Annotated in this window: 111 protein-coding genes, 1 tRNA gene, 1 other RNA gene and 2 pseudogenes (2 of these 115 cut by a window edge); 35 read left to right on the forward strand and 80 right to left on the reverse strand. The window is 60.2% G+C overall.

The genetic code is table 11. The annotated features are described in order from the left end of the window. The 4 genes from guaA to AC1UK9_RS22775 all read right to left on the reverse strand — a co-directional run. Nucleotides 1–961, reverse strand: the 5' portion of a protein-coding gene (gene guaA, locus AC1UK9_RS22760; RefSeq protein ID WP_482578553.1) for a glutamine-hydrolyzing GMP synthase. 617 nt of this gene lie to the left of the window's left edge; the window shows 961 of its 1578 coding nt (coding positions 1–961); the start codon lies at nucleotides 959–961; the stop codon falls past the left edge of the window. 100 nt (nucleotides 962–1061) lie between these two features. Continuing rightward, entirely contained in the window at nucleotides 1062–2531 is a 1470-nt protein-coding gene (gene guaB / locus AC1UK9_RS22765) for an IMP dehydrogenase (protein WP_025109204.1), read from the reverse strand. Between the two features lie 116 nt (nucleotides 2532–2647). Next, entirely contained in the window at nucleotides 2648–3196 is a 549-nt protein-coding gene (locus tag AC1UK9_RS22770) for a hypothetical protein (RefSeq protein ID WP_025109205.1), read from the reverse strand. A 183-nt stretch (nucleotides 3197–3379) separates the two neighbouring features. Then, nucleotides 3380–4147, reverse strand: coding sequence for a sulfite exporter TauE/SafE family protein (locus AC1UK9_RS22775; RefSeq protein ID WP_473013492.1), 768 nt, complete (start codon nucleotides 4145–4147; stop codon nucleotides 3380–3382). A gap of 100 nt (nucleotides 4148–4247) precedes the next feature. Between AC1UK9_RS22775 and AC1UK9_RS22780 the strand changes: the two genes are divergently transcribed. The 4 genes from AC1UK9_RS22780 (at nucleotide 4248) to leuA (ending at nucleotide 9618) form a co-directional block, all read left to right on the forward strand. Next, nucleotides 4248–5189, forward strand: a complete 942-nt coding sequence (locus AC1UK9_RS22780; protein WP_473013493.1) for a LysR family transcriptional regulator — start codon at nucleotides 4248–4250, stop codon at nucleotides 5187–5189. 76 nt (nucleotides 5190–5265) lie between these two features. Next, nucleotides 5266–6645: an exodeoxyribonuclease VII large subunit gene (gene xseA / locus AC1UK9_RS22785; RefSeq protein ID WP_473013494.1), complete on the forward strand. Its 1380-nt coding sequence runs from the start codon at nucleotides 5266–5268 to the stop codon at nucleotides 6643–6645. 3 nt (nucleotides 6646–6648) lie between these two features. Then, nucleotides 6649–7473 (forward strand): peptidoglycan DD-metalloendopeptidase family protein, encoded by an 825-nt coding sequence (locus AC1UK9_RS22790; RefSeq protein ID WP_025109208.1) that lies wholly within the window; start codon nucleotides 6649–6651, stop codon nucleotides 7471–7473. Nucleotides 7474–7938: 465 nt separating this feature from the next. Beyond that, nucleotides 7939–9618, forward strand: coding sequence for a 2-isopropylmalate synthase (gene leuA / locus AC1UK9_RS22795; RefSeq protein WP_025109209.1), 1680 nt, complete (start codon nucleotides 7939–7941; stop codon nucleotides 9616–9618). 176 nt (nucleotides 9619–9794) lie between these two features. On the opposite strand, the gene AC1UK9_RS22800 is transcribed toward leuA, so the two are convergent. The 21 genes from AC1UK9_RS22800 to trmJ form a co-directional block, all read right to left on the reverse strand. After that, on the reverse strand, nucleotides 9795–10586 hold the full coding sequence (locus tag AC1UK9_RS22800; protein ID WP_025109210.1) for an amidohydrolase: 792 nt from the start codon (nucleotides 10584–10586) through the stop codon (nucleotides 9795–9797). Then, nucleotides 10574–11722 carry a pyridoxal phosphate-dependent aminotransferase gene (locus AC1UK9_RS22805; RefSeq protein WP_482578554.1) on the reverse strand — a complete coding sequence of 383 codons (1149 nt, stop codon included), beginning with the start codon at nucleotides 11720–11722 and terminating at the stop codon, nucleotides 10574–10576. The genes AC1UK9_RS22800 and AC1UK9_RS22805 overlap by 13 nt, the downstream gene beginning before the upstream one ends. Before the next feature lie 133 nt (nucleotides 11723–11855). Then, nucleotides 11856–13328 (reverse strand): ribosome biogenesis GTPase Der, encoded by a 1473-nt coding sequence (gene der, locus AC1UK9_RS22810; RefSeq protein ID WP_025109212.1) that lies wholly within the window; start codon nucleotides 13326–13328, stop codon nucleotides 11856–11858. A 212-nt stretch (nucleotides 13329–13540) separates the two neighbouring features. Next, nucleotides 13541–14692 carry an outer membrane protein assembly factor BamB gene (gene bamB, locus AC1UK9_RS22815; protein ID WP_025109213.1) on the reverse strand — a complete coding sequence of 384 codons (1152 nt, stop codon included), beginning with the start codon at nucleotides 14690–14692 and terminating at the stop codon, nucleotides 13541–13543. After that, complete coding sequence (locus AC1UK9_RS22820) at nucleotides 14685–15326, reverse strand: tetratricopeptide repeat protein (RefSeq protein WP_482578555.1); 642 nt, start codon at nucleotides 15324–15326, stop codon at nucleotides 14685–14687. Before AC1UK9_RS22820 ends, bamB begins: the two co-directional genes overlap by 8 nt. Before the next feature lie 41 nt (nucleotides 15327–15367). After that, complete coding sequence (hisS, locus tag AC1UK9_RS22825) at nucleotides 15368–16657, reverse strand: histidine--tRNA ligase (RefSeq protein WP_007964435.1); 1290 nt, start codon at nucleotides 16655–16657, stop codon at nucleotides 15368–15370. A gap of 36 nt (nucleotides 16658–16693) precedes the next feature. Continuing rightward, the gene (gene ispG, locus AC1UK9_RS22830; protein ID WP_025109215.1) at nucleotides 16694–17803 is read right to left on the reverse strand and encodes a flavodoxin-dependent (E)-4-hydroxy-3-methylbut-2-enyl-diphosphate synthase; all 1110 of its coding nucleotides are present in this window, start codon (nucleotides 17801–17803) and stop codon (nucleotides 16694–16696) included. A 3-nt stretch (nucleotides 17804–17806) separates the two neighbouring features. Continuing rightward, a complete protein-coding gene (locus AC1UK9_RS22835) occupies nucleotides 17807–18832 on the reverse strand; it encodes a RodZ domain-containing protein (RefSeq protein ID WP_482578556.1) in 1026 nt (341 codons plus the stop codon). Continuing rightward, nucleotides 18832–19590, reverse strand: a complete 759-nt coding sequence (pilW, locus tag AC1UK9_RS22840; RefSeq protein ID WP_025109217.1) for a type IV pilus biogenesis/stability protein PilW — start codon at nucleotides 19588–19590, stop codon at nucleotides 18832–18834. The genes AC1UK9_RS22835 and pilW overlap by 1 nt, the downstream gene beginning before the upstream one ends. A gap of 12 nt (nucleotides 19591–19602) precedes the next feature. Beyond that, a complete protein-coding gene (rlmN, locus tag AC1UK9_RS22845) occupies nucleotides 19603–20751 on the reverse strand; it encodes a dual-specificity RNA methyltransferase RlmN (protein WP_025109218.1) in 1149 nt (382 codons plus the stop codon). 28 nt (nucleotides 20752–20779) lie between these two features. After that, entirely contained in the window at nucleotides 20780–21205 is a 426-nt protein-coding gene (gene ndk, locus AC1UK9_RS22850) for a nucleoside-diphosphate kinase (protein WP_007916882.1), read from the reverse strand. A gap of 88 nt (nucleotides 21206–21293) precedes the next feature. Next, nucleotides 21294–21494 carry a Fe-S cluster assembly protein IscX gene (iscX, locus tag AC1UK9_RS22855; protein WP_008084655.1) on the reverse strand — a complete coding sequence of 67 codons (201 nt, stop codon included), beginning with the start codon at nucleotides 21492–21494 and terminating at the stop codon, nucleotides 21294–21296. Between the two features lie 14 nt (nucleotides 21495–21508). Further along, nucleotides 21509–21850 carry an ISC system 2Fe-2S type ferredoxin gene (fdx, locus tag AC1UK9_RS22860; RefSeq protein ID WP_473013500.1) on the reverse strand — a complete coding sequence of 114 codons (342 nt, stop codon included), beginning with the start codon at nucleotides 21848–21850 and terminating at the stop codon, nucleotides 21509–21511. Beyond that, a complete protein-coding gene (gene hscA / locus AC1UK9_RS22865) occupies nucleotides 21850–23715 on the reverse strand; it encodes a Fe-S protein assembly chaperone HscA (RefSeq protein ID WP_473013501.1) in 1866 nt (621 codons plus the stop codon). Before hscA ends, fdx begins: the two co-directional genes overlap by 1 nt. A 51-nt stretch (nucleotides 23716–23766) precedes the next feature. Next, a complete protein-coding gene (gene hscB, locus AC1UK9_RS22870; RefSeq protein WP_473013502.1) occupies nucleotides 23767–24288 on the reverse strand; it encodes a co-chaperone HscB in 522 nt (173 codons plus the stop codon). Nucleotides 24289–24296: 8 nt separating this feature from the next. Beyond that, nucleotides 24297–24620 carry an iron-sulfur cluster assembly protein IscA gene (gene iscA, locus AC1UK9_RS22875; RefSeq protein ID WP_003227904.1) on the reverse strand — a complete coding sequence of 108 codons (324 nt, stop codon included), beginning with the start codon at nucleotides 24618–24620 and terminating at the stop codon, nucleotides 24297–24299. Between the two features lie 28 nt (nucleotides 24621–24648). Next, nucleotides 24649–25035 carry a Fe-S cluster assembly scaffold IscU gene (gene iscU / locus AC1UK9_RS22880; RefSeq protein WP_003227907.1) on the reverse strand — a complete coding sequence of 129 codons (387 nt, stop codon included), beginning with the start codon at nucleotides 25033–25035 and terminating at the stop codon, nucleotides 24649–24651. An 84-nt stretch (nucleotides 25036–25119) separates the two neighbouring features. Then, a complete protein-coding gene (locus AC1UK9_RS22885; protein ID WP_003227909.1) occupies nucleotides 25120–26334 on the reverse strand; it encodes an IscS subfamily cysteine desulfurase in 1215 nt (404 codons plus the stop codon). 47 nt (nucleotides 26335–26381) lie between these two features. Next, nucleotides 26382–26873 carry a Fe-S cluster assembly transcriptional regulator IscR gene (gene iscR, locus AC1UK9_RS22890; RefSeq protein ID WP_003227911.1) on the reverse strand — a complete coding sequence of 164 codons (492 nt, stop codon included), beginning with the start codon at nucleotides 26871–26873 and terminating at the stop codon, nucleotides 26382–26384. A 218-nt stretch (nucleotides 26874–27091) separates the two neighbouring features. Continuing rightward, the gene (cysE, locus tag AC1UK9_RS22895; RefSeq protein WP_025109222.1) at nucleotides 27092–27868 is read right to left on the reverse strand and encodes a serine O-acetyltransferase; all 777 of its coding nucleotides are present in this window, start codon (nucleotides 27866–27868) and stop codon (nucleotides 27092–27094) included. Nucleotides 27869–27871: 3 nt separating this feature from the next. Then, nucleotides 27872–28642, reverse strand: a complete 771-nt coding sequence (trmJ, locus tag AC1UK9_RS22900) for a tRNA (cytosine(32)/uridine(32)-2'-O)-methyltransferase TrmJ (RefSeq protein WP_025109223.1) — start codon at nucleotides 28640–28642, stop codon at nucleotides 27872–27874. 145 nt (nucleotides 28643–28787) lie between these two features. On the opposite strand from trmJ, the gene suhB reads away from it, so the two are divergent. Beyond that, complete coding sequence (gene suhB, locus AC1UK9_RS22905; protein WP_003227916.1) at nucleotides 28788–29606, forward strand: type III secretion system regulator SuhB; 819 nt, start codon at nucleotides 28788–28790, stop codon at nucleotides 29604–29606. Nucleotides 29607–29851: 245 nt separating this feature from the next. Here suhB and AC1UK9_RS22910 read toward each other — a convergent pair whose 3' ends face one another. From AC1UK9_RS22910 to queA, 6 genes are all read right to left on the reverse strand, one after another. Further along, nucleotides 29852–30400: a glycine zipper 2TM domain-containing protein gene (locus AC1UK9_RS22910; RefSeq protein ID WP_025109224.1), complete on the reverse strand. Its 549-nt coding sequence runs from the start codon at nucleotides 30398–30400 to the stop codon at nucleotides 29852–29854. 121 nt (nucleotides 30401–30521) lie between these two features. Then, a complete protein-coding gene (gene secF / locus AC1UK9_RS22915; RefSeq protein WP_025109225.1) occupies nucleotides 30522–31436 on the reverse strand; it encodes a protein translocase subunit SecF in 915 nt (304 codons plus the stop codon). 9 nt (nucleotides 31437–31445) lie between these two features. Then, a complete protein-coding gene (gene secD, locus AC1UK9_RS22920) occupies nucleotides 31446–33317 on the reverse strand; it encodes a protein translocase subunit SecD (RefSeq protein ID WP_482578557.1) in 1872 nt (623 codons plus the stop codon). A gap of 64 nt (nucleotides 33318–33381) precedes the next feature. Beyond that, a complete protein-coding gene (gene yajC / locus AC1UK9_RS22925; protein WP_003227923.1) occupies nucleotides 33382–33720 on the reverse strand; it encodes a preprotein translocase subunit YajC in 339 nt (112 codons plus the stop codon). 43 nt (nucleotides 33721–33763) lie between these two features. Continuing rightward, nucleotides 33764–34879: a tRNA guanosine(34) transglycosylase Tgt gene (gene tgt, locus AC1UK9_RS22930; protein WP_161794909.1), complete on the reverse strand. Its 1116-nt coding sequence runs from the start codon at nucleotides 34877–34879 to the stop codon at nucleotides 33764–33766. A 14-nt stretch (nucleotides 34880–34893) separates the two neighbouring features. After that, a complete protein-coding gene (queA, locus tag AC1UK9_RS22935) occupies nucleotides 34894–35958 on the reverse strand; it encodes a tRNA preQ1(34) S-adenosylmethionine ribosyltransferase-isomerase QueA (protein ID WP_482578558.1) in 1065 nt (354 codons plus the stop codon). 108 nt (nucleotides 35959–36066) lie between these two features. On the opposite strand from queA, the gene AC1UK9_RS22940 reads away from it, so the two are divergent. Together AC1UK9_RS22940 and AC1UK9_RS22945 are read left to right on the forward strand one after the other, a co-directional pair. Further along, a tRNA-Leu gene (locus AC1UK9_RS22940) sits at nucleotides 36067–36151 on the forward strand. Nucleotides 36152–36242: 91 nt separating this feature from the next. Further along, nucleotides 36243–36572, forward strand: a complete 330-nt coding sequence (locus AC1UK9_RS22945) for a hypothetical protein (RefSeq protein WP_482578559.1) — start codon at nucleotides 36243–36245, stop codon at nucleotides 36570–36572. A gap of 34 nt (nucleotides 36573–36606) precedes the next feature. Here AC1UK9_RS22945 and AC1UK9_RS22950 read toward each other — a convergent pair whose 3' ends face one another. After that, complete coding sequence (locus tag AC1UK9_RS22950) at nucleotides 36607–37362, reverse strand: hypothetical protein (RefSeq protein WP_482578560.1); 756 nt, start codon at nucleotides 37360–37362, stop codon at nucleotides 36607–36609. A gap of 119 nt (nucleotides 37363–37481) precedes the next feature. Between AC1UK9_RS22950 and AC1UK9_RS22955 the strand changes: the two genes are divergently transcribed. The 3 genes from AC1UK9_RS22955 to AC1UK9_RS22965 all read left to right on the forward strand — a co-directional run bounded on the left by AC1UK9_RS22955 (nucleotide 37482) and on the right by AC1UK9_RS22965 (nucleotide 40669). Next, entirely contained in the window at nucleotides 37482–37847 is a 366-nt protein-coding gene (locus AC1UK9_RS22955) for a hypothetical protein (RefSeq protein ID WP_482578561.1), read from the forward strand. Nucleotides 37848–37945: 98 nt separating this feature from the next. Continuing rightward, nucleotides 37946–38677 carry a hypothetical protein gene (locus AC1UK9_RS22960; RefSeq protein ID WP_482578562.1) on the forward strand — a complete coding sequence of 244 codons (732 nt, stop codon included), beginning with the start codon at nucleotides 37946–37948 and terminating at the stop codon, nucleotides 38675–38677. 72 nt (nucleotides 38678–38749) lie between these two features. Next, nucleotides 38750–40669 carry an alkaline phosphatase D family protein gene (locus AC1UK9_RS22965; protein ID WP_482578563.1) on the forward strand — a complete coding sequence of 640 codons (1920 nt, stop codon included), beginning with the start codon at nucleotides 38750–38752 and terminating at the stop codon, nucleotides 40667–40669. A gap of 126 nt (nucleotides 40670–40795) precedes the next feature. Here the strand turns inward: AC1UK9_RS22965 and AC1UK9_RS22970 are convergent, their stop codons facing one another. Further along, nucleotides 40796–41968 carry an acetylornithine/succinylornithine family transaminase gene (locus AC1UK9_RS22970; RefSeq protein WP_482578564.1) on the reverse strand — a complete coding sequence of 391 codons (1173 nt, stop codon included), beginning with the start codon at nucleotides 41966–41968 and terminating at the stop codon, nucleotides 40796–40798. Between the two features lie 102 nt (nucleotides 41969–42070). Between AC1UK9_RS22970 and AC1UK9_RS22975 the strand changes: the two genes are divergently transcribed. Together AC1UK9_RS22975 and AC1UK9_RS22980 are read left to right on the forward strand one after the other, a co-directional pair. Then, nucleotides 42071–42976, forward strand: coding sequence for a LysR family transcriptional regulator (locus tag AC1UK9_RS22975; protein WP_473013524.1), 906 nt, complete (start codon nucleotides 42071–42073; stop codon nucleotides 42974–42976). A 55-nt stretch (nucleotides 42977–43031) separates the two neighbouring features. Further along, on the forward strand, nucleotides 43032–43433 hold the full coding sequence (locus AC1UK9_RS22980; protein ID WP_482578565.1) for a GNAT family N-acetyltransferase: 402 nt from the start codon (nucleotides 43032–43034) through the stop codon (nucleotides 43431–43433). Between the two features lie 10 nt (nucleotides 43434–43443). Here AC1UK9_RS22980 and msrA read toward each other — a convergent pair whose 3' ends face one another. From msrA to msrB, 3 genes are read right to left on the reverse strand one after another with little or no spacing between them, the layout of a single operon-like run. Continuing rightward, nucleotides 43444–44148, reverse strand: a complete 705-nt coding sequence (gene msrA, locus AC1UK9_RS22985) for a peptide-methionine (S)-S-oxide reductase MsrA (protein WP_482578566.1) — start codon at nucleotides 44146–44148, stop codon at nucleotides 43444–43446. A 15-nt stretch (nucleotides 44149–44163) separates the two neighbouring features. Then, entirely contained in the window at nucleotides 44164–45972 is a 1809-nt protein-coding gene (locus tag AC1UK9_RS22990; protein ID WP_482578567.1) for a cytochrome c biogenesis protein DipZ, read from the reverse strand. A 43-nt stretch (nucleotides 45973–46015) separates the two neighbouring features. Continuing rightward, the gene (msrB, locus tag AC1UK9_RS22995) at nucleotides 46016–46534 is read right to left on the reverse strand and encodes a peptide-methionine (R)-S-oxide reductase MsrB (protein WP_025109254.1); all 519 of its coding nucleotides are present in this window, start codon (nucleotides 46532–46534) and stop codon (nucleotides 46016–46018) included. A 151-nt stretch (nucleotides 46535–46685) separates the two neighbouring features. Here msrB and AC1UK9_RS23000 point away from each other — a divergent pair, with 151 nt between their 5' ends. The 3 genes from AC1UK9_RS23000 to AC1UK9_RS23010 all read left to right on the forward strand — a co-directional run bounded on the left by AC1UK9_RS23000 (nucleotide 46686) and on the right by AC1UK9_RS23010 (nucleotide 49736). After that, a complete protein-coding gene (locus AC1UK9_RS23000; protein ID WP_025109255.1) occupies nucleotides 46686–47396 on the forward strand; it encodes a response regulator transcription factor in 711 nt (236 codons plus the stop codon). Next, the gene (locus AC1UK9_RS23005; protein ID WP_482578568.1) at nucleotides 47393–48913 is read left to right on the forward strand and encodes a sensor histidine kinase; all 1521 of its coding nucleotides are present in this window, start codon (nucleotides 47393–47395) and stop codon (nucleotides 48911–48913) included. Before AC1UK9_RS23000 ends, AC1UK9_RS23005 begins: the two co-directional genes overlap by 4 nt. A gap of 118 nt (nucleotides 48914–49031) precedes the next feature. Then, nucleotides 49032–49736, forward strand: coding sequence for a hypothetical protein (locus AC1UK9_RS23010; RefSeq protein WP_473013531.1), 705 nt, complete (start codon nucleotides 49032–49034; stop codon nucleotides 49734–49736). 68 nt (nucleotides 49737–49804) lie between these two features. On the opposite strand, the gene AC1UK9_RS23015 is transcribed toward AC1UK9_RS23010, so the two are convergent. Beyond that, on the reverse strand, nucleotides 49805–50296 hold the full coding sequence (locus AC1UK9_RS23015; protein WP_025109258.1) for a RidA family protein: 492 nt from the start codon (nucleotides 50294–50296) through the stop codon (nucleotides 49805–49807). A gap of 376 nt (nucleotides 50297–50672) precedes the next feature. On the opposite strand from AC1UK9_RS23015, the gene AC1UK9_RS23020 reads away from it, so the two are divergent. Then, the gene (locus AC1UK9_RS23020; RefSeq protein WP_482578569.1) at nucleotides 50673–51338 is read left to right on the forward strand and encodes an Nmad2 family putative nucleotide modification protein; all 666 of its coding nucleotides are present in this window, start codon (nucleotides 50673–50675) and stop codon (nucleotides 51336–51338) included. An 86-nt stretch (nucleotides 51339–51424) separates the two neighbouring features. Here the strand turns inward: AC1UK9_RS23020 and cyoE are convergent, their stop codons facing one another. From cyoE to hmpA, 8 genes are all read right to left on the reverse strand, one after another. Then, nucleotides 51425–52312, reverse strand: a complete 888-nt coding sequence (gene cyoE, locus AC1UK9_RS23025) for a heme o synthase (protein WP_025109260.1) — start codon at nucleotides 52310–52312, stop codon at nucleotides 51425–51427. 10 nt (nucleotides 52313–52322) lie between these two features. Then, entirely contained in the window at nucleotides 52323–52658 is a 336-nt protein-coding gene (gene cyoD / locus AC1UK9_RS23030; protein WP_025109261.1) for a cytochrome o ubiquinol oxidase subunit IV, read from the reverse strand. Then, nucleotides 52658–53281 carry a cytochrome o ubiquinol oxidase subunit III gene (gene cyoC / locus AC1UK9_RS23035; protein ID WP_003227982.1) on the reverse strand — a complete coding sequence of 208 codons (624 nt, stop codon included), beginning with the start codon at nucleotides 53279–53281 and terminating at the stop codon, nucleotides 52658–52660. Before cyoC ends, cyoD begins: the two co-directional genes overlap by 1 nt. A gap of 3 nt (nucleotides 53282–53284) precedes the next feature. Further along, nucleotides 53285–55312, reverse strand: a complete 2028-nt coding sequence (cyoB, locus tag AC1UK9_RS23040) for a cytochrome o ubiquinol oxidase subunit I (RefSeq protein WP_025109262.1) — start codon at nucleotides 55310–55312, stop codon at nucleotides 53285–53287. 3 nt (nucleotides 55313–55315) lie between these two features. Then, complete coding sequence (gene cyoA, locus AC1UK9_RS23045) at nucleotides 55316–56257, reverse strand: ubiquinol oxidase subunit II (protein ID WP_025109263.1); 942 nt, start codon at nucleotides 56255–56257, stop codon at nucleotides 55316–55318. A gap of 825 nt (nucleotides 56258–57082) precedes the next feature. Beyond that, nucleotides 57083–57592 (reverse strand): disulfide bond formation protein B, encoded by a 510-nt coding sequence (locus tag AC1UK9_RS23050; RefSeq protein WP_482578570.1) that lies wholly within the window; start codon nucleotides 57590–57592, stop codon nucleotides 57083–57085. A 25-nt stretch (nucleotides 57593–57617) separates the two neighbouring features. Further along, nucleotides 57618–58178, reverse strand: coding sequence for an ester cyclase (locus AC1UK9_RS23055; protein ID WP_482578571.1), 561 nt, complete (start codon nucleotides 58176–58178; stop codon nucleotides 57618–57620). A gap of 218 nt (nucleotides 58179–58396) precedes the next feature. Further along, nucleotides 58397–59578 (reverse strand): NO-inducible flavohemoprotein, encoded by a 1182-nt coding sequence (gene hmpA / locus AC1UK9_RS23060; protein WP_482578572.1) that lies wholly within the window; start codon nucleotides 59576–59578, stop codon nucleotides 58397–58399. Between the two features lie 164 nt (nucleotides 59579–59742). Between hmpA and norR the strand changes: the two genes are divergently transcribed. The 5 genes from norR (at nucleotide 59743) to AC1UK9_RS23085 (ending at nucleotide 64167) form a co-directional block, all read left to right on the forward strand. After that, nucleotides 59743–61299 (forward strand): nitric oxide reductase transcriptional regulator NorR, encoded by a 1557-nt coding sequence (gene norR / locus AC1UK9_RS23065; protein ID WP_482578573.1) that lies wholly within the window; start codon nucleotides 59743–59745, stop codon nucleotides 61297–61299. Nucleotides 61300–61471: 172 nt separating this feature from the next. Further along, nucleotides 61472–62374 carry a chemotaxis protein CheV gene (locus AC1UK9_RS23070; RefSeq protein ID WP_025109268.1) on the forward strand — a complete coding sequence of 301 codons (903 nt, stop codon included), beginning with the start codon at nucleotides 61472–61474 and terminating at the stop codon, nucleotides 62372–62374. 27 nt (nucleotides 62375–62401) lie between these two features. Further along, the gene (locus tag AC1UK9_RS23075) at nucleotides 62402–62860 is read left to right on the forward strand and encodes a GNAT family N-acetyltransferase (RefSeq protein WP_482580518.1); all 459 of its coding nucleotides are present in this window, start codon (nucleotides 62402–62404) and stop codon (nucleotides 62858–62860) included. A 147-nt stretch (nucleotides 62861–63007) separates the two neighbouring features. Further along, on the forward strand, nucleotides 63008–63334 hold the full coding sequence (locus AC1UK9_RS23080) for a hypothetical protein (protein ID WP_482578574.1): 327 nt from the start codon (nucleotides 63008–63010) through the stop codon (nucleotides 63332–63334). A gap of 83 nt (nucleotides 63335–63417) precedes the next feature. Continuing rightward, entirely contained in the window at nucleotides 63418–64167 is a 750-nt protein-coding gene (locus tag AC1UK9_RS23085; protein ID WP_482578575.1) for a YkgJ family cysteine cluster protein, read from the forward strand. Nucleotides 64168–64307: 140 nt separating this feature from the next. Here the strand turns inward: AC1UK9_RS23085 and AC1UK9_RS23090 are convergent, their stop codons facing one another. From AC1UK9_RS23090 to AC1UK9_RS23110, 5 genes and pseudogenes are all read right to left on the reverse strand, one after another. Continuing rightward, nucleotides 64308–65411 (reverse strand): methyl-accepting chemotaxis protein, encoded by a 1104-nt coding sequence (locus tag AC1UK9_RS23090; RefSeq protein WP_371262556.1) that lies wholly within the window; start codon nucleotides 65409–65411, stop codon nucleotides 64308–64310. Between the two features lie 204 nt (nucleotides 65412–65615). Further along, nucleotides 65616–65897, reverse strand: a pseudogene (locus AC1UK9_RS23095) (PAS domain-containing protein); the annotation flags it as partial. 149 nt (nucleotides 65898–66046) lie between these two features. Continuing rightward, entirely contained in the window at nucleotides 66047–66286 is a 240-nt protein-coding gene (locus AC1UK9_RS23100) for a hypothetical protein (RefSeq protein ID WP_482578576.1), read from the reverse strand. A gap of 111 nt (nucleotides 66287–66397) precedes the next feature. After that, on the reverse strand, nucleotides 66398–66703 hold the full coding sequence (locus AC1UK9_RS23105) for a type 1 fimbrial protein (RefSeq protein WP_482578577.1): 306 nt from the start codon (nucleotides 66701–66703) through the stop codon (nucleotides 66398–66400). Nucleotides 66704–66941: 238 nt separating this feature from the next. Further along, nucleotides 66942–67028, reverse strand: a pseudogene (locus AC1UK9_RS23110) (DUF6124 family protein); the annotation flags it as partial. A 281-nt stretch (nucleotides 67029–67309) separates the two neighbouring features. Between AC1UK9_RS23110 and AC1UK9_RS23115 the strand changes: the two are divergent. The 7 genes from AC1UK9_RS23115 to AC1UK9_RS23145 all read left to right on the forward strand — a co-directional run bounded on the left by AC1UK9_RS23115 (nucleotide 67310) and on the right by AC1UK9_RS23145 (nucleotide 77211). Beyond that, on the forward strand, nucleotides 67310–68467 hold the full coding sequence (locus tag AC1UK9_RS23115; RefSeq protein WP_025109275.1) for an efflux RND transporter periplasmic adaptor subunit: 1158 nt from the start codon (nucleotides 67310–67312) through the stop codon (nucleotides 68465–68467). Continuing rightward, the gene (locus AC1UK9_RS23120; RefSeq protein ID WP_473013539.1) at nucleotides 68464–71577 is read left to right on the forward strand and encodes a multidrug efflux RND transporter permease subunit; all 3114 of its coding nucleotides are present in this window, start codon (nucleotides 68464–68466) and stop codon (nucleotides 71575–71577) included. Before AC1UK9_RS23115 ends, AC1UK9_RS23120 begins: the two co-directional genes overlap by 4 nt. A 9-nt stretch (nucleotides 71578–71586) precedes the next feature. Continuing rightward, nucleotides 71587–72264, forward strand: a complete 678-nt coding sequence (locus tag AC1UK9_RS23125) for a heavy metal response regulator transcription factor (protein ID WP_025109277.1) — start codon at nucleotides 71587–71589, stop codon at nucleotides 72262–72264. Beyond that, entirely contained in the window at nucleotides 72254–73618 is a 1365-nt protein-coding gene (locus AC1UK9_RS23130; protein ID WP_482578578.1) for a heavy metal sensor histidine kinase, read from the forward strand. The genes AC1UK9_RS23125 and AC1UK9_RS23130 overlap by 11 nt, the downstream gene beginning before the upstream one ends. Nucleotides 73619–73771: 153 nt before the next feature. Then, nucleotides 73772–73993, forward strand: coding sequence for a hypothetical protein (locus AC1UK9_RS23135; protein WP_473013541.1), 222 nt, complete (start codon nucleotides 73772–73774; stop codon nucleotides 73991–73993). A gap of 197 nt (nucleotides 73994–74190) precedes the next feature. After that, nucleotides 74191–75507: an OprD family porin gene (locus AC1UK9_RS23140; protein WP_482578579.1), complete on the forward strand. Its 1317-nt coding sequence runs from the start codon at nucleotides 74191–74193 to the stop codon at nucleotides 75505–75507. A gap of 195 nt (nucleotides 75508–75702) precedes the next feature. Further along, on the forward strand, nucleotides 75703–77211 hold the full coding sequence (locus tag AC1UK9_RS23145) for a sensor domain-containing diguanylate cyclase (protein ID WP_482578580.1): 1509 nt from the start codon (nucleotides 75703–75705) through the stop codon (nucleotides 77209–77211). 178 nt (nucleotides 77212–77389) lie between these two features. Here the strand turns inward: AC1UK9_RS23145 and lpxC are convergent, their stop codons facing one another. The 18 genes from lpxC to rsmI all read right to left on the reverse strand — a co-directional run bounded on the left by lpxC (nucleotide 77390) and on the right by rsmI (nucleotide 96978). After that, nucleotides 77390–78301, reverse strand: coding sequence for a UDP-3-O-acyl-N-acetylglucosamine deacetylase (gene lpxC / locus AC1UK9_RS23150; RefSeq protein WP_007961638.1), 912 nt, complete (start codon nucleotides 78299–78301; stop codon nucleotides 77390–77392). 112 nt (nucleotides 78302–78413) lie between these two features. After that, complete coding sequence (gene ftsZ, locus AC1UK9_RS23155; RefSeq protein WP_025109282.1) at nucleotides 78414–79610, reverse strand: cell division protein FtsZ; 1197 nt, start codon at nucleotides 79608–79610, stop codon at nucleotides 78414–78416. A gap of 104 nt (nucleotides 79611–79714) precedes the next feature. Beyond that, on the reverse strand, nucleotides 79715–80974 hold the full coding sequence (ftsA, locus tag AC1UK9_RS23160; RefSeq protein ID WP_003228014.1) for a cell division protein FtsA: 1260 nt from the start codon (nucleotides 80972–80974) through the stop codon (nucleotides 79715–79717). A 15-nt stretch (nucleotides 80975–80989) separates the two neighbouring features. Then, nucleotides 80990–81856, reverse strand: a complete 867-nt coding sequence (locus AC1UK9_RS23165) for a cell division protein FtsQ/DivIB (RefSeq protein WP_025109283.1) — start codon at nucleotides 81854–81856, stop codon at nucleotides 80990–80992. A 4-nt stretch (nucleotides 81857–81860) separates the two neighbouring features. Continuing rightward, on the reverse strand, nucleotides 81861–82835 hold the full coding sequence (locus tag AC1UK9_RS23170; RefSeq protein ID WP_025109284.1) for a D-alanine--D-alanine ligase: 975 nt from the start codon (nucleotides 82833–82835) through the stop codon (nucleotides 81861–81863). Further along, nucleotides 82832–84292, reverse strand: a complete 1461-nt coding sequence (gene murC, locus AC1UK9_RS23175) for a UDP-N-acetylmuramate--L-alanine ligase (protein ID WP_025109285.1) — start codon at nucleotides 84290–84292, stop codon at nucleotides 82832–82834. Before murC ends, AC1UK9_RS23170 begins: the two co-directional genes overlap by 4 nt. Next, nucleotides 84285–85355, reverse strand: a complete 1071-nt coding sequence (murG, locus tag AC1UK9_RS23180; protein ID WP_025109286.1) for an undecaprenyldiphospho-muramoylpentapeptide beta-N-acetylglucosaminyltransferase — start codon at nucleotides 85353–85355, stop codon at nucleotides 84285–84287. The genes murC and murG overlap by 8 nt, the downstream gene beginning before the upstream one ends. After that, nucleotides 85345–86562, reverse strand: coding sequence for a putative lipid II flippase FtsW (gene ftsW, locus AC1UK9_RS23185; protein ID WP_025109287.1), 1218 nt, complete (start codon nucleotides 86560–86562; stop codon nucleotides 85345–85347). Before ftsW ends, murG begins: the two co-directional genes overlap by 11 nt. Next, nucleotides 86559–87905, reverse strand: coding sequence for a UDP-N-acetylmuramoyl-L-alanine--D-glutamate ligase (gene murD, locus AC1UK9_RS23190; RefSeq protein ID WP_482578581.1), 1347 nt, complete (start codon nucleotides 87903–87905; stop codon nucleotides 86559–86561). The genes ftsW and murD overlap by 4 nt, the downstream gene beginning before the upstream one ends. A gap of 5 nt (nucleotides 87906–87910) precedes the next feature. Further along, nucleotides 87911–88993, reverse strand: a complete 1083-nt coding sequence (mraY, locus tag AC1UK9_RS23195; RefSeq protein ID WP_025109289.1) for a phospho-N-acetylmuramoyl-pentapeptide-transferase — start codon at nucleotides 88991–88993, stop codon at nucleotides 87911–87913. Continuing rightward, complete coding sequence (locus AC1UK9_RS23200) at nucleotides 88993–90360, reverse strand: UDP-N-acetylmuramoyl-tripeptide--D-alanyl-D-alanine ligase (protein WP_482578582.1); 1368 nt, start codon at nucleotides 90358–90360, stop codon at nucleotides 88993–88995. The genes mraY and AC1UK9_RS23200 overlap by 1 nt, the downstream gene beginning before the upstream one ends. Next, the gene (locus tag AC1UK9_RS23205; RefSeq protein WP_482578584.1) at nucleotides 90353–91816 is read right to left on the reverse strand and encodes a UDP-N-acetylmuramoyl-L-alanyl-D-glutamate--2,6-diaminopimelate ligase; all 1464 of its coding nucleotides are present in this window, start codon (nucleotides 91814–91816) and stop codon (nucleotides 90353–90355) included. Before AC1UK9_RS23205 ends, AC1UK9_RS23200 begins: the two co-directional genes overlap by 8 nt. Further along, nucleotides 91816–93555: a peptidoglycan D,D-transpeptidase FtsI family protein gene (locus AC1UK9_RS23210; RefSeq protein WP_177327312.1), complete on the reverse strand. Its 1740-nt coding sequence runs from the start codon at nucleotides 93553–93555 to the stop codon at nucleotides 91816–91818. The genes AC1UK9_RS23205 and AC1UK9_RS23210 overlap by 1 nt, the downstream gene beginning before the upstream one ends. Further along, entirely contained in the window at nucleotides 93555–93848 is a 294-nt protein-coding gene (gene ftsL / locus AC1UK9_RS23215) for a cell division protein FtsL (RefSeq protein WP_007956777.1), read from the reverse strand. Before ftsL ends, AC1UK9_RS23210 begins: the two co-directional genes overlap by 1 nt. Next, nucleotides 93845–94792 (reverse strand): 16S rRNA (cytosine(1402)-N(4))-methyltransferase RsmH, encoded by a 948-nt coding sequence (gene rsmH, locus AC1UK9_RS23220; RefSeq protein ID WP_473013546.1) that lies wholly within the window; start codon nucleotides 94790–94792, stop codon nucleotides 93845–93847. Before rsmH ends, ftsL begins: the two co-directional genes overlap by 4 nt. Next, entirely contained in the window at nucleotides 94789–95244 is a 456-nt protein-coding gene (gene mraZ, locus AC1UK9_RS23225; RefSeq protein WP_003205355.1) for a division/cell wall cluster transcriptional repressor MraZ, read from the reverse strand. Before mraZ ends, rsmH begins: the two co-directional genes overlap by 4 nt. A 401-nt stretch (nucleotides 95245–95645) precedes the next feature. Next, nucleotides 95646–95999, reverse strand: an RNA gene (gene rnpB, locus AC1UK9_RS23230) — RNase P RNA component class A. A 73-nt stretch (nucleotides 96000–96072) separates the two neighbouring features. Continuing rightward, nucleotides 96073–96978, reverse strand: a complete 906-nt coding sequence (rsmI, locus tag AC1UK9_RS23235) for a 16S rRNA (cytidine(1402)-2'-O)-methyltransferase (protein WP_473013547.1) — start codon at nucleotides 96976–96978, stop codon at nucleotides 96073–96075. Nucleotides 96979–97155: 177 nt separating this feature from the next. Between rsmI and AC1UK9_RS23240 the strand changes: the two genes are divergently transcribed. The 4 genes from AC1UK9_RS23240 to AC1UK9_RS23255 all read left to right on the forward strand — a co-directional run bounded on the left by AC1UK9_RS23240 (nucleotide 97156) and on the right by AC1UK9_RS23255 (nucleotide 100602). Then, a complete protein-coding gene (locus tag AC1UK9_RS23240; RefSeq protein WP_025109295.1) occupies nucleotides 97156–98967 on the forward strand; it encodes a penicillin-binding protein activator in 1812 nt (603 codons plus the stop codon). Continuing rightward, nucleotides 98967–99329, forward strand: coding sequence for a YraN family protein (locus tag AC1UK9_RS23245; protein ID WP_025109296.1), 363 nt, complete (start codon nucleotides 98967–98969; stop codon nucleotides 99327–99329). The genes AC1UK9_RS23240 and AC1UK9_RS23245 overlap by 1 nt, the downstream gene beginning before the upstream one ends. Nucleotides 99330–99433: 104 nt before the next feature. After that, nucleotides 99434–100027 carry a phosphoheptose isomerase gene (locus tag AC1UK9_RS23250; protein ID WP_025109297.1) on the forward strand — a complete coding sequence of 198 codons (594 nt, stop codon included), beginning with the start codon at nucleotides 99434–99436 and terminating at the stop codon, nucleotides 100025–100027. Continuing rightward, nucleotides 100024–100602, forward strand: coding sequence for a BON domain-containing protein (locus tag AC1UK9_RS23255; RefSeq protein WP_025109298.1), 579 nt, complete (start codon nucleotides 100024–100026; stop codon nucleotides 100600–100602). Before AC1UK9_RS23250 ends, AC1UK9_RS23255 begins: the two co-directional genes overlap by 4 nt. A 51-nt stretch (nucleotides 100603–100653) precedes the next feature. On the opposite strand, the gene AC1UK9_RS23260 is transcribed toward AC1UK9_RS23255, so the two are convergent. The 7 genes from AC1UK9_RS23260 to rplM form a co-directional block, all read right to left on the reverse strand. Beyond that, nucleotides 100654–101067: a ClpXP protease specificity-enhancing factor gene (locus AC1UK9_RS23260; RefSeq protein ID WP_003228047.1), complete on the reverse strand. Its 414-nt coding sequence runs from the start codon at nucleotides 101065–101067 to the stop codon at nucleotides 100654–100656. Between the two features lie 16 nt (nucleotides 101068–101083). Further along, nucleotides 101084–101701, reverse strand: coding sequence for a glutathione S-transferase N-terminal domain-containing protein (locus AC1UK9_RS23265; RefSeq protein ID WP_007917025.1), 618 nt, complete (start codon nucleotides 101699–101701; stop codon nucleotides 101084–101086). A 146-nt stretch (nucleotides 101702–101847) separates the two neighbouring features. Next, nucleotides 101848–102630: a cytochrome c1 gene (locus tag AC1UK9_RS23270; RefSeq protein ID WP_025109299.1), complete on the reverse strand. Its 783-nt coding sequence runs from the start codon at nucleotides 102628–102630 to the stop codon at nucleotides 101848–101850. Further along, nucleotides 102630–103841: a cytochrome b gene (locus AC1UK9_RS23275; RefSeq protein WP_025109300.1), complete on the reverse strand. Its 1212-nt coding sequence runs from the start codon at nucleotides 103839–103841 to the stop codon at nucleotides 102630–102632. The genes AC1UK9_RS23270 and AC1UK9_RS23275 overlap by 1 nt, the downstream gene beginning before the upstream one ends. Continuing rightward, a complete protein-coding gene (petA, locus tag AC1UK9_RS23280) occupies nucleotides 103841–104434 on the reverse strand; it encodes a ubiquinol-cytochrome c reductase iron-sulfur subunit (RefSeq protein WP_003228055.1) in 594 nt (197 codons plus the stop codon). The genes AC1UK9_RS23275 and petA overlap by 1 nt, the downstream gene beginning before the upstream one ends. Nucleotides 104435–104703: 269 nt before the next feature. Further along, entirely contained in the window at nucleotides 104704–105096 is a 393-nt protein-coding gene (gene rpsI / locus AC1UK9_RS23285) for a 30S ribosomal protein S9 (protein ID WP_003228056.1), read from the reverse strand. A gap of 14 nt (nucleotides 105097–105110) precedes the next feature. Beyond that, nucleotides 105111–105539, reverse strand: coding sequence for a 50S ribosomal protein L13 (gene rplM, locus AC1UK9_RS23290; protein ID WP_003228062.1), 429 nt, complete (start codon nucleotides 105537–105539; stop codon nucleotides 105111–105113). A gap of 245 nt (nucleotides 105540–105784) precedes the next feature. Between rplM and AC1UK9_RS23295 the strand changes: the two genes are divergently transcribed. Continuing rightward, nucleotides 105785–106825 carry an NADP(H)-dependent aldo-keto reductase gene (locus tag AC1UK9_RS23295; RefSeq protein WP_482578585.1) on the forward strand — a complete coding sequence of 347 codons (1041 nt, stop codon included), beginning with the start codon at nucleotides 105785–105787 and terminating at the stop codon, nucleotides 106823–106825. A gap of 101 nt (nucleotides 106826–106926) precedes the next feature. On the opposite strand, the gene AC1UK9_RS23300 is transcribed toward AC1UK9_RS23295, so the two are convergent. After that, complete coding sequence (locus AC1UK9_RS23300; protein ID WP_003228064.1) at nucleotides 106927–108063, reverse strand: acyl-CoA dehydrogenase family protein; 1137 nt, start codon at nucleotides 108061–108063, stop codon at nucleotides 106927–106929. A gap of 250 nt (nucleotides 108064–108313) precedes the next feature. Between AC1UK9_RS23300 and AC1UK9_RS23305 the strand changes: the two genes are divergently transcribed. After that, nucleotides 108314–109210: a GlxA family transcriptional regulator gene (locus AC1UK9_RS23305; RefSeq protein ID WP_473016030.1), complete on the forward strand. Its 897-nt coding sequence runs from the start codon at nucleotides 108314–108316 to the stop codon at nucleotides 109208–109210. A 196-nt stretch (nucleotides 109211–109406) separates the two neighbouring features. Here AC1UK9_RS23305 and zapE read toward each other — a convergent pair whose 3' ends face one another. From zapE to AC1UK9_RS23320, 3 genes are all read right to left on the reverse strand, one after another. After that, nucleotides 109407–110501 (reverse strand): cell division protein ZapE, encoded by a 1095-nt coding sequence (gene zapE / locus AC1UK9_RS23310; RefSeq protein WP_025109303.1) that lies wholly within the window; start codon nucleotides 110499–110501, stop codon nucleotides 109407–109409. A 90-nt stretch (nucleotides 110502–110591) separates the two neighbouring features. Further along, the gene (locus AC1UK9_RS23315; RefSeq protein ID WP_025109304.1) at nucleotides 110592–111947 is read right to left on the reverse strand and encodes a tryptophan--tRNA ligase; all 1356 of its coding nucleotides are present in this window, start codon (nucleotides 111945–111947) and stop codon (nucleotides 110592–110594) included. 24 nt (nucleotides 111948–111971) lie between these two features. Then, a complete protein-coding gene (locus AC1UK9_RS23320) occupies nucleotides 111972–112601 on the reverse strand; it encodes an alpha/beta hydrolase (RefSeq protein ID WP_482578588.1) in 630 nt (209 codons plus the stop codon). A 144-nt stretch (nucleotides 112602–112745) separates the two neighbouring features. On the opposite strand from AC1UK9_RS23320, the gene AC1UK9_RS23325 reads away from it, so the two are divergent. Beyond that, nucleotides 112746–113180 (forward strand): Z-ring associated ZapG family protein, encoded by a 435-nt coding sequence (locus AC1UK9_RS23325; protein ID WP_007961596.1) that lies wholly within the window; start codon nucleotides 112746–112748, stop codon nucleotides 113178–113180. A 228-nt stretch (nucleotides 113181–113408) separates the two neighbouring features. Here AC1UK9_RS23325 and AC1UK9_RS23330 read toward each other — a convergent pair whose 3' ends face one another. Continuing rightward, nucleotides 113409–113900 carry the 3' portion of a YiaD family glycine zipper/OmpA-like lipoprotein gene (locus AC1UK9_RS23330; protein ID WP_025109306.1) on the reverse strand. The gene runs 243 nt beyond the window's last position, so the window shows 492 of its 735 coding nt (coding positions 244–735); its start codon lies off the right edge, out of view; it ends in the stop codon at nucleotides 113409–113411.

The following is a 113900-nucleotide window of genomic DNA, read 5'->3' on the forward strand; positions in this document are numbered from 1 at the left end:
CATCGAACACGTCGATGAAGGTGCGGCCGATGATCTTGCGCTTCTTCTCTGGATCAGCTTCGCCGGCCAGATTGCCGAGGAACTGTTCTTCAGCATTGGCGCGGATCACTTTGACGCCCATGTTCTCGGCGAACATGGCCATCACTTGCTCGCCTTCGTGCAGGCGCAGCAGGCCGTTGTCGACGAAGACGCAGGTCAGTTGGTCGCCGATGGCCTTGTGCAGCAGCGCCGCAACCACCGAGGAGTCAACGCCGCCGGACAGACCCAGCAGCACGTTGTCGGTACCGACTTGTGCGCGGATGTTGGCAATGGCGTCTTCAGCGATCTTCGACGGGGTCCACAGCGCTTCACAGCCACAGATGTCCAGAACGAAGCGCGACAGGATGCGGCCGCCCTGCTTGGTGTGGGTCACTTCCGGGTGGAACTGCACGCCGTAGTAAGCGCGATCATCGTTGAACATGCCGGCGATCGGGCAGCTCGGGGTGCTGGCCAGGATGTGGAAGTCTTCCGGCATCTTGGTGACCTTGTCACCGTGGCTCATCCATACGTCGAGGCCGAACAGGCCGTCAGCGTCGATGTGGTCTTCGATGCCGTCGAGCAGGCGGCTCTTGCCGACCACGTCAACGCGGGCGTAACCGAACTCACGCAGTTCGGAACCTTCAACCTTGCCGCCCAGTTGCTCGGCCATGGTCTGCATGCCGTAGCAGATACCGAAAACCGGTACACCCAGGTCAAACACGGCTTGCGGGCAACGCGGGCTGTTGGCTTCGTGCACGGACTCGGGGCCGCCGGCGAGGATGACGCCTTTAGGTGCGAATTCGCGGATCGCATCTTCGTCCATGTCGAACGGGTGCAGTTCGCAGTACACACCGATCTCGCGCACGCGGCGGGCGATCAGTTGGGTGTATTGCGAACCGAAGTCGAGGATCAGGATGCGGTGAGCGTGAATGTCGAGGGCCATGATTCAGTCTCGTCTTAAGTAATTCAGAAACAGTCGTGATTCAGAAACAACTCGGGGCTGAATAAAACAGCCCCGGTTGCTTGATGATTTGCTTGAAGCCTCAACCTACGCGGTAGTTTGGCGCTTCTTTGGTGATCTGCACGTCGTGAACGTGGGATTCGGCCATACCGGCACCGGTGATCCGCACGAACTCAGGCTTGGTACGCATTTCTTCGATGTTGGCGCTACCGGTGTAGCCCATCGAGGAACGCAGACCGCCCATCAACTGGTGAATGATCGCGCTCAGGGTGCCTTTGTACGGCACACGGCCTTCGATCCCTTCAGGTACAAGTTTCTCGGCGCCTGCCGAGGAGTCCTGGAAGTAACGATCGGACGAGCCTTGAGCCTGGGACATGGCGCCCAGCGAGCCCATGCCGCGATAAGCCTTGTACGAACGGCCCTGGAACAGTTCGATTTCGCCCGGCGCTTCTTCAGTACCGGCGAACATCGAGCCCATCATCACGCAGGAAGCACCGGCCACGATGGCCTTGGACAGGTCACCGGAGAAACGGATGCCGCCGTCGGCGATCAACGGAACGCCAGTGCCTTCAAGGGCAGCAGCAACGTTGGCGATGGCACTGATTTGCGGCACGCCGACACCGGCGACGATACGGGTGGTGCAGATCGAGCCTGGGCCGATACCGACCTTGACGGCATCGGCGCCGGCTTCGGCCAGGGCCTTGGCAGCTGCGCCGGTGGCGATGTTGCCGCCGATCACCTGTACTTCAGGGAAGTTCTCTTTGACCCAGCGAACGCGGTCGATCACGCCTTTGGAGTGACCGTGCGCGGTGTCGACCACCACCACGTCCACACCGGCGTTGACCAGAGCGGCTACGCGGTCACCGGTGTCTTTACCGGTACCGACAGCAGCGCCAACGCGCAGACGACCTTGGTCGTCCTTGCTGGCCAGCGGGTAGGCTTTGGCTTTTTCGATGTCTTTGACGGTCATCATGCCTTTGAGGGCAAACTTGTCGTCGACGATCAGGACTTTTTCCAGACGGTGCTTGTGCAGCAGCTCGCGGACTTCGTTCTTGTTGGCGCCTTCACGTACGGTGACCAGACGCTCTTTAGGCGTCATCACTTCACGTACGGTGGCATCCAGACGGGTTTCGAAGCGCACGTCACGGGAAGTGACGATGCCGACCAGGTCACCATCGTGCAGAACCGGAACGCCGGAGATGTTGTGCATGCGGGTCAAGTCGAACAGATCACGAACCGTGGCGTCAGCCTCGATGGTGATCGGGTCCTTGACGACGCCGGCTTCGAACTTCTTGACCTTGCGCACTTCGGCAGCTTGCTGCTCGATGGTCATGTTCTTGTGGATGATACCGATACCACCTTCCTGAGCCATGGCGATTGCCAGACGGGCTTCAGTGACGGTGTCCATGGCAGCGGAAACCAGTGGAATATTCAGCTCGATGCCACGGGTAAGGCGGGTCTTGAGACTGACTTCGTTAGGAAGCACCTCGGAATAACCAGGCACTAGGAGAATGTCGTCGAATGTCAGAGCTTCTTGGCTGATACGCAGCATCGCGGGGGCTCCCGAGCGGGAAAATGGAAGCGCGCCATTATAGTCAGACACCCCCCGCTGTTCAATGTAAAACTCAGCTTAATATCAATGTTGCTGATGTACGGGGATCCCCGCGTCTACAGCTCCACCTTGACCCAAGAGACAGGTTGGTCGAGCCAATCAGCAAACTCATCGATAAAGCTTTGCTTGAACCCGGCCTCCAGCCAGTTGTTGAAGATGAAACCCAGGTTGGAAAACGCACATTCCTGCAAATACAGAAAGCCGTTGATGTCGTCTTCATGCCCGCATTCAGGGCAGGTGAAATTGTCGGTGCGCCCGGGCATCCAGTCTTCCAGGCTCTCGAACAGCGCTTCACCGACTTCGCGGCGGCACTCGGCGCAACCGGCCTCTTCGAGAAAACCCTTGGCCGGGGTGTAGATGCAACGCTTGACGATGATCTCCAGCCCGTTGATCGGTTCACCGAAAGGCAGCGCCTCGGGGTGCAGCACCACCGCACGCGCGCCATCGGCAATCGCATGGCCCATGCGATTGCCGGTGCGACCACAGGTGGTCAACTCTTCTTCGATGATGTTCTTGCGCACCAGCCAGCGCACGATCGCCCGCGCCCGGGGTTCGTGGACCGGCAGGGTGGAGATTTTCGGGACGATGATGCTTTGCGAATTCATGGTGCAGCCTGCGACGTCAAATGGAAGTTCTGCGGTGCTCACTCCGCCGTCTTCGCGGGCAAGCCCGCTCCCACAGGGATCTCGACGATCACAAATGTTGTGTACACCAGAGAAACCTGTGGGAGCGGGCTTGCCCGCGAAGACGTCAGTGCGGCCGGCAGCTTAATCCCTGACAAAATCCGGTCAAGTGCTGAGATAGCGCCCGATCAACGCCAGACCGCTCGCCAGTACCAGCCACGTCACCAGCCGCACAAACGCCTCGCGCGACAAGCGCATGGTCAACCGCCGCCCGATCCACAAACCCAGCGCCATGGCCGGCAACAGACACAGCGCCAGCATCAACAAGGGTAGCTCGGCATAGACCCCGGCGATGGCGAACAGGCTCAAGCGCACCACCGTGCTGCAACTGATCAGCGCACTTTGCGTGGCCCGGGCCGCGTCTTTAGGCAAGCGGCTGTTGAGATAGATTGCATATAAGAAGCCGCCGCTGCCAAACAGCGCACCAAACAGCCCGCCCACCGTGCCCATCGGCAGTGCCCAACCGGCGGACAACTGCGTCGGCCGGGCCTTCACCCACAGGCTGTAAACCGCATAGGCACTGATAAACAGCCCCATCAACAGCAACAACAGATCGGATTTGAGGTTAAGCAGAAAAATCACCCCCAACGTGCAGCCCACGGCCATGCACGGCAGCAGCCGCAACAACTCGGGCTTGGCCACATCCCGCCGCGAGGGCAGCAGATTGCCGAACGCCGCGACAAAATCCAGCAGCACCAGCAACGGCACGATTTTCGACAGGGGCATGAACAGAATCAGAATCGGCCCCGCGACCAGCGCCGTACCGAATCCGGCAATCCCGAACACGATATAGGCCAGCGCGATGCCCAAGCCAATCACAACCCAACCACCCGCACCCCACGACCACTCGCTCAACAACCCCAGCACACTCATCGACCCACTTCCTTTATTAGCCTGAGATGACTTTAGCCAGCGCCGAGCGTTGCGACTAATATGCTCAATGTCGCTTACTCATCTCGAAAAGGCATATCAGGTGCTATCGACCCGTCAATTGCGCTACTTCGTGGAAATTGCCGAGTGCGGCAGCTTCAGTGCTGCCGCCGAACGCCTGTTCATCGCGCAATCGGCCCTGAGCCGGCAGATCAAGGACATGGAAACCCGCCTGCAAACGCCGCTGTTCGAACGCACTGCACGCCAGCCCCGGCTCACGGCGGCAGGCGAGGCGTTTTTACCGCGAGCCAGAAACCTGCTCAACGAACTGAGCAAAGCCAGCGCGATGGCAACCGAAGTCGGCAACGGCCAACGGGGCACATTGCGCCTGAGCCACTCCAGCACCGTGTCGCTCAGCGGACATTTATTACGCCGGATCAGCACGTATCTTGAGCAGCAGAATGGCGTGTCGCTGGACATCGGCAAGCTGTCCTCCGAGGCGCAGCTTGAGGAGCTGGCTGAAGGTCGTCTCGACATAGGCCTGTTGCGCCTGCCGGTATTGCGCCAGCGAGAAGGCGTTCAGGTGCTGCCTTTATTCACCGAACGCCTGCTGCTGGCGGTGCCGGCCGGTCATCGCTTGGCCGATTCAGCCTCGGTCGAACTGGCGCAACTGAGGGACGAGCCGTTCATTTCTATTCCGCATCCACAGCGCGGCGGACTCAGCTATTTGTGTGCCGACCTGTGCATGCGCCAGGGTTTCTTCCCCAAAGCGGCGCGGGTGATGTCGCGCAAGACCACCCAACTGCAACTGATCCAGGCTGGATTCGGCATCGCCCTGCTGCCCGAATCGATGCAGGACATTGCGCCCGACGGCGTACGATTTCTGCCGCTGGCCGATCCCGACTGCCAAAGTACGGTCGCCCTCGCCTACCGGCAAAACCCCACCCCCCTGGTCAACAACTTCCTCCAGTCCTTCAAAAAATCCTGTGGGAGCGGGCTTGCTCGCGAAGGCGCAGTGTCAGTCACTGGAGACGTTGAATGCTAAACCGCCTTCGCGATCAAGCCCGCCCCAACATTGGATTGGTGGTGATTGCCTGGCGAATGCCCTTAAACTGCGCCCCATGATTAAAGATCCCTTTTCAAGGCTCGGCCTTGACCGTGAAGTCCTGACCGTCAGCCAGCTCAACGGCCGCGCGCGGGTGTTGCTCGAAGACGTGTTCAGCAACATCTGGGTCGAAGGCGAAATCTCCAACCTTGCTCGCCCGGCGTCCGGCCATGTGTATTTCACCCTCAAGGACAGCGGTGCGCAGGTGCGTTGCGCGTTGTTCCGCAATAATGCGGCGCGGGTGCGTCAGGCGCTGAAGGACGGCCTGGCGGTGAAAGTACGCGGCAAGGTCTCACTGTTCGAAGGGCGCGGCGACTATCAGCTGATTCTCGACACCGTGGAGCCCGCCGGTGACGGTGCGCTACGCCTGGCCTTCGATGCGCTGAAGGAAAAGCTCAGCGCCGAAGGCCTGTTCAGTGCCGAACGCAAAGTGCCGTTGCCAGCGCATCCGCAACGCATTGGCATCATCAGTTCGCCGACCGGCGCGGTGATTCGCGACATCATCAGCGTGTTCCGCCGCCGGGCGCCGCAGGTGCAACTGACACTGATCCCCACCGCCGTGCAGGGCCGCGAAGCCACGGCGCAGATCGTCCGCGCACTGAAACTGGCCGATGCCCGTGGTTTCGACGCGCTGATCCTTGCCCGGGGCGGCGGCTCGCTGGAGGACCTCTGGTGCTTCAACGAAGAAGCCGTGGCCCGCGCGGTGGATGCCTGCGTCACGCCGATCGTCAGTGCCGTCGGGCATGAAACCGATGTGTCGATCAGCGACTTTGTCGCCGACGTCCGCGCCCCCACGCCCTCCGCGGCCGCCGAATTGCTCGCTCCGGATTCCAGCGACCTGGTGCGCCGGGTCGAAAGCCTGCATCGCCGGCTGGTGATGCGCATGCGCGACCGGCTGATGCGGGATCGTCTGCGCCTGGAAGGCATCTCACGCCGTTTGCGTCACCCCGGCGAGCGTCTGCGCCAGCAGGCTCAGCGTCTGGATGACCTGGACATGCGCATGCGCCGGGCGTTCGAGCGTCAACTCAATACCCGTCGCGAACGGCTGATCCGTCTGGAAACCCGCCTCGCCGGACAGCACCCGGGACGCCAACTGGCGATGTTGCGCCAACGCCTCGACAGCCTTGCCGAGCGCCTGCCCCGGGCCATGCGTGAAGGCCTGAAAAGCCGTCGCCTGCAACTGCACAGCCAGATGCAGACACTGCATGTGGTCAGCCCATTGGCGACTCTCGGTCGTGGCTACAGCATTCTGCTGGATGAACGCGGCCAGGCGATCCGAAACGCCGCGCAGACTCACACCGGCCAACGCCTGAAAGCCAGACTCGGCGAAGGCGAGCTGCAAGTGCGCGTCGAGGACAATCACCTGACGCCCGTCACCCTCTCTTTACTGGACTGATCCATGCCGCGTTTTTTCGCTCCGCTACTCCTGCTGTGCCTGACCACCCTCAATGCGCATGCCGACAGCTACATCACCCGCCTGCTGAACAAGCCGGTACCGGGCGGCGTGGCGGTGGTTGATCTGGGCAGCGCCGCGCAGGCGCCAACAGCCACCTATCAGGGCAAACCGGTGCTGGTGGTCAAGGAACAGAACAACTGGCTGGCAATTGTCGGCGTGCCGCTGAGCGTCAAACCCGGCAGTCAGCAGATCAGCAGCGGCGGGCGTAATCTGCCGTTCACGGTCGGCAACAAGAAGTACCCGGAACAGCACATCACCCTGAAGAACACCCAGCAGGTCAACCCGAACCCGGCCAACCTCAAGCGCATCGAGGGCGAACTGGCCGAACAGATCAAGGCCTACCGCAGCTTCAGCCCGACGACCCCGAGCAACCTGCTGCTGGACAAACCGGTCAACGGGCCGCTGTCGAGCAAGTTCGGTGTACGCCGCTTCTTCAACGGTGAAGAGCGCAACCCGCATGCCGGCCTCGACTTTGCGGTACCGGCCGGCACGCCAATCAAGACCCCGGCGGCGGGCAAGGTGATCCTCACCGGCAACTACTTCTTCAATGGCAACACGGTGTTTGTCGATCACGGGCAGGGCTTTATCAGCATGTTCTGCCACATGTCGAAAATCGATGTGAAAGTCGGCGATCAACTGGCCCGTGGCGCAGTGGTCGGCAAGGTCGGCTCCACCGGTCGCGCGACCGGGCCGCACATGCACTGGAACATCAGCCTGAACGATGCGCGGGTGGATCCGGCGATTTTCATTGGTGCGTTTCAACCGTGATTGTTGATTGAGCTGACCAGCCTCATCGCGAGCGGGCTCACTCCTACAAAGAGTTTGTGTCGTGAACACGATCAACTGTGGGAGCGGGCTTGCTCGCGAAGGCGCCCGATCCCACACCGCAAAATACCGCTGACACCCCACCTGCTTCAATTGCGCCCCAATCAAACCCCGCGCAAACATCAAAACGATCTGCAGCCTGGCGCACAATAAAATCGCGCAAATCCCCGCTTTTCGAGTATTCCTCTCAATTTTTTTCGACTGCTTGCCATCCTCTCCCCTCGCGGTTAGGGTTGAAGACATGAAAACCTCTCACACCCTTATTCAGCTTCGCCAGCACCGCAGTCTGTGCCTCGTCAGCGCACGACTGCCGGGCTGAATCGCTGCGCCTCGTCCCAAGCGTTTCCCCGAACATTCGTTCCACCGGCAGGCCGCCTCTTTTCGGCCCAGACAATAAGGATTTTCCCGATGAGCATGCTCAAAGACCCGTCTTCGAAATACCGCGCGTTCCCCGTCATCAATCTGCCGGATCGCACCTGGCCGTCGAAAACCATCGACGCCGCGCCGATCTGGTGCAGTTCCGACCTGCGTGACGGCAACCAGTCGTTGATCGAGCCGATGGACGCGGTGAAGAAGCTGCGCTTCTGGAAAACCCTCGTTCAAGTGGGTGTGAAGGAAATCGAAGCCTCGTTCCCGGCCGCTTCGCAAACCGACTTCGACTTCGTGCGGACCCTCATCGAAGAAGGCCACATCCCGGACGACACCACCATTCAGGTGCTGACCCAGGGCCGTGAAGACCTGATCGAGCGTACCTTCGAGTCCCTGCGCGGAGCGAAGAAAGCCATCGTTCACCTGTACAACGCCACCTCGCCTTCTTTCCGTCGCATCGTGTTCAACCAGGACAAGGACGGTATCAAGGCCATCGCGGTCAACGCGGCCAAGCTGTTCGTCAAATACGCAGCGATGCAGCCGGACACCGAGTGGACCTTCGAATACTCGCCGGAAACCTTCAGCGCCACCGAGCTGGAATTCGCCAAGGAAGTCTGTGATGCGGTGATCGAGGTCTGGAACCCGACGCCTGAGCACAAGATGATCCTCAACCTGCCCGCGACGGTCGAATGCGCAACGCCGAATATCTACGCCGACCAGATCGAATGGTTCGGCCGCAACATCAACCGTCGTGACAGCGTGATCATCAGCCTGCACACCCACAACGACCGTGGCACTGGCGTCGCCGCCACCGAGCTGGGCCTGATGGCGGGCGCGGATCGCGTCGAAGGCTGCCTGTTCGGCAACGGCGAGCGCACCGGTAACGTCGACCTGGTCACCGTGGCACTGAACATGTACACCCAGGGTGTCGACCCTGAGCTGGACTTCTCCGACATCGACGGCGTGCGCAAAGTCGTCGAAGAGTGCAACCAGATTCAGGTACACCCACGTCATCCGTACGTCGGCGACCTGGTCCATACCGCATTCTCCGGCTCGCACCAGGACGCCATCCGCAAGGGCTTCGCCCAGCAGAAACCGGACACCCTGTGGGAAGTGCCGTACTTGCCGATCGACCCGGCCGACATCGGCCGCAGCTACGAGGCGGTGATCCGCGTCAACAGCCAGTCGGGCAAGGGCGGTATCGCTTACCTGCTGGAGCAGGAATACGGCATCAGCTTGCCGCGTCGCATGCAGATCGAGTTCAGCCAGGTTGTGCAGCGTGAAACCGACCGTCTGGGTCTGGAGATGACCGCCAAGCAGATCCACTCGCTGTTGATCAGCGAATACCTGCAAGCCAACACCCCGTACGCGCTGGTCAGCCATCGCCTGCAGGAAGAAAACGGCAACAGCGCCGTCGAAGTGGAAGTGGCGAGCAAGGGTCAGGGCGAAACCAACCTGCACTGGCGCGGCAAGGGCAACGGTGCGCTGGAAGCCCTGGTGGCCGGCCTGCCGATCCCGGTGGAAATCATGGATTACAACGAGCACGCCATCGGCGCGGGCACCAACGCCAAGGCAGCGGCTTACATCGAGCTGCGGGTGAACGGTGAGCGTGCGGTGCACGGCGTGGGTATCGATGAAAACATCACCACCGCCAGCTTCAAGGCGCTGTTCAGTGCACTGAACCGCTCGTTGAGCCAGCCGGAAGCGAAAGCGGCGTAAGCGATCGCTGAAATGCACAAGGCCCCGGAGTGCGAACTCCGGGGCCTTTTTTATGCCGGCAGGTTTGTGTTGCCTGATCGGGCCTCTTCGCGAGCAAGCCCGCTCCCACATTTGGAATGCATTCCCCTGTGGGAGCGGGCTTGCTCGCGAAAGTGGTCGCTCAGGCGACGCGAATATCAGGTGAACTCGAACGTGTCCGCATCCAGATTCGCCGGAAAGCGCTCGCGGTAAGCCGCCAATGGCGCCGCTTCCAGCACGGCCTTGAACACTCCGTCCGCCTCCCCCGCCGCCAGCAACGTCTCACCCTGGAAATCCAGCACCTGACTGTCGCCGGTATAGGCAAAACCCTTGCCGTCAGTGCCGACGCGATTCACGGCGGCCACGTAGCACAGGTTTTCAATCGCCCGTGCCGGCAACAGGCGGTTCCAGTGCAGACGCCGCGCACCCGGCCAGTTGGCGGTGTACAGCAGCAGGTCCGTGTCCTGAGCGTCGCGACTCCACACCGGGAAGCGCAGGTCGTAGCAAATCAGCGGCCGAATCCGCCAGCCCTTGAGCTCGAACTGCACCTGACGTTCACCGGGGGTGTAATGGTTGTGCTCGCCGGCCATGCGGAACAGATGGCGTTTGTCGTAGTGCCAGACTTCACCATCCGGCCGCGCCCACAACAGGCGATTACGATGGCTGCCGTCCGCCGCCTGAATGATCACGCTGCCGGTAATCACTGCATTGAGCTTCGCCGCCTGCGCCTTCATCCACTTGCTGGTCGGGCCATGCTCGGCTTCAGCCAGGGTCTCGGACTCCATCGAGAAGCCGGTGGTGAACATCTCCGGCAGAATAATCAGGTCTGCCCCTTGGGCCTGCTCCAACAGCATGTCGAAGTGTTCAAGGTTGGCCTGACGATCGTGCCAGGCCAGGCTGGTCTGGATCAGCGCCAGATTGAGATCGGGCAATGCACTCAGATCACGCATAGTTTTGCCGCTGCCTCGCGCAGCGTCTCCTCGCGTTTGGCGAAGCACAAGCGCACCAGGCGCTGGCCTGCGGGTGGATTCTGGTAGAACACCGACACCGGAATGCTCGCCACGCCGTGTTCTCGGGTCATCCACATCGCCATGTCGACGTCATTCAAGTCGGGACGAATCTGCGAGTAATCGACAAGTTGGAAATAGGTGCCGGTGACACGGGTGAAGGTGAATCGCGACGGCGCCAGCAAATCACAGAACAGATCACGCTTGGCCTGATAGAAACCCGGCAGCTCTTCGACGTGTTCCGGATGCTCGGCCATGTAGTCGGCCAAAGCATATTGCAGCGGCGTGACACCGCAGAAACTGACGTACTGGTGCACCTTGCGCAGTTCTGCCGTCAGCGCCGGCGGAGCAACGACATAGCCGGTTTTCCAGCCAGTGACGTGATAGGTCTTGCCGAACGAGCTGACCACGAAGGCACGCTGATACAATTCTTCATGGGCCAGCACGCTGACGTGCGGCACGCCGTCGAACACCAGGTGCTCATAGACTTCGTCGCTGATCAGGTAGATGTCGCGACCACGGATCAACTCTGCCAGTTGATCCAGTTCGGCACGGCTGATCAGTGCGCCGCTCGGATTGTGCGGGGTGTTGATGACGATCATTTTCGTGCGCGGGCTCAGGGCCGCGGCGAGCCTGTCGAAGTCGATGGAGAAATCGTCCGGACTCAGTTGTACGTGCACGCAACGACCGCCCGCCAACTCCGTCGCCGGTTCGTAGCTGTCGTAGCACGGGTCGAACACGATCACTTCGTCACCGCTATGGATAACCGCCTGAATCGCACAGAAGATCGCCTGGGTCGCGCCGGGCGTCACGGTCACTTCGGTGTCCGCATCCACTCGTGCACCGTAGCTACGGGCGATCTTTGCCGCAATCTGCTGGCGCAGTGCCGGCAAACCGGTCATGGGTGAATACTGGTTATGCCCACTGGCAATATGTCGACCTACCGCATCGCGCAGCGACTGCGGACCATCGAAATCAGGAAAACCCTGGGAAAGATTGATCGCTCCGGTCTGCGCCGCGAGCTGAGACATCTGCGTGAAAATAGTGATGCCGACATTCGGCAGCTTACTGGTAATCATCGGGGTTCCCTGCTCAACACCCGGCTCTGTCAACGGCGCGGGAGAGCCCGAGAATAGCCCATCCGGCGCTCATAAAAAAAGGGCGCTCTGGTGAGCACCCTTTCTTCTGTCAAACCCGACTCAAAGCGGCGAATTACTTCTTGTCGCGGCGCTTCTTGCTGGCTTTCTTGTTGTGCGACATCAAACGACGCTTCTTGTTGACCTGGCGGTCGGTCAGCGTGTTCTTGTTGCCTTCATACGGGTTCTCGCCGCCCTTGAACTCGATGCGGATCGGCGTACCAACCAGCTTCAGAACACGACGGTAAGTGTTTTCCAGATAGCGCACATACGACTTCGGCACTTTCTCGATCTGGTTACCGTGGATCACGATGATCGGCGGGTTAGCACCACCCAGGTGAGCGTAACGCAGCTTGATCCGGCGGCTGTTGACCATCGGCGGCTGGTGCTCGCTGACCGCGTCTTCGAGGATCTGGGTCAGACGGCTGGTCGGCCAGCGGGTTACCGCGGACTTGAACGAGTTCTGTACCGAGGCATAGAGGTTGCCCACGCCAGTACCGTGCAGCGCCGAGATGAAGTGGATGTCGGCGTAATCAACGAAGAACAGGCGACGTTGCAGCTCGACTTTCACGAAGTCGCGCTCGCTTGGCGTCATGCCGTCCCACTTGTTGATCGCGATGACCAGCGCACGACCGGATTCGATCGCGAAGCCCAACAGGTTGAGGTCGTGATCGACCACGCCTTCGCGGGCGTCCATCACGAAGATCACCACGTTGGCGTCTTTGATCGCCTGCAGGGTTTTGACCACGGAGAATTTTTCGACTTCTTCGTGGATCTTGCCGCGCTTGCGCACACCGGCGGTGTCGATCAGCGTGTACTTCTCGTCATTGCGCTCGAACGGGATGTAGATACTGTCGCGGGTGGTGCCGGGCTGGTCATAGACGATAACCCGGTCTTCACCGAGCATGCGGTTGACCAGGGTCGACTTGCCGACGTTCGGACGGCCAATGATGGCAATCTTGATCCCGTCTTTTTCGCTCGGGCCAGGAATACGCTTGGCTTCCTCGCCTTCGGCGACGATCTCTTCCTCTTCGCCTTCCTGCGGCTCGTCTTCGTCACGCGGGAAATCGCTCAGTGCCGCTTCCAGCAACTGAGTGATACCACGGCCGTGAGCACCGGCGATCGGGATCGCGTGGCCCATGCCCAGCGGGGCAAATTCAGCGCGGGCCATTTCCGGATCGATGTTGTCGACCTTGTTGGCAACCACGTGGGAGCGCTTGTTACGCTTGCGCAAATGTTCGGCGATCATCTGGTCGGCGGCGGTGAAACCGGCCTTGGCATCTACCAGGAACAGCACAACATCCGCTTCTTCAATGGCCAGCAGCGACTGCTCGGCCATTTTTTCGTCCATACCGTGCTCGTCACCGGAGATACCACCGGTGTCGATCAGAATGTAGGAACGCCCTTGCCACTTGGCCTCACCGTACTGGCGATCACGGGTCAGACCGGACAAGTCGCCGACGATGGCGTCACGCGTCCTGGTCAGGCGGTTGAACAAGGTGGATTTGCCGACGTTCGGTCGGCCCACCAGGGCGATTACGGGAACCATGCGGCTCTCCACTTCGTTATTTCAGAAAATACAAAAGCCGCTGCGAGGCAGCGGCTGGTGCTCGGGGCAACACTGTGGGAACGGGCCGCTTGCGAAAAACCGTAGCAGCACCGCGTTTATTCAGCCTGTACGCGTCATCGTTGACGCCCTTCGCGAGCAAGCCCGCTCCCACAAGTGAGGCTGCCTGGGGGTGTTAACCCCAAGCATAGTTGTTACTTGATGGTCAGGGCTTCCAGTTTGCCGCTGTTGCCATACACATAGATCGTGTTGCCCACCACCAGCGGACGGGCACGCAGGCCGTCGCTGTCGATACGCTCACGACCCACAAAACGACCGTCCACCTGACTCAACAGGTGCAGGTAACCTTCCAGGTCACCGACGGCTACGTAGCTGGAGAACACTTCCGGAGCCGACAGTTGACGGCGAGCCAGCGAGTCGTTGCTCCACAGTGCTGTGGTGGAACGCTCGTCGACGCCTTCAACGGTGCCCGAAGACAGGCTCACGTAGACGCTGCCGAAACCTTGGGCAACACCGGCATAGCTCGACGCATCGCGCTGCCAGAGTTGACGGCCGCTTTGCAGATCGAGTGCCGCGACGCGACCCTGATAGCTGGCGACGTACAGGGTTTCACCGGACAGCAGCAGACCACCGTCGATGTCGACCACGCGTTCCAGTTCCGAACGACCGGTTGGAATCGCGACGCGTTGCTCCCAGACCGGCACACCGTTGGAAATGTCCAGGGCGACCACTTTACCGGTCGACAGCCCAGCCACCGCGAGGCGGTTGGTCACGACTGGCGCACTGGTGCCGCGCAGGGTCAGTACCGCAGGGGTGCTGTCGTAGGTCCAGCGACGGTTGCCGGTAGCCGCGTCCAGGCCGATCAGACGATCGTCCTGAGTCTGCACCACCACCACGTCACCGTTGTTGGCCGGCGGCGCGAGGACTTCGCTGGACACCCGGGCGCGCCACTTCTCTTCGCCGTTGATGGCGTCGAGAGCAACGATTTCACCCTTCAGGGTACCGATCGTGACCAGACCGTAACCCACGCCAACGGCGCCGGAGACAGGCAGGTCAAGATCCTTTTTCCACTTCACGTCGCCATTGCTGCGATCCATGGCCATCAGCACGCCGGTTACATCGGCCGCGTAGATGGTGTCACCGTCGATCGCCGGCACCAGCATGTTGTAGGTTTCGCCCTGACCGTCACCGATCGAACGACTCCACTGCTTCTGCAGGACTACTTCTTCTTTGAAGTCGGTCAGCTCGGCCGGTGGCAATTCTTTTTTGCTGTTGCTGCTGCAACCCGCGGCCAGAATGGCCAGAGCCAGCAATGCTGCATGCTTCCAACGGATCACGTCACGCATCCCCTTTGGCCAGGTCGTCGAGCTTGATTTGAAGGCCGCCGACTGCCGCTTCATCCGACAGTGCCGCCTTGGCTTTTTGATACGCCGCGTTCGCTTCGTCAGTACGGCCCAGCTGTACCAGCAGGTCGCCCTTGAGTTCTTCGCGAGCGGCCAGGAACGCCTTGTCGGCATCGCCGTCGAGCAGCTTCAGAGCTTCATCGGCCTTGTTCTGCGCACCCAGCACCTGCGCCAGACGCTGACGGGCGATTTCGCCCAGCGCCGGGTTCGCCGGTTTGGCAACAATGGCTTTGAGTTCGGTCGCTGCGTCGTCCAGCTTGCCGCTGTCGACCGCTACTTTGGCCACGAACAGGCTGCCGTACTGTGCGTACGCGGTGCCGCCGAATTCGCTGTTGAGCTTGCCGGCCAGATCCGCAACGCGTGCAGCGTCAGGCTTGCCGTCCGGGGTCAGCGTGGTTTCCAGCAGTTGCTGATAGAGCACCGAGGCGCCTTGCGACTGGTTGCTCTGATACTTGTGAAAAGCCTGCCAGCCGAACACGATGACCAGCGCCAACAGGCCGCCGGTGACCAGAGGTTTGCCGTTGCGTGTCCACCAGTCCTTCAAATCCGCCAACTGTTCGTCTTCGGTACTCGACACCCCAATACTCCTTAATCGCTAAATCGGCTGTTTAGACAGCTTCAACCCTGCACGACGCAGGTGGCCAGGTGAGCGGCAAGCGCATCCCAGGCAATGCTTTGTTGTTCGCCCTGGCCACGCAGGGGTTTGAAACCTACCACTTGCTGGGCCATTTCGTCGTCACCCAGGATCAGTGCGTACAGTGCACCGCTCTTGTCGGCTTTCTTGAACTGGCTTTTGAAGCTGCCGGCGCCGGCATTGACTTGCAGACGCAGGTTTGGAAGCTGGTCACGCACACGCTCGGCCAGGGCCAGACCGGCCAGTTCGGCCTGTTCGCCGAAAGCGCAGAGGTAGACGTCGACCTGACGGGAGATTTCTTCCGGGATCTGCTCCAGGGTTTCGAGCATCAACACCAGACGCTCGATGCCCATGGCGAAACCAACGCCAGTGGTCGGCTTGCCGCCCATCTGCTCGACCAGACCGTCGTAACGACCACCCGCGCAGACAGTGCCCTGGGCACCGAGCTTGTCGGTGACCCATTCGAATACGGTTTTACTGTAGTAATCGAGGCCGCGCACCAGTTTCGGGTTGAGCACGTACGGAATACCGACCGCGTCCAGGCGCGCCTTCAGACCTTCGAAGTGCGCACGGGATTCGTCATCCAGGTAGTCGGCCATTTTCGGCGCATCGACCAGCACCGCTTGAGTGTCGGCATTTTTGGTGTCGAGTACACGCAACGGGTTGGTTTTCAGGCGACGCTGGCTGTCCTCGTCGAGCTTGTCGTGGTGCGCCGAGAGGTACTCGACCAGCGCTTCACGATAGCGACCCCGGGACTCGCTGGTGCCCAGGCTGTTGAGTTCGAGCTTGACCGCATCACGGATGCCCAGCTCGCCCCACAGGCGCCAGGTCATGATGATCAGCTCGGCGTCGATGTCCGGACCGTCGAGATTGAATACTTCCAGACCGATCTGGTGGAACTGGCGATAACGGCCTTTCTGCGGACGCTCGTGACGGAACATCGGGCCGATGTACCAGAGCTTCTGAACCTGACCACCGCCGGTGATGCCGTGTTCCAGCACCGCACGCACGCACGCCGCAGTGCCTTCCGGACGCAGGGTCAGGGAGTCGCCGTTGCGGTCTTCGAAGGTGTACATCTCTTTTTCGACGATGTCGGTCACTTCACCGATGGAGCGCTTGAACAGCTCGGTGAACTCGACGATCGGCATGCGGATCTGCTTGTAACCGTAGTTATCCAGCAGACGTGCGACAGTACCCTCGAAATAACGCCACAGCGGGGTCTGTTCGGGCAGGATGTCGTTCATGCCACGAATGGCTTGCAGAGACTTGCTCACTTTAAATCCTTAAATTCGTTCGGCGCTTCAGTCAGGTCAGCCGCGTGCGATAACCGCTGCGTCAGCTTCGACCTTCTCGGCCGCTTTCTCGCGGATCAGCTTTTCCAGCTCGTCCACCAGATTGTCATTCGTCAGTTTCTGCGACGGCTTGCCGTCGATGTAAATCAGGTTTGGCGTGCCGCCGGTCAAGCCGATATGGGCTTCCTTGGCTTCGCCGGGGCCGTTGACCACACAACCGATCACCGCGACATCCAGCGGCACCAGCAGGTCTTCAAGGCGCCCTTCCAGCTCGTTCATGGTCTTGACCACATCGAAGTTCTGCCGCGAGCAGCTCGGGCAGGCGATGAAGTTGATGCCACGGGAACGCAGATGCAAAGACTTGAGAATGTCGTAACCGACCTTCACTTCCTCGACCGGGTCGGCCGCCAGCGAGATGCGGATAGTATCGCCAATCCCCTCGGCGAGCAGCATACCTAGGCCCACGGCGGATTTCACTGTGCCCGAACGCAAACCACCAGCTTCAGTGATGCCCAGGTGCAGCGGCTGGACGATTTCCTTGGCCAGCAAGCGGTAGGCTTCGACGGCCATGAACACGTCGGAGGCTTTCACGCTGACCTTGAAGTCCTGGAAATTCAGGCGCTCAAGGTGCTCGACGTGACGCAGCGCGGACTCGACCAGCGCAGCCGGCGTCGGCTCGCCGTACTTCTTCTGCAGATCCTTTTCCAGGGAACCGGCGTTGACGCCGATGCGGATCGGGATCCCGCGGTCACGGGCCGCATCGACCACGGCGCGCACACGGTCTTCGCGACCGATGTTGCCCGGGTTGATGCGCAGGCAGTCCACACCCAGTTCGGCGACGCGCAAAGCGATCTTGTAGTCGAAGTGGATGTCGGCAACCAGCGGCACCTTGACCAGTTGCTTGATCTTGCCGAACGCCTCGGCGGCGTCCATGTCCGGTACCGAAACGCGGACGATGTCGACACCGGCCGCTTCCAGACGATTGATCTGGGCGACGGTGGCAGCAACATCATTGGTGTCGCTGTTGGTCATGCTCTGCACAGCGATAGGCGCATCGCCGCCGACAGGCACGTTACCGACCCAGATCTTGCGCGAAACGCGACGTTTGATTGGAGATTCGCCGTGCATGACTTATTGACCCAACTTCAGGCGAGCAGTCTCGCCACTGGTGAACGGAGCGATATCGACCGGCTGGCCGTTGTAGCTGACCTGTGCGGCGCGAGCCACACCCAGGCGTACCGCCAGTGGCGGCTTGCCGGAAACCGAGACGCTGTCGCCTTTATGTTTCAGACCGCTGAACAACACCTTGCCGCGACCGTCGGTGACCTGTGCCCAGCAATCGGCGGTGAACTGCAGTTGCACCTGACCGTCGCCGGCAGCTGGAGCAGCTGCTTCTGCGGTTGGCGCAGCGGTGGCCGCAGCCACTGGCGCAGTCACGGTCGGTGCAGGAGTGGCCGGAACGTTCGGGGCCGGGGTGGCCGGAGTGGCGACAGCCGGGGCCGGGGTGTGAACCGGTGCAGCGGGCGTCGCGGCCGGAGCAGTGGCCGGAACGGCTGGCTCGGCGCCGGTCGCTTCAGCGGTAGTTTCCGACTGTGGCAGCGCCAGAGCGGTCGCGCCCTCGGTCTGGCCTTCGGCAACGGCCTGGTCTTCCGGCTCGTCGATCGGGTGAATCTGCGTGGTGCCGTCGGCGCCTTCGACTTCAACGTGTTCCGGGGCGAGGCTGGTCACGTCCTTGGTGCGCAGCGAGGTCTGATCCTGCCACCAGACGAAACCACCGCCGATGACCGCAATCAGCAACAACAGGCTGACGATCCGCAAAATGGTGTGGGAAACCCGCACAGGCTCTTCGATACGACCCAGCGCATGCACGTTGCTGCCCTGCGAGTCGGTGCCGGTGGATTGGTCGAACTGCTGAACCAGAACCGTCTGGTCCATGCCAAGCAATTTGGCATAAGCGCGAATGTAACCGCGAGCGAAGGTATGCCCTGGCAACTTGTCGAAAGCGCCAGCTTCAAGATTGCTCAGGGAAGTCACGGTGAGGTTGAGCTTGAGGGCCACTTCGGCCAGCGACCAGCCATTGCTTTCGCGGGCCTGGCGCAAGGTCTCACCGGGATTAACGCGAGTCGCTGCTACAACTTCGGGATGCGCCGCTTTCATCATTGCTCCGACAGGTATTGCTGATATTCCGGCGTACCGGGATAGAGTCGTTTTAATTGCAGGCCGTAACTGGCGGCCTTGTCGCGATCTTCAAACACTTTTGCCAGCCGAACGCCGAGCAATAGACTACGTGCATTTTGCTCGGTTAGCAGGCTGAAACGGTCGTAATAGTCACGCGCGGGCACATAATGCCTGTCTTCGAAGGACAACTCAGCCATTTCCAGCAAAGCGCGCGGTTGTTGACGGTTCAGCCGCAGGGCTTTTTCCAGTTGCTGCTGCGCCAGTTCTCGCTGCCCGAGCTTTGCCGCGGTCATGCCGAGGTTCTCGAACACCCGCGAACGCTCAGGATACAGCGTATCGGCGGCGGCCTGTTCAAAACGCTCGTAGGCTTCCTTGTAACGCTGCTCTTCGTAGAGAAAACTGCCGTAATTGTTGAGGATGCGCGCATCGGCGGGACGGGAGGACAAGGCTTTGCGAAAGTGTTCGTCGGCCAGTTTGGGTTCCATTTCGGCCTGGAACACCAATCCGAGGGCCGCGTTGGCATCAGGATCGGAACCGTCCAGCTCCAGCGCCTTCTTCAGTGGCACCTTGGCCCGCTCGGTCATCCCCTGCTGCAGGTATCCCAGCCCCAACTGCACGTAGGCAGCCCGCGCTTCATCGCGGCCCTTGCTGGTCTTCATCGGGTTGTAGTCACCCGACAGGACACAACCAGCACACAGGCTGGCCATCAGCAACAGCAGCGCAAAGCGCAGGGACATAGAGATCCTCTCTTAGTTAGTGTTCGCGGCGTTCTGTGCCAGATCGCTATCGGCGCTCAACTCGCGCACGGCGATGTAACGTTCGCTGCGACGGGTGCGATCCAGCACCTGCCCTACCAATTGACCACATGCAGCGTCGATGTCTTCGCCACGGGTGGTGCGGACAGTGACGTTGAAACCGGCCTGATGCAACTGATCCTGGAACCGACGAATGGCGTTGTTGCTCGGCCGCTCGTACCCGGAATGCGGGAACGGGTTGAACGGAATCAGGTTGATCTTGCACGGAATGTCTTTCAGCAGCGCGATCATTTCCACCGCGTGCTCAACCTTGTCGTTGATGTCCTTGAGCAAGGTGTACTCGATGGTCAGCACACGCTTCTCGCCAAGGGCGGACATGTAGCGCTGGCACGACTCGAGCAGCATCTTAAGCGGATACTTCTTGTTGATCGGCACCAATTGGTTACGCAATGCGTCATTGGGTGCGTGCAGGGACAACGCCAGGGACACGTCGATGTGCTTGGCCAGCTCATCGATCATCGGCACCACACCCGACGTGGACAGGGTCACGCGGCGCTTGGAGATCCCGTAGCCGAGGTCATCCATCATCAGATGCATCGCGGCGACGACGTTGTCGAAGTTCAGCAGCGGCTCACCCATGCCCATCATCACCACGTTGGTGATGGCACGGTCGACGGTTGCCGGGACGCTGCCGAAAGATTTGTTGGCAATCCACACCTGACCGATGACTTCGGCGGCGGTGAGGTTGCTATTGAAGCCTTGCTTGCCGGTGGAGCAGAAACTGCAATCCAGGGCACAGCCTGCCTGGGACGAAACGCACAGAGTGCCGCGCTTGCCCTGGGGAATGTACACGGTCTCGACGCAGCTGCCGGACGCCACGCGCACCACCCACTTACGGGTGCCGTCGCTGGAGATGTCCTCGCTGACGACTTCGGGACCACGGACCTCGGCAATAGCCTTGAGCTTGTCGCGCAAGGCCTTGCTGACGTTCGTCATGGCGTCGAAATCATCGACGCCAAAGTGGTGAATCCATTTCATTACCTGACCGGCACGGAAACGCTTCTCCCCGATCGAGTCGAAGAATTTTTCCATTTCCTGTTGAGTCAGACCCAGCAGGTTGGTTTTTACAGTCGATGTAGTCATGGATTCACCTTCACTCTTAAGCCAATGCTTAGCGAGTGGTTACTTCAGTAGCTGCGAAGAAGTACGAGATTTCACGAGCAGCTGCGGCTTCGGAGTCCGAACCGTGAACAGCGTTGGCGTCGATGGAATCAGCGAAGTCAGCGCGGATGGTGCCGGCAGCAGCTTCTTTAGGGTTGGTAGCGCCCATCAGCTCACGGTTCAGAGCGATAGCGTTTTCGCCTTCCAGAACCTGAACAACAACAGGACCGGAGATCATGAAAGCAACCAGGTCGCCGAAGAAACCACGAGCGCTGTGCTCAGCGTAGAAGCCTTCAGCTTCGGCTTTGGACAGTTGCTTCAGTTTCGAAGCTACAACGCGCAGGCCTGCTTTTTCGAAACGAGTGGTGATCTCGCCGATGACGTTTTTTGCAACAGCGTCAGGCTTGATGATGGAGAAAGTACGTTGAACAGCCATGGTGTAACTCCAGAAACGGTAATTTGCGAAAAATTAAACCCGCGAATTATACGCGGGTTCTTGGGTATTGCCTAACCTGCGGGGACGATCAGTCCAATTCTTCGGCCCAAAGTGTCTGAACCGCCTCCAACACCTTCTCGCCAACACGACCAGAGGTATTGTCGAAATCCGGCAGCTCTTTGATCCATTGCTGCAGATCGACGAAATTGACAGAAAACGGATCTACACCCGGCTTGGCTTCGGCCAACTCTTCTGCAATGCGTTGAACATCATTCCAACCGTAGCTCATGACAGTCTTACCAGTCAGTGCGGCGCTTCAGCCGCATGGTTAAGCGAATATTTCGGAATCTCGACGGTAATGTCTTCTTCACCGACGATCGCCTGACAGGCTAGGCGCGATTGCGCTTCCAGGCCCCAGGCACGGTCGAGGAAGTCTTCTTCCAGCTCGTCAGCCTCTTCCAGCGAGTCGAAACCCTCGCGAATGATGCAGTGGCAAGTGGTGCAGGCGCAAACGCCGCCACAGGCACTTTCCATTTCGATGTGGTGTTCGTGAGCCAGTTCGAGAATCGAAATGCCGGGATCAGCCTCGACCACCATGCCTTCAGGGCAGAACTTCTCGTGGGGCAGAAAAATAACCTGCGGCATCAAATATCCTCGATTTCATTCAGGTTGCGCCCCGACAGAGCGGCTTTCACCGTCAGATCCATGCGGCGGGCAGCAAAAGCATCGGTCACTTGCGACAGACGCTTGGTCTGCTGCTCGATGGCAAAACCATCAGTGCCCTTCATCAGTTCAGTGAGTTCCTGCACCTGCAGGTCGATGACCATGCGCTCTTCGGCGTCGAGCAAACGCTCGCCATCAGCCTCCAGAGCGCCCTGCACCGCTTCGATCAGGCGCTGGGCATCGACTTGTTGTTCACGCAGAACACGAGCGACCTTGTCGTCGTTGGCGTGCTGGAACGAATCTTTCAGCATCCTAGCGATTTCGCCGTCGGTCAGACCATAAGACGGCTTGACCTGAATGCTCGCCTCAACGCCCGAACCCAATTCACGGGCAGACACGCTGAGCAGACCGTCGGCATCGACCTGGAAGGTCACGCGAATCTTCGCCGCGCCGGCCACCATCGCTGGAATGCCGCGCAGTTCGAAGCGTGCCAGAGAGCGGCAATCGCTGATCAGCTCGCGCTCGCCCTGCAACACGTGGATCGCCATGGCCGACTGGCCGTCTTTATAAGTAGTGAAGTCCTGAGCGCGGGCGACCGGGATGGTGGTGTTGCGTGGAATTACCTTTTCCATCAGCCCGCCCATGGTTTCCAGCCCCAGGGACAACGGAATCACGTCGAGCAGCAGCAGTTCGCCGCCATCGCGCTTGTTGCCAGCCAGCGTATCGGCCTGGATCGCGGCCCCGATGGCCACCACTTGATCCGGGTCGATTTCAGTCAATGGCTGACGACCGAAGGCTTCGGCGACTGCTTCGCGAACACGTGGTACGCGGGTCGAACCACCCACCATGACCACCGCATGCACGTCTTCCAGCTCAACACCGGAATCACGTACGGCGCGGCGACAGGCTTTCAGGCTGCGCGCGACCATCGGCTCGATCAGTGCATCGAAGGCTTCGCGGGTCAGCTGCGCTTTCCAGTCACCGTAGGCGACTTCCACGCTGTCCGCGTCGGTCAGGGCTTCTTTGGCCGCGCAGGCGGTTTGCAGCAAATTGCGTTGTGCGCCCGGGTCGAGGTCGGCAGACAGACCCGCGCTGTCGATGATCCAGCTGGCAATCGCGTGATCGAAGTCGTCGCCGCCCAGCGCACTATCGCCGCCAGTGGCCAGGACTTCGAAAACACCACCCGTCAGACGCAGAATCGAAATATCGAACGTACCGCCGCCCAGATCGTAAATCGCGACCAGGCCTTCGGCATGTTGATCCAGACCATAAGCCACGGCGGCGGCGGTTGGCTCGTTGAGCAGACGCAGCACGTTCAGACCCGCGAGCTTTGCCGCATCCTTGGTGGCCTGACGCTGAGCGTCATCGAAATAGGCTGGAACAGTGATCACCGCGCCAACCAGCTCGCCACCCAACGTTGCTTCAGCACGCTGACGCAGCACCTTGAGGATATCGGCGGAGACTTCGACCGGACTTTTCGGACCCTGCACGGTGTCGATGAACGGCATGTGCGATTCGCCGCCGACAAAGCGGTACGGCAGTTGCTCGCCCAACTGCTTGACGTCGGACAGACCACGGCCCATCAGGCGTTTGACCGACAGCACAGTGTTCAAGGGATCGGAGGACGCAGCCAGCTTGGCCGACTCGCCAACCTCGACGCGATCGGCGTGATAACGCACGGCGGACGGCAGGATGACCTGCCCGTCAGCGTCGGCCAGCGGCTCGGAAAGACCACTGCGCAACGCAGCGACCAGCGAATTGGTAGTGCCCAAGTCGATCCCCACAGCCAGACGACGCTGGTGCGGTTGAGGACTTTGGCCGGGTTCGGCGATCTGCAGTAGGGCCATCGTGATCAGGACTTATCTGTATATCAGGCGTGCGACCGGAGCGGCACTGGGTTAATCGTCGAGGCGCTCTTCTAACTGGCGCACTTCGTAGGTGAGCTTGTCGAGGAACTGCATGCGCCGCATCAGGCGTTCGGCCTGTTCGCGTTGCGCTGCATCATCCCAACAGGCTGCGAAGCTTTCGTTCAATTGTTCCTGAGCGACTTTCAAGCGACGCTTGAACACCGCGACACCGTCGAGATCGGCGCTGTCCTGGAGGTCTTCGAGCTCTTCGCGCCACTGCATCTGCTGCAGAAGGAACTCGGGGTCATGGACCGTGACTTCCATCGGCACTTCATGCCCGCTGATGTTCAGCAGGTAGCGTGCACGCTGGGCCGGGCTCTTGAGCGTCTGGTAGGCGTCGTTAAGCCGCGCAGACTGCTCGAGTGCCGCCCGCTGCTCACGCTCGGGAGCGTCGGCAAAGCGGTCAGGATGAACACCGCGCGCCAACTCACGATAGCGCGTGGCCAACTGCTCGAGATCCAGACGGAAACTCGGTTGCAGCTCGAATAAAGCGAAATGACAAGGAATACCCACGACAAGCCTCAGATGTTGAAGCTTTCGCCGCAGCCACATTCACCGCGTACGTTGGGATTGTTGAACTTGAAGCCTTCGTTCAACCCTTCCTTGACGAAATCGAGTTCGGTGCCGTCCAGGTACGCCAGGCTTTTCGGGTCGATGATCACTTTCTCGCCGTGACTTTCGAACACCTGATCCTCTGCAACCACCTCGTCGACAAACTCCAGCACGTAGGCAAGGCCGGAACAGCCCGTGGTGCGAACACCCAGACGAATCCCTTCACCTTTGCCGCGCCCGTCGAGGGAGCGTCGCACGTGTCGAGCAGCCGCTTCTGTCATGCTGATAGCCATCGTTGACTCCTTACTCGTCGCGCAATGCTTAGATCAAGCCTTTCTTCTGCTTGTAGTCGCGAACAGCCGCCTTGATGGCGTCTTCAGCGAGTACCGAGCAATGGATTTTCACTGGCGGCAGGGCCAGTTCTTCGGCCAGCTGAGTGTTCTTGATGGTCTCGGCTTCGTCCAGGGTCTTGCCCTTCATCCACTCGGTGGCGAGGGAGCTGGAAGCGATGGCCGAACCGCAGCCGTAGGTCTTGAACTTGGCGTCTTCGATAACGCCCTGGTCGTTGACCTTGATCTGCAGACGCATCACGTCGCCGCACGCCGGAGCGCCGACCATGCCGGTGCCGACATCCGGGTCTTCCGCGTTCATCTTGCCGACGTTGCGCGGGTTTTCGTAGTGGTCGATGACCTTTTCACTGTAAGCCATGGTGCTTAATCCTCACTCATCAGAGAGTCGCTCTTTAAGCCCCGGAACCGGAAGTTCACAGGGCTGGTTCGCGGCGACTTGAAATCAGTGTGCCGCCCACTCGATTTTCGAAATGTCGACACCGTCTTTGTACATATCCCACAGCGGCGACAGAGCGCGCAGCTTGGTAACGGCCTCGCAGACTTTCTGCGCGGCGTAGTCGATTTCTTCTTCGGTAGTGAAACGGCCGAAGGTGAAACGGATCGAGCTGTGTGCCAGTTCGTCGTTGCGGCCCAGGGCACGCAGTACGTACGAAGGCTCCAGGGAAGCCGAAGTGCACGCCGAACCGGACGATACCGCCAGATCCTTGAGGGCCATGATCAGCGACTCGCCTTCAACGTAGTTGAAGCTCAGGTTCAGGTTGTGCGGAACGCGGGCGGTCAGGCTGCCGTTGACGTACAGCTCTTCCAGGTGCTCGACCTGCTTGAAGAAACGGTCGCTCAGGGCCTTGATGCGCACGTTTTCTGCAGCCATGTCTTCCTTGGCTACACGGAACGCTTCGCCCATGCCGACGATCTGGTGGGTCGCCAGGGTGCCGGAGCGCATGCCACGCTCGTGACCGCCGCCGTGCATGGTCGCTTCGATGCGTACACGCGGCTTGCGGCTGACGTACAGCGCGCCGATACCTTTAGGGCCATAAGTCTTGTGGGCGGAGAACGACATCATGTCGACTTTCAGCTTCTGCAGGTCGATCTCGACCTTGCCGGTGGACTGAGCCGCATCGACATGGAGCAGAACGCCCTTGGAGCGGGTCAGCTCGCCGATGGCAGCGATGTCGTTGATGGTGCCGATTTCGTTGTTCACGTGCATGACCGACACCAGGATGGTGTCTTCGCGCAGTGCCGCTTCGATCATGGCTGGAGTGATCAGGCCGTCTTCGGTCGGCTCAAGGTAAGTCACTTCGAAACCTTCGCGCTCCAGTTGGCGCATGGTGTCGAGGACGGCCTTGTGTTCGATCTTGCTGGTGATCAGGTGCTTGCCCTTGGAGCCATAGAAATGCGCAGCACCCTTGATTGCCAGGTTGTCGGATTCGGTGGCACCGGAGGTCCAGACGATTTCACGCGGGTCGGCGTTGACCAGATCGGCCACCTGACGACGAGCGTTTTCGACGGACTCTTCAGCCTTCCAGCCGAACACGTGGGAGCGGGACGCCGGGTTACCGAAGTTTCCGTCGACCAGCAGGCATTCACTCATCTTTTGCGCAACGCGCGGATCGACCGGGGTGGTCGCAGAGTAATCAAGGTAAATCGGCAATTTCATGGACTATCTCCTAAATCAGGGCTGGCGTTCCGCTAGCTCTTCGGCTGTCATTCGACGGCGGACGCTTCAATCTTGTCCAGGCGTGGCGCCTTGCTGTTGCAACGGCGCTGGTCCTGACGCTGGGCTACTTCTTGCACCTCACGGCGAGTCACAAGATCAGCCAAGCTGATACCACTTAGAAATTCGTGAATCTGCAGGCTCAGGTCGCACCACAAGTGGTGAGTCAGGCAGGTATCACCGGAATGGCAATCGCCCTGGCCCTGGCATTTGGTCGCATCGACCGATTCGTTGACCGCATCGATCACCTGAGCCACCTGAATGCCCTGCATGTCGCGGGACAGCTGATAACCACCGCCTGGACCGCGAACACTGGAAACCAGGTTACTGCGGCGCAGCTTGGCGAAAAGCTGTTCGAGATAGGACAGGGAGATGCCTTGGCGCTCGGAGATATCGGCCAGGGACACCGGCCCGTGCTGCGCGTGCAACGCCAGGTCAAGCATGGCGGTCACGGCGTATCGGCCTTTTGTAGTCAGTCGCATGGACAATTACCACGGAGTTCGGAATGGGCGGGAGTATGCAATTCCCGAGCATTTAAGTCAACTATAAGACCTAGTGCTTTAGTCGGGTTTACCCGCAAAAGAGCGCGCGCATCATAGCAAAGGCTGGCGGCGTACAGCCAGCAGTACCGCGCCATCGTTCTTCGCGAGCAGGCTCGCCCCCACAAGGGAATGCATTTCAATTGCGGGGGCGACCCGGTTTAGCTGGCCTGGCTCTGATCCTTGCCTTTCACACAGGCGAAATCTTCTTCACGCAGCTCAGGCAGATCTTTCGCACAATAGTTACTGCCCAGATCCTTCAGCGCACCGCACATCCCTTCCAGCCGCCCGTCCACCGCCTGCAGGTGATCGAGCAGCTGACCAATGGCGCGAGCCACCGGATCGGGCATGTCTTCGCTGACACCATAGGCATCGAAACCGATCTTCTCGGCCATCGCCTTGCGCTTGGCATCCTGCTCTTCATCGGACTTGACGATGATCCGGCCTGGAATACCCACCACCGTGGCACCCGGCGGCACTTCTTTGGTCACCACGGCATTCGAACCGACTTTGGCGCCAGCTCCAACAGTGAACGGCCCGAGCACCTTGGCGCCGGCACCGACCACCACACCGTCACCCAATGTCGGATGGCGCTTGCCTTTGTTCCAGCTGGTGCCGCCGAGGGTCACACCCTGATAAATGGTCACGTCATCACCAATCTCGGCGGTTTCGCCAATGACGATGCCCATGCCGTGATCAATGAAGAAGCGCCGGCCGACCTTGGCGCCCGGATGAATCTCGATCCCGGTCAACCAGCGACCGAAGTTGGACACCAGTCGCGCCAGCCATTTCAGCTCGTTACGCCACAACATGCCAGCCAATCGATGAATCCAGATCGCATGCATGCCGGGGTAGCAGGTCAGGACTTCAAAAGCGTTACGCGCCGCCGGGTCTCGATGGAATACGCTTTGGATATCTTCACGCAAACGTTCAAACATCATTCAGTCCTTCCGCTTAAGAAGCTCACCACGGGCCGCTTTCTGGGTTTCCGTGAGAATGCCACGCAAAATATTCATTTCCGCTCGGCTGACCGAGCTGCGTCCGTACAACCGGCGCAGGCGCGCCATCAGGTGCCGTGGTTTTTCCGGATCGAGAAACTCGATGGCGACCAGCGTCTGCTCCAGATGCTCATAGAAGCGCTCCAGCTCATCCATGGTCGCAAGCTCGGCGCTTTTCACCGAGGCCACTTCTTCTTTCTCGATCTTGGTCGGCTGCCCTTGAGCGGCCAGCCAGGCCATGCGCACTTCATAGCTCAACACCTGCACCGCCGCCCCGAGGTTCAGCGAGCTGAACTCAGGATCGGAGGGGATGTGCACGTGAAAGTGACATCGCTGCAGCTCGTCATTGGTCAGGCCGGAGTCTTCACGACCGAATACCAGAGCGATCTCCGCCCCCTGCCCCGCCTCCTCAACCACTTTGCTGCCGCATTCGCGAGGATCGAGCAGTGGCCAGGGAATGCGACGGTCACGGGCGCTGGTGCCCAGCACCAGATTGCAGCCAACCAGAGCGTCCTCCAGGGTGGCAACGACCTGCGCGTTTTCAAGGATGTCCCCGGCACCGGAAGCGCGCGCATCGGCTTCGTGATGCGGAAACAACCGCGGTTCGACCAGCACCAGCCGCGACAGACCCATGTTTTTCATGGCGCGCGCGGCCCCGCCGATGTTGCCGGGGTGGCTGGTATTGACCAGGACAACACGAATGTTCTGCAGCAAGGGAGGCGCTCTCGGACACAGGAAAGGGGTGCAAATCTTACAGAACAGCCTACCGTTAAGCTATGAAAGCGAACAGCGTCCTTCACCTGAAGAAAAGTTCTGATAGAATGCGCGGCTTTCTTTAACAACCTTAGGTGACACATCCATGCAGCCCATGCTGAATATCGCGCTGCGCGCCGCCCGCAGCGCCAGTGAACTGATCTTCCGCTCCATCGAGCGCCTGGATACCATCAAGGTCGACGAAAAAGACGCCAAGGATTATGTATCCGAGGTGGATCGCGCCGCCGAACAGAAAATCATCGACGCCCTGCGCAAGGCTTACCCGAATCACTCGATCCAGGGTGAAGAGACCGGCATGCACGTCGGTAACGGCATCGAAGGCGAAGAGTACCTGTGGATCATCGATCCGCTGGACGGCACCACCAACTTCCTGCGTGGCATTCCTCACTTTGCTGTCAGCATTGCCTGCAAATACCGTGGTCGCCTGGAACACGCAGTGGTTCTGGACCCGGTTCGCCAGGAAGAATTCACTGCCAGCCGTGGTCGCGGCGCCCAGCTGAACGGTCGTCGCCTGCGCGTCAGCGGCCGCACCAGCCTCGACGGCGCCCTGCTCGGCACTGGCTTCCCGTTCCGCGATGACCAGATGGACAACCTCGATAACTACCTGGGCATGTTCCGCGCCCTGGTTGGCCAGACTGCCGGCATCCGCCGCGCCGGTTCCGCCAGCCTGGACCTGGCCTACGTGGCTGCCGGCCGTTTCGACGCGTTCTGGGAGTCGGGCCTGTCCGAGTGGGACATGGCTGCAGGTGCCCTGCTGATCCAGGAAGCAGGCGGTCTGGTGAGCGACTTCACCGGCGGTCACGATTTCCTTGAAAAAGGCCACATCGTTGCCGGCAACACCAAATGCTTCAAAGCAGTACTGACGGCGATCCAGCCGCACCTGCCGGCTTCGCTGAAGCGCTAAGCTTCCCGCGAAACGCAAAAAAGCACCCTTCGGGGTGCTTTTTTTATGCCCGCGATTTCAGCCCCTCCACAAAGACCCTGTGGGAGCCGGCTTGCTCGCGAATGCGGTCTACCATCCAGAATTGATGTTGACTCACGCGCCGCCTTCGCGAGCAAGCCCGCTCCCACCGTGGATTGGGGTGAAGACTGAAATCGCAGGCACAAAAAAGCACCCCGCAGGGTGCTTCTTGTTTAAACAGTCGTTCGTTATTGACCCGGCTGATTCTGCGACAGAATCAACTTGCCTTCCTTGTCGACCGGAATCTGGTTGCCCGGATCACGATCCATCCGCACCTTGCCTTCCTTGCCATCCAGCGAATAACGCACGTCGTAACCTACAACCTTGTCACTGATGTCATTCACTGTATTGCAGCGAGTCTGAGTGGTGGTGTAGGTGTCGCGGTTCTGCATGCCTTCCTGCACCTTGTTACCGGCGTAACCGCCACCGACCGCACCAGCAACGGTAGCAATCTTCTTGCCGTTACCGCCGCCGACCATATTACCCAGCAGACCACCGCCTACCGCACCGAGCACCGTACCCACGATCTGGTGCTGGTCCTTGACCGGCGCCTGACGGGTTACAGCCACATCCTTGCACACTTCACGTGGAGTCTTGATCTGTGTTTTAACCGGTTCAACGGCCAACACTTGCGCATACTCAGGGCCGCTTTTAACCAGGCTGTAGGTGGCAACAGCACCCCCGGCAGTTACACCGACAGCACCCAATACCGCACCAACCAGCAACGACTTGTTCACATGAACCTCCTGACCATCACATGCGGGACGCGCCCGCGCTTCTCCCAGCCTTGGAGCATAAAAAAAGGCGCGAGTTCAACTCGCGCCTTTTTCGGGCTGACAACCGGGGAAACGATGGCCGTTATGGACGGTCGTCGATTTCCTTCTCGGTGTTGGCCGGAGGAATCAGGTCCTCGGTGCTCAGGTTCAGCCAGATCAGCACCACGTTAGCGATGTAGATCGACGAGTAGGTACCCGCCAGAACACCGATGAACAGCGCGATGGAGAAACCGAACAGGTTGTCGCCACCAAAGAACAGCAGCGCCGCGATCGCCAGCAAGGTGGAGATCGACGTCGCCATGGTGCGCAGCAGGGTCTGGGTGGTCGAGATGTTGATGTTCTCGATCAGCGAAGCCTTGCGCAGCACTCGGAAGTTCTCACGAACCCGGTCGAATACCACGATGGTGTCGTTCAGCGAGTAACCAATGATCGCCAGCACCGCCGCCAGCACCGTCAGGTCGAAGGTGATCTGGAAGAACGACAGGATACCGACGGTCACGATCACGTCGTGAATCAGCGAAACGATGGCGCCGACCGCAAATTTCCACTGAAAGCGGAAAGCCAGGTAGATCAGGATGCCACCGAGCGCCAGCAGCATGCCGAGGCCGCCCTGGTCGCGCAGCTCTTCACCGACCTGCGGGCCGACGAATTCGACGCGCTTGACGGTAGCCGGGTTGTCGCCGCCGACTTTCTGCAGCGCTGCTGCGACCTGATGACCCAGCTGCGGATCTTCACCCGGCATGCGCACCAGCAGGTCGGTGGTCGCACCGAAGTTCTGCACGATGGCTTCGTGATAACCGGAAGTCACCAGTTGCTCGCGCACCTTGGTAACGTCAGCCGGACGCTCGTAGGTCAGCTCGATGAGCGTACCGCCGGTGAAGTCCAGGCCCCAGTTCATGCCCTTGTGGACGACGCTGAAAATAGCCAGCAACGTGAGAAACACTGTGACGCCGAACGCGAAGTTGCGAACGCCCATGAAGTTGATTGTACGTAACATGGCAGCCCCTTAAATCCACAACTTCTTGAAGTCACGTCCGCCGAAGATCAGGTTGACCATCGCGCGGGTCACCATGATGGCCGTGAACATCGAGGTAAAGATCCCGAGGGACATGGTCACTGCGAAACCCTTCACCGGGCCGGTGCCCATGGCGAAGAGGATGCCGCCGACCAGCAGAGTGGTCAGGTTGGCGTCGAGAATCGCGGTGAATGCCCGGCCGAAGCCTTCGTTGATTGCACGCTGCACGGTCATGCCCGCGGCGATCTCTTCACGGATCCGCGAGAAGATCAGCACGTTGGCGTCGACCGCCATGCCCATGGTCAACACGATACCGGCGATACCCGGCAAGGTCAGCGTTGCACCCAGCAACGACATCAGCGCCAGCAGCAGCACCATGTTCACCGCCAGCGCGACGGTGGCGATCAGGCCGAAGAAGCGGTAGATGGCGATGATGAACAGCGAGACGAACAGCATGCCCCACAGCGATGCATCGATACCCTTGGTGATGTTGTCAGCACCCAGGCTCGGACCGATTGTGCGCTCTTCAGCGAAGTACATCGGAGCCGCCAGACCACCGGCACGCAGCAGCAGCGCCAGCTCGGACGATTCGCCCTGGCCGTTCAGGCCGGTGATGCGGAACTGCGCACCCAGCGGCGACTGAATGGTCGCCAGGCTGATGATCTTCTTCTCTTCCTTGAACGTCTGTACCGCGACGTCTTTCTCGACGCCGTCCACAACCTGCTTGACGTAGGTGGTCACCGGACGCTGTTCGATGAAGATCACCGCCATGCTGCGACCCACGTTCGAACGGGTCGCGCGGCTCATCAGCTCGCCACCGTGACCATCCAGACGGATGTTCACTTCAGGTGTACCGTGCTGCGAATCGAAACCGGCCTTGGCGTCGGTCACCTGGTCACCGGTGATGATCAGGCCACGCTCGATCTGCGCCGGTGGACGCTTGCCTTCACGGAACTCGAAAGTTTCGGAGGTGGCTTTCGAAGCACCCGGCTCTGCAGCCAGACGGAATTCAAGGTTGGCCGTCTTGCCGAGGATACGCTTGGCTTCGGCAGTGTCCTGCACGCCCGGCAGCTCAACCACGATGCGGTTGGCGCCCTGACGCTGGACGATCGGCTCGGCAACACCCAGCTCGTTGACGCGGTTACGTACCGTGGTCAAGTTCTGCTTGATGGAGTATTCACGGATTTCCGCCAGCTTGGCCGGGGTCATCGCCAGACGCAGCACCGGTTGACCGTTGAGGTCGGCCGGAACAATGTCGAAATCGTTGAAGTTCTTGCGGATCAGCGCACGGGCCTGTTCGCGGGAATCAGCATCGCTGAAGCCCAACTGAATGGCACCGCCCAGTTGCGGCAGGCTGCGATAGCGCAGCTTCTCTTTGCGCAGCAGGCTCTTGACGTCGCCTTCGTAGACTTTCAGGCGTGCATCGAGGGCTTTGTCCATGTCCACTTCGAGCAGGAAGTGCACACCACCGGACAAGTCCAGGCCCAGCTTCATCGGGTGCGCGCCCAGATTGCGCAGCCATTGCGGGGTGGTTTGTGCCAGGTTCAATGCGACGACGTAGTCATCACCCAATGCCTTGCGTACAACGTCTTTGGCCGGCAACTGGTCTTCAGCCTTGGTCAGACGGATCAGGCCGCCCTTGCCGTTGGCCGCCAGGCTCGAAGCCTTGACGTTGATTCCGGACTCACGCAGCGCCGTGCTGACGCGATCCAGATCGGCCTGATTCACCTGCAGAGCCGTGCTGGCGCCGCTGATCTGAATGGCCGGGTCATCGGGGTATAGATTCGGAGCGGAATAAATCAGACCGATCGCCAGCACCGCCAGGATCAGAATGTATTTCCACAGAGGATATTTGTTCAGCATCACGCCGCCCGTTATGACGCGGGGCGCCTTGCGCGCCCCGTCGATTGAGTAGAAGTTGTTGCCCTTAGATCGCTTTCAGCGTGCCTTTTGGCAGCGTGGCGGCGATGGCGCCCTTCTGGAACTTCATTTCCACGGTGTCGGAAACTTCCAGAACCACGAAGTCATCGGCCACTTTGGTGATCTTGCCGGCGATGCCGCCGGTGGTGACCACTTCGTCGCCCTTGGCAAGGCTGCTCAGCAGGTTCTTCTGCTCTTTGGCGCGCTTGGCCTGTGGACGCCAGATCATCAGGTAGAAGATGACCAGGAAGCCGACCAGGAAAATCCACTCGAAGCCGCCGCCCATTGGGCCGGCAGCAGCCGGTGCAGCTGCGTCAGCCATGGCGTTAGAGATAAAAAAGCTCATTTAGCACTCCAGTTGCAAATGTTGAATCTTGGGGTCAGAAAACTCAGTCCAAAGGCGGAACGGGGAGCCCGCGTTTGGCGTAGAAGGCATCGACAAAGGCGGCCAATGTACCCTGTTGAATAGCCTCGCGCAAACCAGCCATCAGCACCTGATAATGGCGCAAGTTGTGGATGGTATTGAGCATGCTTCCCAGCATTTCGCCGCACTTGTCCAGGTGATGCAGATAAGCGCGGGAGAAGTTCTGGCAGGTATAGCAATCGCAGGTCGGATCGAGCGGCGAATCATCATGGCGATGGAACGCGTTACGGATCTTCAGCACGCCTGTATCAATGAACAGATGCCCATTGCGGGCATTACGGGTTGGCATCACGCAATCGAACATGTCCACACCGCGGCGCACACCCTCAACCAGATCTTCCGGTTTGCCAACGCCCATAAGGTAACGAGGTTTGTCAGCCGGCATCATGCCTGGCAGGTAATCCAGCACCTTGATCATCTCGTGCTTGGGTTCGCCTACCGACAGACCGCCGATGGCCAGGCCGTCGAAGCCGATCTTGTCGAGGCCTTCCAGCGAGCGCATGCGCAGGTCCTGGTGCATACCGCCCTGAACGATGCCGAACAACGCCGCGGTGTTGTCACCGTGAGCATTTTTCGAACGCTGGGCCCAGCGCAGCGACAACTCCATCGACACGCGAGCGACGTCTTCGTCAGCCGGGTACGGCGTGCATTCGTCGAAGATCATCACGATGTCGGAGCCCAGATCGCGCTGCACCTGCATCGACTCTTCCGGGCCCATGAACACTTTCGAGCCGTCGACCGGAGAGGCGAAAGTCACGCCCTCCTCCTTGATCTTGCGCATCGCGCCCAGGCTGAACACCTGGAAGCCGCCGGAGTCGGTGAGGATCGGGCCTTTCCACTGCATGAAGTCGTGCAGGTCGCCGTGTTCCTTGATCACCTCGGTGCCCGGGCGCAGCCACAGGTGGAAGGTGTTGCCCAGAATGATTTCTGCGCCAGTGGCGACGATGTCACGCGGCAACATGCCCTTGACTGTGCCGTAGGTGCCGACCGGCATGAAGGCCGGGGTCTCGACGGTGCCACGCGGAAAGGTCAGACGACCACGACGGGCCTTGCCATCAGTGGCCAGGAGTTCAAAGGACATGCGACATTCGCGACTCATTCTGTTTCCTCTGGGCCTGTTTGTTCAGGGGCAGTCGGGGCGGGATTACGGGTGATGAACATCGCATCACCGTAGCTGAAAAAGCGGTACCCGTTATCGACGGCGGCTTTATAGGCGGCCATGGTTTCGGGATAACCGGCGAACGCCGAAACCAGCATCAACAGCGTGGATTCGGGCAAATGAAAGTTGGTGACCAGGGCGTCGACCACATGGAACGGCCGGCCCGGGTAGATAAAGATGTCGGTGTCGCCACTGAACGGCTTGAGCACGCCATCGCGCGCAGCACTTTCCAGCGAACGTACGCTGGTGGTGCCCACGGCAATCACCCGACCGCCACGCTCACGGCACGCGGCAACGGCGTCGACCACATCCTGGCCGACTTCCAGCCACTCGCTGTGCATGTGGTGATCTTCAATCTTGTCGACGCGCACCGGCTGGAACGTGCCGGCACCGACGTGCAGGGTCACGAACGCAGTCTCGACGCCTTTGGCGGCAATCGCCTCCATCAGCGGCTGATCGAAATGCAGCCCCGCCGTCGGCGCCGCCACCGCGCCAAGGCGCTGGGCGTACACGGTCTGATAGCGCTCGCGATCCGAGCCCTCGTCCGGGCGGTCTATATAAGGAGGCAACGGCATGTGCCCGACGCGATCGAGCAACGGCAGCACTTCTTCATCGAAGCCCAACTCGAACAGCGCATCGTGACGCGCGAGCATCTCGGCTTCGCCTCCGCCGTCGATAAGGATCTTCGACCCCGGCTTCGGCGATTTGCTGGAGCGCACATGGGCCAGCACGCGGTGCGAATCGAGCACCCGTTCAATGAGGATTTCCAGCTTGCCGCCCGAGGCTTTCTGCCCGAACAGCCGCGCCGGAATCACCCGGGTATTGTTGAACACCATCAAATCGCCCGGGCGCAAATGCTCAAGCAAATCAGTGAATTGACGGTGTGCAAGGGCGCCGCTCGGCCCATCAAGGGTCAGCAGGCGACTACCGCGACGCTCGGCCAGGGGGTGGCGGGCGATCAGCGAATCAGGAAGCTCGAAGGTAAAGTCAGCAACGCGCATGATGGGGTTCGTCTAGCAGGGCCGGAAAGTCTAGCGGAAATATCGAAAATTGACCATGAAACGTGATTGACCAACGGTAATCACCTCTCTATACTTCGCCGCCATTGAGCCCTGATGGCGGAATTGGTAGACGCGGCGGATTCAAAATCCGTTTTCGAAAGGAGTGGGAGTTCGAGTCTCCCTCGGGGCACCAAAATCAAGAAAGGTCTTGCTTAGCAAGGCCTTTTTTTTCGTCTGCCGGAAAGTGCTGCTGGCCGCCGGCGAGTTCCTACAAAGGTTCACCCATGGAAACGTCACTGGAAACAGTCGCCCTTTTCTCTCTCAAACTCGCTTACGAGGAAGAAGGCCTGAGCCCGATTCTGCGGGATGACATGGTCATGGGTGACTATCAGAAAGACGTGTTCGAATTGCTGGTGCGGCGCGGGGATGTCGAGACCATCCAGTTCAAAATGAACGAGTGCCTGAGGTTGGCGATGGACGCCTTGGGCGGCGTCGAGAAACCGTTGGGGCGGGAACTGCACAAGTTGTCAGCCGACTTCAGGCAGGCTCAGTCGCTGGAGCAGCTTGATCAGCCGCTCCTCGCGCTCAAGGGTTATTTGAAAGACATTCTGTAATCAGACGCGCAATCTGTAGAAACAGCCCTTCGGATTACTGCCGCACTTTTACCACTCGAATGTCGATGGGAAACCCACCCGGCCCTTCCAGCTTCTTCCATCCCACGTATTGGAAAATCGCCTCCCGATCGATGGTTTCGCCCCTCTCCACCAATTCTCCGCCCAGCACCGCAACTTCCTTATAGACGGCGCAACTGCCCTCATCGGGATGGGCGGTGTAGATCACATAGGGTTTGACGTATCGCACGGCGCGGAAATGTCGGCCGCAGCCCCAATCGACCGTGATCATCAAGGTCTTCAGATACGCTTCGCCATCCGTTTCCGATTCCTCGGCGAGTTCATTGAGCTTGCCAATTCCGCCGACGTCGCTGAAGCCTAGATCGAGGGCGCGCTTGTATTCCGGTGACTTCTCGTGCTCGGCCTGAGCCTTGAAGTATTGCTGTTGAAGCTCCGCGACCAGGACCTCCTCTTCCTTGTTACGGATCACGAACGCTTGAGCAATGACGTTTTCGCAACGGGCATATTCGGGAGAGGTAAGGCTTTCCTGGGCGAGGTGATCGCGATGGACGTAAACAGTGCGATTCAAGCTGTCGACGCGGTCCATCGCTTGCCTGGTCGTCATGACCCCGTTTTGAACGTTGTTCACCACTTGCTGAAAACTCTGACAATCGGAGAGGTATTCTTTCCAGGCGACCTCCGGGGTTTCATCCCAGCCGGCAAGTGCCGGGGTCATTACGGTAGAGAGGAGGAAAGCGCTGAGCAGGCGCGGGACAGAAGAAACGGCAGGCATGTGTAGTCCGTTACGCAGTTGAAGAAAGTGGCGCGAAGCTACTATTTTGATATCTTGCCGTCCACTCTCGCTGGAGGTCTGTCAACCGCCTCTGTTATCGCGCACTCGGGAATAAACCAATGGATGCTTTGTTGTGCTTGCTAGTGATGGCCGGAACCTGGTTTTGGGTGGTGAAGCAACGGGGTGAGTGGAACTTGCTGCTTGGCAACCTTGCTGGCGCCGGAAGTAGCGTGGTAACCGGCATTGTGTTCACGCTGATTTACGGCGCAGTCATTGGTACGTCGATGGCGACACCCAACCTGGATCGCAGTCTGGTGGTGTTCACCACAAGCGCGGGCGTTCTGGCGGGGGTATGGTTGTGGATTGCCAATCGCCGTCAACCCGAACATCCGATTGCACGCCAGTTGCTGGGCGCGGTGTGTGGCTTTGCCGCCGGCATGGCGACCCTGCTGGTGCTGGCTGTGAATTATTTCCCCAACACATGATCGACCGGCGTGACTGTTTTGTTATCTTGCCGCCATCGTCAGCGCTCACTTCGGGGGGACGTTGATTTCAGGTTTCGAAGTTTTAAGGAAAGGATCGAATGGAGTTTCTGAGTTTTCTGGCATTTATCGCCGCCTGGGGTTTCATGTGGCGCTGGGTGGTGAAGAACCGCGGTAGCTGGAATCTGTTTTACGGCAACATCGTTGGCGCGGCGGGTGGCTTTATCGTGGGCCTGGTGGTGCTGTCGATCTTGCTGTCGTTGTTCCCGTCGGCGCATAAAACCGAAAAGGCGCCGATCGAAGACGTGATCACACAGAGCGATGTAACCACCAGTCTGCTGCCGGAAGCCGAGTCGGATTCGACGCCTGCCGTGCTGGAAAACGCGCCGGGCTTTGCCGCGATCGAGCCGGATAACCAACCTTCTCTGCCGGATTCCGCACTGCTGCCGAACTACGCCAGCCGGGCACCGAAATCGATGTCGGAAAAAACCGTTCTGGATCAGAGCGACGCGCAGGGGCGCAAAGCCTTCACTGCGCTGCGCGACAAGCTTGGGCAAAATGCCGACAGCGATAAATCGATGCTCGCGTATGTCATGTGCAGCCCACTGGTCACCAGCACGCTGCGCTTCCCGGCGTCGGCGCGCTTCGCCGACAGCTCTGCCATTGTCACCCAGCGCTTCAAGGGTCAGGTCTACACCCTCAGCAACAAGATCACCGCACGTAACATGAACGGCGATGACGTCACTTATCGCTTCGACTGCTCGGTGCAGGAGCAACCCGCGTCTGCCGAATGGCGGCTGTTGGCGCTAAAGCTGCAGAAGGCCGATTCTTAAGCCTCGCTTAAGGGTTCAAGGCGCCGGCTGCGCTATCATCGCCAGCCTGTGCGCCTTGAGCTTTGCCGCCGAATGTCCCCGATACCTGCTGACCTGAACCCGCTGCCTCCCGTTTTGGCCGGCCCGCTGCTGCGCCGGCTGGAACCGACGCGAGTGGTGCTGTGGCTGGTCGGTACCCGCGAACTGGCGCTGACCCTGCGCTTGCAGGGTGTAGGAGACATTCCTCTCGATGCCGGGAAATGCTCGGTCATTCCTGTAGGCCGTCATGCGTTCGTCCATTTGATTGACGTTGGGCTCGACAGCGCCCTGCCCTGCGACACTCGCATCGACTACGACCTGCTGATCGACGGCCAGACGCCCATCGCCGAATGGGCGCCGCATCTGCTGTACGGCAATGCCCACTGCCCGAACCTTGTCGTGCGCTCGCGAATCGACCAATTGCTCCACGGTTCCTGCCGCAAGCCCCATCATCCGGCAGCGGATGGCTTGCTCTGCGTCGATCAGTTGCTGGCGGCAGAAGCCGATCCGCAGCAACGCCCGGCACTGCTGATGATGAGCGGCGACCAGATCTACGCCGATGACGTCGCCGGGCCGATGCTGCGAGCCATTCATAGTTTGATCGAACGCCTCGGCCTGTTCGACGAACACCTCGACGGTGCCGTGGTCAGCGACAGCGCCAGACTCTACGAACACCCGGCCAGCTACTACCACCGCGCGGATTTGTTACCGGCGCTGGAGAGCAACGAGACATTGCGCGAGCGATTTTTCGGCGGCGCGCGCAAGCCGATTTTCACCAGCAGCAGCGCCGACAATCACCTGGTGACCTTCGCCGAAGTCATGGCGATGTACTTGTTGGTGTGGTCGCCGGTTGCGTGGACGTTGATCAGTCCGACAGTGCCATCGCTGACGCCTGAACGCTTGAAGCGCTACACCCTCGAACAAACCCGCATCGATGGTTTCAAGGCCGGTTTGGGCAAGGTCGCCCGGGCGCTGGCGCACCTGCCGAGCCTGATGATTTTCGACGACCACGACATCACTGATGACTGGAATCTGTCCGCGCAATGGGAGGAAACCGCCTACGGCCATCCGTTCTCCAAACGCATCATCGGCAATGCCTTGATCGCCTACATGCTGTGCCAGGGCTGGGGCAACAATCCGGATGCGTTCAAGGATCTGCTGGAGGACACCCGACGCCTGAGCGCCAGCGGTGATGATCGCTATCTCGACAGCCCGGTGCAGGACGCGCTGATCGATGACTTGCTGCGCTTTCAAAACTGGCATTTCGTGTTGCCGAGCAGCCCCGCGCTGGTGGTGCTCGACACCCGCACTCGGCGCTGGCGCAGCGAGATGGCGCTCAAGCAACCGTCAGGGCTTCTGGATTGGGAGGCGTTGAGCGAACTGCAGCAGGAACTGCTCGATCACCCATCGGCGATCATCGTTTCACCGGCGCCGATCTTCGGCGTGAAGCTGATCGAAACCGTGCAGAAAGTTTTCAGCTGGTGCGGTTATCCGCTGCTGGTCGACGCCGAAAACTGGATGGCCCACCGTGGCGCAGCGCAGGTGATCCTGAACATCTTCCGACACACCCGCACACCCGGAAACTACGTGGTGCTGTCCGGCGATGTGCATTATTCCTTCGTCTACGAAGTGCTGATCCGACACCGCAAGGCGGGGCCACGGATCTGGCAAATCACCAGCAGCGGGATCAAGAACGAGTTTCCGAAAACCCTGCTGGAATGGTTCGACCGCCTCAACCGCTGGCTCTATTCGCCGCGCTCGCCGTTGAACTGGTTTACCAAACGCCGGCGCATGCGCATCGTGCCGTACACCCCGGAGCATGCCGAAGCCGGTGAGCGGTTGTGGAATTCAGCGGGGATCGGGCAGGTGTTTTTCAATACGCAAGGACAGCCGAGCGAGATCATTCAGCACAATTCGAACGGGGCGGTGAAGACGCGGATGCTGGCGCCGCAGTTGGCGGATTATCCGGACTGACACGACGCCTTTTTGAGTGTGTGAGCGGGCTTGCTCGCGAAAGCGTCTTGTCAGTCGACATGGTTGTTGAATGATCAATTGCATTCGCGAGCAAGCCCGCTCACACAAGGGCGTATCGGTTGCTTGTCAGTGCGCGGCCAAGGCGCGAGCCACACCTCTGACAATCATCTCCACCTCCCGCTCATCAATCGTCAGCGGCGGCAGCAGCCGTATCGTCTTGCCGCGCGTCACATTGATCAGCAACCCATGATCCCGCGCTGCAATCAACGTCAGATCGCGGATCGGTTGCTTCAACTCGATGCCGATCATCAAGCCCTGCCCACGAATTGCCAACACGTCAGGATTGTCCGCCAGCTCGGCGTGCAGGCGGGTCAGTAGGCGTTCGCCCTGCACCCGGACGTTCTCCAGCAACCCCTGTTCCTCGATGATTTCCAGCACCGTGCAGCCGACTCGGCAGGCCAGCGGATTGCCGCCGAACGTACTGCCATGACTGCCGGGGGTAAACAGATTCGCCGCCCTGCCCCGCGCCAGGCAAGCGCCAATCGGCACGCCGTTGCCGAGTCCTTTGGCCAGGGTCATGACATCCGGAACGATGCCTTCAGGCTGGAACGCGAACCACTGGCCGGTGCGGCCAATGCCGGTCTGGATTTCGTCGAGCATCAGCAGCCAGGCGTGCCGATTACACAGTTCGCGCAGGGCTTTCAGGTAGCCGGGCGGTGCCAGTTGCACGCCGCTTTCGCCCTGAATCGGCTCGACCAGAATCGCCACGATCCGCTCGCCATGCTGTTGCTGCACCTGATCCAGCGCCGCCAGATCACCGAAGGGCACCTTGACGAAATCCCCCGGAAGGTCGTTGAAACCCAGGCGCACCGCCGGGCCATCACTGGCCGACAACGTCCCCAGCGTGCGGCCATGAAACGCGTTGGCCATGACCACCACCAGCGGCTGTTCGATGCCTTTGCTCCAGCCGTACAAACGCGCCAGCTTCAATGCGGTTTCATTGGCTTCGGCACCGGAGTTGTTGAAAAAAGCACGATCCATTCCCGACAGCTGCGTGAGTTTCTGCGCCAGCTGTTGCTGCCAGTCGATGCTGTACAGATTGGAGGTATGCAGCAGCATTCCGGCCTGCTCGCTGATGGCCGCGACAATGCGCGGATGCGAATGGCCGACATTGGTCACCGCCACTCCAGCGACGGCATCCAGGTACTCGCGACCGGCCTGATCCCACAGGCGCGTACCCAGGCCTCTGGTGAAGCTCAGGGCCAACGGTTGGTAGGTGTTCATCAGGGCGGCGGTCATGACTTCAAACTCCAGTGAAGGTCGGTGTGTTTGCAGTATGGTTAGCCACCAGAACTGGATAAACTCGGCAGAACTTCAATCATTTAAAAGCAGAGCTTGATAATGGACCTGTTGCAGGCGATGAGCGTGTACGTGAAGGTGGTGGAAACCGGAAGCATGACGGCGGCCGCGCTGCAGTGCGAAATGTCCACGACCATGGTCGGCAATCACCTGCGCGCATTGGAGCAACGGCTCGGCGTACAGCTGCTGCAGCGCACCACCCGCCGGCAGCGGTTGACCGAGTTCGGTAGCGTTTACTACCAGCGTTGCCTGGACGTTTTGGGTCTGGTGGCCGACTCCGAGCGTTTGGCCGAACAAGCCCTCGACGAGCCGCGCGGCCTGCTGCGCATTACTGCGCCGCTGACCTTTGGTGTCGAACGCCTGGCACCGGCGCTCAGCGAGTTTTCCCTGCAATACCCGCAGGTGAAAATGGATGTGGTGCTGACCAACCGCCGCCCGGATCTGCTGGAAAGTGGCCTCGACGTGGCGTTTCGGTTGGGGCATTTCGAGCAGTCGAACCTGATCGCCCGGCCGCTGATCGACTACACCCTGACCGTATGCGCCTCGCCGGCCTACGTCGCCCGACGCGGCATGCCGATCACCCCGCAAGACCTGCAACAACACGATTGCCTGTCGTTCGCCTACCCCGCTGGCGACGACTGGCAATCGGTGGAAAAACGCTGGCGCCTCAGCGGCCCGGACGGTGAGATTCTGGTCGATGTCAGCGGGCCGATGCTGATGAATACCTCCGCCGGCCTGCATCAGGCGGCACGCACCGGCATGGGCATCGTGATGTTGCCGGATGCGCTGGTGGAACAGGATCTGCGCGACGGCAAACTGGTGACGGTGATCCCCGATTACCAGCCCCCGAGCCGCCCGTTGCATCTGCTGTACGCCCCGGATCGTTATCGCTTGCCCAAGCTTCGGCGCTTCGTGGAGTTTGCGATGCAGACGTGGGGCCGGTCCTGACGCTGGTCGCGATCAACTACGCTCGAATAACTGCCACCAGGGACGCTGCCAGCCAATGAACAACATCACCGTACGTAATCTGTTGCCCGTAGAAGTGGAGCCAGTGCGGCAGTTTCTTGGGCAACACGGCTGGGGCCACCGAACAGGTTCCAGCGACCACTTCGCCCAACTCATCGAAAACTCGCAACGCACTGCCGTCGCGCTGAGCGGCAAGCAGATCATCGGCTTCGCCCGAGGCATCACCGATGGTTTGTCCAACGGCTATCTGTCGATGGTTGTGGTCGACGACCAGCATCGGCGCGCAGGCGTCGGCCGCGCGCTGGTCGAGCAGGTCATGGGCGACAACCCCGACATCACCTGGGTGCTGCGCGCCGGACGCGAAGGCGCGCAGGCGTTTTTTGCCAGTTTGGGGTTTGAAACATCGGTGATTGCCATGGAACGACCAAGGCTCAAGTAACGCGCCTGGATCACCCCCCGCTTTTCACCAACACCGGCTTCTCCTGATAACGCTGCGCAAACAACTGCTTCAACTGCGCGACCTTCGGCATATCGTTGATCACGATATACGGATAGGTTGGATGCTCGGTCAGGAAGTCCTGGTGGTAGTCCTCGGCCGGGTAGAAGCCGTTGTAGCTTTCCAGTTTCGTGACGATCGGTTGGCTGTAGGCATGTGCCGCATCGAGCTGGGTGATGTAGGCCTGCGCCACGCGTTGCTGGTCGGCGTTGACCGGGAACAGTGCCGAGCGGTATTGCGTGCCGCTGTCGGGGCCTTGGCGGTTGAGTTCGGTCGGGTTGTGGGCCACCGAGAAGTAGATCTGCAGCAGGCTGCCGTAGCTGACTTGCGTCGGGTCGAAGGTCACCTGCACCGACTCGGCATGCCCGGTGCCGCCTTCGCTGACCCGCTCGTATTGCGCCGTGTTCGCTGCCCCGCCGGCGTAACCGGAGACGGCTTTCTGCACACCTTTTACGTGTTGGAAAACCCCTTGCACGCCCCAGAAGCAACCACCGGCGAACACCGCGGTTTCACTGTGCGCCTGAGAGGTTTCGTCGAGGGTCGGCGGCGGAATGACTACCGCGTCCTCAGCCCCGAAGGAAAACGCCGAACACTGACCGATCACCCCGGCCAGCGCGACACCCAGCAACCCACGCCGCCATTTGTTTTGAGTTTTCATGTTGCGCACTCCCGATCAGCCGAAGGTGAAGGCGTAGGCCGATACGCCCGGGTCAAGAAATTCGATGGTGAAGGTACGATCCTTCACCGCATCGGTTTGCCGCACCAGTTGGTACAGGCGCTGTTCAGTCACGCGGCCGCTGCCATCCGCAGCGACATCGACACCGTGGGCATCACCCGGCGCCTGTCCGTCAATCGACACTTTGAAACGCACCGGTTTGCCATCCGCGCCCGGCCCCAGCACCAGGTGCAGATCGCGGGCGTGGAAGCGGTAGACGATGCGACTGGCCGGCGCGCTTGCGGTGGCGCGCTCGGCACCGACGGCCCATTGGCCGCCGAGGCTCCAGTCATTCAGGGTCAGGTTGGCCGGTGGGTTATAGGTGGCGACCTTGTCAGGCACCAGGCTGGTTTGCGGTACGAAATGCTCCGCACGCTGGTAGCCGACATAGGTTTCCGGCGACAACACCTGATGCATGTCCGGCGCCAGCTGCACCCCTTGGGCGTCGGCGTTGATCAAGCCGTCAGCGACGCTTTTCGCCCCGGCCTCACGCAACAACTGCTGGATGACCCGTTCCGATTCGGCGTAGTCGCCTTCGCCAAAATGGTGGTAACGAATGCGCCCCTGGGCGTCGGCAAAATAGTGCGCCGGCCAGTACTCGTTGTTGAAGGCGCGCCAGATCTTGTAGTCGTTATCGATCGCCACCGGGTAGTTGATACCCAACTCTTTCATGGCTTTGGTGACGTTGCCCACGTCACGCTCGAAAGCGAATTCCGGGGCGTGCACGCCAATCACCACGAGGCCCTGATCGCGGTACTTTTCGGCCCAGGCTTTGACATATGGCAGCGTGCGCAGGCAGTTGATGCAGGAGTAGGTCCAGAAATCCACCAGCACCACTTTGCCCTGGAGTGCCTGAGCGTCCAGCGGTGGCGAGTTGAGCCATTGCACGGCGCCATTGAGCGGCGGCAACTGGCCTTCGACCGGCAGCGTTCCCGGCGCCTTGTCGGCGATTTTCATCAGCGCGCCCGTGGCCTTCATGCTGCCGTTAGCCGCGTCATCCGTTGCAGGAATCTGCGCCATCATTGTCCCGTTGCCCGCGGCAGATTTGCCAGAGAGCTTGCCGACCAGCGCTTGTTCAATCCCGCCAGTGGAAGCCGTCGACAGCCGTGCCAGCAGACCGGTATCCAGGCCCAGCGCAATCGCCGCGACACCCGCGAGCATTGCCGCGCCCAAACCACGCCGGATCCACTCCCCGGTGCCGATCGAGCGCTTCATCAGCGCAAACACCTTACCGCCCAGTAAAAGCGCCGCGGCCAGTGAAGTCGCGGCGCCCGCCGCGTAGGCGAGCAACAACAGCGTGGTGGCGATGCTTGCCCCTTGCAACGCGGCGCCGGTCAGAATCAAGCCGAGAACAGGCCCGGCGCACGGTGCCCAGAGCAGCCCCGTGGCGACGCCGATCAGAAACGACGCGCCGGGACGCGGACGGTTGTCCTGCCCGGCGGCCTCGGATAAGCGGCTGCCGGCCGACACCAGCGGCCGGGTCAGGCGCTCGGCGAGGCGCGGCAGCAGCAGCGTCAGCCCGAACAGTGCAACGAACAGCAACGCGAGCCAGCGACCGTACTGATTGACTTGCACCACCCAACCGCCGCCCACCGCCGCCAACGTGGCGACGATGGCGAAGGTCAGCGCCATCCCGGCCAATAGCGGCAAGCCACTCTTGATAAACGGCTGCCCGGTGCGAGCGAAGACAAAAGGCAGAACAGGCAGGATGCACGGACTGACGATCGTCAGCACACCGCCCAGATAAGCGAGAATCAAGAGCCACATGGTGTCGTCCTGTAGAAAGTGAAAATCGAATACGTGCCATGGCTCATGCCGCCACGGGCTTGAACGTCATCGCCAGGCCATTCATGCAATAGCGCAGGCCGGTGGGCTTCGGACCGTCGTCGAAGACATGCCCCAGATGCCCGCCGCAACGCCGACAGTGGACTTCATTGCGCGACATGCCGAAGGAACGGTCCTGACGCGTGGCCACCGCGTGTTCCAGCGGCGCCCAGAAACTCGGCCAGCCGGTGTGGCTGTCGAACTTGGTCGCCGATGAAAACAGCGCCAGCTCACAGCCCGCGCAGGCGAATGTGCCACCGCGATGCTCATCGTTGAGCGCGCTGGTGTAGGCCCGCTCGGTGCCTTCTTCACGCAGGATTGCGTATTGCTCGTCAGAAAGCAGTGCATGCCATTCGTTGTCGCTGTGGGTGACCTCAAACACCTCATCGGCATGGGCTTGATCAATCAGCGCGGTGCCAGAGGAAAATTTTGGCAATACACCCGCCACCAGGGCTGCAACCCCCAGCCCGCCGCTCGCTACGAGAATCTGTCGCCGTGAAAACATGGCCGTCTCCTAAAATTCCAGGTGCCTGTCATGGAACACAGCCTAGGCTTGGGTTGATCGCCAAATCCTCACGGGAAGTTAACGAATTCGTGATAACTCACCCCGAGGAAAAGCCGCACAATGCGCTCACTGCGCCGAAGGATTGAGCTTGATGGAACCGACCAGACGCATCCTCGTGGTCGAGGATGACCAACACATCGCCGACCTGATTTGCCTGCACCTGCGCGATGAGCATTACGACGTCGTGCACTGCGCCGACGGCGACGAAGGCATGCGCCTGTTGCAACAGGGACAATGGGATGCGCTGATCCTCGACCTCATGCTGCCGGGGGTCGACGGCCTGGAAATCTGTCGCCGCGCCCGGGCGATGGCGCGCTACACGCCGATCATCATCACCAGCGCACGCTCCAGCGAACTGCACCGCATCCTCGGGCTGGAGCTGGGTGCCGACGACTACCTGGCCAAACCGTTTTCGATGCTGGAACTGGTAGCCCGGGTCAAAGCCCTGTTGCGCCGCGTCGACGCCATGGCGCGCAACCTGAAAATGGACGCCGGCAGCCTGAGCCTCGAGGGTCTGACCATCGACCCGATCACCCGCGACGTCACCCTCAATGGCACCCGTCTGGACCTCACGCCGAGGGAGTTCGACCTGCTGTATTTCTTCGCCCGGCAGCCGGGCAAGGTGTTCTCGCGCATGGACCTGCTCAATGCGGTGTGGGGTTACAGCCATGAAGGTTACGAGCACACGGTGAACACCCACATCAATCGCCTGCGGGCGAAAATCGAAAGCGATCCGGCTCAACCGACCCGCATCCTCACCGTGTGGGGTCGTGGCTACAAATTCGGCACGGAACAACCATGAAACTGACCCTGTCGCAGCGCCTGTCGCTGGTGTTCGCCGTGTTGCTGCTGGTGTGCTGCGGCACCTCGGCATGGCTGCAGGTGCGCTCCAGCCAGATGCATGAACTGGAAGTCGTGCAAGGCCTGTCGCGGGATCTGGCACAGCACATCGCCCATGACACGGTGCTGATGGACAGCAACGGCCTGATGCCCGGTGCCGTGCGCGAGTTGTTCGGCAAGTTGATGCTGGTCAACCCGAGCGTCGAGGTGTATCTGCTCGACACCGAAGGGCGGATTGTCGGCAATGCCGCCCCCGAAGGCCGGTTGCGGCGCGAGAAGGTAGACCTCGCTCCGGTTCAGCGCCTGCTCGCCGATCAGCCGTTGCCGATCCTCGGTGATGACCCACGCAGCATCGACGGCCGCAAGGTATTCAGCGCCGCGCCATTGAAGGTCAATGGCAAACCGGCCGGCTATCTGTACGTGGTGCTGCTCAGTGAAGAACACGATCGTTTCGCCGAACGCGGTGCGACCAGTGCCGCGCTCAACACGGCATTGTTGTCGATCGGTCTGGTCGCGCTGCTGTGCCTGATCGCCGGCCTCACGGCATTCAACCTGATCACCCGGCCATTACGCCGACTGACCGACACCGTCAGCCGTTTCGACATCGACGGCGCGCCGCAATCTGCGCCTGTTGCACCAACGGCTGTGGATAAAAGCGCTGACCCGGATGAAATTGCCGTGCTCGACGCCGCCTTCCGGCAGATGCAAAACCGCCTCGGTGAACAGTGGCGCTCGCTGACCCGCCAGGATCAGGAACGCCGCGAACTGGTGGCGAACATCTCCCATGACCTGCGCACGCCACTGGCCTCGCTGCACGGATACCTGGAAACCCTGTCGCTCAAGGACGCCACGCTCACACCCGAAGAACGCCGCCGCTATCTGGGCATCGCACTGGATCAAAGCCGCAAGGTCGGCGGGTTGGCGCAATCGCTGCTGGAGCTGGTACGCCTTGAACACGGTTTTGTGCAGCCGGTGCTGGAGCGTTTCTCCCTGATCGATCTGCTACAGGACATCTTCCAGAAATTCGAACTGGCCGCCGAAGCCCGCCACGTTGAACTCAAGGCTGGCTTCGTGCCGAATCTGCCGACGGTCTGCGCCGACCTCGGCCTGATCGAACGGGTGCTGACTAATCTGGTGGACAACGCCCTGCGCCATACGCCCCAGGGCGGCGAAATCGAACTTGATTTGAAACCCCATGGCGCATTGGTTGAGGTCACGGTCAGTGACACCGGCCCCGGCATCGCACCCGAGTTACGCGAAGGTCTGTTCCTGCGTCCGTTCAATATCGGCGGAGCGCGGCGCGATGGTGGCCTGGGGCTGCGCATCGTGCACCGCATCCTGCAACTGCACGGACGCGAGATTCAGTTGCTGGATGTTCCGGGGCGCGGCGCGACTTTTCGCTTCTCGCTGCCGACCGATCCGCAAACCGCCGAACAGTGGATGATGCGCTCGATGAATTCGGACACGCCGGGCAAATAATCCGCACCGCCGGCCTGTTGCTCCGTGACAACACCGCCGCGCTCCCCTAAATTAACCGGCCTGAAAAAGACCTCGCGCTTTCTCATCTCCACTCAAGTTAAAAAGTAGTGAAATTTCAATGTCCGATTTCAACACCGCTGAATCCGTAGTCACCGAATCGTCCAAAGCGGAATACGAAAACTCCATCAATCTTTCACAACACCTTCCACAAGCCAAAATCATCAGCGAGATGGTGCTGGACGCCTTCCAGTCGACCCGCGAAAGCGACCAGATCCGTGAGCTGCGCGCCGCGATCCGTCAAGCGCACGACCGCTTCGATGACGACAAGGCCTACGAGCTGATGGGCGAACTCAAGGCTCTGAAAGACGCCGAAGCTGCCGACATCGCCGCGCTGGAAGACCTGAGCAGCAAGTTCTCGATCGGCCGCATCCTGTCCAGCTTCAAGGACGATCCGGCGTTCCAGGAAATCGTCTACGGCCTGGCCCTCAAAGTGCTGAACCAGACCCACCAGGCGATCAGCAACCCGAGCGGCGGCAAGAGCAAAGCGGCCCGCGCCAAGAAAGAAGTCGAAATCTTCACCATCAGCAAGGACGGCAGCAGCGTGACCCTGCCCCTGCGCACTCCTCGTTCGCGTTTGAGCGTTGACCGTGAAGCGCTGGAGTTCCTCGGTTTCACCTTCGTCGGTGAGGGCGAAGAAGCCGAGCTGGAAAGCGATACCTTCGTCGACAACGCCGGCACCGAGCAGGCTGTAAATCGCAAGAACATCATCACCGCCCTGCAACAGCAGACCGCGTTCGATGGCTACAGCATCGCCGCGCAGTAAGCCCCGCGCAGACGAAAAAGCCCCGCTCTGAGATTCAGGCGGGGCTTTTTGTTGGGCAACGCAGGGGGTCAGGCCTCCGCGTGCACTGCGGCGATCATGTCGACCTCAATTGCCGCGTTCTTCGGCAGCTGATACACGCCAACCGTGGTGCGAGTATGCCGGCCGGCATCGCCAAGCACATGACTGAAGACGTCCGATGCGCCGTTGGCCACTTCACTCAGGTCGACAAAGTCCGGGGTGGACTTCACATACACCGTGACCCGCAATAACGCCCGGATCTTGTCCAGCGAACCCACCGCATCGACGATCAGCGCCAGGCAGCGCATGGCGCTGATGCTCGCAGCGGCCTGGGCATCCTTGAGCGTCAGTTCCAGCCCTACACGACCCGGATACACAATCCTGCCATTGACCCTCGGCACCATGCCGCTGACGTACAACTCATCGCGATGGCGGATCAGCGGCGCGTAATTGCCGCCGGCGGTGTTCTCGCCATAGATGTCGTAGTTCAGCTCTTGTGCCAGGGCAATGAAGCGTTCATCACAGGTCATCCTCTCAGTCATTTCGCCCAGCCTTTTGATCGATGCATGAAGTATCGCGGAGTAGAACAGTTGAGCGCCGGGGGAATGGCATGGCGCTATCACTGAAGGTTGGATCCAAATCTAGGTCTTTTAGCTCTCTGCTGCAACCTGAAGCAGATTCCGCTCTACGCTGAACTGCCATCTCACGAACCCCTAGCATCAACTCTTTAAACAGATCGCGCTTCTTCATTTATCCCCAGCTCCAAAAAATGGGCACAAACACTGGCCTACAATTGTGAGCCAAGTAGATCGTATCTGCGGAAACTGTTGCCGAAACTAGGAATTCTCCCAAACATCAGTCAGTACTTTCCTGTTTGGCAATGGCGACGGCCTATTCTGAACAATGGAGAGGGAAGTGATGGAACTGTTCAGCTACAAGATGACCCATGACACAGGCTTTGCGCCCAATCCTTTCGGCCAAACGCTCACACTGGCAACCTGCAAACCAAAAATTCGTCGATACCGATTCCCAGGTCAATGGATAGCTGGATTTACTTCAAGAGCGCTGACGGGAGATCCGGCAGGCAGCGAGCGCCTGGTGTATCTAATGCGGATTGGAGAGAAACTTCCTTTGAGTGACTACTTCACCGATCCGCGCTTTCAAGACAAGATTCCAGTTACCCATCGCAATGATCCTATCAGCCAAGTCGGAGACAATATCTATCGCCCCTTAGTACCAGGAGCTATTGAGCCCTCCCACTTTGAACAACTCAAAAACCCATACCACTGGGATTCTTGCGGGCAAAGCGACTCTCATCTCATGCAAGATGTTGGCGGTCAGTACGTTTTGATCGCGGATACGTTTTACTACTTCGGTTCATGCGCACTGACTATTCCCGCCGAATACCGACCTCGGTTACCTAATGGCCAGGCACCGTATGGATACCGCTCACCTGTTGAACTGGCTGAACGCTTCGTCCGTTTCGTTCAAGAACGCTACACACCTGGCAGACACTGCAACCCATCAGACTGGCAAGAAGAAATGCGACCCACTGGAAACAAATCCTGTAGTTCAAAGTGCTGAACTCGATCTGATTAATACGAATTGGGCAGAACAAAAAACCCCGCACATCTCTCAATGTGCGGGGTTTTTCTTGTAGCCATCAAGCCTTACGGCGCGTACGTCAGCAGCAGCTCGGCCGGCACCTTGAAGTCCAGGGACATCATGACGCTCAGTGCGGTGATGGTGAAGATCGAGAACACGAACAGCTTGCGTGCCCAGACCGTGTCATCCACCGCCTTGTAGCCGGTCCAGGCCATGTACAACCAGTACATGCCCATGGCCGCGGCAACGGCGAGGTAGCTCATGCCGGCGTAACCGCTGAAAGTCAGCATCAAGGTCGCCACGAGGAACGCCAGGATGTAGAGCAGGATGTGCTTCTTGGCCACTTTGATTCCGCGCTTGACTGGCAGCACCGGAATCGATGCGGCCAGGTAGTCGTTGAAGCGGAAGATCGCGATGGCATAGGAATGCGGCATCTGCCACAGGCTGAACATCACCAGCAGGGTCAGTGCGGCCATGTCGAAGCTGTTGGTTACGGCAACGTAACCGATCACTGGCGGCATGGCGCCCGACAGACTGCCCACCAGCGTGCCGTGAACCGACTTGCGCTTGAGGTACAGGCTGTAGAAGCCGACGTAGATGATGAAGCCGATTACCGCGAACAGGGCGGCCAACGGGTTGGCCACCTTGTACAACAGTGCAACGCCGAGAACACCAAGGATGGTCGCGTAGACCAGGGCCAGTTTCAGGGAGATCAAGCCCTGCACCAGCACCCGGTTCTTGGTGCGTTCCATCTTCAGGTCGATGTCGCGGTCGATGCAGTTGTTGAACACGCAACCGGAGGCCACGACCAGGGAAGTGCCGATCATGGCGGCCAGGAACACCGCCAGATCTACATGCCCTTTCGAGGCCAGGAAGAACCCGCCTGCCACAGAAAGCACGTTACCGAAAATGATCCCCGGTTTGGTGATTTGGATAAAGTGCTTGAGCGACATCGGGTCTACCTCACTTCGCCATCATGTACGTGTGGATGCTGAACATGATCCACAGCGACAGGCCAACCAGCAGCAGGATCACGATGGCCGTAAAGACAAACGCGATCACGTTGTTACGCTGCGCCACGGAGCGGTCCAGGTGCAGGAAGTAGTACAGGTGAACGATCACCTGGATTACCGCGAACAGCAGGACGATTGCCAGCGTGGTCGACTTCGGCAAGGTCGGGAACATCACCAGGCCGAACGGGATGACGGTCAGGATCACCGACAGGATGAAGCCAATGGCGTACGACTTTACGCTGCCGTGGCCAGCATCATGGCTGTCATGGGAGTGTGCATTAGCCATTACAGAGTCCCCATCAGGTAAACAACGGTGAATACGCAGATCCACACCACGTCCAGGAAGTGCCAGAACAGGCTCAGGCAGCTCAGACGGGTCTTGTTGGTCGCCGTCAGGCCGTGCTTGTTGACCTGGTACATCATGATGCCCATCCAGATCAGACCTGCGGACACGTGCAGACCGTGGGTACCGACCAGGGTGAAGAACGCCGACAGGAAGCCCGAACGGCTAGGACCGAAGCCCTCGGAGATCAGCAGGTGGAACTCGTTGATCTCCATAGCGATGAAGCCTGCGCCGAGCAGGAAGGTCATGAACAACCAGCCCAGGACCTGCTGCTTTTTACCTTTGTACAACGCCAGCATGGCGAAGCCGTAGGTGATCGAGCTGAACAACAGCAGAGCGGTTTCGCCCAGCACGTATGGCAGTTCGAAGATGTCGTGGCCCGATGGGCCACCGGCAACGTTGTTTACCAGTACTGCGTACACCGCGAAGATCGACGCAAACAGAATGCAGTCGGTCATCAGGTAGAGCCAGAAACCGTATACGGTCATCTCGCCCGAGTCGTGGTGATGGTCATCGTGCCCATGGTCACCATGGGCGTGTCCAACATTGGTCACTAAGTTCGACATGGTTTAAGCCTGTTCCAACGAGGTTACACGGGTGGCATCAGCCGGGATTTTCCCTGCCGCGACCAGACGCTTGTGCTGCTCGGCTTCGATGCGCTCGATCGTTTCAACCGGAACCATATAGCCCTGGTCGTCACGTGCGGCGTGGATCACGAAGTAGATGACAGTGCCGGCCAGGCTGGCGATCGCCAACCACCAGATGTGCCAGATCATCGCGAAACCGAAGACGGTCAGCAGTGCGCCCATGACCACACCGGTAGCGGTGTTGTTCGGCATGTGGATCGGCTCGTACTTGGCCGGAGTCTGGTACGCAGTACCGTTTTCCTTGGCTTCGGTGAACGGGTCGATGCAGTCAGCCTTAGGCAGCACAGCGAAGTTGTAGAACGGAGGTGGCGACGAGGTCGACCATTCCAGAGTGTGCGCATTCCACGGGTCACCGTGATCGCAAACGTTCTCTGGCTTCTTGCGGTCACGCACACTGACGTACAGCTGGATCAGTTGGCAGGCGATACCGGCAGCGATCATCACCGCACCGAACATGGCAACGTACAGGTACGGTACCCACTCAGGGTTGGTGGTGGCGTTCAGACGACGGGTCATGCCCATGAAGCCCAGTGCATAGAGCGGCATGAACGCAACGAAGAAGCCCGAGATCCAGAACCAGAACGCTGCTTTACCCCAGCCTTCGTGCAGCTTGAAGCCGAACGCTTTCGGGAAGTAGAAGCCGAAACCTGCGATGTAGCCGAATACTGCGCCGCCGATGATCACGTTGTGGAAGTGCGCGATCACGAACAGGCTGTTGTGCAGAACGAAGTCAGCACCCGGGATGGCCAGCAGTACGCCGGTCATGCCGCCGATGGCGAAGGTCACCATGAAGCCCAGGGTCCACAGAACCTGGCTGGTGAAGCGCAGACGGCCTTGGTAGATGGTGAACAGCCAGTTGAATAGCTTCACACCCGTCGGGATGGAAATCAGCATCGTCGCCAGACCGAAGAAGGCGTTGACGCTGGCACCCGAACCCATGGTGAAGAAGTGGTGCAGCCAAACCATGAAGCCCAGTACCGAGATCGCGCCCGAGGCGTAGATCATCGAGTGATGGCCGAACAGTTTCTTGCCGGTGAACGCCGAGATCACTTCCGAGAAGATGCCGAATGCCGGCAGGATCAGGATGTAAACCTCAGGGTGGCCCCACGCCCAGAACAGGTTGACGTACATCATTGGATTGCCACCAAGTTCATTGGTGAAAATGTGGAAATCCATGTAACGGTCAAGGGTCAGCAGTGCCAGGGTAGCGGTCAGGATCGGGAACGAAGCCACGATCAGAACGTTTGCCCAGGTGCAGGTCCAGGTGAAGATCGGCATGTCCATCAGTTTCATGCCAGGGGTACGCATTTTCAGCACGGTCGCGAGGAAGTTAACCCCCGTCAGCGTCGTACCTAACCCGGATAGCTGTAGCGCCCAGATATAGTAGTCCATACCCACGCCAGGACTGTATTGCAGACCCGACAGCGGCGGATAGGCAACCCAACCTGTCTTGGCGAATTCGCCGACGCCCAGGGACAGGTTGATCAGCACAACGCCGGATACCAGCAGCCAGAAGCTCAGGGAGTTCAGGAACGGGAACGCAACGTCACGCGCGCCGATCTGCAGCGGCACTGCAAGGTTCATCAGGCCGGTGAAGAATGGCATCGCCATGAAGATGATCATGATCACACCGTGAGCGGTGAAGATCTGGTCATAGTGTTCAGGTGGCAGGTAGCCAGGCGAACCTTCGGTGGCCATGGCCAACTGGGTACGCATCATGATGGCGTCGGCAAAACCGCGCAGCAGCATGACCATGGCGACGATGATGTACATCACGCCGATTTTCTTGTGGTCGACCGACGTCAGCCACTCGGTCCACAAATAGGTCCACTTCTTGAAGTAGGTGATTGCAGCGAACAACGCCAGACCACCGAGCGCGATCATGGAGATGGTAATCATCACAATCGGTTCGTGGAACGGGATCGCTTCCCAACTTAATTTACCAAACATCGTTTACTCCTCTGCACCGGCAGCTGAATGCGAACTCGAGTCCACTTCCGTGGCCGCCACTTCTTTCTCTTTCTTCTCGTGCTTCAGCGGCTTGCCCGGCTTCATACCTTCGTACTTGTCGACGATGATCTGGAACTGGTTCGGCGTGACCGAGGAGTAGAGCTCGACTGGGTTGTTCTGGCTCGGCTTGGCAAGGGCTGCGTATTCAGCTTGATCAAGCTGTTTAGGTGACTTCTTGACTTCACTTACCCAGGCGTCGAAATCTTCCTGGGAAGTTGCGATCGCTTTGAATTTCATACCGGTGAAACCGGCACCGCTGTAGTTGGCGGAGATACCGTCCATTTCAGCGTTGCGGTCAGCGATCAGGTGCAGTTTGGTCTGCATGCCCGCCATCGCGTAGATCTGGCCGCCCAGGCCCGGGATGAAGAACGAGTTCATCACGGCGTCGGAGGTGATCTTGAAGTTGATTGGCGTGTGCGCCGGGAACACGATCTTGTTGACCGTGGCAATGCCTTGTTCCGGGTAGATGAACAGCCACTTCCAGTCCAGCGCGACCACTTCGATGGTCACCGGCTTGACGTCAGACTCGATCGGACGATACGGGTCCAGCTTGTGGGTCGAAATGTAGGTGATGTAACCCAGGGCAATGATGATCAGAACCGGGATGGTCCAGACTGCCACTTCGATTTTGGTCGAGTGCGACCATTTCGGGGTGTAGACGGCATCCTTGTTGGACGCGCGGTACTTCCAGGCGAACAGGAAGGTCATGACGATAACCGGCACAACGACCAACAGCATCAGCAGCGTGGCGGTGATGATCAGGTTGCGCTGTTCCAGGCCGACCTGGCCCGTTGGATTGAGCAGGGTCATGTTGCAGCCTCCCAGCAACAACGTGCCGAGCAGCGGCACTAGGCCTAGTAATCTGGGGTACCTGTTTTTACTCATCTCACGACCTCTAAAGCAGCTTGCGCAATGCAGTTGGGTTTTGATCGCCAACACTTCACCCTGCCAAGGGTTGGCATTTTCTTTGGATTGAATAAGGGCCGCCCGTCGCGCGTCAGACGCTCGACAAAACCTGGGACAGCGGTCAGTTCTTATTCGAATTCGTGGTCAAAGGCCTTGTTACAGACCAATTCCATTTGGTGCGGAAAGTTGGAAGGCACCGACACCTGGGTGTCTTGAGAGCCTTTCGACTCACTCGACACCCGACTTCCTGCTCGCCTCCTTAATAAAGGCTGAACAGTGCCGGGAATTCAGTGCGGGCGATTGTAGATAGGTAGCGCCCTATACACCATGTCTTATCCCGAAATAATTTTTATCGCCCAGAGCAACAATCCATCACCGTTTTTGCAAAAGTTCCGCATGTTATCGAAATCAATTCTCAACAAAAACACCAAAAAATGTAGGTCTATCCACCTCAGTTCAGACAGCTCTGAGCGATTTTTCCCAGCGCCGAATCGGCGCAAACCCCGATATTCCAAGGCCTCTGGCCATCTGCCAGAGCTTGTTAAAACTGCCTGATCTGGCACACGCGTGCAAAACCAGAAAAATGCCAAAACAGACCAATCCTTTTTTGTAACAACGCAGCGATCCGTGTCGGCGAAATGCCCTGCGACAGGGCGCGTGTGACAACATGTCGCACACCTGTCGCACTCTCCGTTGCCGTTCGTCACGGTGATTTCACACACACTCTGAAATGCAAAACGCCCCGATCGGCTGATCCGCAAATCGGGGCGTTTTCTGTATCGGCCAATCAGCCGAAGAGTTGATTCAGCGCAGTGCTTTTCGGTTACGCGAGGTCAATAGCGGCACCAGGATCACCACCAGCACGAAGGCCACCAGTGCCCATTGCGCCAGCGACAGACCGAGAATCGGCGGGTACGGCGTCGAGCAGAAACCGTCGACCTGAAAGCCCAGCGGGAAAATCTTCGCCAGCGGCAGGTCGTCGACAATTGGCTGCAACACATCGATGCCGCAGCTCACCGCCGGATAGAACTGGGTGTACACATGATGCCCGGCGACACTGGCGCCGGCGATCGCACAGATCACCACCAGCACTTCGAACACCGTGATGCTGCGTCGAGTGCGCATGGCCGCGCCAATAAAGGCGAACAGCGCGATCAGCAGCAATGCATAACGCTGCAGGATGCACAGCGGGCATGGCGCCTCGCCCAGCACGATCTGCATGTACAGCGCGCCGCCAATCAACGCCAGGCAGATGATGCCCAGCAGCACCAGAAAGCGCCGCTCACGTCCCAGTCGAATCGTTTCCTCGCTCATCGCGTTTCCCTTGTATGTCCATGGTTCAGCTGGCCGGCGGCTGCGCTTGCAGTTGCGCCATCAGGCTGATGTTGTCTTCGATATGCCAATTGGCCGCGATGCGACCGTTGTCGATCTGATAAATATCGGTTGCCCGGAAGTCTACACGCTGGTCCTGCCCTTTGAGAGCCTTGAACGTACCGCTGAAGTGCCCGCGAAAGTGCAGATGCACCACCACGCGATCACCGGCGACGATCATTTGCTCGATCTCGCAACTCAGGTCCGGCACCGCCGTGCGAAAGAACTTCGACGCCAGCAACGGCCCGGTCGGCCCCTGCACCCGACCTTCGGGCGGTGTCTTGTCGACAAACTGCGGCGACAAGGCTGCCGTGGCCAAGGCCTCTTCTCCACTGTTCCAGAAACTGCCATAACGCCGCGCCGCCAGTTCCATGGCTTCACGTTGTACCTTGGGCAGGCTTTGATCGACGATCAGGCTCTGCGGTGTGATCAAGGCTGATTCGGCGAAGGCAACAGGACTGGCCAGCAACGCAGCCGACAGACCCAGCGTTACCAGGCTCAAACGAGAAGAGAAGATGATGTGCGACATGGGGGCGATCCTGATCAGTTGAACGAACGAGCGCCTATCATCAGCATCGGGGAATAAACGATAAACCGGTTAAGAAACGATTAACCTTTAAACAGAATTTAAGAATCAGCACCGTATAACGGCCTTCGCGAGCAGGCTCGCTCCCACAGGATCTGCGTTCGACGCCAATCCAATGCGGGAGCGAGCCTGCTCGCGAATGAAGGCAACTCGGTGCTGGATTATTCCAGGGCAGAAGCCGGCCCAAAGAACTCATAACGACTCTGCTTCTCCGGCACGCCCAGTGCTTTCAAATGGCGCTTGATCGCGCCCATGAAGCCCTTCGGCCCTAAGAAGTAAGCGTCGACATCACGCTGCGCCGGCAACCACTCGCCGAGCAACTCCTGACTCAACATCCCGACCTTGTCCGCCGCCGGGCTTACGCCGTCGTCTTCGGCGTAGCAATAGAAGCGCTTGAGTTGCGGATGACGCTCGGCCAAGCCATCGATCCAGTCGCGGAACGCATGCACGCTGCCGTTACGCGCGCAGTGGATAAAGTGCACCGGGCGCTCGGTTTCCAGTGCCGCTTCGAGCATCGCCAGGGTCGGGGTGATGCCAACACCACCGCTGATCAGCACCAGCGGTTTGTCGCTGACGGTCAGGGTGAACTCGCCCGATGGCGGGAACAGCAGAATGCTCGCCCCGACATGCAGTTGATCATGCAAGTGGTTGGACGCACGGCCACCCGGTTCGCGTTTGACGCTGACGCGGTACTGACCGTTATTGGCCAACGCCGACAGCGAGTAGTTGCGACGGACTTCTTCGCCGTCGAGGACCAGTTTCATGCCGATGTACTGACCCGGCTCTGCGGCCAGGATCGGACCTTTATCCGCCGGCTCGAAGTAGAACGAGATGATCTCGGCGCTCTCTTCGACCTTGTCCGCAACGATAAACTCCCGCGCCCCGCGCCAGCCGCCGACCGCCTGCTCTTTCTGGTCATAGATCGCGGTTTCAGCGCCGATCAGGATCTCGGCCAGTTGCCCGTAAGCGGCGCCCCACGCGCTCATCACTTGCGGTGTGGCGATCTCGTCGCCGAGCACTTCGGAGATGGCACGCAGCAGGCACGAACCGACAATCGGGTAATGCTCCGGCAGGATCTGCAGGGCCACGTGCTTGTTGATGATCTTCGCCACCAGATCGCCCAACTGGTCGAGCTGATCAATGTGCCGGGCGTACATCAACACGCCATTGGCCAGGGCGCGCGGCTGGTCGCCACTGGCCTGGTGCGCCTGATTGAACAGCGGACGAACTTCAGGGTATTCAGAGAGCATCATGCGATAGAAGTGGGTGATCAGCGCTTCACCGCCGCTTTCCAGCAGGGGAACGGTGGATTTGACGATGGCACGATCCTGGACGCTAAGCATAAGGTTGACTCCTGAGCTTCTTTGAAAAGTTGCCTTAGGCTTATCAGTTTTCGTGCCAAGTAATTTATCCTTATAAATCAATGAGATGAAATTAATGTAGTCATAATGACGCAAGCAGCCTTATAGTCATCTCGACTACATCTTGTCTCTTTGACTACAAAACCATGACCGCCAAATCCCTGCTGACCGCTCTACTGCCGCTGGTCGCCGACCTGTCCCGCGAACTGCCCGAAGGCGAGCGCTACCGCCGCCTGCTCGACGCCATGCGCGCCCTGCTGCCGTGCGACGCCGCCGCGTTGCTGCGTCTGGACGGCGAATGGCTGGTGCCGCTGGCAGTGGACGGCTTGAGCACCGACACCCTCGGCCGGCGCTTCAAGGTCAGTGACCACCCACGTTTCGAGATCCTGCTGGAGGGCGCCGGGCCGACCCGGTTCGCTGCCGACAGTGACTTGCCTGACCCTTACGATGGATTGGTTGACGGCCAGGGCGATCATCTTGAAGTGCACGACTGCCTCGGTTGCCCGCTGTTCGTCGATGAAAAACTCTGGGGCCTGATCACCCTTGACGCCCTCGACCCGGAGCGTTTCGAGCCGATCGAGCTTGATGCCCTGCAAGCTTTCGCCAGCCTCGCCTCGGCCACGGTCAACGCTGCCGAGCGCATCGAACGCCTGGCATTGCGCGCCGAGGACGAGCATCAGCGCGCCGAGGTCTACCGTCAGGCCAGCGGCCAGCAGCAACGCGAAATGATCGGCCAGAGCAAAGCGCACAAACGTCTGGTGGAAGAAATCAACCTGGTCGGCGGCAGCGACCTGACCGTGCTGATCACCGGCGAAACCGGAGTCGGCAAGGAGCTGGTGGCGCAGGCGATCCACGCCGCCTCCCCGCGTGCTGACAAACCGATCATCAGCCTCAACTGCGCCGCGCTGCCCGACACCTTGGTCGAGAGCGAACTGTTCGGCCATGTGCGCGGCGCCTTTACCGGCGCCACCAGCGACCGGCGCGGCAAGTTCGAACTGGCCAATGGCGGCACGCTGTTTCTCGATGAAGTCGGCGAACTGTCGCTGACTGTGCAAGCCAAGTTGCTGCGGGTGCTGCAGAGTGGCCAGTTGCAACGGCTCGGTTCGGACAAGGAGCATCAGGTCGACGTTCGTCTGATCGCCGCGACCAACCGCGATCTGGCCGAAGAAGTGCGCAGCGGCCGCTACCGCGCCGACTTCTATCACCGTTTGAGCGTGTACCCGCTGCGAGTCCCGGCGCTGCGCGATCGCGGGCGCGACGTGTTGCTGCTCAGCGGCTTCTTTCTGGAACAGAACCGCTCACGCATGGGCCTCAACAGCCTGCGCCTGAGCAGCGACGCTCAGGAGGCGCTGCTCGCCTACACTTGGCCGGGCAACGTGCGTGAACTGGAACATTTGATCGGGCGCAGTGCGTTGAAGGCGCTGGGCAACTGCAAGGTACGGCCGAAGATCCTCAGTTTGAGTGCCGCCGATCTCGATTTGCCACGTGAGGTTGTGGATAACTCGCCCGCGCCTTTCACTGACTTGAATACCGCGCCATTGCCGATCGGCGACCTGCGCAGTGCGACCGAGCAATATCAGCGGCAGTTGATCAGTGCAGCCCTGGCGCGCCATCAGGATAACTGGGCAAGTGCGGCGCGGGAGTTGGGGCTGGATCGGGCGAATCTTGGGCGGATGGCGAAACGGCTGGGCATAAAAAGCTAAAAGCACCCTCTCCCGGAAGGAGAGGGCTGGGCGGAGCTCCGATGAGGGGCTTTGGATCTGACGCCACCCGACAACGGACCTAAAGCCCAACCTTTTGACGCCGATAACCCGGCATCAATAGTTTCTGGCGATTTGCACCCTCGCCCATCACCTTTTTCCACAGAAGGTTTATATGTCTTCCACCAAAGCCCGCGCAGATTCACTTTCGCTTCTGCTGTTTACCTTGCGCAGCGGCAAGCTGATGGCGATCAACCTGCTGAAAGTCAGTGAAATCATCCCCTGCCCGCCGCTGACCAAGCTGCCAGAGTCGCACCCGCACGTCAAAGGCATCGCCACCCTGCGCGGCGCGTCGCTGTCGGTGATCGACCTCAGTCGCGCCATCGGCGAACGGCCGCTGGAAGACCCGAACGGCGGCTGCCTGATCGTCACCGACGTCAGCCGTTCGAAGCAGGGTCTGCACGTGCAGGCAGTGAGCAAAATCGTCCATTGCCTGACCACCGACATCAAACCACCGCCGTTCGGCTCCGGCGGTTCACGCGCCTACATCACCGGCGTGACCTCGGTTGACGGCACGCTGGTGCAAGTGCTCGACATCGAGAAAGTCATCCACAGCATCGCCCCGGCGCAGATCGAAATGGCCCCGACCGATCTGAGCATGGAAGACGCCGAAGTACTGGGCAATGCGCGGATTCTGGTGGTCGACGACAGCCAGGTGGCGTTGCAGCAATCAGTGCACACCCTGCGCAATCTCGGCCTGCAGTGCCACACCGCGCGCAGTGCCAAGGAAGCCATCGATTGCCTGCTCGATCTGCAAGGCACCGCGCAGCAGATCAACCTGATCGTCTCCGACATCGAAATGTCCGAGATGGACGGCTACGCCTTCACCCGCACCCTGCGCGAGACCCCGGACTTCGCTCACCTCTACGTGTTGCTGCACACCTCGCTCGACAGTGCGATGAACAGCGAAAAAGCCCGCCTGGCCGGCGCCAATGCGGTGCTGACCAAGTTCTCTTCGCCAGAGCTGACCCAGCGTCTGATCGAAGCGGCCAAACACGTCGCGGCCAACGGTCACTGAGTCTTGACCAACAGCTACTGTTTCCTGATGCGGCGCGACCTGCGCCAAGCCGTGCCGCCGACTCATTGGCCGGATGGTGTTGAACTGAGCACCTACCGCCCGCAACTGGCGTCGGCCGTGCATCTACTGATGCAACTCGGCTACCGCGAAGGCGGCGGTCGCGTGCCCGCACTGGACGAGTGGCAACAACGGTTTGAAAGCGATCCCGAATACGATCCCGAACTGTGCTTTATCGCCCGCGATGCCGAAGGCGTGGTCGGCGTGGCGCAGTGCTGGACCAGTTCGTACATCAAGAATCTGGTCGTGCATCCGCGCATGCAGGGTCGCGGCCTGGGGCGGGCGTTGCTGCTCAATGCGTTCAAGGTGTTTCAGCAACGCCGTGAAGGCTTTGTCGATCTGAAGGTGCTGGAGGACAACCTGCGGGCGCAGCGTTTGTATGAAAGTGCCGGGATGTATGTGGTTCGCCGGGAAATGGTGCCCATCTGATCTACCGCCTTCGCGAGCAAGCCCGCTCCCACAGGGGAAACGCATTCCAAATTGTGGGAGCGGGCTTGCTCGCGAAGAGGCCGGCTCAGGCAACTTCCAACCATCAGGCATACTCCAACCTTGGCCAAACCCCAAGGATGCCCCGCCATGAAAGCCCTCACCCTAAGCCTGCTCTGCCTCACCGCCCTCGCCTCCCAGGCTCACGCCTCCAGCCCCGACGCCTGGGCCGCCTACGACAAAACCGTGCTCGCCAGTTGCACCAAGGCCAGCGGCCTCAAAGACGCCAAACCCGTCGGCACACCCGCGCAATTCGATGACCGCGTTGGCTACACCGCCGTATTGCTGCAAGGCCAATACCCGCAAAAACACATGAAAGGCCAGCAAGGCACCGAGCTGTGCCTGTACAACAAAAAGTCGAAAACCGCGTTCGTCACCGAATGGGACTCGATCCGCCCAAGCGCCAAGGCGCAGTGAATGGCGCATAACTTGCTTCGATCCGGTCCTGCATGGCGGCTTTACGTCGCCGTTTCACACCTTGATTGAAGATTGATCGTTCGATGAATACGACGTTTTCCTGCGTCGGTTGCGGCAAATGCTGCACCGACCACCATGTGCCTCTGACCCTCGCCGAAGCCCGCATGTGGGCAGCGGATGGCGGGCAGGTGATCGTGCTGGTGGAGGCTTTTCTCGGCAACGGCCTGGGTTTGCCGGCGCAGCAGCGTGAACACGCCGAACGACGTTCGGTGGTGGTGCGCAGCGGCTCGACGGATGCTCACGTGGCCATCACCTTCGCCGCCTACAACGTCGGTCGCTGCCGGAATCTTGACGAAGACAACCTGTGCCGCATCTACGAACGCCGGCCGCTGGTGTGCAGGATTTACCCCGCAGAGATCAACCCGCACATCCCGCTCAACCCGGCCGCCAAGGATTGCCCACCGGAGTCGTGGCAACAGGGGCCACTGCTGATTGTCGGTGGCGAGTTGGTCGATCAGGAACTGCTGGAACTGATCCAGCGTTCACGCCAGGCCGATCGGGATGACATCCGCACCAAGGATGCGATCTGCGCCGCGCTGGGTATTCGCACCACGGCGCTCAAGGGCGATGGGTTTACCGCGTACTTGCCGAACATGAGCGCGTTTGCGGCGGTGATCGATCAGGTTTCTGCGCAACCGCTGAGTGAAGCGTGCAGCGAATGGCTGTTTCATTTGTCCGGTGATGATGTCGCCGGGCAGTTGGTGGCGGCCGGGGCGCAGGTGGTGACGGAGCCGGCGCAGACGTATGCGTTTATTTCTCTGCGCGCGGCTTGATCCGGAATTTGGAGTGGCCGCAATGGCCCCTTCGGGAGCAAGCCCCCTCCCACAAGGATCTGAGTTGTACACAGAATAAGTGAGCAACCGACAGACCTGTGGGAGCGAGCCTGCTCGCGAACAGGCCGGCCCAGGCAACCTCAATCCCGAACCTGCCGCTGCCCCCAGAATTCCCGCGCCAGCAACCTCAAATCCCCCGCCAGCCCCGCCACATCCTCAGAATTGCGCTGACTCTGCCGCCCCTCATCCACCGTCAATTCGGACGCCGTGCGGATGCTGACGATATTACGGTTGATGTCTTCGCTCACCGCGCTCTGCTGCTCCACGGCGGCGGCAATCTGCAGGCTCATCTCAGTGATCTGCTCGACCCGCTCGCTGATCCCGTCCAGCGCCCGCGCCGCGCGTTGCGCCTGTTCGACACTGTTATCCACATGCTCGCTGCTTTGTTGCATCACCAGCACCGCGTCCCGCGCGCCGTTCTGCAAGGTGCTGATCATCCGTTGAATCTCGTTGGTCGACTGCTGCGTGCGTTGCGCCAACCCACGCACCTCATCGGCCACCACCGCAAACCCGCGCCCGGCATCTCCGGCCCGCGCCGCTTCGATCGCGGCATTGAGCGCCAGCAGATTGGTCTGTTCGGCGATGCTGCGGATCACCTCCAGCACCCCGGAAATCTCAGTGCTGTGGCCTTCGAGCTGATGGATCACTTCGGTCGCTCGCGCCAATTCTTCGGCCAGGCGCAGTACCGCGCTGCGGCTTTCACCGACCAGCAAATGTCCCTCACGGGTTTCCGTCCCGGCCATGTCAGCCGCCACCGAGGCCTGCTGCGCATGGCTGGCGACCTGCGCCACACTGGCGGCCATCTGATGAATCGCCGCCGCCACCTGATCGGTTTCGGCCTGCTGGGCCAACGAGCTGCTGTGGCTGCTTTGCAGGTGATCAACCAATTGCGCCGCGTGCCCGGCCAACTGTTGCGACGCATCACCAATGCGTCCGACCACCGCGCCGACCTGGGCTTCGAGCATCTGCAGGGCGAACTCGATCTGGCCAATTTCATCGCCACGCCCGGTGTAGATGTTCTGGCTCAACGGATTGTCCGCGATCTGGCGCGCTCGCTCGGTCAGACGCTCCAGTGGCCGCAGGATCCAGCGCACGCCCAACGCGCAGAGACTGCTACCGGCGACAAACGCCAGCGCATCGATCCACACAGACTCCGGACGCAACCAGGCCTCGATCCCCAGCACCAGCCCCAGCAACGCACTGGCCAACGCCGTGATCCTGCCGCGCAAACCGAGACGCGGCAGTGGCCGCCGCCCCTTCAATTCACCGCGCAACTGCGCATACGCCCGCTCCGCCGCCGCCACTTGCCGCGTGTCAGGCCGGGTACGCACCGACTGATACTCCACCGCCACGCCATTTTGCGTGACCGGCGTGACATAAGCGCTGACCCAGTAGTGATCGCCGTTCTTGCAGCGATTCTTCACCAGCCCCATCCACGAGCGTCCACGCTTGAGCGTCTGCCACATGTGCGCAAACGCCTGCGCCGGCATGTCCGGGTGACGCAACAGGTTGTGTGGCGTGCCGAGCAATTCCTCACGGCTGTAACCGCTGATCCTGATGAAATCGTCGTTGGCGTAGGTGATCGCGCTGGTCAGATCGGTGGTCGAAAGAATGTTCGCGTCCAGCGCCACATCGACGTTACGGCCGGTTACCGGGAGATTGATCTTCATGGAAAGCGCGCTCGTTTTATTGGAAGAGTCGGCAGGGCTGCTGACTCTAAGCGCACCAATTGGTTAACTATTGATCTGGCTCAGGATCTGAGCACTTAGCCATCACTGCGACCGAAAATCGCAGTCGATGGCCAAAGGCGGGATTTGACTCAGCGCTTGCCCATCGAACGACGGGTCCCCGGCGGCGCCATGCCCGGGGTTTTGGTGTGGCCGTTCTTGGCGCCGTTCTTGTACCACGGCTGGTTGGAACCCTTGGCAGCCGCCAGCTCACCCGGTTTGAACGGGAACTTGAAGGCCGGGATCTCGGGTTTGGTTTCGCTGGCGTCGGCAAGCTCGGCCGGGACATCGCTCTCGGCGTCGTCAACCGGCGGTTGGATCGGGGAAGTCATAGAAGCTCCGCAAAGCAAAAAGTCGGGCCCGAACAGTGAGCCGCGAAGGCGCGCAGTATACCTGCGCGCCCGGCCTCGGCACCTGAAGATTTGCAGCGCACGCCGAACGGTTTACAGGTAGGTGATGGTGACGATGCCTTTGTCGGTTGAGGTCTTCAACGGCTCATACGACATGGAAACCGGCAGCGCCTGATGGCTGCAAGCATTGAGATACGTGTCTACATCGACGTTCACACCGGGCTTGATTTCAACCCGACGCGATTCAGTGGAAGACAATGCCCCGGCTCGCTCAACTGCACAGCCGGAATCGACAATTTGCCCGGTGAAACGGATCTCGCCGGATTGACTGCCAGGCGCGGCGAACGCAGTGAGTGGAAGCAGGAGAAGCACACACGGCATTGCGATTTTCAGCTTCATAACCAGACACTCCCGATGTGAGGCCCAGCGAAACCCGGGCTACACACTGTTTATCCGCGCACGGGGCTGGATCTTGAGAAGCGTAGTCGGCAAATAAGTCCCGAATGGGGAATGATCGGTCCTTTTTTTGGGGACGGTTACGCCGCCATCCCGAGCCAGCTCCCTCCCACAGGTGGAATCCGTTTCTCTGTAGGAGTGAGCCTGCTCGCGATGAACGATGACGCGGTGTTCGGACGGATTACGTGTGCGAGTCAACCCGATCCAACGCCCGGTTTACCGCCAGCTCGGCGCGCATGACGATCTGCTGGATCGCCAAGGCAGTGCTGGCCGGGGTTTGGATTGGGTGCATTCAGTTGGAGATGGGTCGGCTGGCAGGCCGCCTTCGCGAGCAGGCTCGCTCCCACAGTCTGGATTGGGCGTATTCAGTTGGAGATGGTCGGCTCACAGGCTGCCATCGCGAGCAGGCGAAGGCTATACCCACGCAGCAACGGATATCGACACCCGACGAAACTGACAGCGCTGACAGCTAGCCGTCACCCTCCTGACCCCCAAACAAGTTTATAAAGACCCAACCTGCCCAAACTCCAGCCCCTGGCGCCCCATCGCATGCGAATCCAGAAAAACAAAACCCTGCTAGCCCTAGTGATCGCCCTGGCCGCCGCAGGCATATGGTGGGCAAGCAAACCCGCCCCGAGCAAACTGGCAACCCCGACCGCCATCCCGGTCCGCGTCGTCGCCGTCAGCGTAAAAGACGTCCCCCGCTACACCAGCGGCATCGGCTCCGTACTCTCACTGCACAGCGTCGTCGTACGCCCACAGATAGACGGCATCCTCACCAGAATTCTCGTCAAAGAAGGCCAACTCGTCAAAGCAGGCGACCTGCTCGCCACCATCGACGACCGCTCGATCCGCGCCAGCCTCGACCAGGCCCGCGCGCAACTGGGCGAAAGCCAGGCGCAACTGCAAGTCGCCCTGGTCAACCTCAAACGCTACAAACTGCTCAGCGTCGACGACGGCGTCTCCAAGCAGACCTACGATCAGCAACAAGCCTTGGTCAATCAATTGAAAGCCACCGCCCAAGGCAACCAGGCCTCCATCGACGCCGCACAAGTTCAGCTGTCCTACACGCAGATTCGCTCTCCGGTCACCGGCCGTGTCGGTATTCGTACCGTCGACGAAGGCAACTTCCTGCGCATGACCGACGCCGCAGGCTTGTTCACCGTGACCCAGATCGACCCGATCGCCGTCGAGTTCTCCCTGCCCCAGCAAATGCTGCCGACCCTGCAAGGCCTGATCAACGACCCGCAGCGAGCACAGGTCAAGGCCTACATCGGCGCCGACACCGACGGCGAAACCGGCAACCTGCTCGGCGAAGGCCACCTGACCCTCATCGACAACCAGATCAACGCCAACACCGGCACCATCCGCGCCAAGGCCGAGTTCGACAACGCCAGCCAGAAGCTCTGGCCGGGCTTGCTGGTGACGGTAAAAATTCAGACGGCGCTGGACAAGGATGCGTTGGTGGTACCACCCACCGTCGTACAACGCGGCCTCGACCAACACTTCGTTTATCGGGTGAATGGCGACAAGGTCGAAGCCGTACAAGTGCAGATGGTTTATCAGGGAAGCGGCCAGGACATCATCAAAGGTGTGAAGGCCGGTGACGTGCTGGTCACCGACGGCCAGTCGCGGCTCAAACCCGGCTCCACGGTGCAAGTCATGACCGAGCCGGCGCAGGTGGTGCAAGCGGAGCCGAAACCATGAAGGAACACAAAGGCGTCTCCACCTGGTGCATCGATCACCCGGTCGCGACGATTCTGCTGACGATCGCGCTGGTGCTGGTCGGTGCGATTGCCTTCCCGCGCTTGCCGATTGCGCCGCTGCCGGAAGCGGAATTTCCGACGATTCAGGTTTCGGCACAGCTGCCCGGCGCCAGCCCCGACACCATGGCCTCATCCGTGGCCACGCCGCTGGAGGTGCAATTCAGCGCCATCCCCGGCATGACCCAGATGACCTCCAGCAGTGCGCTCGGCTCAAGCCTGCTGACCCTGCAATTCACCCTCGATAAAAGCATCGACACCGCCGCCCAGGAAGTACAAGCGGCGATCAATACCGCCGCCGGCAAACTGCCCAAAGACATGCCGACGCTGCCGACCTGGAAGAAGGTCAACCCGGCCGACAGCCCGGTGCTGATTCTCAGCGTCAGCTCCACACAAATGCCCGGCACCGAACTCAGCGATCTGGTGGAAACCCTGCTCTCACGTCAGATCAGTCAGATCGACGGTGTAGGCCAGATCAACATCACCGGTCAGCAACGTCCGGCGATCCGCGTGCAAGCCTCGGCCGACAAACTGGCAGCAATCGGCCTGACCCTGGCCGACATCCGTCTGGCGATCCAGCAGACCAGCCTCAACCTGGCCAAAGGTGCGCTGTACGGCGAATCGAGCATCTCCACGCTGTCGACCAATGACCAGTTGTTCCACCCCGAGGACTACAGCCAACTCATCGTTTCCTACAAGGATGGCGCACCGGTTCACCTGCGCGATGTCGCCAAAGTGGTCAACGGTTCGGAAGATGCCTACGTGCAGGCCTGGGCCGGCGATCAACCGGGGGTGAACCTGGTCATCTCGCGCCAGCCGGGGGCGAACATCGTCGAAACCGTGGACCGTATTCAAGCCGCCCTGCCCGGCCTCGAAGCCATGCTGCCGGCCTCGGTGCAGGTAAAAACCCTGATCGACCGCACCCAGACCATCCGTGCCTCGCTGCACGAGGTCGAGATCACCCTGTTGATCGCGATCCTGCTGGTGGTGGCGGTGATGGCGCTGTTCCTGCGCCAGTTGTCGGCGACGATGATCGTGTCGGCCGTACTCGGCGTGTCGCTGACCGCCAGTTTCGCCCTGATGTACCTGCTCGGGTTCAGCCTGAACAACCTGACGCTGGTGGCGATTGTCGTTGCGGTCGGGTTTGTCGTGGACGATGCGATTGTGGTGGTGGAGAACATTCATCGGCATCTGGAAGCCGGCGACGGCATGCGCGAGGCCGCCATCAAGGGCGCCGGCGAGATCGGCTTCACCGTGGTCTCGATCAGCTTCTCGCTGGTGGCGGCGTTCATTCCGCTGCTGTTCATGGGCGGCGTGGTCGGGCGGCTGTTCAAGGAATTCGCCCTGACCGCGACGTCGACCATCATGATTTCCGTGGTGGTGTCGCTGACCCTGGCGCCGACACTGGCGGCGCTGTTCATGCGCAAACCGGTGCATCACGCTCACGACAAACCGGGTTTCAGCGAACGCCTGCTCGGCTGGTACGAAAAAGGCCTGCGCCGCGCCCTTGCCCATCAAAAGTTGATGATCGGCGTGTTCGGCCTGTCGCTGGCGATGGCGATTGCCGGTTACATCTTTATCCCCAAGGGCTTCTTCCCGGTGCAGGACACCGGCTTCGTCCTCGGCACCACCGAAGCCGCTGCGGATATCTCCTACGGCGACATGGTGAAAAAACACCTGGCGATGGCCGAAATCGTCGCCGCCGATCCCGCCGTGCAGGCGTTTTCCCACTCGGTGGGTGTGTCCGGCAGTAACCAGACCATCGCCAACGGCCGCTTCTGGATCGCCCTGAAAAAACGCGGCGACCGCGATGTCTCGGCCAGTCAGTTCATCGACCGGATTCGTCCGCAGCTGATGAAAGTCCCGGGGATCGTGCTGTACCTGCGCGCAGGGCAAGACATCAATTTAAGCTCCGGCCCGAGCCGTGCGCAGTACCAATATGTGCTCAAGAGCAATGACGGCGCGACCCTCGCCACCTGGACCCAGCGCCTGACGGAAAAGCTGCGCAGCAACCCGGCGTTCCGCGATATTTCCAACGACCTGCAACTGGGCGGCAGCATCACCCACATCAGCATTGATCGAAGTGCAGCGGCGCGTTTCGGCCTGACCGCGAGCGATGTCGACGAGGCGCTTTACGACGCCTTTGGTCAGCGGCAGATCAATGAATTCCAGACCCAGGTCAACCAGTACAACGTGATCCTGGAACTGGACACCCAGCAACGCGGCAAGGCCGAAAGCCTCAACTATTTCTACCTGCGTTCACCGCTGAGCGGGGAAATGGTGCCGCTGTCGGCACTGGCAAAATTCGATGCACCCACCATCGGCCCGCTGTCGATTGCCCATGACGGCATGTTCCCGGCCGCCAACCTGTCGTTCAACCTCGCGCCCGGCGTGGCGTTGGGTGACGCGGTGATTCTGCTCAATCAGGCCAAGGCCGAAATCGGCATGCCGACCGCGATCAGCGGCAACTTCCAGGGCGCGGCACAGGCGTTCCAGAGTTCGCTGGCCAGTCAGCCGTGGCTGATTCTCGCGGCGCTGGTGGCGGTGTACATCATTCTCGGCGTGCTTTATGAGAGCTTCGTGCATCCGCTGACGATCATTTCGACGCTGCCGGCGGCCGGTCTAGGGGCGGTGATCATGCTGTGGATCTGCGGTCAGGACTTTTCGATCATGGCGTTGATCGGGCTGGTGCTGCTGATCGGTATCGTCAAGAAAAACGGCATCCTGATGATCGACTTTGCCCTCGAAGCGCAGCGCAATCGTGGGTTGCCACCGCAGGACGCGATTTACGAGGCGTGCATTACGCGGTTCCGGCCGATCATCATGACCACCCTCGCCGCCCTGCTCGGCGCCCTGCCGCTGATGCTCGGCTATGGCACCGGCGCCGAACTGCGCCAGCCGCTGGGGATCGCGGTGGTGGGCGGTTTGCTGGTCAGCCAGATGCTGACGCTGTTTACCACACCAGTCATATACTTGTGGCTTGAGCGGCTGTTTCACCGACGCTCACACCCAGAAGCATCATCGCCCCCACCGGCACTGGCGACCACAGACTGAGGCAGGGTCATGCGCGTTCTGATTATCGAAGACGAGGAAAAAACCGCGGACTATCTGCACCGCGGTCTGACGGAACAGGGTTACACCGTGGACCTGGCCCGCGACGGCGTCGAAGGCCTGCACCTGGCGCTGGAAGGCGACTATGCGGTGATCGTCCTCGACGTGATGTTGCCGGGCCTGGACGGCTTCGGCGTGCTGCGTGCGCTGCGTGCACGCAAGCAGACTCCCGTGATCATGCTCACCGCCCGCGAACGGGTCGAAGACCGGATCAAAGGCCTGCGCGACGGCGCCGACGATTACCTCGGCAAACCGTTTTCCTTCCTCGAACTGGTGGCGCGCCTGCAGGCGCTGACCCGGCGCAGCGGCGGCCATGAACCGGTGCAGGTGAGCATCGCCGACCTGTGGATAGATTTGATCAGCCGCAAGGCCACTCGCGCCGGCACGCGGCTGGACCTGACAGCGAAAGAGTTTTCGCTGCTCAGCGTATTGGCACGGCGTCAGGGGGAAATCCTCTCGAAAACCGCGATTGCCGAGATGGTCTGGGACATCAATTTCGACAGCGATGCCAACGTTGTCGAAGTCGCGATAAAACGCCTGCGCGCCAAGCTCGACGGGCCGTTCGACGAAAAACTGCTGCACACCATTCGCGGCATGGGTTATGTGCTGGAGAGCCGCGGTGTCCAGTAATTCGATCGCCCTGCGCCTCAGCGGCATGTTCACGCTGGTGGCGCTGCTGGTGTTTCTGTTGATCGGCGGCGCGCTGTATCAGCAGGTCGACAAGGGCCTGGGCCTGCTGCCGGAGGCCGAGTTGGATGCGCGTTATAGCGTGCTTGAATCGGCCCTCAACCGTTACGGCACACCCGAGCATTGGATGAAGATCAACGCCAAACTCAAGCTGCTCGGTGAGGAAGACAAGCGCATCCATTTTTGGGTGGTCAGCGGTGATCCCGGTTACGAGTATGGCGAGCCGGACGCCCCGATCCGCGCCTTCGCCAAAGGCCCGACGGGCATGCATGACCTGCAGTTGCCCGACCACCCCTATCCGCTGAAAGTGCTGCTGACCGAACTGCCGGCCAAGGATCAGCGCCCGCCGCTGCGGTTCATGATCGGCATCGACACCGAGACCTTCCACGAGACTCAGCACAACTTGCTGATCGCCTTGGTCAGCCTGGCGATCATCGGTGTGCTGATGGCGTCGGCACTGGGTTACTGGGTGGCACGGATCGGCCTCAAACCGCTGATCAAACTGTCCCACGAAGCCCAGCGCCTGGCGCCTCCACTGCGCGCCGGACGCTTGCGGATGTCACCGTTGCCGCCGGAGCTCGAGCAGTTTGTCGAATCGTTCAACTCAACCTTGGAACGGGTCGAACAGGCCTATTCGCGACTGGAATCGTTCAATGCCGACGTGGCCCATGAACTGCGCTCGCCACTGACCAACCTGATCGGCCAAACCCAGGTCGCACTGACGCGCGGACGCTCCGCCGAACACTACTTCGAAGTGCTGCAATCCAACCTCGAAGAGCTGGAACGCCTGCGTTCGATCATCAACGACATGCTGTTCCTCGCCAGCGCCGATCAGGGCAGCAAGGCGACCAAACTCACCGAAACTTCATTGGCCGATGAAGTCGCGACCACGCTGGAGTACCTCGACTTCATCCTCGAAGACGCGCAAGTGCAGGTGCACGTGAGTGGTGATGCCCAAGTGCGCATCGAGATCGCGCATTTGCGTCGGGCGTTGATCAATCTGCTGAGTAACGCCGTGCAGCACACCGAGCCTGGCAAGGTGATCGAAGTGCGCATCGAGGTTGCAGAACATCAGGTCAGCATCGGCGTGGCCAACCCGGGATCGCCGATTGCCAGCGAGCATTTGCCGCGGTTGTTCGAGCGCTTCTATCGGGTCGATGCGTCACGCAGCAACAGCGGCAATAACCATGGACTGGGGCTGGCGATCGTCAAGGCAATTGCGCTGATGCATGGTGGCGATGTGTTTGTGCGCAGTGATCGGGGGATGAATACCTTCGGGATTCATTTGCCGGTTTGAAAGCCCTCCCCCTGCCCCTCTCCTGTTGGGAGAGGGGGCGATCGTTGCTGTTGCTGTAACAGTCATTTATGAAAATCATGCTGTTTCCCAACGCCCGGCAACTTTATCTTTGCCCGCACCAAACAGCACTTGCCAAGCAAGAAGGTTTTCAAGATGTCCAACAGTATGGGTATTGCCAGCGCGTTCGTTTTGTCCTCATTGATCCTGTCGCCCATGGCGATGGCTGAAGAATCGCAGTCGTTCGTAGCGCAGAATGCCGCTCGCGCTCACGCATTCGAACAGTCTCAGGCAGAAGTGATGGCCAAGTCGCAAGACGCCTCGCAAGCCCCTCAGGCCGCCACTTCCCAAGCTCAAGCGTCCGAGAAAGACAGCTGAGTCGCGCACCGCGAAAAATTTTCCCTCGACGCGGTTGTTTGGCTCTTCCCGTTCAACCGTCGTCATTCCAGGCCGCTGCCTTTCAGCGGCCTTTTTTCGTTGTGGTCTGAAAGCTGTTTGGTTCGTCTGTAACAACAAGAAACATCCCGCACCTCAAGACATTGAAGTGTCAGTTGACCCAAGGAGCTCCATCGCAAGTGCGTTACCCAGTCAGCTTCACCCCGCTGTTCATTGCAATTGCCGCAACGATTGCACCCGCCGCCCATGCCGACGAAGCCGCCAAGGAAGGCTTCGTCGAAGGTTCGAGCCTCAACCTCAACGCTCGCAACTACTACATGAATCGCAACCGTCTGCAGCAGACGGACGACAACATCGAATGGGGCCAGGGTTTTCTCGGGATCTTCCAGTCGGGTTACACCGAAGGCACGGTCGGCTTCGGCATCGACGCCCATGCCATGCTCGGGCTGAAGCTCGACGGCGGCGGCGGTACCGATGGCTCGAGCATCCTGCCGGTCAGCAACGGTAACGGCAAAGCGCCGGGCTCGTTCTCGACTGCAGGCGGCACCCTGAAAATGCGCGCGTTCGACACCGAACTGAAGGCCGGCGACCTGTTCCTCACCAACCCGGTGATTGCAGGCGGTGAAAGCCGCATGCTGCCGCAGACCTTCCGTGGCGTCAGCCTGACCAACCACAGCTTCGACGGCTGGATGTTCGAAGGCGGCCAGGCGAGTTTCACCAAGCCTTACAACCAGAGCGGGCGCCAGCGCATCGGCACGTCCTACGGCAAACTGGCCGATGGCGACGAAAGCCGTCACCTGAACTGGGCCGGGGTGTCCTGGAGCGGCGTCGAGGGGCTGACCAGCAACCTGTATGCCGCCGAGCTCAAGGACATCTGGAACCAGTACTACTACGACCTCGACTACACCTGGGCGCTGAACGATCTGGTCAGCCTCAACCCGGGCCTGCACTTCTATCACACGCAAGACACCGGCGACGCACTGCTGGGCAACATTGACAACAACACCTACAGCCTGCATTTCACCGTCGGCATCGGCAGTCACAGCGTCACTGCTGCGTACCAGCGCGTGAACGGCAACACGCCGTTCGACTACATCAGCCAGGGCGACAGCGTTTACCTCGACAACTCGCAGCAGTACTCGGACTTCAACGGCCCGAACGAGCGCTCGTGGAAGCTCAAATATGCCTATGACTTCGCCGGTGTGGGCGTTCCTGGGCTGACCTCCGCAGTGTCGTACTCGCGCGGCACCGTAGACCTGACCAAGGTCGATCCGGACAGCAAGGGCTACGCTTCGTGGTACAGCGCCGACGGCCGCAACGCCAAGCACTGGGAGCGCGACATCGACTTGAAATACGTGGTCCAGAGCGGCCAGGCGAAAGATCTCGCGGTACGCCTGCAGTGGGCGACCAACCGTGGCGGCAACGGTTACGGCGCGATTGATACGGACACCGATGAATACCGTGTAATTGTCGACTACCCGATCAACGTCTTCTAAGATCGGTGCTACTGCACCCGTCTTGAATTTTTTGATTTACCTGTGAGAGCGGGCTTGCTTGCGAAAGCGGTGTATCAGTCAACATTCCTGTTGAATGGCACACCGCTTTCGCAAGCAAGCCCGCTCCCACATTGGAATACCGTCACTGACTTCATGCAACTACGCTTATAAGACTCCCCAACCGACAGCCCCATCATGATCGCGAGCCGTACCCCACCTGTGGCGGGCAAGACCGGACGTCCCGAATTGCTGCTGATCTGCGGCAGTTCGCTGACCGTGATCGCGATTCTGTGCATCGTCACGTTTCTGCTGATCCGCGAGCACGCCAACGCTCAGGAATCAGCCACCCGCAGTGCCACCACCATCGCACAACTGATCGACGCTGACGTCCTGCGCACCGTCGAGCTGTACGACCTGACCCTGCAAGGCCTGATCGCCGCCGCGCAGCGCGATGACTTGCGCGACGTCACTCCGCAGATCCGCCACCTGGCGCTGTTCGACCGCTCGACCACCGCGCGCTTCAAAGGCGACATCCTGCTGCTCGACAAACATGGCGATGTGGTCGCCGACTCATCGCGGGTCGAGCCCAAGCCGGGCAACTTCGCCGACCGCGATTACTTTCTCGCCCACGCTTTCAACCGCGACACCGGCATGTTCATCAGCCGCCCGTTCAAGACCCGTTGCGACTGCGACGAAGCCAACCAGTGGCGCATCAGCTTCAGCCGGCGAATCTCCTCGGGCACCGGTGAGTTCGCCGGCGTGGCCGTGGCCTCGATGAAGCTCGACTACTTCGATCAGTTGTTCAACAGCCTCGACATCGGCAAAGACAGCACGCTGAACATCATCGACAGCGACGGCATCCTGCTGGCGCAGAAGCCGTATCTGCAAAGCGACTCCATCGGCAAGAGCTTCGGCAACCGGCCCAACGTGGTACGGATCCTGGCCGACAAGGATGGCAATGGCAGTTTCACCAGCACCTCAAGCATGGATCACCAGCAGCGCCTCTACACCTATTCGCGGGTCGGCAACTTGCCGCTGACGGTGATGGTCGCGCTGTCCAGCGATGAAGTGTTCGGCACCTGGCGCCGCACCGCGATGTTGATCAGTGGTGCCACCGGCGTGCTCTGTGCCGGTCTGCTGTGGCTGACCTGGCTGCTCGCCCGTGAGTTGCGTTTGCGCCAACGCGCCGAGCGCGAACTGGCGCAACTGGCCGCCACCGATGCGTTGACCGGGGTAGCCAACAGGCGAATGCTCGATCTGTCGCTGCGCCACGAATGGTTCCGCGCCCAGCGCTCGGGCCAGCCGCTGTCGGTGATGATGATCGACGCTGACCACTTCAAGGCCTTCAACGATCGCCATGGGCATCAGGCCGGCGATCAGGCACTGCGCGAGCTGGCCAAGGTGATCAGCGCGAACGTGCGACGTCCGGCGGATCTGGTCGCCCGCTATGGTGGCGAAGAGTTTTCGGTGATCCTCGCCGAAACCGACAGCACCGGCGCACGGCAGATTGCCGAACATATCCGCCAGGCAGTCGAGCAGATGCCGAGGGTCGAGGGAGCGGATGTGGCGATGACCGTCAGTATCGGCATCAGCACCTGGACGGCGGCGGTCGAGATGTCGCTGGAGCAACTGTTGTTTGCGGCGGACAAGGCTCTGTATCAGGCCAAGGAAGGTGGGCGCAATCGGGTGGTGGTGGCTGGCTGAAGTATTGCGGTGGTTGCAATGGCCTCTTCGCGAGCAAGCCCGCTCCCACATTTTGGAATGCGTTCCCCCTGTGGGAGCGGGCTTGCTCGCGAAGAGGCCAGAACAGACAACATCAAATTCAGGGCATAAAAAAAGGCCATCCGAGGATGGCCTTCAAAAAACTAGAGAGGTTTTTTACTTACACCGCCGCAACCGGGCGCATGTAAGAGATCGGTGCAGTGCTGGCGTCTTCGAACGTCACGACTTCCCACGCATCTGTCTGCTCAATCAACTTGCGCAGCAGCTGGTTGTTCAGTGCATGACCGGACTTGAAGCCTTTGAACTCACCAATCAGGCTGTTGCCCAGCAGGTACAGGTCGCCAATCGCATCAAGAATCTTGTGCTTCACGAATTCGTCTTCATAGCGAAGGCCGTCTTCGTTCAGTACGCCATCGGAATCCACCACGATCGCGTTTTCAACGCTGCCGCCGAGTGCGAGGTTGTGCTTGCGCAGGTACTCGATGTCACTCATGAAACCAAAGGTACGGGCGCGGCTGACTTCTTTTACGAACGAAGTGCTGGAAAAATCCACGCTTGCACTTTGGGTGCGGTCCCGGAAAACCGGGTGATCGAAGTCGATCTCGAAGCTCACCTTGAACCCTTCGAAAGGGACGAAAGTGGCGCGCTTGTCGCCGTCTTCCACTGTCACTTCACGCAGGATGCGGATGAATTTCTTGGCGGCGTCCTGCTCTTCCAGGCCTGCCGATTGAATCAGGAATACGAACGGTCCAGCGCTGCCATCCATGATCGGGACTTCGGACGCGGAGAGCTCGACGTAGGCGTTATCGATGCCCAGGCCAGCCATGGCCGAGAGCAAGTGCTCTACCGTGTCCACTTTGACGTCGCCGTTGATCAGCGTCGTCGACATAGTGGTTTCACCGACGTTTTCCGCGCGGGCAGGGATCTGCACCACAGGGTCGAGGTCAGCGCGACAAAACACAATGCCAGTGTCGACAGGCGCAGGCTTGAGGGTCAGGTAGACCTTCTCCCCGGAATGCAGGCCTACACCTGTGGCACGGATAATATTTTTCAGTGTGCGTTGTTTAATCATGGCTTGGGCCGCTTCAGCGCAAATTGCGAACTGGTATCAACAAAGGCTGGCGATAATAGCAGACCGAGCCTTTGCTGAACACCAATCACCGTCATAGCCCTGATACATTCCATCAATCGGCCTGACGACGCAGGAATGCCGGGATGTCCAGGTAGTCCAGATCGTCTTGCGGATTCATCTTCGCGGCAGTCGCAGCACCGGCCTGAGCCTGGTTGCGCATGACGGTCGGACGGTCCAGATCGCGATAGTTCACCGCCGGTGCTTCCTGACGCGCAGGGGCCGGTTGTTGAACCTGAGCAGCGGCCATGGAGGTGTGAACGGTGTTGTCGATGACCTTCACAGGCTTCTCGATTTTCGCGCCCAGACCGGTGGCAACCACAGTCACGTGCAACTCATCGCGCATGTCCGGATCGATAACGGTACCGACCTTGACCATCGCGTGCTCGGAAGCGAAGGCTTCGATGATCGAACCCACGTCGGAGTACTCACCCAGAGACAGGTCAGGACCGGCAGTGATGTTCACCAGGATGCCGCGTGCACCTTGCAGGTTCACGTCTTCCAGCAGCGGGTTGCGGATCGCCGCTTCAGTGGCTTCACGTGCACGGTTCGGACCGCTGGCGCAGCCAGTGCCCATCATCGCCATGCCCATTTCGCTCATCACGGTACGCACGTCGGCGAAGTCGACGTTGATCATGCCCGGACGCTTGATGATGTCGGAGATACCGCGCACGGCACCGGCCAGTACATCGTCCGCCTTGGCGAAAGCCGACAGCAGGCTTGCGTCTTTACCGAGGATGGTCAGCAGCTTCTCGTTAGGAATGGTGATCAACGAGTCGACGCTTTCGGAGAGCATGCGGATGCCTTCGTCGGCAATCTGCATACGCTTGCGGCCTTCGAACGGGAACGGACGGGTCACGACCGCAACGGTCAGGATGCCCATTTCCTTGGCCACTTCGGCAATGATCGGCGCAGCACCGGTACCGGTACCACCGCCCATGCCAGTGGTGATGAACACCATGTTGGTGCCGGCCAGCACTTCAGCGATGCGCTCGCGATCTTCCAGCGCAGCCTGACGGCCGACTTCCGGGTTGGCGCCAGCGCCCAGGCCCTTGGTCACACCGGTGCCCAGTTGCAGGATGGTGCGCGCGCCGATGTTTTTCAGCGCTTGAGCATCAGTGTTGGCGCAGATGAACTCAACGCCTTCGATGTTGCTCTTGACCATGTGGTTGACAGCGTTGCCGCCGCCACCGCCAACACCGATAACTTTGATTACCGGGCTTGCGGGGATGTTGTCTACGAGTTCGAACATTTTCCCTCTCCTTACATTCTCTAGTTTTTTCGCCTACTGCATTTTTGTCGCGGTGCATCTACTGCTACTGCTTGCCGCTTGAAGCTTGACGCTTCCAGCTGCTGTTAAAAGTTGCCTTGAACCCACTTCTTCAATCGGTCCAGCAACGGCGCCTGCGGCTCATCGTTGCTGTAGCTGTCGCGGCTGCCGATGCCCGAGAACGAAATCCCGTCGGACTGCTTCTGCAGGCCGTACATCAACAAGCCAACGCCAGTGGAGTAAATCGGGTTGCGCACCACGTCATCCAGGCCCTTCACGCCATGCGGCACGCCCAGACGGACCGGCATGTGGAAGATTTCCTCGGCAAGCTCAGTGGCGCCTTCCATCTTCGACGTACCGCCGGTCAGGACAATGCCCGCCGGGATCAGGTCTTCGTAGCCGCTGCGACGCAATTCGGCCTGGATCAGGGTGAACAGTTCGTCGTAGCGCGGCTCGACCACTTCGGCCAGGGCCTGACGCGACAGCTCGCGCGGTGGACGGTCGCCGACGCTTGGCACCTTGATGGTTTCACCGGCACCGGCCAGTTTGGCCAGGGCGCAGGCGTAGCGAATCTTGATCTCTTCGGCGTACTGGGTCGGGGTGCGCAACGCCATGGCGATGTCGTTGGTCACCTGGTCGCCGGCAATCGGGATCACCGCGGTGTGACGGATCGCGCCTTCGGTGAAAATCGCGATGTCGGTGGTACCGCCGCCGATGTCGACCAGGCACACGCCCAGCTCTTTTTCGTCGTCGGTCAGCACCGAGTAGGCCGACGCCAGTTGCTCGAGGATGATGTCGTCGATTTCCAGACCGCAGCGGCGCACGCATTTTTCAATGTTCTGTGCGGCGTTGACGGCGCAGGTGACCACGTGAACCTTGGCTTCCAGACGTACGCCGGACATGCCCAGAGGCTCGCGCACGCCTTCCTGGTTATCGATCACGTAATCCTGCGGCAGGGTGTGCAGCACGCGCTGGTCAGCCGGAATCGCCACGGCCTGGGCGGCGTCGAGTACACGCTCAAGGTCAGCCGAGCTGACTTCACGATCACGAATCGCCACGATGCCGTGGGAGTTCAGGCTGCGAATGTGATTGCCCGCCACGCCGACGAACGCCGAGTGAATGCGGCAGCCCGCCATCAGCTGGGCTTCTTCGATCGCGCGCTGGATCGATTGCACGGTGGACTCGATGTTCACCACCACGCCCTTCTTCAGGCCGCGGGAGGGGTGAGTACCGATACCGACGATTTCCAGCGTGCCGTCGTCCGCGACCTCGCCTACCAGCGCCACCACCTTGGAGGTGCCGATATCCAGACCGACGATCATTTTGCCGCTTTGCACGTTTGCCATGGGTCCTGCCTCTTCTTAATTCTTTGCGACAGCGGGTTTGTCTGTCGTCGGCGCTACAGGTTCCCGCCAGCCAACAGCGAGGCCGTTGGCGTAGCGCAGATCGATGCGCGCAATGTTCGTAATCTGGTCTTTAAGCGTCTTGTCATAGATGGCAATGAAGCGGCGCATCTTTTCCACCAGGTTGCCGCGTCCCAGCAGCAACTCGATGCCGGGGCCGGAACTGCCGGCACCGGTGGTCAGGAACCAGCTACCGCGTTCACGCAATTCCAGGCGTGCAATCGAGAAGCCCAGCGGCCTGAGCATCTGGCTCAGCACCTGGTATTGCTGCATCACTTGCTGCTGGGCCCGTTGTGGGCCGAACAGCTGAGGCAGGTGTTCGTAGTTCGCCAGTTCCTTTGGCGTAAACGCCTGCCCCTGGTTGTTCAGCAGCGACTCGTCACCCCAGCGGGCCACGGGCAGTTGCTCTTCGAGGCGGATCACCACCTGGTCCGGCCACACCCGACGTACTTCGGCGTGGGCGATCCATGGCATCTGCTCAAGCTCGGTGCGCATACCGGCCAGGTCGATGGTGAAGAAGCTCGACGCCACGTACGGGGCGATCCGCTGCTGCACCGCTTGCTGGCTGATGTAGCTCAGGTCGCCCTGCACCGCGATCTTGGTGATCGGGCGGTCGGCGTAAGGCAACAAACGCTGCGCGCCTTCGTACGTACCAAAACCCAGCACCACCAGCAGCACCGGCCAGAACAGACTTTTCAGAAAGCCGAAATTGGCTTTCGGCAGGCGCACGGACATCGGCTCTTTGGCCACCATTCGGCTGGCACCCCGCGGCACCGGCTTGCGGCCGGGTGCGGGGGGCTGATGTCTGAGCTGAGCGCCTTGCATGGTCTTAACCTCGCGCCTCTTTTTTGCCGTCGGCATCGACACTGGCGGCCAGAATGGCCAGGACCAGTTGCTGGAAATCCAGACCGGCCGCTTTCGCCGCCATCGGTACCAGGCTGTGATCGGTCATGCCGGGAGCTGTGTTGACTTCCAGGAACCAGAATTTGCCATCGGCGTCCTGCATCACGTCCGCCCGGCCCCACCCACCAATACCCAGTGCCTCGCAGGCTTGCGCCGTGAGGTCCATGAGTTCTTTTTCCTTGGCGGCATCCAGCCCGCACGGAATCCGATACTGGGTATCGTTGGCGATGTACTTGGCGTCGTAGTCGTAGAACGTGTGCGGCGTGCCCAGGGCGATAGGAGGCAACACCTGGTCACGCAGGGTGGCGATGGTGAACTCCGGACCGTGGATCCATTGCTCGACCAAGACTTGCGAATCGTAGGTACTGGCCGCTTTCCATGCGTCGATCAACTCGGACGCAGAACTCACTTTGGCCATCCCGATACTTGAACCTTCATGCGCCGGTTTGACGATCAAAGGGAAGCCCAGTTCCGTCGCTGCCGAAATACAATCGGCCTCGCTGCACAGTACGGCGTGACGCGGCGTCGGAATCCCGAGGCTGTGCCAGACCTGCTTGGTGCGCAGTTTGTCCATCGCCAGTGCCGAGGCGAGAATGCCGCTGCCGGTGTACGGAATACCGGCACATTCGAGCAGGCCCTGCATGGAGCCGTCTTCACCGCCACGACCGTGGAGAATGATGAACGCGCGGTCGATCTTTTCATTCAGCAGACGCTGCAGAAAATCTTCGCCGACGTCGATCCCGAACGCGTCCACGCCGGCGCTTTGCAGCGCGTCGAGCACCGCGTTACCGGATTTCAGCGAAACCTCACGTTCGGCACTCATGCCACCGAACAGCACGGCGACACGGCCGAAGTCTTTCGGCGCGATGGTGGAGAACAGGTTGGCGTAGGCAGCAGTCATTTCAACTTCCCCTCGACCGACGCCGCAACGGCGCCAGCGAACAATTCACTTTTCAACAGCTTCGGCGCGAGACCGCCGATATCACCGGCGCCCTGGCACAGCAGGATGTCGCCTGCACGCAGCAGTGGCTTGACCAGCGGCGCGAGGTCGACACCACGCTCGATGTAGATCGGGTCGAGCTGACCGCGCTGACGGATGCTGTTGCACAGCTTGCGGCTGTCCGCGCCCGGGATCGGCTCTTCGCCGGCCGGATAGACTTCCATCAGCAGCAGCACGTTGGCGTCGGCCAGTACATTCACGAAATCGTCGTACAGGTCACGGGTGCGGCTGTAACGGTGCGGCTGGTAGACCATCACCAGACGGCGCTCCGGCCAGCCACCGCGTACGGCTTTGATCACCGCGGCGACTTCGGTCGGGTGGTGACCGTAGTCATCGACCAGCATCACGTTGCCGCCGTCCACCGGCAGTTCGCCGTAGACCTGGAAGCGTCGGCCAACACCCTGGAACCCGGACAGGCCCTGGACAATGGCTTCATCGCTGACGCCTTCATCGCTGGCGATGCAGATGGTCGCCAGCGAGTTGAGCACGTTGTGATTGCCTGGCATGTTTACCGAAACATCCAGCGGCTCGCGATCCGGGCGCAGCACGGTGAAGAAGGTCTGCATGCCTTGCTGGCGTACATTGATTGCACGCACGTCAGCGTCTTCGCTGAAGCCGTAGGTCACGGTCGGACGCTTGACCAGCGGCAGGATTTCACGCACCACCGGGTCGTCCAGGCACATCACCGCCAAACCGTAGAACGGCAGGTTATGCAGGAACTCGACGAAGGTTTTCTTCAGTTTGTTGAAGTCACCGTCGTAGGTCGCCATGTGGTCGGCGTCGATGTTGGTCACCACCGCCACCAGCGGTTGCAGGTGCAGGAAACTGGCATCGCTTTCGTCGGCTTCGGCAATCAGGTAGCGGCTGGTGCCGAGCTGGGCATTGGTGCCCGCAGCGTTCAGACGGCCACCGATGACGAAGGTCGGATCCAGGCCACCGGCAGCGAACACCGAAGCGATCAGGCTGGTGGTGGTGGTTTTGCCGTGGGTACCGGCAACGGCGATGCCGTGGCGATAGCGCATCAGCTCAGCGAGCATTTCGGCACGCGGCACCACCGGAATGCGGCGCTCCAGTGCGGTCGCCACTTCCGGGTTGGAGGTGTTGACGGCGCTCGAAACCACCAGCACATCGGCGGTCGCGGCATTCTCGGCACGGTGGCCGATATAGATGTGCGCACCGAACGACTCCAGACGCTCGGTCACCGGCGACGCTTTCAGGTCGGAACCGGACACTTCATAGCCCAGGTTCAACAACACTTCAGCGATGCCGCACATGCCCACGCCGCCGATGCCGACGAAGTGGATGCGACGGATGCGGCGCATTTCCGGCTGTGGCATGGCTTTCTGATTCTCAACCATGGGCCACCTCCAGACAGGTATCGACCACGCTACGGGTGGCATCGGGTTTGGCCAGACGGCGGGCCGCTTGGGCCATTTCTTCGAGTCGTTGCGGTTGCATCAAGACCTCTGTCAGGCGCGCGGCAAGGTCCGCGGCACCAGTCGTTCTTTGCGGCATCACGAAGGCAGCGCCTTCACGGGCCAAATAATCGGCGTTGCGGGTCTGGTGATCGTCGATCGCGTGGGGCAAAGGCACCAGCATCGAGGGCAGACCGACGGCAGCCAGCTCACTGATGGTCAGCGCGCCAGCGCGGCACACCACCAGGTCAGCCCAGCCATAGGCATGGGCCATGTCTTTGATGAACGGCTGCACCTGCGCATCCACGCCGGCGGCGCGATAGCGCTCTGCAGTCACTTCATCGTGGTTTTTGCCGGCCTGATGAAACACTTCCGGGCGCAAATCGGCAGCGACTTGCGCCAGGGCCTCAGGCAGCAACTTGTTCAACGGTTCTGCGCCCAGGCTTCCGCCAAGGATCAGCAAACGCGCTTTGCGACCGGCCAGGGCTGGTCGCGATGTTTCGAGGAACAGCTCGCTGCGCACCGGGTTTCCGGTGGTACGGCGGGTGTCCGACAGAGTAAAGGTGTCGGGGAACGCTTCACACACCCGGGCGGCGAACGGCACCAGCAACCGATTGGCGGTGCCGGCCACAGCGTTCTGCTCGTGAACGATCACCGGCACACCGGCCAGTTTGGCGGCGATCCCGCCAGGGCCGGTCACATAACCACCGAAGCCGACCACGCAGACTGGACGCAGCTTGCGAATCACCGCCCGCGCCTGCCACACCGACTTGAGCAACATGAACGGTGCCTTGAGCAGCGACAGCTTGCCCTTGCCACGTAACCCCGTGGCATTGATGCGGTGCAGTTCAAGGCCTGCGGCCGGTACCAGATCGTTTTCAATCCCGCGTGGCGTGCCGAGCCAGTGCACGGTGTAGCCGCGCGCCTGAAATTCGCGGGCACAGGACAGCGCCGGGAACACGTGGCCGCCGGTGCCGCCGGCCATGATCAATACGTTAGCGCCCATGGTTCGGCTCCTCGGCGAAGTCGCTCTCATGGAACTCCATCTCTTCACTGCCCAGGTGGGTTCGACTCTCCCACTCGATCCTCAGCAACAAGCCGAGGCAGGCGCAGCAGATCACCAGGGAACTGCCGCCATAACTGAGGAACGGCAGGGTCAGGCCCTTGGTCGGCAGCAGGCCGACGTTCACCCCGATGTTGATCAGGAACTGACCGATCCACAGGAACGACAGACCGTACGCTACATAAGCGGCGAAGAACTGCTTGGCCTTCTCGGCCCACAGCCCGATGTACATGCCACGGATACACACGAAGACGAACAGCGCGACGGTGCACAGCGAACCGACAGCGCCCAGCTCTTCGGCCAGCACCGAGAACACGAAGTCGGTGTGCGCTTCAGGCAGGTAGAACTGTTTCTGCACGCTGTTGCCCAGGCCAACGCCCAGCCACTCACCGCGACCGAAGGCGATCAACGCCTGCGACAACTGATAGCCGGCGCCGAACTGGTCGGCCCACGGGTCGGCGAAGTTGGTCAGACGCGCCATCCGGTATGGCTGCATCTGAATCAGCAAGACCACGGCCCCGACCGCCAACACCACCATCAGCGAGAAGCGGAACAACCCGACCCCGCCAAGGAACAGCATCGCCGCTGCGGCCCCCATCATCACGACGGTGGCACCGAAGTCCGGTTCCATCAGCAACAGGCCCGCCATCGGCAGCAGCACGATGAACGGCTTGAAGAAGCCCATCCAGCTCTCGCGCACTTCCTTCTGGCGACGCACCAGGTAACCGGCGAGGTAGATCACCACGAACACCTTGGCGATTTCCGACGGCTGCACGTTGAAGAAGCTGAAACCGATCCAGCGCATCGAACCGTTCACTTCACGACCGATCCCGGGGACGATCACCATGACCAGCAGACCGAATGCGCCGATCAGCATCATCCAGCCCAGACGCTGCCAGGTGGCGATCGGAATCATCATGGTGATGATGCAGGCACCCAGGCCCAGCCCCACGTAGATCAGGTGGCGAATCATGTAGTACAGCGCGCTGCCCGATTGCGCCGCCGCCACTTCGGTGGACGCCGAGGCAATCATGATCAGACCCAGGCCCAGCAGTGCCAGGCAGCCGGCGAGCATCGGGAAGTCGAGGTCGATGCCACGGCCGGTGATGATCGGCGACGGGTACGGCTTGATGATATTGCGCAGGCTCATGCCAGATCCTCCACGGCGCGGACGAACTGGTGACCACGGTCTTCGTAATTCTTGAACATGTCGAAACTGGCGCAGGCCGGCGACAGCAGCACCACGTCACCCGGTTGAGCGATCGCGCGGCATTGCTCGACGGCGTCGACCAGCGATGTGGCGCGAATCAGCGGCACGGCGTCGCCGATGGCTTCGCCGATCTTGTCGGAGTCGCGGCCCATCAGGACCACGGCGCGGCAGTTGGCCGCCACCGGAGCACGCAAATCGTTGAACTCGGCGCCCTTGCCGTCGCCACCGGCGATCAGCACGACCTTGCCGTCGATGTCCGCCCCCAGGCCTTCGATAGCCGCGAGCGCTGCACCGACGTTGGTGGCCTTGGAATCGTTGTAGTAGCCGACGCCGTCCAGATCACGCAGCCACTGGCAACGATGTTCGAGACCGGTGAAGTTGCGCAGTGCCTCAAGCATGGCGTCGAACGGCAGGCCGACCGCATGACCGAGCGCCAGTGCCGCCAGGGCATTGGACTGGTTATGCGCGCCGCGAACTTTCAGTTCGCGCACCGGCATCAGGTTCTGGAATTCGAAGGCCAGGTATTTCTCGCCATTCTCTTCACGCAGACCGAACGCCTTGAAATCGGGTTTGTTCAGGCCGAAGGTCCAGCATGGCTGACCTTCGCCGATCAACGGACGGCTGAGCGCGTCCTGACGATTGACCACGAACTGCTTCGCCCCACGGAAGATCCGGTGCTTGGCCAGGTGGTAGGCCGGCAGGCCGCTGTAGCGGTCCATGTGGTCTTCGCTGATGTTCAGCACGGTGGCCACTTCGGCGTTGAGCTGGTCGGTGGTTTCCAGCTGGAAGCTCGACAGCTCCATCACGTACAGCTCGATATCGTCGCTCAGCAAGTCCAGCGCCGGTGTGCCGAGGTTACCGCCCACCGCAGCGCGTTTGCCGGCCGCGGCCGCCATCTCGCCGACCAGGGTGGTGACGGTGCTTTTCGCGTTGGAGCCGGTGATGGCCACGATCGGCGCCTGCGCGTTACGCGCGAACAGCTCGATGTCGCCGGACATTTTCACGCCACGGGCGGCAGCGGCTTGCAGGGCCGGGGTCGCCAGCGCCAGGCCGGGGCTCACGTAGAGCTCGTCGGCACGACACAGGAATTCGACGTCCAGCTCGCCACAACGCACTTCCACGTGCGGATAGTCACGCGTGAGCGTGGCCAGTTCCGGTGGATTGTCCCGCGTATCGGCGACGGCAAACGACACGCCCCGGTTCGCCAGGAAGCGAACCAGGGACATGCCGCTCTTGCCGAGGCCGACAACGATGCGGAAGTGGTCAGAAGCGATCAGAGACACTCGTTCTACCTCAGCTTCAGGGTGGCAAGGCCGATCAGCACGAGAATCACGGTGATGATCCAGAAACGGACGATCACGCGCGGCTCGGGCCAGCCCTTGAGTTCAAAGTGGTGGTGAATCGGTGCCATGCGGAACACACGGCGCCCGGTCAACTTGAAGGAAGCAACCTGGATAACCACGGACAGGGTTTCCATCACGAACACACCGCCCATGATGAACAGGACGATTTCCTGACGGACGATCACCGCGATGGTGCCCAGTGCCGCGCCCAGCGCCAGTGCGCCGACGTCGCCCATGAACACTTGCGCCGGGTAAGTGTTGAACCACAGGAAGCCCAGGCCGGCGCCGATCAGCGCGCCGCAGAACACGATCAGTTCGCCTGCGCCCGGCACGTAAGGGATCAGCAGGTATTCAGCGAATTTCACGTTACCCGACAGATAGCAGAAGATGCCCAGACCGCCGCCGACCATGACCGTCGGCATGATCGCCAGACCGTCGAGGCCGTCGGTCAGGTTGACCGCGTTGCTCGAACCGACGATGACAAAGTAGGTCAGCACGATGAAGCCGGCGCCCAGCGGAATGCTGTAGTCCTTGAGCATTGGCAGGATCAGCGTGGTTTCGACCGGCGTGGTCGCGGTCATATAAAGGAAGATCGCTGCGCCCAGGCCGAACACCGACTGCCAGAAATACTTCCAGCGGCTTGGCAAGCCACGGGAGTTCTTCTCGATGACCTTGCGGTAATCGTCGACCCAGCCGATGGCACCGAACAGCAGGGTCACCAGCAGCACGACCCACACGTAGCGGTTGCTCAGGTCAGCCCACAGCAGGGTGCTGACACCGATGGAGGACAGAATCAGTGCGCCGCCCATGGTCGGTGTACCCGACTTGGACAGGTGCGATTGCGGGCCGTCATTACGAACGGACTGGCCGATCTGACGGTTCTGCAGAGTGCGGATCATCCACGGGCCATAGCACAGCGACAAAACCAGCGCGGTCAGCACACCGAGGATCCCGCGCAGGGTCAGGTACTGGAAGACCGCGAAGCCTTTGTAGAACTGTTGCAGATACTCCGCTAGCAGCAGCAGCATTAATGTTTCTCCAGACTGGACCCGCACAGAGCCGCAACGATGTTTTCCATCGCTGCACTGCGCGAACCCTTGATCAAAATGGTGGTGTTTGTGTCCTGCTCGGCGTCGAGGGCCTGGATCAGCTCGGCTTGCGTGCCGAAGTGATGCGCCTCTTTGCCGAATGCGTTTACGGCGTGAACCATGTTTGGCCCAACCGCGTAAAGCGCGGAAACCTTGCCCCGGGCGTACTCGCCCACGTCGCGGTGCCCCTGCTCCGCCCAGTCGCCCAACTCGCCGATATCTCCGAGCACCAGGACGGTGCGGCCGGAAAAGCCGGCGAGTATATCAACGGCCGCGCACATGGAGGTGGGGTTTGCGTTGTAAGTGTCATCGATCACGCGCATGCCGTTCTTCGCCAGTTGCGCGACAGTGCGCCCCTTGACCGGTTGCACGGCGCCCAGCCCGGTGGCAATGCCGAACAACGACACGCCCAAGGCGTGAGCGGCAGCGGCGGCAGCCATGGCGTTGGCGACGTTGTGAGTGCCAAGCAGGTTCAATTGAACGTGCTCGATACCCTCAGGTGAATGCATATTGAAGCTCGGGCAACCACGGACGTCGGTGCTCAGCTCGCTGGCGTAGAAGTCTGCCTGAGGGTTGCTCAGAGAGAAGGTCAGTACCTTGCGAGCACCGGCGCGGGTCTTCCAGATACCGAAGGCCTTGTCGTCGAGGTTGAGCACGGCCACGCCATCCGCCGCCAGACCGTCGATGATCTCGCCTTTGGCTTCGACGATTTTCTCCGGGCCGCCGAACTCACCGACGTGTGCGGTGCCGGCATTGTTCAGAATCGCCACATGCGGCTTGGTCAGCCCGACGGTGTAGGCGATTTCACCCAGGCGCGAGGCGCCCAGTTCGATCACGGCCGCCGTATGCTCCGGGGCCAGTTCGAGCAGGGTCAGCGGTGCGCCCAGATCGTTGTTCAGGTTGCCGCGAGTGGCGAGCACGGCACCACGAGTGCGCAGGATGCTGGCGAGCATCTCCTTGACCGTGGTCTTGCCGCTGGAGCCGGTGATGGCGGCGACCGGCTGAGCGAACGCAGCACGGTTCAGCGCACCCAACTGGCCGAGGGCCTGACGGGTGTCCTTGACCAGCAGTTGCGGCAAGGTGCTGTCGGGCACTTCGCGCTCGACCAGTGCAGCAACGGCGCCTTTGGCGGCAACGTCGTTGAGGTAGTCATGACCGTCGAAACGCGGACCGGTCAGAGCAATAAACAGTTGACCTGGCTTGATCGCACGGCTGTCGATGCTGACACCGTCGAAACTGGCATCGCTGCTGATCAGGCGTGCGTCGAGCACGTTGGTCAGCTCGCTCAATTTCAGGGCCTTAAGCATGGGCCACCTCCCATGCAGTAAGGGCATGATCGGCTTCGACCAGATCGGAGAAAGCGTGGCGCTCGCCGTTGATTTCCTGATAGTCCTCGTGACCTTTGCCGGCCAGGACAATCACGTCATCCGCCGAAGCAGCGGCGATCAGTTGGGCAATCGCCTTTCCACGGCCGGCAACGAAAGTGACTTTATCCACAGCGGTGAAGCCTGCGCGGATGTCATCAAAAATCACCGCAGGGTCTTCGGTGCGCGGATTGTCGTCGGTGACCAGCACGCGGTCAGCCAGACGCTCGACCACTTCGGCCATCAGCGGACGCTTGCCGCGATCGCGATCACCGCCGCAACCGAACAGGCACAGCAACTGGCCTTTGACGTGTGGGCGCAGCGCGGTCAAAACCTTTTCCAAGGCATCCGGAGTGTGAGCGTAATCGACCACCACCAGCGGCTGAGTACCGCCACCCAGACGCTGCATGCGTCCGGCCGGGCCTTCGAGTTTCGGCAGCACCTTGAGAATTTCATCGAGGGCGTAGTCCAAGCCGAGCAAGGCGCCAACGGCTGCCAGCACGTTGCTCAAATTGAAACGCCCCAGCAGCGTGCTGCGCAGATGGTGCTCGCCCTGCGGCGTCACCAGCGTGGCGCGCACGCCGTGGTCATCGAACTGCGCTTCACGGCAATACAGATAGGCGCTGCTGTCGAGCAGGCTATAGCTGATCAAACGCGACTCACGTTTTTCAGCGGCCAGTTGCCGGCCGAAATCGTCGTCGAGGTTGACCACACGGCACTTCAAATCATTCCAGGCGAACAGCTTGGCCTTGGCCTCGGCGTACGCCTCCATGGTGCCGTGATAATCCAGGTGATCGCGGGACAGGTTGGTCATCACCGCCACGTCGAACGCCAACGCGGTGACCCGGCCCTGATCCAGACCGTGGGACGAGACTTCCATGGCCACGGCTTTGGCCCCGGCCTTTTTCAGGTCGGCCAGTGTCGCTTGCATGGCAATCGGGTTCGGCGTGGTGTGCAGGCCGCTTTCCAGCGCGCCATAGAAGCCGGAGCCCAGAGTACCGACGATGCCGCAATGTTGCCCAAGCAGATCAAGTGCCTGCGCGACCAGTTGGGTCACGCTGGTTTTGCCGTTGGTGCCCGTGACGCCAACCAGATTCACGTGACGACTCGGCTCGCCATAAAAACGCCCGGCGATATCGGACAGCTGTGCAGCCAGGCCTTTGACCGGAATCAACGGCACTTCGGTGATTGGCAGCACGGTGGCGCCTTCCACTTCATAAGCAACCGCCGCCGCGCCGCGCTGCAAGGCATCGGCGATGTGCGCACGGCCATCGAACTTGCCGCCCGGCACGGCGAGGAACAAATCACCCGCACGTACGTTGCGACTGTCCAGCGCCAACTCGCGGATCAACAGATCGTGGCCGGCATGAGGAAATATCTTGTTCAGACTCAGAGACATCAGCCGCGCCCTCCATTGGCTTTCAGCGGAACGGCCGGGGTAGCGTTGGCCTGTTGGGTGGTCGGCAGGTTGTCCGGCGTCACGTTCATCAGACGCAGGGTGCCGGACATCACACGGCTGAATACCGGCGCCGATACCAGACCACCGAAGTAACCGGCCTTGGACGGTTCATCGATCACCACAACGATGGCGTAACGCGGATCGCTCATCGGGCCGAAACCGGCGAACAGCGAGCGGTAGGAGTTTTCGGCGTAGCCCTTGGTACCCACCGAGGTCTTGCGTGCAGTACCGGACTTGCCGGCCACGTGATACGCCGGCACCTGCGCACGGAACACACCGCGCGGCGCTTCGATCACTTGGGTGAGCATGCCCTGCATGGTTTTTGCGACGGCTTCCGGCAACACCTGAGTGGTCTGCGGCGGCTTGTCGGTTTTGATCAGGGTCAGCGGCGCGAGACGACCGTTGTTTGCCAGCGCCGAGAACGCGTGCACCAGTTGAATCGCGGTCACGGAAATACCGTAGCCGTACGACAGCGTCGCGGTTTCAGCCTTGCGCCAGTCGCGATAGTTCGGCAGGTTGCCGACGCGCTCGCCCGGGAAGCCGAGGCCGGTATCCTGACCAAGGCCGACTTTCTGCGCGAGACGGTAAATGGTTTCACCGCCGATATCGAACGCGACCTTACTCATGCCGACGTTACTGGAATTGATCAGAATGCCGGTCATGTCCAGCACCGGACCTTCGGTCTTCGAAACGTCCTTGATCGTGTATTTACCGATCTGCAGGGAGCCCGGGTACACCTCGACGGTGTCGGTCGGTTTCCAGCGGCCGGACTCGATGGCCGCGCTCATCGAGATCGCTTTCATGGTCGAACCCGGTTCGAACACGTCGATCATCGCGCGGTTACGCATCATCGCCGGTTGCAGGTTGCGACGGTTGTTCGGGTTGTAAGTCGGCTGGTTGACCATGGCGAGAATCTCGCCGGTCTTCACGTCCATGATCACCAGGCTGCCGGCCTTGGCGCCGTTCTCGATGATCGCGTTGCGCAGTTCGCGGTTGGCCAGGTATTGCAGGCGCAAGTCAATCGACAACGCCAAGGGCTTGCCGGCCTTGGCGTTCTTGGTGACCTGGACATCCTTGATCAGCCGACCGCGCCGATCCTTGATGACCTGCCGTTTGCCCGGCACCCCGGCCAGCCACTCGTCGTAGGCCAGTTCGACGCCTTCGCGCCCGTGATCGTCGATGTCGGTAAAGCCAACCATGTGCGCGGTGACTTCACCGGCCGGATAGAAGCGGCGGAATTCTTCGATGCCGTAGACACCCGGCACTTTCAGGTCGAGCACGGCCTGACCCTGCTCGGGAGTCAGCCCGCGCACCAGATAAATGAATTCTTTGTTGGCCTGGGCTTCGAGGCGTTCGGCCAGGGCTTTCGGGTCCTGCCCCAAGGCAGCGGCAAGCGCCGGCCACTTTTCCTTGGCCAGTTGCATTTCCTTGGCGTTGGCCCACAGCGTGGTCACCGGCGTACTCACGGCCAAGGGTTCGCCGTTACGGTCGGTGATCAGGCCACGGTGTGCCGGAATCGGAATATGACGAACACTGCGCGCGTCACCCTGCCCCTTGAGGAAGTCACGATCGATCACTTGCAGGTCAATGATGCGCCAGCAGATCGCGGCCACCATGACGCCGAGCAAGCCGACGACCAGACGGAAGCGCCACGGGAAGAGTGCCCCTTCGAGTTTCATCATGGCGCCACCATCTTCACGTCAGCCGCGCCAGGAATGTGCATTTTCAGTTGTTCGGTGGCCAGTACTTCGATACGGCTGTGCGCGGTCCAGGTACTTTGTTCGAGAATCAGGCGCCCCCACTCGGCCTGCGCCTTGTCGCGCACGCTGAGTTCGTTGTAAAGGGTGTTGAGCAACTGCCGGTTCCAGTGCGCGCTGTAAGACACGCCGATGGCCGACACGAGCACGCCGATAAACAGCAGCAGCATGAAAAAGCTGCCGCCCGGCAGGGGCTTGGCGAAAAGCTTGCTCACCGCAACTTCTCCGCGACACGCATGACAGCGCTACGGGAACGTGGGTTGGCTTTGAGTTCGGCGTCGGAGGCCGTCTGCGCTTTGCCATGGATTTTGATTTTCGGTTCGAACGCGACATGGCGAACCGGCAGGTTGCGCGGCAGGTTGTCGGCTTCGCCTTTCACCAGCTTGCGCATGAACAGTTTGACGATGCGGTCTTCCAGCGAGTGGAAGCTGATGACGACCAGGCGGCCGCCCACTTCCAGCGCATCCAGCGCGGCTTCGAGGCCGGTTTCCAGATCGCCCAGTTCGTTGTTGACGTGAATGCGCAACCCCTGGAACGCACGGGTAGCCGGGTTCTTGCCCTTCTCCCACGCCGGGTTGGCGACTTTCAACACTTCGGCCAGATCGGCGGTGCGTTCGAACGGCTTGATGTCGCGGCGCTCGGCCACGGCACGGGCCATGCGACCGGAGAAACGTTCTTCGCCGTATTCCTTGAACACCCGGGCGATTTCTTCCACCGGCGCAGTGTTGACGAATTCGGCGGCGCTGATGCCACGGGACGGGTCCATGCGCATGTCCAGCGGGCCGTCGTTGAGGAAGCTGAAGCCACGTTCGGCGTCGTCAAGCTGCGGTGAAGACACGCCGAGGTCGAGCAGGATACCGCTGACCTTGCCGGCCAGACCGCGCTCGGCGACTTCCGACCCCAGCTCGGCAAAGCTGCGCTGCACAACGACAAAGCGGCCGTCTTCGGCCGCTAGCGTTTGCCCGGTGGCAATCGCTTGTGGATCTTTGTCGAACCCGATGAGTCGACCGTCCGTCCCCAGTCGACTGAGGATCAAGCGGCTGTGTCCGCCGCGACCGAACGTACCGTCCAGATAGCAGCCATCAGGACGTACGGCGAGAGCCTCGACGGCTTCGTCAAGCAGTACGGTGATGTGGTTAAAGCCGCTATCAATAGTCACAGGATCAAATCACGCAGTTCGTCAGGCATGGCGCCCGGTTGTTGAATAGCAGCAAGGTCAGCGGCAGATACCGCGTTCCATGCATCCTCGTCCCACAGTTGGAACTTGTTCAGTTGGCCTACCAGCATCGCGCGCTTATCAAGCTTGGCGTATTCGCGCAGACGCGGTGGAACCAGAAAACGACCACTGCCATCGAGTTCGAGGTCGACGGCATTACCAATCAATAACCGTTGCAGGCGACGGTTCTCTTCGCGAAGCGAAGGGAGTGCGCGCAACTTGGTTTCAATAATTTCCCACTCGTCGAGCGGGTAGACACACAGGCACGGATCAACGGCATCAATGGTCACGATCAACTGGCCGGAACTACGCGAAACGAGCTCGTCACGGTACCGGCTCGGCATGGCGAGACGGCCCTTTGCATCGAGACTGATAGCGTTAGCTCCGCGAAACACGTCAGCGTTTCTCCAATTTTTATCGTTTTGAGCTCAAAAAACCCACTTCATGCCACTTTCCGCCACTTGCGCACACTATAGGAATGCGCCCACCACACCGTCAAGGCGCGGATTAAAGGAAAACCCTTACAGAACGGAGATTTAGGAGCTTAAAAGGAGGGGTAACGAGAATCTGACGGATACTTTCGACCAATAACCTGATGCAGCACGGATAGCTGCGCTCGGAAGTTAAAGTAATTTGTTAAGAGTAAGATTTTTTCGGTATTACAAAAGCGCTTCTGCTGTTGATTGAAGCAAGGTGGGAAATGGCTATTACTGCATTTGCCGCTGCCGAACTTTAGCGCAGGCCTGCCGATAATACACAGCCCTGATGCCTTTGATTCAAGCAGGGAAAGAAAAAGGTGGAGAGTCGATCTGTAAGCCGGGTTCTGTCTTGAACAGTCATTCGTCTACGATGGCCATCACTGGACATCTTTAGCAACCTACCCGGTCCCAGCGCGGGCCACGCCTTGGGACCCTATTTGGTCTTGCTCCAAGTGGGGTTTACCTAGCCACGAACTGTTGCCAGACGTGCGGTGCGCTCTTACCGCACCTTTTCACCCTTACCGGCGCCGAAGCGCTTAGGCGGTTATTTTCTGTGGCACTTTCCGTAGGCTCACGCCTCCCAGGCATTACCTGGCACTTCGCCCTATGGAGCCCGGACTTTCCTCCCCCCCCTAATTTTCATAGAGGGCAGCGACTGTCCGATCGACTCTCCGCCGCGCAGGTTAACGGCAGAGCGCCCGAAGAACAAGCGCTAATAGCCGCGAAACCTGTCTGCGCGACGGGTTACTCGCCCTTCTGCTGGTCCAGCGCAACCTGATACAGCACGTTTTTGCGCTCACCGGTGATTTGCGCGGCCAGCGCTGCTGCACGCTTGAGCGGCATCTCTTCCAGCAACAGATTGAGGATGCGCATCGCCTCGCTGCTGACGGCGTCTTCGGACTCCGGCGCCGACCATCCCGCCACCAGCACCACACACTCGCCACGCTGCTGATTACTGTCGGACTCCACAAATGCCCGCAGCTCGGCCAACGGCAACCCCTTAAGCGTTTCGAAGGTCTTGGTGATTTCCCGGGCCAGCAAGGCCTGACGCTCGCCACCGAACACCGCTTCCATATCCTGCAGGCATTCGAGAATGCGATGCGGAGCCTCGTAGAAAATCAACGTGCGCGGCTCTTCTTTAACCGCTTCCAGGCGCGCCTTGCGCCCCACCGACTTGGCCGGCAGAAACCCTTCAAAAATGAAGCGATCCGATGGCAGCCCCGCCGCCGACAGCGCCGCGATCAACGCGCAGGCACCTGGCACCGGCACCACATTGATCCCCGCCGCCCGCGCCTGACGCACCAGGTGATACCCCGGATCGGAAATCAGCGGCGTACCGGCATCGGAAATCAGCGCGACGTTATCACCCGCCAGCAAACGGGTAATAAAGCGGCTACCTTCATCTCGTTCGTTGTGTTCATGGCACGCTGCCAATGGCGTGGCAATGCCGAAGTGCTGCATCAACCGCGCCGAGTGGCGCGTGTCCTCAGCGGCGATCAGTGCCACTTCACGCAGGATTTTCAGGGCCCGGGCGCTGATGTCGTCCAGGTTGCCGATGGGCGTCGCCACCACATAAAGCGAGCCAGCAGCGGAATTCAAAGGACCTGGAGCAGTCAAAGCGCACACCTCATGATCGGTAAAAGTCGGCATTGTAACGCGTCACGAGGCTTGCGATGCTTTCCGGACAACGCCGGTTTTGCGCGTCTTTGTGCAACGCCGCAACATTTGCTTCAGCTAAATTGACGGTTTCACGCCAGTAACATCGCGCCCCGGCCAGCGCTTGGGTACAATTCCACGCTAATTTGATCGAGTATCAGGAACACTTACATGATCGCTTGCCTGCGGCTGTTCACTGCCCTCTGCCTCGCTGCCTTGCTGGCGGCCTGCGCCAGCTCTCCCTCTTCCAGCCTTGGCGAACTTCCACGGACCCCGGATGCCAGCATCGAGCAACTGCTCGAACAGGCTACCCAGGCCAAGACCCCGGAAAAAGCGGCCCTGCTGCGCCTGAGCGCGGCAGACCTGGCTTATCGCCAGGGCAACGCCGGCCAGTCCGCGCAGATCCTGCAACAAGTGCCAATGGAGCAACTGAAGCCGGGCCAGCAGATCTTTGCCAGCACCCTGTCCGCCGAACTGGCCATGACCCGCAACCAGCCAAAAGCTGCGCTGACCGCTCTGAGCCATCCTAGCCTGCAACATCTGAGCGAGATGCCAGAAGACCAGCAGGTGCGTACCGGCACCGTGCACGCCCGCGCCCTGGAAGCCGACGGTCAGACACTGGCTGCCGCTCGCGAACGCATCTTCATTGCACCGATGCTCAAAGGTGAAGCTGCCAGCAAGAACCACGAAGCAATCTGGACCCTGATCGCCTCGCTGCCGACTGATCAACTGCAACCCAATACCTCCGACGATCTCGGGGGCTGGATGGGCCTGGCTCTGGCAGTCAAAACCGCCGGTACCCTGGAGCAGCAGCAAGCCGCGATCGATGCCTGGCGCGCGCAGAATCCAAAGCACCCGGCCGCGATCAACCTGCCGTTGCCGCTGACCAAACTCAAGGAACTGGCCAGCCAGCCCCTGAGCAAGATCGCGCTGCTGCTGCCGCAGGACGGCCCTCTGGCTGCCGTCGGCAAGGCACTGCGTGAAGGTTTCATGGCGGCGCACTACCAGGCCCAACAAGCCGGACAGAAGCCACCAGCCATCGAGTTCTATGACAGCTCGAAACTGACTTCGATGGACGAGTTCTACCGCAAGGCCCAGGCCGACGGCGTGCAACTGGTGGTCGGTCCGCTGGAGAAGCCACTGGTCAAACAACTGAGCACTCGCCCGCAACTGCCGATCACCACCCTCGCGCTAAACTACAGCGAAGGCGATCAAGGCCCGGCGCAACTGTTCCAGTTCGGTCTGGCCGCTGAAGACGAAGCCCGCGAAGTCTCGCGCCGTGCCCGTGCCGACGGCCTGCACCGCGCCGCAATCATGGTGCCGAAAGGCGAATGGGGCGAGCGCGTACTGCGAGCGTTCAGCCAGGACTGGCAGGCCAACGGCGGCAGCATCGTCGCCACCGAACGCGTTGATCAGCCAGTGCAACTGGCTCAGCAGATCGCCGACATGTTCCAGCTGCGTCAAAGCGAAGCCCGCGCCAAGAGCCTGCAGAACGCTGCCGGCACCAACGTCGCTGCACAGCCTTCGCGTCGTCAGGACATCGAATTCATCTTCCTCGCCGCCACCCCGCAACAGGCGCAGCAGATCAAGCCGACCCTGAACTTCCAGTACGCCGGTGACGTTCCGGTCTACGCCACCTCCCACGTCTACAGCGCCAGCGGCGACGTGAATCAGTACAACGACATGAACGGCATTCGCTTCTGCGAAACTCCGTGGCTGCTGGAGACCAGCGATCCGCTGCGTCAGCAAGTGGTCGCACAGTGGCCGCAAGCTGCCGGCAGCCTCGGCCGCCTGTACGCGATGGGTGTGGATGCCTATCGCCTGGCACCGCGCCTGGGTCAACTCAAAGCCCTGCCGGACAGCCGTATCGAAGGCGAATCGGGCAGCCTCGGCATGACCCAGACTCAGCGCGTTGTGCGCCAGCTGCCTTGGGCGCAGTTCGTCAGCGGTCAGGTTCAGCGCCTGCCGGACACCCCGCGCTGATGCCCGACAGCTCGCACCTGCAAAGCGGTAAAGATGCCGAGCGCCAAGCGCTCGAGCATCTGCAACACCAGGGTCTGCGCCTGCTGGCGCAGAACTGGTCATGCAAACGCGGCGAGCTTGATCTGGTCATGCTTGATGGCGATACAGTAGTATTCGTTGAAGTCCGCTACAGAAAAAATACTCAATGGGGTGGCGCGCTCGCTAGTATCGATGAGCGCAAACGGCAGAAACTGATTTTTGCCGCGCAGTATTTTCTTCAGCGCGAGTCACGCTGGGCCGATTCCCCTTGCCGCTTCGACGTGGTGGCCATCGACAGGCACCCGGATCAGTTGAACTGGTTGCAGAATGCGTTCGATGGTTGATTCTCTGCACACCACCCCGGACACTTTCACCGACAATTTTTGCTCTTTGCTTTGCGGGCTGCACATTCACGTGCCGAACAGCCGCGCCACTTAAGGTCACACAGATGGACATGCAATCCCGAATTCGCCAGCTTTTCCAGGCCAGTATCGACACCAAGCAACAGGCGATGGACGTACTTGCACCGCACATCGAGCAAGCCAGCCAGATCATGGTCAACGCCCTGCTCAACGAAGGCAAAATGCTTTCGTGCGGCAACGGCGGCTCGGCCGGCGACGCCCAGCATTTCTCCTCCGAACTGCTCAACCGCTTCGAGCGTGAACGCCCGAGCCTGCCGGCGATCGCCCTGACCACCGACAGCTCGACGATCACCTCGATCGCCAACGACTACAGCTACAACGAAGTGTTCTCCAAGCAGATCCGCGCACTCGGTCAGCCCGGCGATGTATTGCTGGCTATTTCGACCAGCGGTAACTCGGCAAACATTATTCAAGCGATTCAGGCCGCACATGATCGCGAAATGGTTGTCGTAGCATTGACTGGCCGCGACGGCGGCGGCATGGCATCACTGCTGTTGCCTGAAGACGTCGAAATCCGTGTACCGGCTCATGTCACCGCACGAATTCAAGAAGTCCATCTGCTGGCGATCCATTGCCTATGCGATTTGATCGACAGCCAATTGTTCGGGAGTGAAGAATGACCCCTAATCGCCTTGGCCTGCTGGCCGTGACCCTGTGCCTGGCCATCAGCGGCTGCACCTCGGTGGTGAGCGCCAGCCGTGAAGCGCCGATTGACGATGATCGCGGCACCCGCACCTTCGGCAGCAAGATCGATGACTCGCTGATCGAGACCAAGGTCGGCGTCAACGTGAACAAAGCCGACCCCGCACTGGACAAGGACTCGCACATCGTCGTCACCAGCTTCAACGGCGTCGTATTGCTGGCCGGACAAACACCCAGCGCAGACTTGAAGGCCAAGGCTGAACAAGCCGCTGCCGCCGTCCAGCGTGTGAAAACCGTTCACAACGAGTTGCAGGTCATACCACCGTCCGGCTTTCTGGCTCGCCAGAACGACACTTGGCTGACCTCCAAGATCAAGACCCAGATGCTCACCGATCCAAACATCCCTGGCTCGCGCATCAAAGTCGTGACCGAGAACGGCATCGTCTATCTGCTGGGCCTGCTGACCAAACAGGAAGCCACGCAAGCAACCAACCTGGTGCAAGGCGTTTCCGGCGTGCAAAAGATCGTCAAGCTGTTCGAATACATCGACTGACGCCCAATACGCAGACACAAAAAAGGCGATCCATCCGGATCGCCTTTTTTATTACTTCACCACTTTCAGGCTTGGCCGGCCACTCGGGCGCGGCGGCTCGCTGTCCGGCGGCGGCAAATCGTCATCCGGCTCGATATCGTCTTCGTCATCCATCGGCGACTCGAGATCGAACACCATGCCCTGACCGTTCTCCCGGGCGTAGATACCCAGGATCGCACTGATCGGCACGTACAGGCTGTGCGGGACACCACCGAAGCGACCTTCAAAGGTCACCACGTCGTTGTCCATGTGCAGATGCCGCACGGCGCTGGGCGAGATGTTCAGGACAATCTGCCCGTCACTGGCGAAACCCTGCGGCACTTGCACCGCCGGGTATTCAGAATTGACCAGCATGTGCGGGGTGCAATCGTTATCCACAATCCACTCGTAGAGCGCGCGGACCAGATAAGGTCGACTGGAGTTCATAGCGGCTCCTTAAGCCTTAGCGCATATCGCGTTCGACACCAGACAGACTCGCCTGGAAAGCCTCACGCGCAAACGAGCGCTCCATATAATCAAGCAGCGGCTTGGCCGGCCGCGGCAGTTCAATACCCAGAATCGGCAAACGCCAGAGTATTGGCAATAGGCAGCAATCCACCAGACTTTGTTCCTCACTGAGGAAAAACGGCTTGTCGGCAAACAGCGGCGACACGCCCGTCAGGCTTTCACGCAATTCCTTGCGCGCCACGACACGCGCGGCCTCCTTGCTTTTCGGATCCAGAATCAGATCCACAAGACCACACCAGTCGCGCTGAATACGGTGAATCAGCAGACGGCTGTTGGCACGCGCCACCGGGTAAACCGGCATCAGTGGCGGATGCGGGTAACGCTCATCCAGATATTCCATCACCACGGTCGACTCCCACAACGCCAGGTCGCGATCGACCAGCGTCGGGAGACTGCCGTAAGGGTTCACCTCAATCAGTTTAGGCGGCTGGCGACCAGCTTCCACGTAAATGATTTCGGCGCTGACACCCTTCTCTGCAAGCACGATGCGCACTCGGTGGGAATAGTGGTCGGCGGGGTCGGAGTAACAGGCCAACCGATTGGTCACGCCCATGGCGATCCTCCTCGCTTGTTGAAATTATCGGAACCGGAAAAACGCGCGCGCCCAGAGGGCGCCTCCCGCAACACCTGGCTGACCAGACGTTGCGTTATCGGAGGCGCCCTTGGGCGCGCGCGATTAACAGCAATGCTTGAAGCGTATCAGTGCACGTCTTTCCAGTATTCACGCTTGAGCAGGTAGGCGAACACAAAGAAGAACGCCAGGTACAGCAAGACGTAAGTACCGATGCGCTGATGTTGCAGCTTAACCGGGTTAGCCGAGTAAGCCAGGAAGGTTACCAGATTCTTGACCTTCTCATCGAACTGCTCTTCGTTCAGAGCACCGGTTTTCGGCACGATGGTCAACTGATCGCACGCTTCATGGGTCAGCGGCGTACCGGTCAGCGGATCATATTGCTTCTTGCCGTCTTCGACGATCTGTACCTGCTTGCAGCCAACCACCTGGCGACCTTGCAGGCCGACCAGCACGTTAGGCATGCCGACGTTCGGGAAGACCTTGTTGTTCACGCCCCAAGGACGTGCAGGATCTTCGTAGAACGAGCGCAGGTAACCGTAGAGCCAGTCAGTGCCGCGCACACGCGCCACCAGGGTCAGGTCCGGCGGCGCAGCACCGAACCAGGTCTTGGCATCCGCCGGCTGCATGCCGATGTTCATGTGGTCGCCAATCTTGGCACCGGTGAACACCAGTTTATCGAGCATCATTTCGTGGGGGACGCCGAGGTCATCGGCAACCCGCTCGTAACGCTGGAACTTGGCACTGTGGCAACCCATGCAATAGTTGGCAAAGGTACGCGCACCATCTTGCAGGGCAGCCTTGTCGGACACGTCGATATCGACTTTTTCCAGCTCCGGACCACCATGTTCGGCGGCGAAAGACAGCACAGGCAAAGCAGCAAAAATCAGAGCAAAAAATAACTTTTTCATCAGCCAGTCACCCTTTCCGGAACCGGTTTGGTCTTCTCGAGCCTGGTGTAGAACGGCATCAGAATGAAGTAGGCGAAGTACAGGAAGGTGCAGATCTGCGACACCAACGTACGCTCCGGAGTCGGGGCCAGTACGCCCAGAATGCCGAGGATCACGAACGCGATGCAGAACACCACCAGCCAGATTTTGCTCATCCAGCCCTTGTAGCGCATCGATTTGACCGGACTGCGATCAAGCCATGGCAGCACGAACAGCAGAGCAATCGAGGCTCCCATGGCGATAACGCCCATGAGTTTGTCCGGGATCGCACGCAAGATCGCGTAGAACGGCGTGAAGTACCAGACCGGCGCAATGTGCTCAGGCGTCTTGAACGGGTTGGCTTGCTCGAAGTTCGGTTTTTCGAGGAAGTAGCCGCCCATTTCCGGGAAGAAGAACACGATGAAGCAGAAGATGAACAGGAAGACCACCACGCCGACGATGTCTTTCACGGTGTAGTACGGGTGGAAGGCAATGCCGTCCAGCGGAATACCGTTTTCGTCTTTATGCTTCTTGATATCGACGCCGTCAGGGTTGTTCGAACCGACTTCGTGCAGCGCCAGAATGTGCAGCACCACCAGACCGAGAATCACGATCGGCAGGGCTACCACGTGCAGGGCAAAGAAGCGGTTGAGGGTGATCCCGGAGATCAGGTAGTCACCACGAATCCACTGGGTCAGGTCGTTGCCGATGACCGGAATCGCACCGAACAGCGAGATGATCACCTGGGCACCCCAGTAGGACATCTGGCCCCACGGCAGCAGATAACCCATGAACGCTTCAGCCATCAGCGCGAGGTAGATCAGCATGCCGAAGACCCACACCAGCTCACGAGGCTTCTGGTACGAACCGTAGAGCAGACCACGGAACATGTGCAGATAAACCACGATGAAGAACGCCGAAGCGCCGGTGGAGTGCAACAGACGCAGGATCGAGCCGTACTCGACATCGCGCATGATGTATTCAACGGAAGCAAATGCCTCTTCTGCCGACGGGGTGTAGCTCATCGTCAGCCAGACACCGGTGACAATCTGGTTGACCAGCACCAGCAGCGCCAACGAACCGAAGAAATAGAAGAAGTTGAAGTTTTTTGGAGCGTAATACTTGCTGAGATGGTCTTCCCACATTTTGGTGGCGGGGAAGCGTGCATCAACCCAATCCATGAACTTGCTCATCACGCTTTCTCCGTATCGACGCCAATGACAATCAGGTCATCGGTCTCATAGGAATGCGGGGGAACTGGCAGGTTCAAAGGCGCAGGTTGCGACTTGTAGACACGGCCAGCCAGATCGTAGTGGGAACCGTGGCAAGGGCAGAAATAGCCACCGACCCAGTCTTTACCCAGATCCGCAGGCGCCACTTCGGGACGGAAGGTTGGTGAGCAACCCAGGTGAGTGCAGATCCCGATCAGCAGCAGAATTTCCGGCTTGATCGAACGCACTTCGGGGTCGACATAGGTAGGTTGCGTGGAGTTTTTGGAAGTCGGATCGGAGAGTTGGCCCTCGATCTTCTTGAGATTCCCCAGGATTTCCGCAGTACGGCGGACAATGAACACCGGCTGGCCGCGCCACTCGGCAATCATCTGCTGTCCTGGCTCGATCTTGCTGACATTCACTTTCACCGGTGCACCGGCGGCTTTCGCCTTGGCACTGGGAAACCATGACCCCACGAACGGGACCGCAGCCCCCACCGCTCCTGCAGCACCCACCACGGATGTGGCTGCTACCAAGAAGCGACGCCGGCCTGCATTCACGCCGTCATTGCTCATTCAGTCCTCTCCCATCAGCTTTGTGGCCTGTTAAATCAGGCATCTACTAAATAAATCAATGTTACTTATAAAAATTTTGCCGAGATGGTAATGAAAAGCCCCAATTCTGACAAGGGAATTACCCGGGGCTCCCACCCTCAAGCCTTGTAGTATAGGGGGTCTACGAATGTGGCAAGTTGTCACAGCGCAATTCTTTAATAAATCGCAGGCATAAAAAAACGCCCGGTTCCGTGAGGAATCGGGCGTTCTTTTTTGAACGTGGAAACGAATTAACGCTTCGAGTACTGCGGACGCTTACGCGCTTTACGCAGACCAACTTTCTTACGTTCAACTTCACGGGCGTCGCGGGTAACGAAGCCAGCTTTGCGCAGAGCGCTACGCAGGGTTTCGTCGTAGTCCATCAGAGCGCGAGTGATGCCGTGGCGGATTGCGCCAGCTTGACCACTTACACCACCGCCGATCACGGTGACGTAGATGTCGAATTTCTCGACAGTCTCGGTCAGCTCCAGCGGCTGACGAACTACCATGCGGGCAGTTTCGCGGCCGAAGAAGTTATCCAGCGAACGGTTGTTGATGGAGATGTTACCAGTACCCGGACGCAGGAAAACGCGTGCGGTTGCGGTCTTGCGACGGCCAGTGCCGTAATTTTGAGTCGCCGACATAATGAACTATTCCGTTAAATCTTCAGTTCTTGGGGCTGCTGAGCAGTATGAGGGTGTGCAGCGCCCGCATAGACTTTCAGCTTACGGTACATGTCACGACCCAGCGGGTTTTTAGGCAGCATGCCTTTAACCGCGGTCTCGATCACGCGCTCAGGGGCTTTAGCGATCAGCTTTTCAAAGTTGATCGACTTGATGCCGCCCGGGAAACCGGAGTGGGAGTAGTACATTTTGTCAGTGGTTTTAGCACCGGTTACACGGATCTGCTCGGCGTTGATTACGACGATGTAGTCGCCGGTGTCAACGTGAGGAGTGTACTCAGGCTTGTGCTTGCCACGCAGACGGCTCGCGATTTCGGTGGCCAGACGACCCAGGGTCTGACCAGCAGCGTCGACGACAAACCAGTCGCGCTTTACTGTTTCTGGTTTAGCAGTAAAAGTTTTCATTCTTTATAGCCTCAGGGGCCGCCCTGTAAATTAGACGGCGGATCTTACTGAATAGTGCGTACTTTGACAAGTCAAAGGCAGCCGGATACAGACGCTTTCGGGGGCTCGGGTCGGCGCGTCCGTTCAACGGCAAGATTCTTCGGCGGCGGCGCATCACTTCCACTGCAGAAAGAGGTCGGCAATTATGCAGATTGCGAAAAAATTTTCAACCTGCTTTTATGATTGTTTTGCCCAAGGAGCACCCGATGGACTATCGCCAGCTAGGCCGTACCGACCTGAACGTGAGTGCAATCTGCCTCGGCACCATGACCTGGGGCGAGCAAAACACTGAAGCTGAAGCCTTCGCGCAGATCGAGCGGGCCAAAGAGGCCGGGATCAATTTCATCGACACCGCCGAGATGTACCCGGTGCCGCCGAAAGCCGAAACCTATGCCACCACCGAGCGCTACATCGGCAATTACTTCAAGAGCCGTGGCGACCGCGCCGACTGGATCCTCGCCAGCAAGATCGCCGGCCCCGGCAACACCATCGACTACATCCGTGACAAAAACCTGCGCCACAATCGCCAGCACATCACCGCAGCGGTGGACGCCAGCCTCAAGCGCCTGCAGACCGATTACATCGACCTCTATCAATTGCACTGGCCGGAGCGCAGCACCAACTTCTTCGGCCAACTGGGTTACAAACACAAGATCGAAGCCAACCTGACGCCGCTCGAAGACACCCTTGAAGCTCTCGACGAGCAGGTCAAGGCCGGCAAGATCCGCCACATCGGCCTGTCCAACGAGACGCCATGGGGCACCATGCGTTTCCTCGCCCTGGCTGAGGCCCGGGGCTGGCCGCGTGCGGTGTCGATCCAGAACCCGTACAACCTGCTCAATCGCAGCTTCGAGATCGGCCTGGCGGAAATCGCCATCCGCGAACAGTGCGGCCTGCTCGCCTATTCGCCGCTGGCGTTCGGTTTCCTGTCAGGCAAGTACGAAGGTGGCGCCCGCCCACCGAAAGGCCGCCTGAGCCTCTACAGCCGCTTCAGCCGCTATTTCAACGCACAATCGGAAGCCGCTTGCAGCCGTTATGTGGCCCTGGCCCGCGAGCATGGGCTGGACCCGGCGCAAATGGCCCTGGCGTTCGTCACTCAACAACCGTTCGTCACCAGCAACATCATTGGCGCGACGACGCTTGAGCAACTGAACAGCAACATTGCCAGTTTCGATCTGAAGCTTTCCGACGAAGTGCTGGCCGGGATTGAGGCGATTCACCAGGATCATCCGAATCCGGCGCCTTGATCGACCGCTAAAAGCTTCGCGAGCAGGCTCGCTCCCACAGGTACAGTGATCCATTGTGGGAGCGAGCCTGCTCGCGAAGAGGCCCGCCAAGACAACGAAGATCAGAGCGACCGCGCAATGATCTCCTTCATGATTTCATTGGTGCCGGCGTAAATCCGCTGCACCCGCGCATCCGCCCACGCCCGGGCGACCGGGTATTCCCACATGAAGCCGTAGCCGCCATGCAACTGCACGCACTCGTCGAGCACCTTGCATTGCAGGTCGGTGCCCCAGTATTTGGCCATCGCCGCCGTCGGCACATCGAGCTTGCCTTGCAGGTGCAGCTCCAGGCATTTATCGACGAAGACCCGGCCGATCTGAATTTCGGTAGCCATCTCCGCCAACTTGAAGCGCGTGTTCTGGAAGTCGGCGATCGCCTTGCCGAATGCCTTGCGATCACGGGTGTAATCGAGCGTCCACTTCAGCGCAGCCTCGGCTGAAGCCAGACCACCGATCGCCACGGTCAGGCGCTCCTGCGGCAGTTCCTGCATCAGGTAGGCAAACCCTGCCCCGGCCTGCCCCAAGAGGTTTTCCTTCGGCACGCGTACGTCCTGGAAGAACAATTCCGACGTGTCCTGGGCCTTCATTCCGACCTTTTCCAGGCGCTTGCCCTTCTCGAAGCCCGGCGTATTTGCCTCTACCACAAACAAGCTGGTGCCCTTGGCGCCGGCCTTCGGATCGGTCTTGGCGACGACGATGACCAGGTCAGCCAGGAAACCGTTGGTGATGAAGGTCTTGGAACCGTTGATCACGTACTCGTCGCCGTCCAGCACTGCGGTGGTCTTGACCCCTTGCAGATCGGAGCCGGCGCCCGGCTCGGTCATGGCGATGGCACTGACCATCTCGCCCGAGACCAGTTTCGGCAGGTACTTGTGCTTCAGTGCCTCGCTTCCGTAATGCAGGATGTACGGCGCCACAATGTCCGAGTGCAGCGAAAAACCGATGCCGGTCAGACCAAGACGACCGACTTCTTCGATCACCACTGCGCTGTACAGAAAGTCCGCACCCAGGCCGCCGTACTCTTCCGGCAGATGCGAGCAGAGCATCCCCGCCTCCCCTGCCTTGTTCCACAGCTTGCGGTCGATATGGCCTTGTTTCTCCCATTGCGCATGGAACGGCACGGCCTCTTTTTCGAGGAAGGTTCGTACGCTGTCACGGAACAATTCGTGCTCGGAGCTGAACAAGGTTCTGGGGATCATGCGGCACCTTTCTTTCTTGTTGGAGGGATGTGTTCCTCAGAGACTAAGCCCCACTTCCGATACAGGACACTGGACACATCCGACAAAAAATAAGACGATCCAGCCGTCTGGTGACCACTTTCCCTTATAAAAACAAAACAAAAGTTGAATTATGTCCAAGCAAGTCTCCACGCCCTTGCGGCGCGTCAGCATCCTGGCAATCGACCGGGTTTTCGCATCCACTCTCATGCAAGCCAAGGATTTCTTCCATCTGGCCAGCCTGCGTTATGGCAAACAGCTGGGCCACGGCCTGACACCGGCGTTCGAAACCCGCCTGGTCAGCCCCGACGGCAAACCGGTGAACAGCTTCAGTGACGTGGTGATGCCGGTGGACGGCGGCCTGGAAAACGCCGATGTCATCATCCTCCCGGCCTTCTGGGACGATTTCGAAACGCTGTGCGGGCGTTATCCACAGATCCTGCCATGGCTGCGCGAACAGCATGCCCGCGGCGCCGTCCTGTGCGGTGAAGCCACCGGCGTCTTCTGGCTGGCCGAGGCCGGGCTGCTAAATGGCAAGGAAGCGACCACCTACTGGCGCTTCTTCAATGCCTTCGCCGAGCGTTTCCCCAAGGTGTACCTGAATCAGGACAAGCACCTGACCGACGCCGACAATCTGTATTGCGCCGGCGGCACAACGTCAGCGTGCGACCTCTATATCTACCTGATCGAACGCTTCTGCGGCGCCAACGTGGCGCAGGCCGTGGCTCGCGACATCCTTTATGAAGTGCAACGCAGCTACTCGCCGGGGCGCATCGGTTTCGGCGGCCAGAAGCTGCATCAGGACGTGATCATCCTGCAGATCCAGCACTGGCTCGAAGAGCACTTCGCCGACAAGTTCCGCTTCGAAGACGTGGCGCGCGAGCATGGCATGAGCATCCGCAACTTCATGCGTCGCTTCCAGACCGCCACCGGCGACAAGCCGCTGCACTATCTGCAGCGCCTGCGCATCGAGACCGCCAAGGGCCTGTTGTCCGGCAGCCGCAAGAGCATCAAGACCATCAGTTATGAGGTCGGCTACGACGATGCAAGTTTCTTTGCGCGGCTGTTCCGTCAGCACACCGAACTGTCGCCGAACCAGTACCGGCAGCAGTTCCAGCAGGCAGCTTAACCTTCGGCTATACGAAGATCTCCTGTGGGAGCAGGCTTGCTCGCGAAGACGGCGCATCAGTCGACATTCATGTTGAATGACACACCGTTTTCGCGAGCAAGCCCGCTCCCACAGAGGGGTTTGTGGTGAATCCGAGGGATCTTCAGCACATAAAAAAGGCCTGCATCAGCAGGCCTTTTTCATATTCGAAATCTGTTTAAGGCTTGTGTGCCCGCGACAGGAATTCGTGCGATTGCATCTCCAGCAGACGGCTGAGCGTACGCTGGAACTCGAACGTCAGGCGTCCGCCGGTGTACAGGTCTTTCAACTCGACTTCGGCAGAAATGATCAGCTTGACGTTACGGTCGTAGAACTCGTCCACCATGTTGATGAAGCGCCGGGCGATGTCGTCGGTGGTGACGCTCATCTGCTCGACACCGCTGAGCAGCACGGCGTGGAAGATCTTGCCCAGTTCGATGTAGTCGTTCTGGCTGCGAGGGCCGTCGCACAGTTCGCGGAAGTCGAACCAGGCCACGTCATCGCAGGTGCGCAGGGCACGGATTTCGCGATTCTCGATGATCAGCACATCGTTTTCGACCGCTGCGGTGCACTCTGGCGTCAGCGCGCGGAAGCTCTTGCGCAGGCTTTCATGAGCGGCTTCGTCCAGCGGATAGTGGAACAGCTCCGCTTGTTCGAGGTGGCGCAGTCGGTAGTCGACACCGCTGTCGACGTTGACGATTTCGGTGTTCTGCTTGATCAGCGCGATCGCCGGCAGGAAGCGCGCACGTTGCAGACCGTCCTTGTACAGGCCGTCCGGAACGATGTTCGAGGTCGCGACCAGAGTCACGCCGTTCTTGAACAGCTCTTCCATCAGCGTACCGAGGATCATCGCATCGGTGATGTCGGAGACGAAGAATTCATCGAAGCAGATCACTCGCGACTCGGTCGCAAAGCGCTTGGCGATGATGGTCAGCGGGTTTTTCTCGCCACCGAGGGTTTTCATCTCTTCGTGCACACGCTTCATGAAGCGGTGGAAGTGGGTGCGGGTCTTTTCCTTGAACGGCAGCGCTTCGAAGAAGGTGTCGACCAGGTAAGTCTTGCCGCGGCCCACGCCGCCCCAGAAATACAGACCCTTGACCGGCGTCTGATCCTTCTTGCCGAACAGCTTGCTCAGCAGGCCCGGCTTGTTCTGGTCAGCGGCGATCAGATCTTCGTACAGGCGCTGCAAATGACGAACAGCAGTTTCCTGCGCGGCGTCATGGAAGAAGTCCGGGCGTTTCAGATCAGCTTGGTATCGTTCTAGGGGCGTCATAATTCGTTAGCAAGGCAACAAAAACGGGCCGTCACTGTAGCGACGGCCCGTAGGAATGGCAATCAGCCCTTGGTCGGGCCGCGCCGCGGATTAGTCCTGAACCGGGGTCAGCGCAACGCGCAGGGCCTCGATGGCCGCGTCCCGCGCAGCCGCATCAGCGAAGGCCGGGCTGTCGCCGACGCACTCGCCTTCCAGCCATACGCTGAAGCTCAGGTCTTCATTGCGCACATCCAGAGGCTGGCCGGATTGCAGTTGCTTGGTCACCTGACCTGCGGTTTTGCCGTCGGCGAAGTTGCGCGACAGCAGCAGTTGCTCGCCATCGGCCGCCAGCAGACGGAAACGGAAGCTGCCATCATCTTCACGGAAGCTGACGAAGCGTGCAGCTTTCGCGGCTTTCTTCTTGGTGGTCGCCGCCACTTGCACCTGATTGACGAACGAACGCAGGCCGACCGCTTCACGCAGTTCGTTGAGGAACGGCGTCGCCACGGCACGGGCCTTTTTCGCGCCGTGTTGCAGGATGTCTTCCAGATCAGCCGGGCGCTCGATCAGTTGGTGATAACGCTCACGGGACTCGCCCAGTTCGTTATCCAGCAACTGGAACAGACGATTCTTCGCCTCGCCCCAACCCAGGCCGCCGAGCAGTTCGCTGCGGAACTCGTCAGCCTGTGCCGGCGTGGCGAACGCCTGGAACAGAGTGAACAGGTGCGAGTTGTCCGGATCTTTCGCTTCGCCTGGCGCGCGGGAGTCGGTAACGATACGGGAGATCGCGTCCTTCATCTCTTTGGCGCTGGAGAACAGCGGGATGGTGTTGTCGTAGCTCTTCGACATCTTGCGCCCGTCGAGGCCTGGCAATGTCGCCACGCTTTCCTCGATCAGCGCTTCGGGCATGGTGAAGAACTCTTTGCCCTGGCCGAACAGATGGTTGAAGCGCTGGCCGATGTCACGGGCCATTTCCACGTGCTGGATCTGGTCACGACCGACCGGCACCTTGTGCGCGTTGAACATGAGGATGTCCGCCGCCATCAGCACCGGGTAGCTGTAGAGACCCATGGTGATGCCGGCATCCGGGTCTTCACCGGTCTCGACGTTCTTGTCCACCGAAGCCTTGTAGGCATGCGCGCGGTTGAGCAGGCCCTTGGCCGCGACGCAGGTCAGCAGCCAGGTCAGCTCGGGGATTTCCGGGATGTCGGACTGACGATAGAACGTCACGCGGTCGACATCCAGGCCACCGGCCAGCCAGGTCGCGGCGATTTCCAGACGCGAGCGCTGGATGCGCAGCGGGTCATCGCATTTGATCAGGGCGTGGTAGTCGGCCAGGAAGTAGAACGAATCGGCATTGCTGTCGCGGCTGGCGAGAATCGCCGGGCGAATGGCCCCGGCGTAGTTGCCCAGGTGCGGCGTGCCGGTGGTGGTGATGCCGGTAAGGATTCGGGTACGGTTCGTCATGGGTAATCGCTTGTCAGACTGCAATCAATTCGAGAGACGCGGCAGGATCAGATCCTTGAGATCGGTCAGCTTGCCATGAAAAAAGTGTCCGCATTCTGCCACTTTCAGCAGCTCATGGGGGCGCTGGAGTCGTTCCGACCAGTCGTAGACCAACTGCGGATCGATCACTTCGTCGGTTTCCGGCTGGATCACGGTCAGCTCGCCGTGCTGCGGCAGCTGATCCTGATCGCCCAGGCGCATCACCGCCGGCGCCACCATGAACAGGTGCTTGAGCAGCACGCCCTGCGCTTCGAGACGACCGCCGAGACTTGCCGCAACAAATCCACCGAAAGAGAAACCGAACAGGGTCAGCGGCAGATCAGGATGTTTCTCGCGCAGCCACGCGGCGGCGGCCTGAGCATCGTCGACTTCACCGCTGCCCATGTCGTGTGCGCCTTCGCTGGCACCCACGCCACGGTAATTGAAACGCAGGGTGATCAGCCCTGCGTCACGCGCGGTGCGCTGCAGGGTCGAGACGACCTTGTTGAGCATGGTGCCGCCCTGCACCGGGTTCGGGTGGCAGATCAACGCGATGCCGCGTGGCTGCTCATTATCCAGGTACAGTGCTTCAATCTGGCCGACTGGGCCGGCAATCACTACAGGGGTTTCACGCATCAGCAAGGAAGGAACTCCGTGACCTCGAATCGGGTCGACTCGTCTAGCAAATTGTCTGTGCCAATCTATTGCGAGTGAATCGCGGTATACAGCGCAGGTTCGAGCCGTTAACGTAAAGCAAAGCCGTTTATAGAGGAAGGACTCGTGGAACACTCGCTCTTAGTTTGGTTGTTACCGACTCTTGCCCTGGTTGTGGGTGTCGCCATTGGATTCCTGATCGCTCGCGTCGCACCGAATGCCGCGCCGAGCCGTACGCAGCGTCAACTGGATGATATCCAGGAGCGTTTCGACAGCTATCAAAACGAGGTGGTCACCCACTTCAACAGCACCGCGATGCTGGTCAAGAAGCTGACCCAGAGCTATCAGGAGGTGCAGGATCATCTCGCCGAGGGTGCCAACCGCCTGGCCCTGGACGAGCAGACCCGTCAACGCCTGATCGCCGCTTTGCACGCCGATGCCGCGCAGGCACCGCGCGAACGCCTGACGCCGCCGCGCGATCAGGAGCCGCCACGCGACTACGCACCGAAGGCCCCGAACTCGCCAGGCATGCTTGATGAGCACTATGGCTTGAAGAAGTAATTCAGTCTTCGCTGCAAACAAAAAGCCCCCGGACAACTCGCTTGTCCGGGGGCTTTTTTGTATCTGATGATTTTAGGGTGGGGTCGGGCGCCTTCGCGAGCAGGCTCGCTCCCACATTTTGAAATGCGTTCCCCCGTGGAAGCGGGCTTGCTCGCGAAGGGGCCGGCACAGGCCACACAAAAAAATGCCCGATCACAGGACCGGGCATTTTTTCACTCAAGCATTGAGTTACGGATACTGCTGAACCGTACCCGGCTGTTGCTGCTGACCACCATACTGCTGACCCGGAATCGCCTTCAGGTTGACCTCAACGCGGCGGTTCTGCGCACGGCCATTGACGTCACCGTTGCTGGCAATCGGGTTATCCGGACCAGCGCCACGGGCCGACAGGTTGGCACCGCTGACACCTTGCGACGTCAGGTAGGTGGCCACGCTCTGCGCACGACGCTGGGACAGGTCCATGTTGTGCTGGCGGCTGCCGGTGCTGTCGGTGTAGCCGACGATTTCGATCTGGTTCTGGCTGAACTCCTTCAACGAGCCCGCCAGGTTGTTCAGCGGCTGATAGAAGCTGGGTGCGATGTTCGCCGAATCGGTGGCGAAGGTGATGTTGCCCGGCATGATCAGCTTGATCTGATCGCCCTGACGCTGCACTTCAACCCCGGTGTTGGCCATGCTGGCGCGCAGTTTTTTCTCTTGCTGGTCGGCGTAGTAACCGTAACC

It is taken from the genome of Pseudomonas sp. AK-TSAG1-1 (assembly GCF_056821665.1).

Coding starts and splice junctions, on each gene's coding strand:
- guaB (WP_025109204.1), bottom strand. CDS start 2,531: ATGCTGCGTATCAGCCAAGAAGCTCTGACATTCGACGACATTCTCCTA.
- AC1UK9_RS22770 (WP_025109205.1), bottom strand. CDS start 3,196: ATGAATTCGCAAAGCATCATCGTCCCGAAAATCTCCACCCTGCCGGTC.
- AC1UK9_RS22775 (WP_473013492.1), bottom strand. CDS start 4,147: ATGAGTGTGCTGGGGTTGTTGAGCGAGTGGTCGTGGGGTGCGGGTGGT.
- xseA (WP_473013494.1), top strand. CDS start 5,266: ATGATTAAAGATCCCTTTTCAAGGCTCGGCCTTGACCGTGAAGTCCTG.
- AC1UK9_RS22790 (WP_025109208.1), top strand. CDS start 6,649: ATGCCGCGTTTTTTCGCTCCGCTACTCCTGCTGTGCCTGACCACCCTC.
- leuA (WP_025109209.1), top strand. CDS start 7,939: ATGAGCATGCTCAAAGACCCGTCTTCGAAATACCGCGCGTTCCCCGTC.
- AC1UK9_RS22800 (WP_025109210.1), bottom strand. CDS start 10,586: ATGCGTGATCTGAGTGCATTGCCCGATCTCAATCTGGCGCTGATCCAG.
- AC1UK9_RS22805 (WP_482578554.1), bottom strand. CDS start 11,722: ATGATTACCAGTAAGCTGCCGAATGTCGGCATCACTATTTTCACGCAG.
- der (WP_025109212.1), bottom strand. CDS start 13,328: ATGGTTCCCGTAATCGCCCTGGTGGGCCGACCGAACGTCGGCAAATCC.
- bamB (WP_025109213.1), bottom strand. CDS start 14,692: ATGCGTGACGTGATCCGTTGGAAGCATGCAGCATTGCTGGCTCTGGCC.
- ispG (WP_025109215.1), bottom strand. CDS start 17,803: ATGCACGGCGAATCTCCAATCAAACGTCGCGTTTCGCGCAAGATCTGG.
- AC1UK9_RS22835 (WP_482578556.1), bottom strand. CDS start 18,832: ATGAAAGCGGCGCATCCCGAAGTTGTAGCAGCGACTCGCGTTAATCCC.
- pilW (WP_025109217.1), bottom strand. CDS start 19,590: ATGTCCCTGCGCTTTGCGCTGCTGTTGCTGATGGCCAGCCTGTGTGCT.
- rlmN (WP_025109218.1), bottom strand. CDS start 20,751: ATGACTACATCGACTGTAAAAACCAACCTGCTGGGTCTGACTCAACAG.
- ndk (WP_007916882.1), bottom strand. CDS start 21,205: ATGGCTGTTCAACGTACTTTCTCCATCATCAAGCCTGACGCTGTTGCA.
- iscX (WP_008084655.1), bottom strand. CDS start 21,494: ATGAGCTACGGTTGGAATGATGTTCAACGCATTGCAGAAGAGTTGGCC.
- fdx (WP_473013500.1), bottom strand. CDS start 21,850: ATGCCGCAGGTTATTTTTCTGCCCCACGAGAAGTTCTGCCCTGAAGGC.
- hscA (WP_473013501.1), bottom strand. CDS start 23,715: ATGGCCCTACTGCAGATCGCCGAACCCGGCCAAAGTCCTCAACCGCAC.
- iscA (WP_003227904.1), bottom strand. CDS start 24,620: ATGGCTATCAGCATGACAGAAGCGGCTGCTCGACACGTGCGACGCTCC.
- iscU (WP_003227907.1), bottom strand. CDS start 25,035: ATGGCTTACAGTGAAAAGGTCATCGACCACTACGAAAACCCGCGCAAC.
- AC1UK9_RS22885 (WP_003227909.1), bottom strand. CDS start 26,334: ATGAAATTGCCGATTTACCTTGATTACTCTGCGACCACCCCGGTCGAT.
- iscR (WP_003227911.1), bottom strand. CDS start 26,873: ATGCGACTGACTACAAAAGGCCGATACGCCGTGACCGCCATGCTTGAC.
- cysE (WP_025109222.1), bottom strand. CDS start 27,868: ATGTTTGAACGTTTGCGTGAAGATATCCAAAGCGTATTCCATCGAGAC.
- suhB (WP_003227916.1), top strand. CDS start 28,788: ATGCAGCCCATGCTGAATATCGCGCTGCGCGCCGCCCGCAGCGCCAGT.
- secF (WP_025109225.1), bottom strand. CDS start 31,436: ATGTTACGTACAATCAACTTCATGGGCGTTCGCAACTTCGCGTTCGGC.
- secD (WP_482578557.1), bottom strand. CDS start 33,317: ATGCTGAACAAATATCCTCTGTGGAAATACATTCTGATCCTGGCGGTG.
- yajC (WP_003227923.1), bottom strand. CDS start 33,720: ATGAGCTTTTTTATCTCTAACGCCATGGCTGACGCAGCTGCACCGGCT.
- tgt (WP_161794909.1), bottom strand. CDS start 34,879: ATGTCCTTTGAACTCCTGGCCACTGATGGCAAGGCCCGTCGTGGTCGT.
- queA (WP_482578558.1), bottom strand. CDS start 35,958: ATGCGCGTTGCTGACTTTACCTTCGAGCTTCCTGATTCGCTGATCGCC.
- AC1UK9_RS22945 (WP_482578559.1), top strand. CDS start 36,243: ATGGAAACGTCACTGGAAACAGTCGCCCTTTTCTCTCTCAAACTCGCT.
- AC1UK9_RS22950 (WP_482578560.1), bottom strand. CDS start 37,362: ATGCCTGCCGTTTCTTCTGTCCCGCGCCTGCTCAGCGCTTTCCTCCTC.
- AC1UK9_RS22955 (WP_482578561.1), top strand. CDS start 37,482: ATGGATGCTTTGTTGTGCTTGCTAGTGATGGCCGGAACCTGGTTTTGG.
- AC1UK9_RS22960 (WP_482578562.1), top strand. CDS start 37,946: ATGGAGTTTCTGAGTTTTCTGGCATTTATCGCCGCCTGGGGTTTCATG.
- AC1UK9_RS22965 (WP_482578563.1), top strand. CDS start 38,750: ATGTCCCCGATACCTGCTGACCTGAACCCGCTGCCTCCCGTTTTGGCC.
- AC1UK9_RS22970 (WP_482578564.1), bottom strand. CDS start 41,968: ATGACCGCCGCCCTGATGAACACCTACCAACCGTTGGCCCTGAGCTTC.
- AC1UK9_RS22975 (WP_473013524.1), top strand. CDS start 42,071: ATGGACCTGTTGCAGGCGATGAGCGTGTACGTGAAGGTGGTGGAAACC.
- AC1UK9_RS22980 (WP_482578565.1), top strand. CDS start 43,032: ATGAACAACATCACCGTACGTAATCTGTTGCCCGTAGAAGTGGAGCCA.
- msrA (WP_482578566.1), bottom strand. CDS start 44,148: ATGAAAACTCAAAACAAATGGCGGCGTGGGTTGCTGGGTGTCGCGCTG.
- AC1UK9_RS22990 (WP_482578567.1), bottom strand. CDS start 45,972: ATGTGGCTCTTGATTCTCGCTTATCTGGGCGGTGTGCTGACGATCGTC.
- msrB (WP_025109254.1), bottom strand. CDS start 46,534: ATGTTTTCACGGCGACAGATTCTCGTAGCGAGCGGCGGGCTGGGGGTT.
- AC1UK9_RS23000 (WP_025109255.1), top strand. CDS start 46,686: ATGGAACCGACCAGACGCATCCTCGTGGTCGAGGATGACCAACACATC.
- AC1UK9_RS23005 (WP_482578568.1), top strand. CDS start 47,393: ATGAAACTGACCCTGTCGCAGCGCCTGTCGCTGGTGTTCGCCGTGTTG.
- AC1UK9_RS23010 (WP_473013531.1), top strand. CDS start 49,032: ATGTCCGATTTCAACACCGCTGAATCCGTAGTCACCGAATCGTCCAAA.
- AC1UK9_RS23015 (WP_025109258.1), bottom strand. CDS start 50,296: ATGACTGAGAGGATGACCTGTGATGAACGCTTCATTGCCCTGGCACAA.
- AC1UK9_RS23020 (WP_482578569.1), top strand. CDS start 50,673: ATGGAACTGTTCAGCTACAAGATGACCCATGACACAGGCTTTGCGCCC.
- cyoE (WP_025109260.1), bottom strand. CDS start 52,312: ATGTCGCTCAAGCACTTTATCCAAATCACCAAACCGGGGATCATTTTC.
- cyoD (WP_025109261.1), bottom strand. CDS start 52,658: ATGGCTAATGCACACTCCCATGACAGCCATGATGCTGGCCACGGCAGC.
- cyoC (WP_003227982.1), bottom strand. CDS start 53,281: ATGTCGAACTTAGTGACCAATGTTGGACACGCCCATGGTGACCATGGG.
- cyoB (WP_025109262.1), bottom strand. CDS start 55,312: ATGTTTGGTAAATTAAGTTGGGAAGCGATCCCGTTCCACGAACCGATT.
- cyoA (WP_025109263.1), bottom strand. CDS start 56,257: ATGAGTAAAAACAGGTACCCCAGATTACTAGGCCTAGTGCCGCTGCTC.
- AC1UK9_RS23050 (WP_482578570.1), bottom strand. CDS start 57,592: ATGAGCGAGGAAACGATTCGACTGGGACGTGAGCGGCGCTTTCTGGTG.
- AC1UK9_RS23055 (WP_482578571.1), bottom strand. CDS start 58,178: ATGTCGCACATCATCTTCTCTTCTCGTTTGAGCCTGGTAACGCTGGGT.
- hmpA (WP_482578572.1), bottom strand. CDS start 59,578: ATGCTTAGCGTCCAGGATCGTGCCATCGTCAAATCCACCGTTCCCCTG.
- norR (WP_482578573.1), top strand. CDS start 59,743: ATGACCGCCAAATCCCTGCTGACCGCTCTACTGCCGCTGGTCGCCGAC.
- AC1UK9_RS23070 (WP_025109268.1), top strand. CDS start 61,472: ATGTCTTCCACCAAAGCCCGCGCAGATTCACTTTCGCTTCTGCTGTTT.
- AC1UK9_RS23075 (WP_482580518.1), top strand. CDS start 62,402: ATGCGGCGCGACCTGCGCCAAGCCGTGCCGCCGACTCATTGGCCGGAT.
- AC1UK9_RS23080 (WP_482578574.1), top strand. CDS start 63,008: ATGAAAGCCCTCACCCTAAGCCTGCTCTGCCTCACCGCCCTCGCCTCC.
- AC1UK9_RS23085 (WP_482578575.1), top strand. CDS start 63,418: ATGAATACGACGTTTTCCTGCGTCGGTTGCGGCAAATGCTGCACCGAC.
- AC1UK9_RS23100 (WP_482578576.1), bottom strand. CDS start 66,286: ATGACTTCCCCGATCCAACCGCCGGTTGACGACGCCGAGAGCGATGTC.
- AC1UK9_RS23105 (WP_482578577.1), bottom strand. CDS start 66,703: ATGAAGCTGAAAATCGCAATGCCGTGTGTGCTTCTCCTGCTTCCACTC.
- AC1UK9_RS23115 (WP_025109275.1), top strand. CDS start 67,310: ATGCGAATCCAGAAAAACAAAACCCTGCTAGCCCTAGTGATCGCCCTG.
- AC1UK9_RS23120 (WP_473013539.1), top strand. CDS start 68,464: ATGAAGGAACACAAAGGCGTCTCCACCTGGTGCATCGATCACCCGGTC.
- AC1UK9_RS23125 (WP_025109277.1), top strand. CDS start 71,587: ATGCGCGTTCTGATTATCGAAGACGAGGAAAAAACCGCGGACTATCTG.
- AC1UK9_RS23135 (WP_473013541.1), top strand. CDS start 73,772: ATGTCCAACAGTATGGGTATTGCCAGCGCGTTCGTTTTGTCCTCATTG.
- AC1UK9_RS23145 (WP_482578580.1), top strand. CDS start 75,703: ATGATCGCGAGCCGTACCCCACCTGTGGCGGGCAAGACCGGACGTCCC.
- lpxC (WP_007961638.1), bottom strand. CDS start 78,301: ATGATTAAACAACGCACACTGAAAAATATTATCCGTGCCACAGGTGTA.
- ftsZ (WP_025109282.1), bottom strand. CDS start 79,610: ATGTTCGAACTCGTAGACAACATCCCCGCAAGCCCGGTAATCAAAGTT.
- ftsA (WP_003228014.1), bottom strand. CDS start 80,974: ATGGCAAACGTGCAAAGCGGCAAAATGATCGTCGGTCTGGATATCGGC.
- AC1UK9_RS23165 (WP_025109283.1), bottom strand. CDS start 81,856: ATGCAAGGCGCTCAGCTCAGACATCAGCCCCCCGCACCCGGCCGCAAG.
- AC1UK9_RS23170 (WP_025109284.1), bottom strand. CDS start 82,835: ATGACTGCTGCCTACGCCAACCTGTTCTCCACCATCGCGCCGAAAGAC.
- murC (WP_025109285.1), bottom strand. CDS start 84,292: ATGGTTGAGAATCAGAAAGCCATGCCACAGCCGGAAATGCGCCGCATC.
- murG (WP_025109286.1), bottom strand. CDS start 85,355: ATGGGCGCTAACGTATTGATCATGGCCGGCGGCACCGGCGGCCACGTG.
- ftsW (WP_025109287.1), bottom strand. CDS start 86,562: ATGAGCCTGCGCAATATCATCAAGCCGTACCCGTCGCCGATCATCACC.
- mraY (WP_025109289.1), bottom strand. CDS start 88,993: ATGCTGCTGCTGCTAGCGGAGTATCTGCAACAGTTCTACAAAGGCTTC.
- AC1UK9_RS23200 (WP_482578582.1), bottom strand. CDS start 90,360: ATGCTTAAGGCCCTGAAATTGAGCGAGCTGACCAACGTGCTCGACGCA.
- AC1UK9_RS23205 (WP_482578584.1), bottom strand. CDS start 91,816: ATGTCTCTGAGTCTGAACAAGATATTTCCTCATGCCGGCCACGATCTG.
- AC1UK9_RS23210 (WP_177327312.1), bottom strand. CDS start 93,555: ATGAAACTCGAAGGGGCACTCTTCCCGTGGCGCTTCCGTCTGGTCGTC.
- rsmI (WP_473013547.1), bottom strand. CDS start 96,978: ATGCCGACTTTTACCGATCATGAGGTGTGCGCTTTGACTGCTCCAGGT.
- AC1UK9_RS23240 (WP_025109295.1), top strand. CDS start 97,156: ATGATCGCTTGCCTGCGGCTGTTCACTGCCCTCTGCCTCGCTGCCTTG.
- AC1UK9_RS23245 (WP_025109296.1), top strand. CDS start 98,967: ATGCCCGACAGCTCGCACCTGCAAAGCGGTAAAGATGCCGAGCGCCAA.
- AC1UK9_RS23250 (WP_025109297.1), top strand. CDS start 99,434: ATGGACATGCAATCCCGAATTCGCCAGCTTTTCCAGGCCAGTATCGAC.
- AC1UK9_RS23255 (WP_025109298.1), top strand. CDS start 100,024: ATGACCCCTAATCGCCTTGGCCTGCTGGCCGTGACCCTGTGCCTGGCC.
- AC1UK9_RS23260 (WP_003228047.1), bottom strand. CDS start 101,067: ATGAACTCCAGTCGACCTTATCTGGTCCGCGCGCTCTACGAGTGGATT.
- AC1UK9_RS23265 (WP_007917025.1), bottom strand. CDS start 101,701: ATGGGCGTGACCAATCGGTTGGCCTGTTACTCCGACCCCGCCGACCAC.
- AC1UK9_RS23270 (WP_025109299.1), bottom strand. CDS start 102,630: ATGAAAAAGTTATTTTTTGCTCTGATTTTTGCTGCTTTGCCTGTGCTG.
- AC1UK9_RS23275 (WP_025109300.1), bottom strand. CDS start 103,841: ATGAGCAAGTTCATGGATTGGGTTGATGCACGCTTCCCCGCCACCAAA.
- petA (WP_003228055.1), bottom strand. CDS start 104,434: ATGAGCAATGACGGCGTGAATGCAGGCCGGCGTCGCTTCTTGGTAGCA.
- rpsI (WP_003228056.1), bottom strand. CDS start 105,096: ATGTCGGCGACTCAAAATTACGGCACTGGCCGTCGCAAGACCGCAACC.
- rplM (WP_003228062.1), bottom strand. CDS start 105,539: ATGAAAACTTTTACTGCTAAACCAGAAACAGTAAAGCGCGACTGGTTT.
- AC1UK9_RS23295 (WP_482578585.1), top strand. CDS start 105,785: ATGGACTATCGCCAGCTAGGCCGTACCGACCTGAACGTGAGTGCAATC.
- AC1UK9_RS23300 (WP_003228064.1), bottom strand. CDS start 108,063: ATGATCCCCAGAACCTTGTTCAGCTCCGAGCACGAATTGTTCCGTGAC.
- zapE (WP_025109303.1), bottom strand. CDS start 110,501: ATGACGCCCCTAGAACGATACCAAGCTGATCTGAAACGCCCGGACTTC.
- AC1UK9_RS23315 (WP_025109304.1), bottom strand. CDS start 111,947: ATGACGAACCGTACCCGAATCCTTACCGGCATCACCACCACCGGCACG.
- AC1UK9_RS23320 (WP_482578588.1), bottom strand. CDS start 112,601: ATGCGTGAAACCCCTGTAGTGATTGCCGGCCCAGTCGGCCAGATTGAA.